Origin of the sequence: Rhizobium sp. 862_C5_N1_2, from assembly GCF_051811205.1 — a bacterium.
GTDB lineage: Bacteria > Pseudomonadota > Alphaproteobacteria > Rhizobiales > Rhizobiaceae > Rhizobium > Rhizobium leguminosarum.
The window spans coordinates 2,868,598-2,980,169 of record NZ_JBPWPT010000001.1 but is presented as its reverse complement, the minus strand read 5'-3'; the positions used below and the strand labels follow the sequence as shown (position 1 = coordinate 2,980,169).

The 111,572-nt window shown below is 58.1% G+C and carries 116 protein-coding genes, 1 tRNA gene and 3 pseudogenes (1 of these 120 running past the window's edge); 59 read left to right on the top strand and 61 right to left on the bottom strand.

Annotated features, from left to right (window positions below):
* Positions 1-411: 411 nt before the first annotated feature.
* The gene (locus ACD590_RS15030) at positions 412-735 is read right to left on the bottom strand and encodes an RT0821/Lpp0805 family surface protein (RefSeq protein ID WP_439003542.1); all 324 of its coding nucleotides are present in this window, start codon (positions 733-735) and stop codon (positions 412-414) included.
* A gap of 301 nt (positions 736-1,036) precedes the next feature.
* On the opposite strand from ACD590_RS15030, the gene ACD590_RS15025 reads away from it, so the two are divergent.
* From ACD590_RS15025 to ACD590_RS15005, 5 genes are all read left to right on the top strand, one after another.
* Positions 1,037-1,486: a hypothetical protein gene (locus ACD590_RS15025; protein ID WP_439002964.1), complete on the top strand. Its 450-nt coding sequence runs from the start codon at positions 1,037-1,039 to the stop codon at positions 1,484-1,486.
* Between the two features lie 135 nt (positions 1,487-1,621).
* Positions 1,622-2,371, top strand: coding sequence for a sulfite exporter TauE/SafE family protein (locus tag ACD590_RS15020; RefSeq protein WP_439002963.1), 750 nt, complete (start codon positions 1,622-1,624; stop codon positions 2,369-2,371).
* Positions 2,372-2,814: 443 nt separating this feature from the next.
* Positions 2,815-3,570: an ImuA family protein gene (locus ACD590_RS15015; RefSeq protein WP_138387116.1), complete on the top strand. Its 756-nt coding sequence runs from the start codon at positions 2,815-2,817 to the stop codon at positions 3,568-3,570.
* Entirely contained in the window at positions 3,491-5,005 is a 1,515-nt protein-coding gene (locus ACD590_RS15010; protein ID WP_439002962.1) for a Y-family DNA polymerase, read from the top strand. Before ACD590_RS15015 ends, ACD590_RS15010 begins: the two co-directional genes overlap by 80 nt.
* A complete protein-coding gene (locus ACD590_RS15005; protein WP_439002961.1) occupies positions 5,002-8,265 on the top strand; it encodes an error-prone DNA polymerase in 3,264 nt (1,087 codons plus the stop codon). Before ACD590_RS15010 ends, ACD590_RS15005 begins: the two co-directional genes overlap by 4 nt.
* A 54-nt stretch (positions 8,266-8,319) precedes the next feature.
* Here ACD590_RS15005 and ACD590_RS15000 read toward each other — a convergent pair whose 3' ends face one another.
* Together ACD590_RS15000 and ACD590_RS14995 are read right to left on the bottom strand one after the other, a co-directional pair.
* On the bottom strand, positions 8,320-8,607 hold the full coding sequence (locus ACD590_RS15000; RefSeq protein ID WP_439002960.1) for a hypothetical protein: 288 nt from the start codon (positions 8,605-8,607) through the stop codon (positions 8,320-8,322).
* A 17-nt stretch (positions 8,608-8,624) separates the two neighbouring features.
* Complete coding sequence (locus tag ACD590_RS14995) at positions 8,625-8,882, bottom strand: CrpP-related protein (protein ID WP_439002959.1); 258 nt, start codon at positions 8,880-8,882, stop codon at positions 8,625-8,627.
* A 225-nt stretch (positions 8,883-9,107) separates the two neighbouring features.
* On the opposite strand from ACD590_RS14995, the gene ACD590_RS14990 reads away from it, so the two are divergent.
* Entirely contained in the window at positions 9,108-10,151 is a 1,044-nt protein-coding gene (locus ACD590_RS14990) for a hypothetical protein (RefSeq protein WP_439002958.1), read from the top strand.
* A 41-nt stretch (positions 10,152-10,192) separates the two neighbouring features.
* Here the strand turns inward: ACD590_RS14990 and ACD590_RS14985 are convergent, their stop codons facing one another.
* A complete protein-coding gene (locus tag ACD590_RS14985) occupies positions 10,193-10,561 on the bottom strand; it encodes a hypothetical protein (protein WP_439002957.1) in 369 nt (122 codons plus the stop codon).
* A 56-nt stretch (positions 10,562-10,617) separates the two neighbouring features.
* Here ACD590_RS14985 and ACD590_RS14980 point away from each other — a divergent pair, with 56 nt between their 5' ends.
* The 4 genes from ACD590_RS14980 to ACD590_RS14965 all read left to right on the top strand — a co-directional run bounded on the left by ACD590_RS14980 (position 10,618) and on the right by ACD590_RS14965 (position 14,129).
* Positions 10,618-11,094: a hypothetical protein gene (locus ACD590_RS14980; protein WP_439002956.1), complete on the top strand. Its 477-nt coding sequence runs from the start codon at positions 10,618-10,620 to the stop codon at positions 11,092-11,094.
* Between the two features lie 125 nt (positions 11,095-11,219).
* Positions 11,220-11,993, top strand: a complete 774-nt coding sequence (locus tag ACD590_RS14975; protein WP_439002955.1) for an SOS response-associated peptidase — start codon at positions 11,220-11,222, stop codon at positions 11,991-11,993.
* Between the two features lie 300 nt (positions 11,994-12,293).
* The gene (locus ACD590_RS14970) at positions 12,294-13,130 is read left to right on the top strand and encodes a thermonuclease family protein (RefSeq protein ID WP_439002954.1); all 837 of its coding nucleotides are present in this window, start codon (positions 12,294-12,296) and stop codon (positions 13,128-13,130) included.
* Positions 13,131-13,697: 567 nt separating this feature from the next.
* Positions 13,698-14,129: a cupin domain-containing protein gene (locus tag ACD590_RS14965; RefSeq protein ID WP_439002953.1), complete on the top strand. Its 432-nt coding sequence runs from the start codon at positions 13,698-13,700 to the stop codon at positions 14,127-14,129.
* Positions 14,130-14,180: 51 nt separating this feature from the next.
* Here ACD590_RS14965 and ACD590_RS14960 read toward each other — a convergent pair whose 3' ends face one another.
* The 3 genes from ACD590_RS14960 to ACD590_RS14950 form a co-directional block, all read right to left on the bottom strand.
* Complete coding sequence (locus ACD590_RS14960) at positions 14,181-14,561, bottom strand: VOC family protein (RefSeq protein WP_439002952.1); 381 nt, start codon at positions 14,559-14,561, stop codon at positions 14,181-14,183.
* A gap of 197 nt (positions 14,562-14,758) precedes the next feature.
* Positions 14,759-15,103 (bottom strand): hypothetical protein, encoded by a 345-nt coding sequence (locus tag ACD590_RS14955; RefSeq protein ID WP_439002951.1) that lies wholly within the window; start codon positions 15,101-15,103, stop codon positions 14,759-14,761.
* Between the two features lie 124 nt (positions 15,104-15,227).
* Positions 15,228-15,440 (bottom strand): hypothetical protein, encoded by a 213-nt coding sequence (locus tag ACD590_RS14950; RefSeq protein WP_439002950.1) that lies wholly within the window; start codon positions 15,438-15,440, stop codon positions 15,228-15,230.
* Between the two features lie 290 nt (positions 15,441-15,730).
* Here ACD590_RS14950 and ACD590_RS14945 point away from each other — a divergent pair, with 290 nt between their 5' ends.
* Positions 15,731-16,885 (top strand): hypothetical protein, encoded by a 1,155-nt coding sequence (locus ACD590_RS14945; protein WP_439002949.1) that lies wholly within the window; start codon positions 15,731-15,733, stop codon positions 16,883-16,885.
* A gap of 172 nt (positions 16,886-17,057) precedes the next feature.
* A complete protein-coding gene (locus ACD590_RS14940; protein WP_439002948.1) occupies positions 17,058-17,369 on the top strand; it encodes a hypothetical protein in 312 nt (103 codons plus the stop codon).
* 260 nt (positions 17,370-17,629) lie between these two features.
* Here the strand turns inward: ACD590_RS14940 and ACD590_RS14935 are convergent, their stop codons facing one another.
* On the bottom strand, positions 17,630-18,640 hold the full coding sequence (locus tag ACD590_RS14935; protein ID WP_439002947.1) for a PD-(D/E)XK nuclease family protein: 1,011 nt from the start codon (positions 18,638-18,640) through the stop codon (positions 17,630-17,632).
* A 39-nt stretch (positions 18,641-18,679) separates the two neighbouring features.
* On the opposite strand from ACD590_RS14935, the gene ACD590_RS14930 reads away from it, so the two are divergent.
* The 7 genes and pseudogenes from ACD590_RS14930 to ACD590_RS14900 all read left to right on the top strand — a co-directional run bounded on the left by ACD590_RS14930 (position 18,680) and on the right by ACD590_RS14900 (position 23,624).
* On the top strand, positions 18,680-18,949 hold the full coding sequence (locus ACD590_RS14930) for a hypothetical protein (protein WP_439002946.1): 270 nt from the start codon (positions 18,680-18,682) through the stop codon (positions 18,947-18,949).
* A 30-nt stretch (positions 18,950-18,979) separates the two neighbouring features.
* On the top strand, positions 18,980-19,555 hold the full coding sequence (locus ACD590_RS14925) for a DUF2750 domain-containing protein (protein ID WP_439002944.1): 576 nt from the start codon (positions 18,980-18,982) through the stop codon (positions 19,553-19,555).
* 450 nt (positions 19,556-20,005) lie between these two features.
* Positions 20,006-20,578 carry a transposase gene (locus ACD590_RS14920; protein ID WP_439002942.1) on the top strand — a complete coding sequence of 191 codons (573 nt, stop codon included), beginning with the start codon at positions 20,006-20,008 and terminating at the stop codon, positions 20,576-20,578.
* 140 nt (positions 20,579-20,718) lie between these two features.
* Positions 20,719-21,120: pseudogene (locus ACD590_RS14915) on the top strand (sunset domain-containing protein); the annotation flags it as partial.
* Between the two features lie 240 nt (positions 21,121-21,360).
* Positions 21,361-22,326, top strand: coding sequence for an HNH endonuclease (locus tag ACD590_RS14910; protein WP_439003541.1), 966 nt, complete (start codon positions 21,361-21,363; stop codon positions 22,324-22,326).
* A gap of 7 nt (positions 22,327-22,333) precedes the next feature.
* The gene (locus tag ACD590_RS14905; RefSeq protein ID WP_439002940.1) at positions 22,334-22,834 is read left to right on the top strand and encodes a hypothetical protein; all 501 of its coding nucleotides are present in this window, start codon (positions 22,334-22,336) and stop codon (positions 22,832-22,834) included.
* Between the two features lie 292 nt (positions 22,835-23,126).
* Positions 23,127-23,624: a hypothetical protein gene (locus ACD590_RS14900; RefSeq protein ID WP_439002938.1), complete on the top strand. Its 498-nt coding sequence runs from the start codon at positions 23,127-23,129 to the stop codon at positions 23,622-23,624.
* A 55-nt stretch (positions 23,625-23,679) separates the two neighbouring features.
* On the opposite strand, the gene ACD590_RS14895 is transcribed toward ACD590_RS14900, so the two are convergent.
* Positions 23,680-23,931 carry a hypothetical protein gene (locus tag ACD590_RS14895; protein WP_439002937.1) on the bottom strand — a complete coding sequence of 84 codons (252 nt, stop codon included), beginning with the start codon at positions 23,929-23,931 and terminating at the stop codon, positions 23,680-23,682.
* Positions 23,932-24,288: 357 nt separating this feature from the next.
* On the opposite strand from ACD590_RS14895, the gene ACD590_RS14890 reads away from it, so the two are divergent.
* A complete protein-coding gene (locus ACD590_RS14890; protein WP_439002935.1) occupies positions 24,289-24,996 on the top strand; it encodes a phosphotransferase in 708 nt (235 codons plus the stop codon).
* A gap of 227 nt (positions 24,997-25,223) precedes the next feature.
* On the opposite strand, the gene ACD590_RS14885 is transcribed toward ACD590_RS14890, so the two are convergent.
* The 3 genes from ACD590_RS14885 to ACD590_RS14875 all read right to left on the bottom strand — a co-directional run bounded on the left by ACD590_RS14885 (position 25,224) and on the right by ACD590_RS14875 (position 26,075).
* Positions 25,224-25,496 carry a DUF982 domain-containing protein gene (locus tag ACD590_RS14885; RefSeq protein ID WP_439002933.1) on the bottom strand — a complete coding sequence of 91 codons (273 nt, stop codon included), beginning with the start codon at positions 25,494-25,496 and terminating at the stop codon, positions 25,224-25,226.
* Positions 25,497-25,571: 75 nt separating this feature from the next.
* Complete coding sequence (locus ACD590_RS14880; RefSeq protein WP_439002931.1) at positions 25,572-25,937, bottom strand: hypothetical protein; 366 nt, start codon at positions 25,935-25,937, stop codon at positions 25,572-25,574.
* A 27-nt stretch (positions 25,938-25,964) separates the two neighbouring features.
* Positions 25,965-26,075, bottom strand: a complete 111-nt coding sequence (locus ACD590_RS14875) for a hypothetical protein (protein WP_439002929.1) — start codon at positions 26,073-26,075, stop codon at positions 25,965-25,967.
* Positions 26,076-26,320: 245 nt separating this feature from the next.
* On the opposite strand from ACD590_RS14875, the gene ACD590_RS14870 reads away from it, so the two are divergent.
* The 3 genes from ACD590_RS14870 (at position 26,321) to ACD590_RS14860 (ending at position 28,076) form a co-directional block, all read left to right on the top strand.
* Entirely contained in the window at positions 26,321-26,632 is a 312-nt protein-coding gene (locus ACD590_RS14870; RefSeq protein ID WP_439002927.1) for a hypothetical protein, read from the top strand.
* Positions 26,633-26,873: 241 nt separating this feature from the next.
* On the top strand, positions 26,874-27,131 hold the full coding sequence (locus ACD590_RS14865) for a hypothetical protein (protein ID WP_439002926.1): 258 nt from the start codon (positions 26,874-26,876) through the stop codon (positions 27,129-27,131).
* 750 nt (positions 27,132-27,881) lie between these two features.
* Positions 27,882-28,076, top strand: coding sequence for a hypothetical protein (locus ACD590_RS14860; RefSeq protein ID WP_003577126.1), 195 nt, complete (start codon positions 27,882-27,884; stop codon positions 28,074-28,076).
* Between the two features lie 295 nt (positions 28,077-28,371).
* Here ACD590_RS14860 and ACD590_RS14855 read toward each other — a convergent pair whose 3' ends face one another.
* From ACD590_RS14855 to ACD590_RS14825, 7 genes are all read right to left on the bottom strand, one after another.
* Positions 28,372-28,644, bottom strand: a complete 273-nt coding sequence (locus ACD590_RS14855) for a hypothetical protein (RefSeq protein ID WP_439002923.1) — start codon at positions 28,642-28,644, stop codon at positions 28,372-28,374.
* Positions 28,645-28,806: 162 nt separating this feature from the next.
* Positions 28,807-29,493 (bottom strand): hypothetical protein, encoded by a 687-nt coding sequence (locus ACD590_RS14850; RefSeq protein ID WP_439002922.1) that lies wholly within the window; start codon positions 29,491-29,493, stop codon positions 28,807-28,809.
* 383 nt (positions 29,494-29,876) lie between these two features.
* Complete coding sequence (locus ACD590_RS14845; protein ID WP_439002920.1) at positions 29,877-30,107, bottom strand: hypothetical protein; 231 nt, start codon at positions 30,105-30,107, stop codon at positions 29,877-29,879.
* 28 nt (positions 30,108-30,135) lie between these two features.
* Positions 30,136-30,633, bottom strand: coding sequence for an SRPBCC domain-containing protein (locus ACD590_RS14840; RefSeq protein WP_439002918.1), 498 nt, complete (start codon positions 30,631-30,633; stop codon positions 30,136-30,138).
* A gap of 78 nt (positions 30,634-30,711) precedes the next feature.
* Complete coding sequence (locus tag ACD590_RS14835; protein WP_439002916.1) at positions 30,712-31,506, bottom strand: SDR family NAD(P)-dependent oxidoreductase; 795 nt, start codon at positions 31,504-31,506, stop codon at positions 30,712-30,714.
* A 76-nt stretch (positions 31,507-31,582) separates the two neighbouring features.
* A complete protein-coding gene (locus tag ACD590_RS14830) occupies positions 31,583-32,083 on the bottom strand; it encodes an SRPBCC domain-containing protein (RefSeq protein WP_439002914.1) in 501 nt (166 codons plus the stop codon).
* Between the two features lie 3 nt (positions 32,084-32,086).
* On the bottom strand, positions 32,087-32,689 hold the full coding sequence (locus ACD590_RS14825) for an NADPH-dependent F420 reductase (RefSeq protein WP_439002912.1): 603 nt from the start codon (positions 32,687-32,689) through the stop codon (positions 32,087-32,089).
* A gap of 155 nt (positions 32,690-32,844) precedes the next feature.
* Here ACD590_RS14825 and ACD590_RS14820 point away from each other — a divergent pair, with 155 nt between their 5' ends.
* Positions 32,845-33,762: a LysR family transcriptional regulator gene (locus ACD590_RS14820; RefSeq protein ID WP_130685730.1), complete on the top strand. Its 918-nt coding sequence runs from the start codon at positions 32,845-32,847 to the stop codon at positions 33,760-33,762.
* A 57-nt stretch (positions 33,763-33,819) separates the two neighbouring features.
* On the opposite strand, the pseudogene ACD590_RS14815 reads toward ACD590_RS14820, so the two are convergent.
* Positions 33,820-34,103, bottom strand: a pseudogene (locus ACD590_RS14815) (nuclear transport factor 2 family protein); the annotation flags it as partial.
* 462 nt (positions 34,104-34,565) lie between these two features.
* Between ACD590_RS14815 and ACD590_RS14810 the strand changes: the two are divergent.
* Both ACD590_RS14810 and metB read left to right on the top strand, forming a co-directional pair.
* Positions 34,566-34,898: a hypothetical protein gene (locus ACD590_RS14810; protein WP_439002909.1), complete on the top strand. Its 333-nt coding sequence runs from the start codon at positions 34,566-34,568 to the stop codon at positions 34,896-34,898.
* 384 nt (positions 34,899-35,282) lie between these two features.
* Entirely contained in the window at positions 35,283-36,440 is a 1,158-nt protein-coding gene (metB, locus tag ACD590_RS14805) for a cystathionine gamma-synthase (RefSeq protein WP_439002908.1), read from the top strand.
* A 29-nt stretch (positions 36,441-36,469) separates the two neighbouring features.
* Here metB and ACD590_RS14800 read toward each other — a convergent pair whose 3' ends face one another.
* The 4 genes from ACD590_RS14800 to ACD590_RS14785 form a co-directional block, all read right to left on the bottom strand.
* Positions 36,470-37,075 carry a Tim44/TimA family putative adaptor protein gene (locus ACD590_RS14800; protein ID WP_439002907.1) on the bottom strand — a complete coding sequence of 202 codons (606 nt, stop codon included), beginning with the start codon at positions 37,073-37,075 and terminating at the stop codon, positions 36,470-36,472.
* Between the two features lie 134 nt (positions 37,076-37,209).
* Positions 37,210-37,515: a hypothetical protein gene (locus tag ACD590_RS14795; protein WP_439002906.1), complete on the bottom strand. Its 306-nt coding sequence runs from the start codon at positions 37,513-37,515 to the stop codon at positions 37,210-37,212.
* A 415-nt stretch (positions 37,516-37,930) separates the two neighbouring features.
* Entirely contained in the window at positions 37,931-38,071 is a 141-nt protein-coding gene (locus tag ACD590_RS14790; RefSeq protein ID WP_173883617.1) for a hypothetical protein, read from the bottom strand.
* 741 nt (positions 38,072-38,812) lie between these two features.
* Positions 38,813-39,181, bottom strand: coding sequence for a DUF488 domain-containing protein (locus ACD590_RS14785; protein WP_138387130.1), 369 nt, complete (start codon positions 39,179-39,181; stop codon positions 38,813-38,815).
* Between the two features lie 140 nt (positions 39,182-39,321).
* On the opposite strand from ACD590_RS14785, the gene fsa reads away from it, so the two are divergent.
* Together fsa and ACD590_RS14775 are read left to right on the top strand one after the other, a co-directional pair.
* Complete coding sequence (fsa, locus tag ACD590_RS14780) at positions 39,322-39,978, top strand: fructose-6-phosphate aldolase (protein ID WP_130685723.1); 657 nt, start codon at positions 39,322-39,324, stop codon at positions 39,976-39,978.
* A 495-nt stretch (positions 39,979-40,473) separates the two neighbouring features.
* Positions 40,474-41,295 (top strand): universal stress protein, encoded by an 822-nt coding sequence (locus ACD590_RS14775; RefSeq protein ID WP_439002904.1) that lies wholly within the window; start codon positions 40,474-40,476, stop codon positions 41,293-41,295.
* Between the two features lie 203 nt (positions 41,296-41,498).
* On the opposite strand, the gene ACD590_RS14770 is transcribed toward ACD590_RS14775, so the two are convergent.
* Positions 41,499-42,032, bottom strand: a complete 534-nt coding sequence (locus ACD590_RS14770; protein ID WP_439003540.1) for a uracil-DNA glycosylase family protein — start codon at positions 42,030-42,032, stop codon at positions 41,499-41,501.
* A gap of 621 nt (positions 42,033-42,653) precedes the next feature.
* Between ACD590_RS14770 and ACD590_RS14765 the strand changes: the two genes are divergently transcribed.
* A complete protein-coding gene (locus tag ACD590_RS14765; RefSeq protein ID WP_439002903.1) occupies positions 42,654-45,152 on the top strand; it encodes an NAD-dependent epimerase/dehydratase family protein in 2,499 nt (832 codons plus the stop codon).
* Between the two features lie 584 nt (positions 45,153-45,736).
* Here the strand turns inward: ACD590_RS14765 and ACD590_RS14760 are convergent.
* Together ACD590_RS14760 and ctaD are read right to left on the bottom strand one after the other, a co-directional pair.
* Complete coding sequence (locus ACD590_RS14760) at positions 45,737-47,416, bottom strand: adenylate/guanylate cyclase domain-containing protein (protein WP_439002901.1); 1,680 nt, start codon at positions 47,414-47,416, stop codon at positions 45,737-45,739.
* A 687-nt stretch (positions 47,417-48,103) separates the two neighbouring features.
* Positions 48,104-49,699, bottom strand: a complete 1,596-nt coding sequence (gene ctaD, locus ACD590_RS14755) for a cytochrome c oxidase subunit I (protein WP_439020867.1) — start codon at positions 49,697-49,699, stop codon at positions 48,104-48,106.
* Between the two features lie 506 nt (positions 49,700-50,205).
* Here ctaD and ACD590_RS14750 point away from each other — a divergent pair.
* The gene (locus ACD590_RS14750) at positions 50,206-50,853 is read left to right on the top strand and encodes a BON domain-containing protein (RefSeq protein WP_439002899.1); all 648 of its coding nucleotides are present in this window, start codon (positions 50,206-50,208) and stop codon (positions 50,851-50,853) included.
* A 312-nt stretch (positions 50,854-51,165) separates the two neighbouring features.
* Here the strand turns inward: ACD590_RS14750 and ACD590_RS14745 are convergent, their stop codons facing one another.
* The 3 genes from ACD590_RS14745 to ACD590_RS14735 all read right to left on the bottom strand — a co-directional run bounded on the left by ACD590_RS14745 (position 51,166) and on the right by ACD590_RS14735 (position 54,256).
* Positions 51,166-52,710, bottom strand: coding sequence for an FAD-dependent oxidoreductase (locus tag ACD590_RS14745; RefSeq protein WP_439002897.1), 1,545 nt, complete (start codon positions 52,708-52,710; stop codon positions 51,166-51,168).
* A gap of 359 nt (positions 52,711-53,069) precedes the next feature.
* Positions 53,070-53,369 carry a helix-turn-helix domain-containing protein gene (locus tag ACD590_RS14740; RefSeq protein WP_130657962.1) on the bottom strand — a complete coding sequence of 100 codons (300 nt, stop codon included), beginning with the start codon at positions 53,367-53,369 and terminating at the stop codon, positions 53,070-53,072.
* A gap of 386 nt (positions 53,370-53,755) precedes the next feature.
* Positions 53,756-54,256: a PTS sugar transporter subunit IIA gene (locus ACD590_RS14735; RefSeq protein ID WP_130657961.1), complete on the bottom strand. Its 501-nt coding sequence runs from the start codon at positions 54,254-54,256 to the stop codon at positions 53,756-53,758.
* 495 nt (positions 54,257-54,751) lie between these two features.
* Here ACD590_RS14735 and ACD590_RS14730 point away from each other — a divergent pair, with 495 nt between their 5' ends.
* The 3 genes from ACD590_RS14730 (at position 54,752) to ACD590_RS14720 (ending at position 56,590) form a co-directional block, all read left to right on the top strand.
* Entirely contained in the window at positions 54,752-55,165 is a 414-nt protein-coding gene (locus tag ACD590_RS14730; protein ID WP_130657960.1) for a DUF5602 domain-containing protein, read from the top strand.
* Positions 55,162-55,689, top strand: coding sequence for a plastocyanin/azurin family copper-binding protein (locus ACD590_RS14725; RefSeq protein WP_439002896.1), 528 nt, complete (start codon positions 55,162-55,164; stop codon positions 55,687-55,689). The genes ACD590_RS14730 and ACD590_RS14725 overlap by 4 nt, the downstream gene beginning before the upstream one ends.
* 109 nt (positions 55,690-55,798) lie before the next feature.
* The gene (locus ACD590_RS14720; RefSeq protein WP_130657978.1) at positions 55,799-56,590 is read left to right on the top strand and encodes an ATP-binding protein; all 792 of its coding nucleotides are present in this window, start codon (positions 55,799-55,801) and stop codon (positions 56,588-56,590) included.
* An 8-nt stretch (positions 56,591-56,598) separates the two neighbouring features.
* Here the strand turns inward: ACD590_RS14720 and ACD590_RS14715 are convergent, their stop codons facing one another.
* Positions 56,599-57,450, bottom strand: a complete 852-nt coding sequence (locus tag ACD590_RS14715; RefSeq protein WP_130660652.1) for a LysR family transcriptional regulator — start codon at positions 57,448-57,450, stop codon at positions 56,599-56,601.
* 572 nt (positions 57,451-58,022) lie between these two features.
* Between ACD590_RS14715 and ACD590_RS14710 the strand changes: the two genes are divergently transcribed.
* Positions 58,023-58,919: a universal stress protein gene (locus ACD590_RS14710; RefSeq protein WP_439002895.1), complete on the top strand. Its 897-nt coding sequence runs from the start codon at positions 58,023-58,025 to the stop codon at positions 58,917-58,919.
* A gap of 160 nt (positions 58,920-59,079) precedes the next feature.
* Here ACD590_RS14710 and mnhG read toward each other — a convergent pair whose 3' ends face one another.
* The 6 genes from mnhG to ACD590_RS14680 are packed head-to-tail and all read right to left on the bottom strand — an operon-like array spanning position 59,080 to position 65,049.
* Complete coding sequence (gene mnhG, locus ACD590_RS14705) at positions 59,080-59,442, bottom strand: monovalent cation/H(+) antiporter subunit G (RefSeq protein ID WP_130660650.1); 363 nt, start codon at positions 59,440-59,442, stop codon at positions 59,080-59,082.
* On the bottom strand, positions 59,439-59,720 hold the full coding sequence (locus ACD590_RS14700; protein ID WP_130657956.1) for a K+/H+ antiporter subunit F: 282 nt from the start codon (positions 59,718-59,720) through the stop codon (positions 59,439-59,441). Before ACD590_RS14700 ends, mnhG begins: the two co-directional genes overlap by 4 nt.
* Positions 59,717-60,193, bottom strand: coding sequence for a Na+/H+ antiporter subunit E (locus ACD590_RS14695; RefSeq protein ID WP_439002893.1), 477 nt, complete (start codon positions 60,191-60,193; stop codon positions 59,717-59,719). Before ACD590_RS14695 ends, ACD590_RS14700 begins: the two co-directional genes overlap by 4 nt.
* A 1-nt stretch (position 60,194) precedes the next feature.
* Positions 60,195-61,814 carry a monovalent cation/H+ antiporter subunit D gene (locus ACD590_RS14690; protein ID WP_439002892.1) on the bottom strand — a complete coding sequence of 540 codons (1,620 nt, stop codon included), beginning with the start codon at positions 61,812-61,814 and terminating at the stop codon, positions 60,195-60,197.
* On the bottom strand, positions 61,811-62,149 hold the full coding sequence (locus tag ACD590_RS14685; RefSeq protein ID WP_130660647.1) for a Na+/H+ antiporter subunit C: 339 nt from the start codon (positions 62,147-62,149) through the stop codon (positions 61,811-61,813). Before ACD590_RS14685 ends, ACD590_RS14690 begins: the two co-directional genes overlap by 4 nt.
* On the bottom strand, positions 62,149-65,049 hold the full coding sequence (locus tag ACD590_RS14680; protein WP_439003539.1) for a monovalent cation/H+ antiporter subunit A: 2,901 nt from the start codon (positions 65,047-65,049) through the stop codon (positions 62,149-62,151). The genes ACD590_RS14685 and ACD590_RS14680 overlap by 1 nt, the downstream gene beginning before the upstream one ends.
* Positions 65,050-65,167: 118 nt before the next feature.
* On the opposite strand from ACD590_RS14680, the gene ACD590_RS14675 reads away from it, so the two are divergent.
* Positions 65,168-65,434 carry a helix-turn-helix domain-containing protein gene (locus tag ACD590_RS14675; protein WP_130657951.1) on the top strand — a complete coding sequence of 89 codons (267 nt, stop codon included), beginning with the start codon at positions 65,168-65,170 and terminating at the stop codon, positions 65,432-65,434.
* A gap of 214 nt (positions 65,435-65,648) precedes the next feature.
* Here the strand turns inward: ACD590_RS14675 and rnk are convergent, their stop codons facing one another.
* Both rnk and ACD590_RS14665 read right to left on the bottom strand, forming a co-directional pair.
* Positions 65,649-66,062: a nucleoside diphosphate kinase regulator gene (rnk, locus tag ACD590_RS14670; protein WP_439002890.1), complete on the bottom strand. Its 414-nt coding sequence runs from the start codon at positions 66,060-66,062 to the stop codon at positions 65,649-65,651.
* Positions 66,063-66,387: 325 nt separating this feature from the next.
* Positions 66,388-66,642: a hypothetical protein gene (locus tag ACD590_RS14665; RefSeq protein WP_138387145.1), complete on the bottom strand. Its 255-nt coding sequence runs from the start codon at positions 66,640-66,642 to the stop codon at positions 66,388-66,390.
* A 27-nt stretch (positions 66,643-66,669) separates the two neighbouring features.
* Between ACD590_RS14665 and ACD590_RS14660 the strand changes: the two genes are divergently transcribed.
* The 5 genes from ACD590_RS14660 (at position 66,670) to ACD590_RS14640 (ending at position 70,130) form a co-directional block, all read left to right on the top strand.
* Positions 66,670-67,119 carry a GreA/GreB family elongation factor gene (locus ACD590_RS14660; protein ID WP_439020866.1) on the top strand — a complete coding sequence of 150 codons (450 nt, stop codon included), beginning with the start codon at positions 66,670-66,672 and terminating at the stop codon, positions 67,117-67,119.
* Between the two features lie 513 nt (positions 67,120-67,632).
* Entirely contained in the window at positions 67,633-67,869 is a 237-nt protein-coding gene (locus ACD590_RS14655; RefSeq protein WP_165408780.1) for a hypothetical protein, read from the top strand.
* A 73-nt stretch (positions 67,870-67,942) separates the two neighbouring features.
* Positions 67,943-68,467: a transcription elongation factor GreAB gene (locus tag ACD590_RS14650; protein ID WP_138387146.1), complete on the top strand. Its 525-nt coding sequence runs from the start codon at positions 67,943-67,945 to the stop codon at positions 68,465-68,467.
* Positions 68,468-69,185: 718 nt separating this feature from the next.
* Positions 69,186-69,476, top strand: coding sequence for a hypothetical protein (locus ACD590_RS14645; protein ID WP_439002889.1), 291 nt, complete (start codon positions 69,186-69,188; stop codon positions 69,474-69,476).
* A gap of 192 nt (positions 69,477-69,668) precedes the next feature.
* Positions 69,669-70,130 carry a hypothetical protein gene (locus ACD590_RS14640; protein WP_439002888.1) on the top strand — a complete coding sequence of 154 codons (462 nt, stop codon included), beginning with the start codon at positions 69,669-69,671 and terminating at the stop codon, positions 70,128-70,130.
* A gap of 123 nt (positions 70,131-70,253) precedes the next feature.
* On the opposite strand, the gene ACD590_RS14635 is transcribed toward ACD590_RS14640, so the two are convergent.
* From ACD590_RS14635 to ACD590_RS14585, 11 genes and pseudogenes are all read right to left on the bottom strand, one after another.
* Positions 70,254-70,388: a YHYH domain-containing protein gene (locus ACD590_RS14635; protein WP_439003538.1), complete on the bottom strand. Its 135-nt coding sequence runs from the start codon at positions 70,386-70,388 to the stop codon at positions 70,254-70,256.
* A gap of 208 nt (positions 70,389-70,596) precedes the next feature.
* Positions 70,597-71,304, bottom strand: a complete 708-nt coding sequence (locus tag ACD590_RS14630) for an SH3 domain-containing protein (RefSeq protein ID WP_439002887.1) — start codon at positions 71,302-71,304, stop codon at positions 70,597-70,599.
* A gap of 7 nt (positions 71,305-71,311) precedes the next feature.
* Positions 71,312-73,222, bottom strand: a complete 1,911-nt coding sequence (locus ACD590_RS14625; RefSeq protein ID WP_439002886.1) for a helix-hairpin-helix domain-containing protein — start codon at positions 73,220-73,222, stop codon at positions 71,312-71,314.
* The gene (locus ACD590_RS14620; protein ID WP_261326567.1) at positions 73,219-74,004 is read right to left on the bottom strand and encodes a PP2C family serine/threonine-protein phosphatase; all 786 of its coding nucleotides are present in this window, start codon (positions 74,002-74,004) and stop codon (positions 73,219-73,221) included. Before ACD590_RS14620 ends, ACD590_RS14625 begins: the two co-directional genes overlap by 4 nt.
* A complete protein-coding gene (locus ACD590_RS14615) occupies positions 73,986-74,666 on the bottom strand; it encodes a vWA domain-containing protein (protein ID WP_439002885.1) in 681 nt (226 codons plus the stop codon). Before ACD590_RS14615 ends, ACD590_RS14620 begins: the two co-directional genes overlap by 19 nt.
* A gap of 20 nt (positions 74,667-74,686) precedes the next feature.
* Complete coding sequence (gene hxsA, locus ACD590_RS14610; protein WP_439002884.1) at positions 74,687-75,301, bottom strand: His-Xaa-Ser repeat protein HxsA; 615 nt, start codon at positions 75,299-75,301, stop codon at positions 74,687-74,689.
* A complete protein-coding gene (hxsC, locus tag ACD590_RS14605) occupies positions 75,298-76,386 on the bottom strand; it encodes a His-Xaa-Ser system radical SAM maturase HxsC (RefSeq protein ID WP_439002883.1) in 1,089 nt (362 codons plus the stop codon). The genes hxsA and hxsC overlap by 4 nt, the downstream gene beginning before the upstream one ends.
* A complete protein-coding gene (gene hxsB, locus ACD590_RS14600; RefSeq protein WP_439002882.1) occupies positions 76,383-77,792 on the bottom strand; it encodes a His-Xaa-Ser system radical SAM maturase HxsB in 1,410 nt (469 codons plus the stop codon). Before hxsB ends, hxsC begins: the two co-directional genes overlap by 4 nt.
* Entirely contained in the window at positions 77,789-78,037 is a 249-nt protein-coding gene (locus ACD590_RS14595) for a hypothetical protein (RefSeq protein ID WP_439002881.1), read from the bottom strand. The genes hxsB and ACD590_RS14595 overlap by 4 nt, the downstream gene beginning before the upstream one ends.
* A 1,263-nt stretch (positions 78,038-79,300) precedes the next feature.
* A pseudogene (locus ACD590_RS14590) lies at positions 79,301-79,501 on the bottom strand (CrpP-related protein); the annotation flags it as partial.
* A gap of 466 nt (positions 79,502-79,967) precedes the next feature.
* Positions 79,968-81,194, bottom strand: a complete 1,227-nt coding sequence (locus tag ACD590_RS14585) for a hypothetical protein (RefSeq protein ID WP_439002879.1) — start codon at positions 81,192-81,194, stop codon at positions 79,968-79,970.
* Positions 81,195-81,643: 449 nt separating this feature from the next.
* On the opposite strand from ACD590_RS14585, the gene ACD590_RS14580 reads away from it, so the two are divergent.
* On the top strand, positions 81,644-83,311 hold the full coding sequence (locus tag ACD590_RS14580) for a DUF262 domain-containing protein (protein WP_439002877.1): 1,668 nt from the start codon (positions 81,644-81,646) through the stop codon (positions 83,309-83,311).
* 163 nt (positions 83,312-83,474) lie between these two features.
* On the opposite strand, the gene ACD590_RS14575 is transcribed toward ACD590_RS14580, so the two are convergent.
* Positions 83,475-84,086 (bottom strand): tyrosine-type recombinase/integrase, encoded by a 612-nt coding sequence (locus tag ACD590_RS14575; protein ID WP_439002876.1) that lies wholly within the window; start codon positions 84,084-84,086, stop codon positions 83,475-83,477.
* Positions 84,087-85,027: 941 nt separating this feature from the next.
* A tRNA-Ile gene (locus ACD590_RS14570) sits at positions 85,028-85,103 on the bottom strand.
* Positions 85,104-85,302: 199 nt separating this feature from the next.
* On the opposite strand from ACD590_RS14570, the gene ACD590_RS14565 reads away from it, so the two are divergent.
* Positions 85,303-85,671, top strand: coding sequence for a response regulator (locus tag ACD590_RS14565; protein ID WP_018242932.1), 369 nt, complete (start codon positions 85,303-85,305; stop codon positions 85,669-85,671).
* Positions 85,672-85,792: 121 nt separating this feature from the next.
* Here ACD590_RS14565 and ACD590_RS14560 read toward each other — a convergent pair whose 3' ends face one another.
* The 3 genes from ACD590_RS14560 to ACD590_RS14550 form a co-directional block, all read right to left on the bottom strand.
* Positions 85,793-85,996, bottom strand: a complete 204-nt coding sequence (locus ACD590_RS14560; RefSeq protein ID WP_018242931.1) for a hypothetical protein — start codon at positions 85,994-85,996, stop codon at positions 85,793-85,795.
* Positions 85,993-86,658 carry an acyl-homoserine-lactone synthase gene (locus ACD590_RS14555; protein ID WP_018446603.1) on the bottom strand — a complete coding sequence of 222 codons (666 nt, stop codon included), beginning with the start codon at positions 86,656-86,658 and terminating at the stop codon, positions 85,993-85,995. The genes ACD590_RS14560 and ACD590_RS14555 overlap by 4 nt, the downstream gene beginning before the upstream one ends.
* Before the next feature lie 155 nt (positions 86,659-86,813).
* Positions 86,814-87,539, bottom strand: coding sequence for a LuxR family transcriptional regulator (locus ACD590_RS14550; RefSeq protein ID WP_018446602.1), 726 nt, complete (start codon positions 87,537-87,539; stop codon positions 86,814-86,816).
* Positions 87,540-87,661: 122 nt separating this feature from the next.
* On the opposite strand from ACD590_RS14550, the gene ACD590_RS14545 reads away from it, so the two are divergent.
* Positions 87,662-87,856 carry a hypothetical protein gene (locus tag ACD590_RS14545; RefSeq protein ID WP_018242928.1) on the top strand — a complete coding sequence of 65 codons (195 nt, stop codon included), beginning with the start codon at positions 87,662-87,664 and terminating at the stop codon, positions 87,854-87,856.
* 336 nt (positions 87,857-88,192) lie between these two features.
* The gene (locus ACD590_RS14540; protein WP_439002827.1) at positions 88,193-90,118 is read left to right on the top strand and encodes a DUF5054 domain-containing protein; all 1,926 of its coding nucleotides are present in this window, start codon (positions 88,193-88,195) and stop codon (positions 90,116-90,118) included.
* Between the two features lie 94 nt (positions 90,119-90,212).
* Here the strand turns inward: ACD590_RS14540 and ACD590_RS14535 are convergent, their stop codons facing one another.
* Both ACD590_RS14535 and ACD590_RS14530 read right to left on the bottom strand, forming a co-directional pair.
* Complete coding sequence (locus ACD590_RS14535; protein WP_018446600.1) at positions 90,213-90,443, bottom strand: DUF2934 domain-containing protein; 231 nt, start codon at positions 90,441-90,443, stop codon at positions 90,213-90,215.
* Positions 90,444-90,468: 25 nt separating this feature from the next.
* Positions 90,469-90,675, bottom strand: a complete 207-nt coding sequence (locus ACD590_RS14530; RefSeq protein WP_439002826.1) for a hypothetical protein — start codon at positions 90,673-90,675, stop codon at positions 90,469-90,471.
* Positions 90,676-91,030: 355 nt separating this feature from the next.
* On the opposite strand from ACD590_RS14530, the gene ACD590_RS14525 reads away from it, so the two are divergent.
* Positions 91,031-91,414, top strand: coding sequence for a hypothetical protein (locus tag ACD590_RS14525; protein ID WP_018446599.1), 384 nt, complete (start codon positions 91,031-91,033; stop codon positions 91,412-91,414).
* Positions 91,415-91,613: 199 nt separating this feature from the next.
* A complete protein-coding gene (locus tag ACD590_RS14520; RefSeq protein ID WP_282680534.1) occupies positions 91,614-92,027 on the top strand; it encodes a DUF4174 domain-containing protein in 414 nt (137 codons plus the stop codon).
* A 63-nt stretch (positions 92,028-92,090) separates the two neighbouring features.
* Here the strand turns inward: ACD590_RS14520 and ACD590_RS14515 are convergent, their stop codons facing one another.
* On the bottom strand, positions 92,091-92,801 hold the full coding sequence (locus tag ACD590_RS14515) for a GntR family transcriptional regulator (RefSeq protein ID WP_018242923.1): 711 nt from the start codon (positions 92,799-92,801) through the stop codon (positions 92,091-92,093).
* A 267-nt stretch (positions 92,802-93,068) separates the two neighbouring features.
* Here ACD590_RS14515 and ACD590_RS14510 point away from each other — a divergent pair, with 267 nt between their 5' ends.
* From ACD590_RS14510 to ACD590_RS14475, 8 genes are all read left to right on the top strand, one after another.
* The gene (locus ACD590_RS14510) at positions 93,069-94,157 is read left to right on the top strand and encodes an ABC transporter ATP-binding protein (protein ID WP_018446597.1); all 1,089 of its coding nucleotides are present in this window, start codon (positions 93,069-93,071) and stop codon (positions 94,155-94,157) included.
* A gap of 52 nt (positions 94,158-94,209) precedes the next feature.
* Positions 94,210-95,508 carry an ABC transporter substrate-binding protein gene (locus ACD590_RS14505; protein WP_018074083.1) on the top strand — a complete coding sequence of 433 codons (1,299 nt, stop codon included), beginning with the start codon at positions 94,210-94,212 and terminating at the stop codon, positions 95,506-95,508.
* A 310-nt stretch (positions 95,509-95,818) separates the two neighbouring features.
* A complete protein-coding gene (locus ACD590_RS14500; protein ID WP_018446596.1) occupies positions 95,819-96,733 on the top strand; it encodes an ABC transporter permease in 915 nt (304 codons plus the stop codon).
* 1 nt (position 96,734) lies between these two features.
* Positions 96,735-97,556 carry an ABC transporter permease gene (locus ACD590_RS14495; RefSeq protein ID WP_018242920.1) on the top strand — a complete coding sequence of 274 codons (822 nt, stop codon included), beginning with the start codon at positions 96,735-96,737 and terminating at the stop codon, positions 97,554-97,556.
* A 1-nt stretch (position 97,557) separates the two neighbouring features.
* Entirely contained in the window at positions 97,558-98,301 is a 744-nt protein-coding gene (locus ACD590_RS14490; RefSeq protein ID WP_018242919.1) for an aspartate/glutamate racemase family protein, read from the top strand.
* A 3-nt stretch (positions 98,302-98,304) separates the two neighbouring features.
* A complete protein-coding gene (locus ACD590_RS14485; RefSeq protein WP_439002825.1) occupies positions 98,305-98,916 on the top strand; it encodes a flavin reductase family protein in 612 nt (203 codons plus the stop codon).
* Positions 98,917-99,108: 192 nt separating this feature from the next.
* On the top strand, positions 99,109-99,606 hold the full coding sequence (locus ACD590_RS14480) for a heme-degrading domain-containing protein (protein ID WP_065276124.1): 498 nt from the start codon (positions 99,109-99,111) through the stop codon (positions 99,604-99,606).
* A gap of 132 nt (positions 99,607-99,738) precedes the next feature.
* On the top strand, positions 99,739-100,362 hold the full coding sequence (locus ACD590_RS14475; protein WP_065276123.1) for a DUF2799 domain-containing protein: 624 nt from the start codon (positions 99,739-99,741) through the stop codon (positions 100,360-100,362).
* A gap of 107 nt (positions 100,363-100,469) precedes the next feature.
* Here the strand turns inward: ACD590_RS14475 and ACD590_RS14470 are convergent, their stop codons facing one another.
* Complete coding sequence (locus ACD590_RS14470; RefSeq protein ID WP_439002824.1) at positions 100,470-101,729, bottom strand: AGE family epimerase/isomerase; 1,260 nt, start codon at positions 101,727-101,729, stop codon at positions 100,470-100,472.
* Between the two features lie 269 nt (positions 101,730-101,998).
* On the opposite strand from ACD590_RS14470, the gene metH reads away from it, so the two are divergent.
* Positions 101,999-105,772 (top strand): methionine synthase, encoded by a 3,774-nt coding sequence (gene metH, locus ACD590_RS14465; RefSeq protein WP_130717255.1) that lies wholly within the window; start codon positions 101,999-102,001, stop codon positions 105,770-105,772.
* 135 nt (positions 105,773-105,907) lie between these two features.
* On the opposite strand, the gene ACD590_RS14460 is transcribed toward metH, so the two are convergent.
* Both ACD590_RS14460 and ACD590_RS14455 read right to left on the bottom strand, forming a co-directional pair.
* Complete coding sequence (locus tag ACD590_RS14460; protein ID WP_018242914.1) at positions 105,908-106,672, bottom strand: GntR family transcriptional regulator; 765 nt, start codon at positions 106,670-106,672, stop codon at positions 105,908-105,910.
* Entirely contained in the window at positions 106,669-107,553 is an 885-nt protein-coding gene (locus ACD590_RS14455; protein ID WP_113544515.1) for an N-acetylglucosamine kinase, read from the bottom strand. The genes ACD590_RS14460 and ACD590_RS14455 overlap by 4 nt, the downstream gene beginning before the upstream one ends.
* Positions 107,554-108,085: 532 nt before the next feature.
* Between ACD590_RS14455 and ACD590_RS14450 the strand changes: the two genes are divergently transcribed.
* The 4 genes from ACD590_RS14450 to ACD590_RS14435 form a co-directional block, all read left to right on the top strand.
* The gene (locus tag ACD590_RS14450; RefSeq protein ID WP_018242912.1) at positions 108,086-109,342 is read left to right on the top strand and encodes an ABC transporter substrate-binding protein; all 1,257 of its coding nucleotides are present in this window, start codon (positions 108,086-108,088) and stop codon (positions 109,340-109,342) included.
* Positions 109,343-109,560: 218 nt separating this feature from the next.
* Positions 109,561-110,508: a carbohydrate ABC transporter permease gene (locus ACD590_RS14445; protein WP_018242910.1), complete on the top strand. Its 948-nt coding sequence runs from the start codon at positions 109,561-109,563 to the stop codon at positions 110,506-110,508.
* A gap of 9 nt (positions 110,509-110,517) precedes the next feature.
* Positions 110,518-111,357 (top strand): carbohydrate ABC transporter permease, encoded by an 840-nt coding sequence (locus ACD590_RS14440; protein ID WP_018074095.1) that lies wholly within the window; start codon positions 110,518-110,520, stop codon positions 111,355-111,357.
* A protein-coding gene (locus ACD590_RS14435; RefSeq protein WP_439002823.1) for a Gfo/Idh/MocA family protein crosses the window boundary here: on the top strand, positions 111,354-111,572 show its 5' end (the start). The gene runs 840 nt beyond the window's last position; 219 of the gene's 1,059 nt are visible here — the first part of the coding sequence; it begins with the start codon at positions 111,354-111,356; its stop codon lies beyond the right edge, outside the window. Before ACD590_RS14440 ends, ACD590_RS14435 begins: the two co-directional genes overlap by 4 nt.

Here is a 111,572-nt window from a genome sequence, read left to right as displayed (position 1 = left end):
TGGCATCTCGCATCCGGCATACTCTAGGCTGCTGCGCGACGCTGCGGTTCGGCGAAGAGCTGTCCTCAACCAGAGCCTCGAAAATGGGGGTGAAGGGAGTCGCGATGCTGGTGCAAAAAAACGGTCCCGCATGCTCTGGATCGTCAGGATGCGATAGCCCGGCTTCTTTTTGGGTGCGCTGACCTTGCGGAAGCGTCGCAGCGGGACCGTTGTGACCTTAAAGCCGTCGCGGCAAAACAAGAAGAATCGTCCTTGATCGGGTTACGGCGCGATCCAGCCGAGCGGCTTCCCCCGGGCAGCGGGCGGGCCGTTGCGATGGACATGGCGTTTCTTGCGACTGATCGTTGTTCGAAGAGAGCAGGGCGGCGAAGATGTCCTTGGCGCGAGACCGGCCGTCGAGCGCTACTCCTTTTACCTACCCAGTTTCCAACTGTCCCCAGACGGGCAGGCTACGCCGTTGAAGCGCGTGATGCCTTCGAGAGATTGCCGACTGGTTACAAAACCGCGACATCCGTCAGGCCCATCGTTACTGGCATCGATCTGTTCGATAACACCAGCGCTGCCAGTCGATGGGTTGGCCCAAGCAAGCGCGGTTGCACCGACGGTACTGTGACCTACGGTGTCTGCGATCACCGCTTGATCGGTCAAAGGCGTATGGTGCTGGATGGATGACTGGGCGAGGGGTGTCTCAAGCGGGTCGATATGTGAGCATGCCGCCAAAGCCGCGATGCTCATTGCCGAGATGAAGTGCTTCGGATTCATCGGTCGGATAAAGCGCTTTGCTTGTTGTGTTTCAAGTTACCAATAGTTCACAATCTGGCGAGGTCTGAAGAAGACGCGGTCGCTTGGAGACGGCGCGAACGTGTTCGCCAAAGTGTGGTCAGGCCCTCAATGAGCGTCGGCTGGACAACGATCTCGACGCGTTTCAACCGTTCGTTACGATTACCGCGACGACCAAGTCTCCGTTGCTCGCCCAGGCGACACCCAGTAGTCTCGCCGTCTCACCGACATATCGGCAGTGGCACGCAGCGATTCCATGGCAATTCTCTTCAAAACAACAATCAGCGAAAACTCGGCTTTCGAGATGATCGAACGGTCACTGTCAGGCGCTTACCAATCTGACGGCTACCTCAATGTCGTTAGCGATGCGGGCGAGACGGCATTGTCTTGGGGGCCGGCAATGCATGCCGAAGAGTTCAAGGCAGAGGTCAGCCAGATCCTGCGGCAGACTTGGGACGCTGCCCGCTTCTGGGTCATCTATGAGCGCCGCGAAGACCGGGGGGATGCAGGAGGGACTGAGATCCGTAACGCGGCTTTCCGCCTGACGCGCGGATATAGCGGCGTTATCGTTGTCACGCTCAGCCTCCTTGGCAAGCGCGACAGCGCCAATGACCTGGAGCTCGTCTTCGTCTGCTTCGAGCAGGATTTTCACAGGAGGAATTTTCGGGTGCGCTATGAGGGTAAGCCGATACAAAACCGGGATTGATGTCGCTCAAAGACGCACGCACGCGACCCGTTCTACTTGCGAGGACCACCAGGGATAGGTCGTGCGGCGATGTGGCAGCGGTATTGGACAAGAGGCTCGGCCGAACTCAGGCTTGGGTGCTAAGGCGATCTGAACATGTACGATTTCGTGCTTCTTTTCCTTGCTGGCTTGTTAGCAGGCAGCATGAATGCGTTGGCAGGCGGCGGGTCGTTCGTATCCCTGCCTGCGCTGATATCGGTCGGAGTGCCGTCGGTAGCCGCAAACGCGACAAGCACCTTAGCCTTGTTTCCCGGCGGCATGGCGAGCTCGTGGGTCTACCGTGACGGGGTTAGGAGTGTGTGCGGCGTCAATGTCGTGCCCATTGCTATCGTGACGGTTGTGGGTGGTGTGGCCGGAAGCATTCTATTGCTGCTAACCCCATCGAGGATTTTCGATGGTCTCCTGCCATGGCTTTTGCTGGTGGCGACATTGATGCTGGCGGCAGGTCCGAGGGTCAGCGCCGTATTCCGGACGCAGGCACGTCCGAGTGTTCTGACCCTCGCAACGGTTCAATTCTTTCTCGGTCTTTATGGCGGCTATTTTGGCGGCGCGGTGGGTCTTATGATGCTTGCGGCATGGAGCGCGCTCGGGGGCGGGGCCATCAAGAGCCTGAATCCGACAAGAATGGTGATGGTCACTGCCGCCAACGCGGTCGCCGTCGTCGTCTTCGTAGTTGCCGGGGCAATCGTATGGCAGGAGTGCATTCCCATGACGATTGGAGCCGTTATCGGCGGATGGATCGGAGCCCACATCGGACGTAGGCTGCCATCATCGGTCGTTCGGGTGCTAACCCTCGCGGTCGCCTTTTTAACGACCGCGGTGTTCTTTTCGCGAGCTTACCTTTGAGCGGAGGTCCGGCACCCAGCGAGGCAGGCTTTAACCCCGGAACATCCAGCTTTGGATGTCCCAAAAACGGGAGCCAGCGCCCGACAGTCGGCATGGCCTATCGAGAGCTGGCCGCCATGCACCGGGCGGCCGCAACCGCCTACGGCACCACTGGCTCCCGGGCAGCCAGTCTTTAGAGTTGGTTCTTCGAGGCGACAACGTCGCGGAGCGAGATGAATTCACCGTAGGTATTTTTCTTATCGATGACTTTTCAGTGGCTGTGGACGGTTCCTCGTTACGAGATTGAATCCATTCGTCCTTCCGCTTCAGCAGCATGGGGAAAGGTTGCAGTTCGCGGAGCACTCGCCAGCATATGTACATTGACTCACATTGCCCAAAGGAACAAAAAGAGAACATACTCGCTTTCGAGTTAGATGAAAACCTGATTTTGAAGAAGGCTTCGAATGGCGCAGAACGGCGCGAACCCCATCATCTGCGATCTTCGAGACCGCATCCAGCATCTCGAAGGCGCGGTGGCTCGCCCTAAAACGGTCCTGCCATTTGGTGTTTCCGAGATCGATGAGCGGCTTCCAGGCGGCGGACTGGCATATGGCGCGATCCACGAATTCGCCGGAGGTGGGGCAGGGTCGGTTGATGGGGCCGCAGCCGCGCTTTTTGTTGCCGGTGTCGCGGCCCGCACCAAGGGCAAGGTGGTTTGGTGTCTCGCTCGCCCTGATCTTTTTGCCCCGGCGCTGGCACAGGTCGGCCTCCACCCTGATCGTGTCATCTATGTCGAAGCGATCCGTGAGGAATATGTCCTCGAAGCCTTCGAAGAAGCCTTGAGGTTCGGAGGGCTTGCAGCTGTCGTCGCCGAACTGGTCCGGTTGCCGATGGTAGCTTCGCGCCGCCTTCAACTTGCCGCCGAAGGGTCTGGGACCATCGGTCTGGTGATCCGACGATGGCGGCGGCAGACCGAGGCCGGAGATTTTGGGCATCCGACAGCTGCGGCAACACGGTGGCGAATATCGGTTCTGCCGTCCGAGCCGCTTCGGGTTCCAGGTATCGGCCGGGCGCGATGGCTGGCGGAACTGATCAGGGTCAAGGCAGGTGAAAGTGCGGATTTTGAAGTAGGTGCATGTGATGCCCAGGGTCGTATCAGTCTTTTTTCCGACGCTGGCAACGGATCGGATCAGACGCGCCGATCCGTCCATACCGGCTGAGAGCCCGCTCGTCGTTGTCGCACGGAGCGGCTCGAAACGCTGGCTGTCGGCCGTCGATCAGAACGCAGCAAAGGTCGGCCTGCACGTTGGCATGGCAGGCGCGAAAGCACAGGCACTTGTCCATGGCCTGCATATGGTTGACGCCGATCCGGCGGCCGATCTTGCTGCACTCGAACGCCTGACGCTCTGGGCGCTGTCTCAATATTCACCGGTCGTGGCAACCGATCCTCCTGATGGCATCGTCATGGACACGGAAGGGGCCGATCACCTGCAAGGCGGCGAAGAGCTGATGCTGTCCGGTCTCGTGAACCGGTTTCGTGCACGCGGTCTGCCAGCACGTGCTGTCATTGCCGACACCTGGGGAGCCGCATTCGGGCTGGCGCGGTCCATGCGGGCTGAGACGAAGGTTATTCCAACAGGGAAGACGGCCGACGCTGTTGTACGACTTCCCCTCTCGGCATTGCGGTTGAGTGCCGAGACGATTGTCGGCCTGCGCACGCTCGGGTTCAAAACGGTCGGCGAACTGGCTGCGACACCGCGTGCGCCACTGTCCCTTCGCTTCGGTCCGGAGATCGGCCGTCGTCTCGATCAGATGTTCGGCCGCGTAGCAGAGCCCATCGATCCCATCCGCTGTCCGGAGATCATCGAAGTCCATCGTGCTTTCGCCGAGCCGATTGGCGCTGCTGAGACCATCGGAAAATACATCTCGCGGCTCGTGACCAAGCTCTGTCTCGAACTTCAGGCTAAGGGGCTTGGTGTCCGGCGCACCGATCTCATTATCCACCGCGTTGACAACACCATTCAGGCGCTGCGGGCGGGGACGGCAAAGCCGGTGCGAGATGTCGTCTGGCTGACGAAACTCCTCCATGATCGCATCGAGAGGATCGATCCCGGCTTCGGTATCGAGAAGCTCAGCCTTGCCGCAACGATGGTCGAGCCGCTGAAGGACAGGCAGATGGTTTCCGGTCTTGTGGAGGCTGCCGACGTCGACGTTACCTCGCTGATCGACGTATTGGGTAACCGTGGAACACAACGCATTTATCGTCTGGCACCAGTGGCCAGCGACGTTCCGGAGCGCTCGGTACAGCGGGTCTCACCGGTTGCCGAGGAAGACGGCCAGACGTGGCCGATGATCTGGCCGCGCCCGGTGCGCCTGTTGGACCGCCCGGAACTCATCGAGGTGATCGCGCTGCTCCCCGACCATCCTCCCGTTTCCTTTACTTGGCGCGGCAAGCGTCGGCGTGTGAAGCGAGCTGACGGACCCGAGCGCATCTTCGGGGAATGGTGGCTGCGAACATCCGAATGGACCGCCGTCCGCGACTATTTCACCGTCGAGGACGAGACCGGCGAGCGTTACTGGATTTACCGATCAGGTGACGGCGTTGACGCGGACACGGGCTCCCATCGGTGGTTTATTCACGGGACTTTCGCATGAGATACGCCGAACTCCAGGTCACAACGCATTTCAGCTTCCTGCGTGGCGCATCCTCGTCCGACGAGCTGTTTGCCACCGCCAAGGAACTCGGCATCGAAGCTCTCGGCATTGTCGACCGGAACTCCTTGGCCGGTATCGTTCGAGCACTGGAAGCGTCGCGAGCGACCGGTGTCCGCATGGTCGTCGGCTGCCGCCTTGATCTGCAGGACGGCATGTCGATCCTGGTCTACCCGACGGATCGTGCGGCCTATTCGCGTTTGACGCGGCTGCTGACCCTCGGCAAGTCGCGCGGCGGCAAGGCGAAGTGCATTCTGAACCTTGAAGACGTTGCACTCTACGCCGAGGGCTTGCTCGGCATGCTTGTTCCCGATCTGCCGGATGAGACCTGCGCTATCCAACTCCGAAAGATGTCCGAAGTTTTCGGAGACCGGGCCTATGTTTCACTATGCCTGCGCCGTCGACCGAACGACCAGGTTCGCCTGCACGAGATTTCGAACATGGCAGTTCGGCATAAGGTCAAGACCGTCGTCACCAATGACGTGCTGTTCCATGAGCCGTCCCGCCGCCAGCTTCAGGATGTTGTGACCTGTATCAGAACGCGCGTGACAATTGACGATATTGGATTTGAACGCGAGCGCCATGCGGACCGGTTTTTGAAACCGCCGGCCGAAATGGAACGGCTTTTCTCGCGGTATCGCGAAGCGCTCGCTCGAACGATTGAAATCGTCGAGCGCTGTCGCTTCAGCATGGAAGAGTTGACATACCAATATCCGGAGGAGGCCATCGTTCCCGGCAAGACGACCCAGCAATCGCTTGAGCAGTTTGTCTGGGAATGCGTGCCGAGCCGCTATCCGGAGGGCCTTCCAGCTCACGTCGAGAAGACCATCCGGCATGAACTCGCGCTGATCGAGACCATGCGATACGCTCCCTATTTTTTGACGGTTTATTCCATCGTTCGGTACGCCCGATCTCAAGGCATCCTCTGTCAAGGACGCGGTTCTGCAGCGAACTCGGCCGTCTGTTTTGTTCTCGGCATCACGTCAATCGATCCCGATACCAACGACCTCCTCTTCGAGCGTTTCGTCAGCCAGGAACGCGACGAACCTCCAGACATCGACGTCGACTTCGAGCACGAACGCCGCGAGGAGGTCATCCAATGGATTTACGAGACCTATGGCCGCAACAAGGCCGCACTCTGCGCGACCGTGACGCGCTATCGCACAAAGGGTGCCATCCGGGATGTCGGTAAGGCGCTGGGCCTGCCCGAGGACCTAATCAAGACTCTGTCTTCAGGTGTCTGGGCATGGTCAGAAGCCGTAGGCGAAAAGCAGGTCAGGGACCTCAATCTCAATCCCGACGACCGCCGTCTCGCATTGACGCTTCAACTGGCGCAACAACTGATGGGGGCCCCACGCCATCTCGGCCAGCACCCGGGCGGCTTCGTGCTTACCCATGACCGGCTCGACGACCTGGTGCCGATCGAGCCGGCCTCCATGGTGGATCGCCAGGTCATCGAATGGGACAAGGACGATGTCGAAGCTCTGAAGTTCATGAAGGTGGACGTGTTGGCGCTCGGTATGCTGACCTGTATGGCCAAGAGCTTTGCGTTCCTTACCCAGGAGAAGGACATCGATCTCGATCTCGCGACGATCCCGCAGGAGGAGCCCAAGACCTATGCGATGATCCGGAAGGCCGACACGCTCGGCACTTTCCAGATCGAGAGCCGCGCGCAGATGTCGATGCTGCCGCGCCTAAAGCCTCGAACCTTCTACGACCTTGTCATCCAGGTCGCCATTGTCCGGCCCGGTCCGATCCAAGGCGACATGGTGCATCCCTATCTTCGTCGCCGGGAGGGCAAGGAGAAGGTCGAATATCCGACGCCCGAACTGGAAGCGGTGCTTCATAAAACACTTGGGGTGCCGCTGTTTCAGGAATCGGCCATGAAGGTGGCCATGGTTTGTGCCGGTTTCACCGGCGGTGAGGCGGATCAGCTTAGAAAGAGCATGGCTACTTTCAAGTTCACCGGAGGCGTGAGCCGCTTCAAGGACAAGCTTGTGAACGGGATGGTCCGCAACGGCTATACGCCGGAGTTCGCGGAGAAGACCTTCAGCCAGCTCGAAGGCTTCGGCAGCTACGGCTTTCCGGAGAGCCACGCAGCATCGTTCGCCCTGATCGCTTATGCGTCGAGCTACATCAAATGCCATTTCCCTGATGTCTTCTGTGCAGCGCTCCTAAACTCGCAGCCGATGGGCTTCTATGCCCCGGCCCAAATCGTGCGCGATGCCAGGGAACACGGCGTTGAGGTTCGGCCGGTGTGCGTCAACCAGTCCCGTTGGGATTGCACGCTGGAACCCGTCGAGCACACCGACCGACATGCCGTCCGGCTTGGAATGCGGATGGTACACGGCCTTGCCACTGCGGACGTTGCTCGGATCGTTGCAGCCCGCGCCGATCAGCCATTCGACAGCGTCGACGACATGTGGCGGCGCTCGGGCGTTCCTGCTGCATCGCTGGTAGAGCTGGCCGAAGCGGACGCCTTTTTGCCATCCCTCGGGCTGGAGCGCCGCGATGCGCTGTGGGCGATCAAGGCACTCCGTGACGAACCTTTGCCGCTGTTTGCGGCGGCCGCCGAGCGGGAGGCAAGAACAATTGCGGAGCAGCGGGAACCAGCGGTCGAACTGCGACAGATGACGCAGGGGCACAACGTCGTCCTCGATTACGGGCATACCGGTCTGACGTTGCGCGAACACCCTGTCAGCTTTCTGCGTCAAGAACTCGCGGAACGCCGGATCGTCACCTGCACGGAGGCGATGTCGGCCCGTGACGGCCGCTGGCTGATGGCAGCCGGGCTGGTTCTGGTGCGCCAGCGGCCGGGGTCGGCAAAGGGCGTGATCTTCATGACCATTGAAGACGAGTCAGGCGTCGCCAACGTCGTCATCTGGCCCAAGCTGTTCGAACGGTCAAGACGGGTTGCGCTGGGAGCCTCGATGCTGGCGATCAACGGCCGCATTCAGCGGGAGGGCGATGTCGTTCACCTAGTCGCCCAGCAGCTGTTCGACCTGTCGAGCGATCTAACTGGGTTGGCAGATCGCGATCTGGAATTTCGGCTGCCGACAGGGAGGGGCGACGAATTCGGGCACGGTACACCCGGCAGGCCGGATTCGCGCGAGCCGTCAGGTCAGGGAATGAAATCGCGGGATATTTTCATTCCGGACCTTCATATCGATCAGCTGAAGCTAAAAAGTCGGAATTTTCATTAGGAGCGGGATGCGCAAACGAGGTTCGGACTGCAGCCACTGACTGCAGACCCCACCTCAAACTTGGCCATCGAAAAAAGTGCGCTGAATTGCCGCCCATTCATCTGGATAGGGCTCCTGATCTTGCGGACATTCCGCCTCGTACTCGCCCCAGCCTTGAAGCTTCCAATACTTGGTCATGGAGTCGAAATGGCTATGTCCCCTCAGCTCGGCGGCCTTTACTGCTCCTGGTTTAAGGAACGCCCTGAAATCATCGCCCATGGGGCCAGAAAGACAAAGACCAGGAAGCATCTCGCCATCGGGTTCAGGATCGAGCCAGACTTCATGGGCGAGTTCATTTTTCATTGGAACGCGCTATTACATTACGCATCGAGCGGGCGTCGGTTGGCAATCGAGATCAGTTCCTTGAAGTGAGTAACAATCCTACCCTCGCGACTCGCTTCCTCGGCTTCCCAACCGAACTTCCAGGCGTCGTGACGCGCAAGCCAATCCCCGAGAGCACTGGTATCACCAGTAGGCATCCTATGGGTCGCGAGGTATGGGTTCTCGTGGGCCTTCAGTCCGAGCACCCGTGCCCTTGAGCCTGCTTCCTGTATATCGATCAGCTCTTCAATTGTCATACGCGATCCCCCACGATGTCTGCGACGGTAGCATCGGAGTTCGCGCATGCAAGCGAATGCTAAAGAATGGGTTAATTTGGGACAGTTGAGCGTGGCGAGCGCCTCCGGTCGGCGATGCCGAACGCGCAATTAAAATTTGAGGACGCATTTTACCGCGGGTTCAGGTCGAACAGATAGCTATCTGGCGACACCGAAAGTGGTGAGACTGGGAGACTGCCGTTCATCATGGATCACTTCGGATCGTTCGTCACGTTGGCAGCAACTCCATACCTCATCGGCTTCCTCGCTTTGTGTTTCTGGTGGCGTTGGTGGTTGCTCCTACCCGCTGGGCTCGTGGCGGCAGTTCTGGCCAAAATCGAATACGCGAGCGTCAATGCCTCGGACGGGGCTGGCGTGGCATTCGGGATCATCCTCGTGGTTTTCGCGATGATTGGTGCCGCCAGCGGTTTCGTTGCAGGCGGTGTCGTGTTGATCGGCCGCACGACCCGATTGCGGGCGCTGCGGGCCATACATGTGCTTCCTGTCGTCTTCGTTTTAGGCTTCGGCAGCTATTTCGCAGTCACCTGGACCCAGCAGAAAATCAGGGAGGCTCGCTATGCGCCGCCCGCTGCCGCATGCCTCGACAACTCGCATCCGGCCCGAATCGCCGGTGTGGCTATCGCGATTCCGGTCGCGCCGGGTATCTTGCTCTACGGCGATGGAATGAGTGACGATCATTACGTTCTCTGGAGCAACCCGGATGCACGCGCCTTCTGCAACGAGGCAGATGGAGGCAGCGCGACCTTGAAGTCAGTGGTCTTCATGCTGGATGGCAGTCCGGCGCGGAGAGAAATGGAGACCAAACGACCGTTCTGCTCGCGCCCGCAACCTGAGTATCCGTGGGCAGAGATGGCTTGTCATCTGATCCCGACCGACGTTATTCCCGACAAGCCTGTGCAAATGACGGTTTCCGTCAAGGCTCCGGGCTTTGATCCTTCGGTGCGCGAACGCGAGGCTATGTTGAAGACCCAGGCAATTGTGGCGTCCGACGGCCTCAGAACCTATCGCTCGCAAAACGACTTCTATCTGCAGCGGCCGGATGGATATTTCGCCCAATGCTACGACCATCGTTCGAAAAGCCAACCCTGGCTCTCCTGCACGGCAACAGAGGAACTATCAGACAAGCTCGCCATCTCGTACGATTTCAGAACCACGGCCGAGATTTTCATACAGCAGTCGGCGGCTGTTGCGACCAATGCCCGTGCGATTTTCAATTCTCTCAAACCATGAAGTGCCAGTAGACTCCGATGTGCGGAGCTTGGCCAAAAGGTTTAAACAAGCTGAATTGGCCCGCCACGAGGCGATGTGGAGATGGCGTCAAGGTCATCGACCATGCCCTCCGGTGTATTGACGCGCTTCTTCGAGCGGCTCAAGTTCATCAGATGGACGAAATATACCCGCCTGATGTGCCAAACAACGATCCTGATCGCTTCCTCCGATGCCAGGACGCGCTCCAATTGGAATTCGCTGCTCTCGTCGACCGCGCCGTTGCTGCGGGGTGGCGGGCGGATGAGGTGCTCACGACAATCATCGAATTGGCTGACAACCACGCGCTCATGCTTGCCGCTAACGCCGACCTCGACAGTGGGCTGACGGTCCTGAAGAAAAAGCGTCCTTGACTCCTCCGCCAAAAAGAACAAAATGGGAACATTCCTGCGGCAACCCGATATTCCTATTCCAGCGTGGAGGATTTGGCATGCCCACCATTTTGTACAGAAACGATCAGAAAATCTCGCCAGGCGATGTCATGAAGTTCGCGGTCTACGCGGAGCATGTCAGCAGACAGTGCTATGACGTTTTCGCCGAAGACGGTTCGAGGTCTCGATCAGGAGCTCTGCCCCGTCGAGCGCAGGCCGTGTCTGATTCACTCGGTTTTGGAGATGAACCACACTTCTTGGCGGAGACGACGAAGAAGGTTCTCGACCTTCGAGATATGGTCTCTGGCATGTGCTTCGATACGTTCGGAGAGAGCGGCCATATGGGCAAGTCCATGGACCTTCTCGGCATGGCCCGGGACGTGGACGAAGTGCTCGAAAAGCTCGTTATCTGCCACCTTTCCCCGGAGGAGTTGGAAGAGGCCGAGGCGGAATGGGCATATGAAGCTCAGTTCTATGCGAAGATCGAAGGGGACAATTTGACGCGCGATGGGCCTGGCACCGGGGCGAGCGCCTGAAATCCTACCTAGTCATGATCTCCAGACTTCCGGCATGAAAGCGGCGGCCAGCAGTGTGGACTGCAGGGATGGCCAGAAAAGCGCTCAGATATTAGGCTGGCCGTGACGCGAAGGGGAGGTCGTGAATGTGCAATCTGTATCGCATGGAAGACAAGGATTGGGTTCGCAGATGGGCAGTGGACGTCGAGAGCCTGATTAACTTGATGCCCTCCTATCAGATGAACCCGGACCAAGCTGGGCCGATCGTTCGCAATACGGCGGACGGCCGGAAGCAGCTTGTGCATGCGCGGTGGGGAATGCCGTCGCCGTTTTTTGCGATCAAGCAGGCGGCTGAAGCGCGGGCCGAGAAATTGCGGCAGAAGGGTAAGTTGGTCGATATGGATGTGCTCATCCGTATGGAGCCGGACAAGGGCACCACAAACATCCGAAATCTCAATCTTCCGCATTGGAGGAAATGGTTCGGTGTCCAGAGCCGATGCATCGTGCCGGTAACCAGCTTTGCCGAGCCCGATCCAGCCAGCAAACAGGACGGCGAAAGCACGCCGAACGCATGGTTCGCGCGTGACGAAAGCAAGCCCTTGATGTTTTTTGCGGGTGTACACGTTCCCCAATGGCAAAGCGTTCGGAAGGTCAAAGACGGCCTGACCACAGACGACCTCTATGCGTTCCTGACGACCGATGCCAACGACGTCGTCAAACCGATTCACCCGAAAGCCATGCCGGTCCTCTTGCTGACGCCGGAGGAGGTGGATGTATGGATGCGTGCACCGTGGGAGGAGGCTAAGGCGCTCGCCCGGCCGCTTCCGAACGCCCAGATCGTTGTGACGTCACGGGAGCCCTATGGTTCGACCATCGTTACCACGTCCGGGGAGCCGGTGTCACAGCCGACTCTTCTCTAGGCAATGACCCATTTCGTAATTCGGCATTTACCAGGTTTTAAACCGGGAACAGCCCGATCTTGGAAGCGGCGGTTGTTTTGCGTACAGTCAAATTACTAACAAGGGTTGCGCTGGGTGCTCTTCACTAGGATTGGCTTTGTCCTTGCTCATATTGCGCTGGTCGCAGGGGCTTTAGTCCTTCGCGACGGCGAGCATCTATGGGTCCTTGGCCTGATGTTCGGCTGGTATTGCTTCGCAATGGTCGCCCTCATCGCCGCTATCTGGGTTCATTATAAAAAATCAAGCAGGTTGCCGCGCTAGATGCAGAGCCATTCGGATTCGAAGCCAGGCGGTGCGACGCTCGTGCTCTTTGAGACGGAACATCTCAAAGCCAATATTCGCGGCGTATTGGGGGAAGCGGCTCTGAGCCCATGGCAGCGGAGCTTTCTCTCGGATGTCCTATCCAAGTTGGAAAAGTATGGCGGCCGCGCACGGTTGAGCGATAAACAACGCCTGAAACTGAATGAAATCCTCGGAGGCGATGGAACGCGGCGTCAAGAAGCGGTCACGACATCTCGTACGACCCGGCAAACACGTCGTTCTCGCTTCCGCACGCCTTCCTTCCTGTCACGACGGATCAGGCGGTGGCGCAGGCGGCTTGTCCGAGACGCGGTGGTGGTGGCGCTGATCGTAATGGCCGGTCTTGTCTACTTGGTATTCGAGACTGGACCGGTGCAACCTTTTCTTGGCACGGTCGGCAAGTGGTCGCAAGCGATGGGGCCGGTCGACCAAGCGTTCACTGTCACAGATGGCGATACGGTTCACGTTGCAGGAGAGCGGGCAGGGACGCGGCTAGTTGGTTTTAACACGCCGGAGAAGTTCTCGCCCCAATGTGAATATGAACGCAAGCTGGGAGAGCGTGCATCGTCCCGGCTGAGGGAATTGGTCAAATCCCCCAACCTTCAGCTTACAAAAGTGCCGTGTGCTTGTCCGGCCGGTTCTGAAGGAACGGACGCCTGCAATCATGGACGTAGTTGCGGCGTCTTAAAGGTCGACGGCCGCGACGTCGGACAAATCCTGATCGGGGAGGGCCTTGCCGTCCCGTTCATCTGTGAAGGAAACCGCTGTCCGAGAACGCCTCGACCCTGGTGCGGGTAGCAATCATGATCATTCCGCCGACAAGCCCGCCGAATGGGCGCAGCCTTTTCACGTCCGCTTCCTCGAAGTGCGACAATTTCCGTGAACGTTTGACATGACATTTCTCGTTCGGTTGCTGAGGATCGTACTGTCACAATCGTTTGCATCGTCGTTTTCGCGGCATTGTTCGAGTTTCTGAACGCCATAGATCATCCTGTTTCCAAACTATACGAACGGCGAGCAGCAGTCCCAGTTAGACGCGGATAGGTTGGACTTGCGGCACACGGTGCAAAATCATATGGCTTTTGCATCTCGGAGATGCGGCAATGCGGACCTTCAGAATCATTGGCGGCATGACAGTGTTGGCATTGGTCGCCGTTGCAGTATTGTTCATTTGGTCGGGATTAGCGGCCAACGATATTGATCTCGAAGTGCCATGACAATTCAGCAGGCGAATACATCCCGGAACTGACTGCGCGAAAAGCTTATTGGGGAGAGTTCGGCGCAAGTACATGACCCTCTGCCCCGCGGTTACTAGCAAAGCCCCACTTATACGTGCTTCGGCAGATTACCAAGAGAACCTGAGCCATGTCCGAGAGCCGCATCGGCGGCCTTGCAACTGCACCTCGCACGGCAAGCTCCAGCTATGAAGGCCAGATCAAACCCGAACGCTTCGCAGGTATGGTTGAACTAAGGTTGGCCAAACCTCTTTCGTTGACGCAGTTCGGCGTCAACCACGTGCGGCTTGAACCGGGAGCGTGGTCGTCACTCCGACACTGGCATGCAGTTGAGGACGAATTCATCTACGTGCTCGAAGGCACCCTGACATTGCTCGATGATAATGGACCTCACGAACTGACGCCTGGAATGTTCGCGGCCTTTCCGGCAGGTGAGGGGAACGGCCATCACATCCAGAACCGCTCTGATCAGCCGGGCATCTTCCTGATTGTTGGCTCACGCCGACCGGGTGAAGAAACGATCCATTACCCCGACGAGGACTTCGGGCCGATCCAGAAATAGGGGCGTTTGTATTGCGCACGGACCGATCTCAGGTCGCGGAAGTCCTCGACGTTAATTTTCGTTTTTACGGCCGGTCACTCTGACATAATAACCATCGGGATCGACAAGGCGAAAGTCACGCAGCCCCCAAGTCTGAAGAGCAAGATCGGAGACCGGCCAGCAGCTCTCCTTTGCTGCGCGATAGGCATCCTCGACATCAGCGACCTTCAAGACGATTTCGACGCCGAGGCCCGCTCTCTGGCCGGCATCGATCCGTAGCGGATGATCGGTCGAAAGGACGCTACGCGAATTGATCGCGATCACCGCGTCGCCGTTTTTCAACATCGTGAATTCGGTTCTTGCCGAACCCTGGATTTGAAAGCCTAGAACGCGCCGATAGAAATCAAGCGATTCTTCCGGGCTCTCGACAAATAGCTCCAAACTCAGTTGCAACTGGTGCCTCCTTTCCTTTTCTGCGAAGAGGTTGCGGGGTTCTCGAACCCCATCGGCTGATCCCATGGGAATGTCGCCTAATGCGGATTCAGGTTCCTGTGCCTTCGGGCTGACAGACCCCTTATGAGCTATGCTCGGAGCAACCGCGTCGGTTGCGACCGAGGTCACCACACTGCCGTCGACATGCAATATGTTTGTCACACGAAGGGTCCTGCTTCTCTTCGGGCCCGCTGCCGCTTAACAAATGCGCTACCCACATACCAAGCTAGATAGGTCATTAGAATGGCTAGCTGCTGCAAGAAGATCGCGACGACGACTATAAACTGATCCAATCCGTCATAAGAGTCGTCGCCTACATCGGTGATATCTGGCGTGAACGTCACTCTGTCGCATACGTATACTGACAGAACGATCCAGATGACCGCCAAAAAATGCAATGTCTTCCGGCATCGTGGCCATGTGTGGCCCGCGATAAAAGCCACCAGCGGAGCTGCGAAGTTGCTCATAAGTATGATGGCGAACGCGAGTTCAGGCTTGATCATCGAAAATTGATCCTTCCGACGTGCTGCGGCGCAGGATGAGGCTCTGGCCTTTCGCGCTCCATAGACGTCTCTGTCCATAGAATTCTATCCAAGAGACCGAATGGCTCAACACTGCCACGCGCTATCAATCATCGCATTCCATGTCAGCGATGTCGCCAGCCAGGACGTCGGCGTGCTCGGACAGAACGGCAGCCACATTGTCGAGAAGCATCGCCAATTCGGAATCGCTGTCAAAAAGCTGTTCCTGTTTAGCTTTCAACTTGCCGATATAGAACTGATGAATATGCAATGACCCGGTCATTTGGGCGAGGCTTGGCATGCTGATGAATGCTCCCATTTAGTGATTCCGGAAGGTTCGTCAAGCATAGCGCGTGACAGGCATTCCCGTCGACCGCTCCATCTTCATCGACGTCGTCCGCCGGTAGATAATTCCGGTATATCGTATCTGCGTCAGCACGAACTCGCTCCACTCGGCGAACCAGGAGTAGCCCTTACCTACCAAGCGACCAGGCGCGGGTTGGAGAGTGCTAATGACCCGGTACTCGGGATTGCAGGGCACGTCGGTTGTCAGAAGCTGCGCCGAATGCTACCGGAAGATGTGCAGGTGTTTATGACAGGGGTGCATTCATGAATCGATTGATCGTCTTCCTTGCGGTTGGCCTTTCGACCGCCACCGCGCATGCGAGCGGGCTTCCGTTTTTCCCCAACACGAACGTCCCAGACTACACCGCGAAGCTCGTTGTGCGCGAAACATACGGAGATGGGAAGGACAACTGGCGGGTCGTGCAGCATCACAACGGCTGGACGCATGTCGAGGAGACACAAGGTGACGAGGCACATATCTGGTATGGGCACTTCTTTCAGAACGTTGTTTTGTCAACAGGCAAGAAAGATGGAGAGGAGATCAATCGCTTCAATATCAGGCAAGTCGAGCCGTCGTTTGACTACCTCGGCATCAAGCAGGTCAAGGAAACGAACGATGTGGAGACAGTGGGCGGCGAAGAGTGCCGCTGGTGGGAAATAGTTCGTAAGCCACCGGCGGAAAGGCCGATTTGGATGACCTGCTTGACCAGCGACGGAATAGAGGTCGCAACCAAGGTTCTCTTTTCCAAGGGTAAATTGATGTCCGAGGCGCGTCTGACCGAGATCAAGCGAGGTCCGGTCCCGGAGGCCGATGTGTTGCCCCCAAGACAGCTTTTTGAAGCCACCACATGGCTCAAGCCGCTGCGTACCTACCCGGATCACCCTCCGAGTGCTGTCGATTTCGAGGCGAGATTGGTTGCGAGGGCGTCTGACAATCCGTCGATAGACAAGACCTCTGAGGTGAGGCTGTTGCGACATTATCCATGGTGGTTTCGCCAGAGTGACGGCAAGGACGGGTCGATCCGGATCGAAGTTTGGAACGAGCTTGAGAACCAGGGAATTTCCTATTCCTCATCGAAGCGGGAACGCAGGATTGTCGCTGGCCGCTCTTCGCTGGACCCGAAGCGTTCCTTCTCTCAATTCAGCAGCCAAACTGGAATGGAAAATCTGGGCGAGCAGGGCCAGTTTCTTGGCGAAAATTGCACATGGTATGACCTAACGCCGAATACGGCCGATGCAAATCAGAAGCAGTGCATCACGTCCGACGGTATTCCGTTGAAGGACGACCACTGGTCCGGCTGGAGCGCAGTGGAGAGCTTCGACACGGTGGCGTTTACGCGTCGCGCCGTAGACATTACGGAAATGCGGCCGCCTCGCGAATATCTCGATCCCAAAGCCTGGGGATTTAAGTTCCGATAGCTTGGGTGGCACTGCAGTAGACAAGTTTAACCTGCGGCCTCGCCTCTTAGCACCACCAGCTTCTTTTCATGATTCATCGGTCCCCAGATCGATCGCGGTGCTAAGCTTAAAAGCCGGTTTGACCACGCAGCTCTTATGCTTCAGATTTGATGGTATTTCCCCGGGAGAAGTCATGCGAATTTTCATTCTGTCATCACTGCTTACTGCGTTATTCATCAATCCGACAATGGCATCATCCGATGCCGACGACATCCGTAAGAGAGATGCGCTGGCGTTGGGGTTCATTGCCTACAAGTGCAATATTCCCTTGCGACTGGAAAGGAATGTGTGGCTTCAGGGGGTGATGGTTGGTTCCGACCGGGCTTATCAAAAGGCGGCTATAGCCTTTGGCGAAAGTAATCTAGAAGCGAATTCTGTCCGCTTCGGAAAGAAGGAAGCCTGCCGGCGCTTCCGGGGGATGCTGGGTGAGATGAACTGGCTGTAACCGACTTCTCACAAATGCCAAGGCTCGGTTTATCACCGCGCCCTTCGAGCGTTGCGCTCCTGCCCGCTATCCGCTGCCCTGCGGCACAGACGCCGAGCAACAAACCCGGTGCGGTGAAATTAGCGCTCACGGTAAGCGCTCATTCCCTGCACGGCAGAAGCGCTGTGAGAAAAACCGGGCCAGTCACTCATTCACCAGTGGTCGCCGGCCCATGCATAACTGCCGCTTCTCAGAGATTTTGCGGGACACACGATCTGTGGTCACAATGGCTGGTACGCGACCTCGATAACCCGTTGAGCTTGCTCAAGCAGCGACTCAACCAGACGTTCGCCGTCGGCATTGAGCGGAACATCGAGATGTATCCAGATGTGGCCACCGCACTCAGTTATTCGCTGCGACAATCCAGACGCGACGAGACGTTCGCGGATAACCGAGAACTTGGGCGTAAGACGGTGGAACCGCAGCCAGATAGGCGTCTTGTGCCCGGCAAAAGGATCACGGACTCCCAAGCTGAAGCAGGGCTGCTCGTCGCCAAGCAGCCGGCAGACATATCGACGCTGGTAGTCGTTGGGTTCCTTTTCGTGGCTCATCGGCAGGACTCGGTTCCGCTGCAGGCGGCGGGTAACGCGATCCACGAGATTGACGAAGACCTCTTCCCGCTCGCGCCAAGCGAGCAGTTCAGAGACACTCCTCAGTGGCTCGATGTCGTAGCCATTAAGGACCCTGTACATCGCCTCGAATTGGGCGAGGTCACTAAGGAACGGTTCGGAGCGAACATCTCTCAGGGCGACCAAGACCCCTTCCCAATCGATCACCGCCACGGAAAAGTCGGACGTTAAACCCAGCTGCCAAGGACTGTCCTCGGTAAGAGCGCACGCACTCGACACCGATGCTTTCATCGCAGCAACCCGGTAATGAGGTACCAGCACCAGCAACGTTCCACTATCAGAGCTTTCTTGAAGGTCGCCATGGTACGAACTGAGTTGGCCCTCGCCAAACGCCGCGCCCAATTTCGCCTCTATCTTGACCACGAGCTTTCCGTCGGCCGTGCAGCCCTCCAAGTCGGGGCGGGCACCGTCTTTCTGTCGAGCCTCGGCTCGCCAAGTCAAGTCGGAGCTGATAGTTCTGCCCACCGTCTTAGAGATATGGTCCCCAAAGCTCTTGCGTGCATCCGGATTCTGAAGAAGGTAGGCAAGCCCCTGCGTGCACAGCAACTCTCCCTGTTTGGAGAGCGAGCTGAACTGGGCGAGGTGGCTCATGAGTCGTCGCATGACTAGCCTCTTGAACTTCAGGACCAAAGACGAGACCTAATGGATAGCATTGATGACTTCAAGAAGTTCATCGGCACGCGTCACTGGCATTACGCGAAAACCATGCCGCAGTGGCCGCACGATTACTCGGTACGGCAATTCAACGATCCGCCGGAGGACCAGGACCTTTTTGAGGAAGCCATCAAATTCATTCGTACCCAGGGCGACCTAAGTGGTTTGAGCCAACTGGTAGAAGCACAATGTACTCTGACATCGACGGCCGACAGTATTGGACCATGGGCGCTCCGGTTAAGGAAACGACTATCATAAACCACGCGTGGCTGGATTGGAGAGAGCGCCTTGTTCGCGGCGAGCCAGGTTTGTGATCCTCCCGATACGACTTTTACAAGATATAGCAGCGGCATTGAGACCCGACACTCCGCTATTTGCAATCACCTCATACGAAATCAGCTAAATCCCGAGATTTCCGGTAATCCAGGATTGAAAGCTCGGCATAATTTGAACGCGTTGGAAGACCGGGTTCGACCTATTGCGGACCTTTGCCTTCAATGCTTTGATGAGGAAATGAGCACCGCAGCTGCGCAAGCCGAGAGATTTTTTAGCGAGGTCATCGCACACGGAAGCGTTTGGTCGATTCAAGATGGTGAGGGGTTCCCTACATCGACGAATTTACATGGCGAGACCGCAATGCCCTTCTGGTCTTTGGAAAGCAGGGCCCAGAAGATCATCGACAACGTCATTGCATATAACAGTTTCCGAACGCGTCGAATTGAGCTGTCAGAATTCCTGGATCGCTGGCTTTCCGGACTGAAAAGAGATGGGCTTGCTGTTGGCATAAACTGGTCCGGCAAACGCGCGATTGGATATGACATGACGCCCGAGAATGTCCGAACACGAATAGAAATCAGTCGCTGACCGTCCGCTATTTAAGCGATTTGAGGGTGTGCATTGCGTCATTTTACAACGCCGTTGTCTCTCGCATACTTAGCGCGCGCAAGGTAGAACTCTTCGGTCCAGACATCTATTGCTTGATATCCGCGATCTAACATTTCTTGGAACGCTGGATTGGACTGCATCTTTACCGAAATCAGGGAGATCATGCATGGAGCATTCGGAGTTTCAGATCGGCCTGGAGTTCTGGTGCGGAAAGAGGCGGTGGAGGTGTACTGACGTCGGCGCGCGAACAGTTGTCGCGATTCACATCCACTCGGTTGAGATGACGACCGTCCAGGCCGATGGCACGAAAGAGCACGAAACGCTTACTTATGTGCAGGCAAATGCGTAACCGGTGTTCAGCTCCCACGTTGCCCTCCTCACCGTGATCTGTGATCGCCTATTCCGTGGACGAGCAACGGGAGTTTCTCCATGGAGAGTACACTGGAGGTTCTCACGACCAGGAAGTCTGGACGTGAGGTTCACCGGCACTGGCCGGATGAGGTCAAGGCGCAGATCGTTTCGGAGAGCCTTCGGCCTGGAGTGTTGGTGAATGAAGTTGCTGAGCGACACGATCACAGCGTGCGCCCGCAATTCCGCGATCTGGGTTTTCGAGATGTTGGCGACAAGGCACAGATGATCGTCGTCGCGCCTCCGGTTATCGCACTGCTCGGCCCATCTGCAAATGTCGCAATGCTCCGTCGGCTCCGGGTAATGATCGTCCCGTCCAGCGGCCGTCGCCTCTTCGGTGGCCCTCCGCACCTTCCTGAAGAATGCGGCATAGTCCGCGACGCGGAACGTCTGCGGCTCCAAGTCGGACCAGGGCACAACGACGTGCACGAACTCCGGCGTAATACCCTGCATCGCGCGGAGAAGTTCGGCGTAGGGGCTCAGCTGAAGCACGGTGCCGCCTTTGGTCTCGCGGGCGAGCGTAGCCGCACTTGTGCAAGAGGCGGACTGGGAGCCCAACACCAGAGAGGGTTACTACGAGGCAGCAACGGATAGGCGGTTACTCCCGCGCATCTCGTCGCGTGATTCCACCCTGCTGCACTAATCGAAGCTAGCGGAGGTCGATCACCGGGGTGCGGACTCCTGTGCAACGGGCAGCAACGCCCTAGAGGCTCGACGCCCCGTCAATTCATCAGATGGGACTAATGGACTTACCCGCTGATGTACGTCATCGTGCTGCCCGAGGGAGGCCATATGGGCAAGGTTATCGACTTCGATCGCGAAAGCGTCGGAAGTGGAAGGCGAGAGGCAAACCGTCGCACGGACCGCAGAGGCGCTATGCCCGCAAGAATCCAATCAAAAGCCAGCTTCCTAACTGGATACCTGGCGCAGCGCTAGCGACGGGAATTGCGATACTCGCCACCGCGATACTCACATCGCCTATTGCGTCCGGCGTCGGCTGCGGCATCAAAGGTAATATCAGCCACACCGGCGAGTGGATTTTTCACGTCCCTGGCCAAGAATATTACCGTGAGACAGTCATCAATCCGTTACAAGGGGAACGATGGTTCTGCACTGAGGAGGCCGCGCGCGAAGCTGGATGGAGGAAGGAATTTCGGTCAGCCCTTTCTCTGATCGATGCGTTAGGCGAATGGCCACAGCATATTCGAGAAAGATCGTCAGAGCGCCGCCCGACTCGGTGCGAGCCGAGTCCAGTCCCAGAGCGTAGCGACTCCGAAGAGAGGTGGAAAGCTTGCGGCCGTCGAGAGGCCATCGCAAGAGGGCACTTGACGATTTGCGACTGTCTTGTCGAAACCAGACAACAGAGGGATGACACGATGACATCTGCGGTAGTGCATCCGCGTCACTTCATCAAGGAGCCTATTCCAGCCATATTCGAGGTCTGCGAGCTTCTTTCGGCTGCGGCGGACGCCCATCTCAAGGGCAAGCGCGAAGTCGCAGAGGCCCTGTTTTGTCAAGCTGACATGCGGGAAATTTGGAACTGGATCAATCCGGACTGGGAGAAGCCACATCTCAAGGTGAGGAATCATCAGTCCGAAGGCGACACGCAAGAGATGCCGAAGACCATGCGCGATCCAATTCGGCACCCGCCGTTGCACGTCAAGGCGGCGGTCTTGGCGCGCGACGGCTATCGATGCCGTTACTGCGGCATTCCGGTGATCCATGCGGATATCCGCAAAATAGCCCACGCGCTTTATCCAAACGCCATTCCCTGGCAGGCTAGCGACCCGCGCAAACACCACGCAGCCTTTCAATGCCTGTGGCTCCAGTACGACCATGTCGTGCCGCATAGCCATGGCGGCTCGTCAGCCGAGGAGAACATCGTCATCAGCTGCGCCCTGTGTAACTTTGGCAAGGATAGATACACGTTGAGACAGCTAGGCCTGTGCGATCCGCGTCTGCGGCCGCCGACGTCGGTTCTCTGGAATGGTCTCGAATGCTTGAGGGCCTGCGCGCTGCCGCGATCAAGGCCACCGAAAGCGCCTGCCGCAAACAGGGGTGTTCGGAAAGTCCTTGAGGCGGCTCCTTCAAAAATTAGGAGTCTAGCCTATTCCAACGCCTTCTTTCTGCCCGGGTCATGGATACAGGGCGAATACCTCTATACCCCGCCGATCGCCGGGAAAGAACGCTGGTTTAAGATTGGCCAGGAACTAATTGCGGAGCCAGTCACACGGAATGGCATCAACGGCTGCCGCCTGCTGTGCGATCCAGGGCTATTTCGGCGGCGTGGTTTATCTCCGGAAGCATTTCTTGATCCAGAACAGAATGATGGGAGTAAGTGAGGGGCATATGAGTGATTTCTCCAAAGCCAGCCTTCTGGTCCTGTTGGTTCCCAGCATTGCATTGGGCCAGTCAGCGGCGGAGCACCATATCTGGCAAGACCAACGATCCTTTGAGCCGATGAGCCGCACGGCACAAGCAATTATGGGCCCTATCAAACTGTCTGGAAACCCAAACTTCGCGAGAACCGGGAGCAGAATGACGATCACTTTCGGCACTGGTACGTCCACGGTCTTGACCTCCGTGGAAGGCTCATGGCGGGAATGGGACCTGGCAGCGCCTAAGAAAATTACAGCAGAAGTATTCCGCTTCGAAGGTGATCCAGGCGAATTGGAACACGGAAATACCTTGTGCGGCGACCCGGCGATAAATCCCGCTCGCTACGTCGTATTTTACGAGGACATCTTGTTTGATCAACCGATGCTCGGCGTTGCTGTTTTCCGATCAAGGAGCGCCCCCAAAAACATTCACAGCTCAGGCCTATGTGGCACGTTTAGCTTCAACGGATAGGGAGTCGAACAGAACGGAGGGTGGCGAATGCGATTTTGCCGATGAAGACATGTGTCGTTGCAAGATGGGCTTGAGGAACGAGGTTTCGACACTATGCTCGAAGAGCGTCTCCCGTGGCTGGAGAGATTTGGCGAGAGCATTGTCCTGCTCCGAAATTTTCACTGACGTGACATCGCGGCAAAAAGTGAAAGTAGAACACTCCGCTGCCCCTCATCGAATGGTCTGGGCCGGACCGTTGTCATACGCACCGTCGCGTGCAATTCTGTCGCGTAGGCTGTTTAGGCAGGTGCACATGGCGGTAACAACATTCGCATCACCACCATGGTGGAGAATTGCTGTTGCACTAATTGTAGTGCCTTTGATGGCATCGTTCGCATATGCGGTTTACAGCCCAGCCTATCAGGGCTTGCCGGATATGATGGAGCGGGTTGTCCAAACGACTGCAGTCGTCGCATTCTTCGGTGCGTACCCGCCAACTGTTGTCCTCGGAATTCCATTGATACTCTATTTCAGGGGACGAGTAAGGGCGTCCCTTGCAAATTGTGCGATGGCCGGGGCCTCCGTTGCTACCTTCCCGTGGTTATGCCTAACTGTATTTTTCGGCCCGGATAAGGCCTACACGAATGATCACATCACCTACGAAAACGGAATGATGACGTGGTGGGGATTGCTGGAAACCACTGAATTGCTCGCAGAAATAGCGGTATTTGGCATTGCCGCCGGTGGACTATTCTGGCTAGTGGCCGCCGCCTGGATCGAAAGACAGCCCGTTGAAAAAGTGTTTGAATAGCGGCTCTCGGTATCGCGCCGAGCACCCCATCATCAGATGCTTGAGCGCCCGGCTTTCAGGATTTTGACATGCGCTGCAGGAAATTCGCACGATCCGATGTCCATTCATCGTCGAGAAGACGCAAGCCTTCGTCGGTCCAGAACCCGCCTCCTAGATCAGGCTTGACCAAGCCGTAGTATGCCAACACTTCGACCGCCTTTTCGCCGGCGCTCATTGACTTGTGAACTAGCCCCTCCGGGCCTTCGTCCATGTATTGCAGACACATATGAGCCAGAGCCTTCAAAATCGTTCTTTCTTCTGGTGTCACTGAAGTTATGCTCCTCCGCACTGCAAAGGCTCGACGCGCTGACTGCTACGGCAGTTTCTCGCTACCCATAACCCGATCTAAGGTTTGCTGCCTTGACCCTAACCCAACTCCTCATCAGTCGCCATACGGTGCGCGGTTAAGGGATCAGGCGGATTGTGGGGCGGAAGGCGGCCCCGGGTACCGTCATAAAGACCACATGGGCCGAGAACGACGATGCGCTCGCTAAGGGAGTGCAAAGCCAACATCGGACAGCTGTCGGAAAATGACCTATCTCCCTTTGGTTGGATTTATGCCAAGCTGCCAACGTTGACGTGTTCGCGCCAGAGCGGTGCGATTCTGCGGAGGTCTACCGGGGCGATGGAAAGCGAAATTCCGTTGAATGGTGGTCGCGTGAGCCAAGGAGTCGTGCGTGTCGGCGCTACGGTCCGACGTCCGCCGACGTTCAACTCGCCGTTCGTCCACAAACTTCTGCAGTACCTTGCTGCATCGGGTTTTGACGCTGCCCCGCGCTCAAACGGTTTTGACGAATTCGGGCGCGACGTTTTCTCGTACATTCAAGGTGACGTGCCACTGGACCTGTCTTGGCATGGCGATGATGTCCTGATCGACGCCGCGCGGTTGATACGCCGATATCACGATGCGACGGAGGGACTTGTGGCGTCACCTGCGGCGCAGAGCGTTGGACTCGAAGTCGTGTGTCATAACGACCTGTCACCTTGCAATTTCGTGTTTCGTTCAGGACGCCCGGTGGCAATCATCGACTTCGACAGTGCTTCGCCTGGACCTCGGATGCACGATCTTGGCTACGCAGCCTGGATGTGGCTCGATCTCGGTGATGGCGACATTGAGCAAGGACGCCGGTTAACCATGTTCTGCAAGGCCTATGATGCCAATGTCGATGTGTCGCATGTTGTCGATTTTGTCGTGCTTCGCCAACGGATTCTTCTTGCGCAAGCACGGCGCATCGGCGATGCGCCTATGGAACGCTGGTCGGCAGATTGCCTCGAATGGACGATTAAACATCTCCATTACGACCTGGTCGGAGCATCCAGTGACATTGAATGAGTCGATAGAGATATGCGACTGGTCTCCTGACTGGGCAGAGAACTTTCGCGTGAAAGCGGCAGCACTCCGGAAGGCGCTCGGGACCCGGGCGAAGCGCATTGACCATATCGGATCGATGGGCGGCAGGGACCGGCTGGACGCCTGGGGTGTCGGACGGCTAGAAGAGGGCCCATTCACGACTGCAGCACTGTGTGATCACCGTCCATGCAACCCGACCAAGCCGTGCATCAACTTCGTCGCTGAACGACAGTCAGAGCAGCGATGCCGGCTTCATCGGCCGCGCGCAGGAATGCGTCCCAAAATTGCTCTGGGGCGATCTGGCCGCTGATTGCATCGACGCAAGCCTTCACAGCAGTGACATATTCTTCGCCGTCATCGGAAGGCCAGTCCTTGAGCAGCATATATGCCGCGTCGCGGAGGGTGCGGACGATCCTATGAGCTGGCTGACCGCGCAGAGCCAGCCCGACGGGTGTGAATACAGAGGTTGCGTCCCAGTCCATTATCGTCGACCTTAGGGATCACAATCCCCGAGGGGTAATATACGCGTGTATTCCGTATCCCTAATTGACGATTGGTTACCCAGCGTGACCGGGCGTGAATGTGTGGCTGTTGTTCGAGACGATCAGAATTTCGCTAGATTGCGGACGCATTCGCGCTATGATTTCTCGCTCGGTCTTGGGGGCCAGCTTGAGAGATGTTGACGCTCTCTGCCTCTTTCTGAAGGGTGGGAATTGGGCCAGCTTTCTGATTTCGCGATTGACAGTGACGATATCGAATTCCTCCAGGCGATCATCGTCGATGCATGCAATGAGCTGAAGATTTCTCCAGATCATCAGGGCTTCGTGACGCGGGTCGTAGACCTGCGCTCCCAAGGTCACTCCCGCGAGGAAATCCTTCAAAATCTTAGGGTGGAATTCGCGAGACCCGCTGACCGTGGGCATACTGGCTTTGATCCATGAGGACTGTGGTTAGCTATCTGTCGTCGAGGCGCGGTCCTGCATCCTGTCGTGCACGTTCTCCGGACCCGCGATCAAAGCCGCGATCGCCGTCGCCTTCTCCCGATCACCGTAGCTGGCCACATAGCCCTCCAACAGGACGCTTCTGCCTACCATGCTTCAGAAATGGACGAGCTTTCCAGTTCCGGTTCCGCGGACACCGCGGCCTGCACGCTCGCAAGCTGATCGTAGGCTAGGCTTTCTGGCTCGAAGCTCATGGCAATCCTCCTTCGTGATACCGAAGGAAACAACGGACAGTTAATTTAGTTCGCGATAGGGACTTAGGTCCGAGAAGGCTGTGGGCGGCCCAAAGAAGAGTTGGTACACTGATGTTGTTCTTTATCCTTTTTGTTTTGCCGTACATCGTTGGATTCGTCGCGCTTGCGTTCTGGCGACAGGGGTGGACGCTTATGGCGGCAACCCTCGCAATGATTATTGTCTATTTCTTCTCCATAGGATCGGGGGATGGCCCAGGCGCGTTCGCGGCGGATGCCCTTCCAGCTGTCCTCGCGGCCGGAATTGCAGCCGGGCTAGTAACCAGCGTCATTGCCATGACGTCGAACTATCGATCTGGCTACATTGTAGCGGCAATGTTCCCTCTCGGATATATCGCTTGTTGTACGGTAATTGGGTACTTCTGAAGCCCTCTGGGCTATCGCTACCGTCCAGAAGGGAGCGGAACATCGGTCGCGAAAGTTGGCCCGCTCGGCAAGAATGGCACTCAGTTCTGTTGCCGTCGGAGTGGCAGGAAATCCATCACAGGGCTCACGACGGCGAGGTCCACATTGCCGACGTGAAGACCGCAAGCGGTACCGTCATCGAATTCCAACACTCGACGTTCACGCCGCAGGAGAGGGATCGCGGGAAGCCTTTTACGATCCCATGATCTGGATCGTCGACGGCATGCGTCTTAAACGGGACCTGTCGTCGTTCCGCGAGGAAAGCACCACATGCGCCCCATCGGCCGAGACTAAAACTCGAGCATGGGTCCTGTGGGAGCGCGCCTCGGCAATCATCGAGCGCTGGCGGGGAGGGAACCGCCCCTTATTCCTGGATTTTGGCGACGTTGATTTTCCGATGCCTTGGGCTCCGGCGACTGGAGTGCTCTGGCTGCTGATTACGTTCCACGCGAGCGAGTGATCGTGGCCCCCGTTGTCCGACAGAGCTTGATCGACCACCTGCTTTCGGGAACGGCAATCCAAGGGTTTGCGAGGCCAATGCTCGCTCCATCGCCAAGATCGCCATTGCCGGGGTTTGATGCGTACCTGGCGAGAGCCCGGGGGCGTCGATTTCGATTTTAAAGGAATTAGACATCTCGACGCAACTTTGCGAAACGGTCGAGTTTCTCGGTCCTAAACATCTCAGGTCCGTGGTCCTTTCGATGAGAGGGACGTTCGGCAAAGGCTATCTAGGTCTAAAAGTAGAATTGACCGTTTGATTGCCCCGAGTCCGAAAGGAGCCAAAAGATACAACGTAATGGATGCCGCCTAGTCTGCAATATCGCCGAGTAAAGCCGTTGACGGGCCTTCGACGATGGGTCGCGGACGAACGTACATCATTTGTTACTTCGCACCTGCGGTAATTGTCATACGATTCAAAACGCTAATTAATAACAAAAATCAGTTGCTTACTCGAAGTTTCTCGACTACGTTTTTTACAGAATAGTTCCGAAATAAGCGGAACCTCGCCGGCGATACTCAGCGGTCGTTTGACCTCGCTTGAGGAGGATGATGACGTTGTTTGCCCGAATTCGTTTCTTCGCAATGGTGCAGCGAGTGCGTGATCTCGTCTCGATCCGATACCGAACTACGACGGCAATCTGACGCGTCGTAAACCCTTTGTTCCACTTTTCTAAGATGGTGCTCCCGTGTGGCGCGCCCGAGGTTTGTTATGCAAAAGCAAGCTGTCGTATTCAACGGTCAGGAAGTCGGGATCGCGGTCCCTGTCGAAAACCGCCTCAAATTTATCGCTGTCCGCTTCAATGTCATCGACTTGGACAACAGGCTCTTTGACACGGTTACCGAAATCCGGCGCGCCATTACTGAGCATCTCGCGTCCAGCGGTCGTGCGATCACCTCGCACTGAATGGCAGGAGATATTTTTCTACGTCATGCGGCGTCCGTCATCCGAGGCCGACATGAACGCAATCCCCATCTGCTTCACAACGCTGCCCGATTACGAGAACTCAAAGGTGAAGAATGGTGGACGAAAGACCATCAGCCGAGGCGGATCAATGCCCCACGTCTCAACCATGAAACTCCCGAACACCATCATCGAACTGAATTCTCTCGTGGCTCCGAGGTCGGTTGTCGTGTTGATGTCCGATTGAGGTTCCTTGGGCCCAGAAAGCTGATCGGCCAGTGCTCAGGGTTCTTGCTTCCTACTCACGAACTTCAAGCTTGTCGCCATATTTCAAGGCGAGCCGACGGCAGTCCTCGCAATTCAACATAATGCCCTCCGCAACGACACTCGCGGCGGCGGTCGTGCAAACCGAAACGTCCAGTCTCGCGACATGCAGAATTGCATTACCCAGAAGGATATCGCAGGGCGCAGTCTCGACTTCGGCCCCGCCCACGCTATGCGCAACGACGCCGCGCACGGTCGCCAGCATTCCGCGCTTTCTTAATATGGTTATGTCGGCATCCCTTGCCATGACGATCTCATCTGCCGCCCGAGGCGTAGGATGTCCGCCCGATACGCCGCATCGGCAACTAAACGGCCGCGAGACACCGAAGTTCCCATCGCCTATCCAGTCGCGGCCGGACACCTGCGCCATATCCCCATCGGGTCGAAGATCACCGGATCGCGCCAGAAATCAGAAATCCGCGCTATCCTCAGCAACTGACATGACCGACAACTTCCCTGGGCTTTCCGGGGCGTTCGTGGGCACCCAGTCGCCAGGCAATTTGTGCGCAGGGTCGTCGGGGAAACGTCTTGATCTTTCTTCTTTGACTCTTCGTTCCCGCCAAATAGGTCCGCCGACGTGCCAGGAGGCTTCCTCTGCGCAAAAGTCGGCCGTTAATCTCTGTGGGATATGATACTCCGCATCCCACACGGCCATGATCTCCATCATTTGGATCGCTGGGTCATCTACAGAAGTTTCATGGCTCGGTGTACCACCCTCCCAAACCGTGACCCTCAATGTTCCGACCGGCCATTGCACAACCATCCTAGACGCACTCTGCTTGGACAGGGGATAGCGTCCGAGCTTTTTCCAAATGACAGCACGAAGTGCACGCCCAATTGACGGGTACGCAACGTTGACCACCGCCATGACTGGCGAACTCGTGATGTCTTCCGCCGACGCAATTGCGCGATCTCGACGAAGGAAGAACGCAATCGCTTTGTCGGCAGTAACCTGCCCATAATAAATCCATCCCCTCTCGCCCGCTATTGCGTAGAGGGTTCCAGCTTTCATATCGGCTCTGGCCACGGGGTCACTTTCGAACATGGCCGTAAATTGGCCCGCACGACAAGCAACGTCAATGGCGTCTTTTGGCATGCAGTGGCCCTAATTGCTTTCAATTGATGGGACTCTGACCTGCGGGAAACCGCTGTGGACAGCACTCTCCTTCTGGCAGTCTAACGCGACTTCGCACAGCGAATCTAATCAGTGTTATTCGTGACATGCTTATGACCGTGTTCGAAAGTGACCTACGCTCCTATTTCAATCCGAGATTGCTGCCCGGCCGTTGATCATGCCTGTATTTAAGAACATTCTTTTACTCGAAGCATTTTGAAAATGGATGACGGCGCGAGCATTGTCGACTTGGCGACCTCCCATTGCTCGTCTGTGGAAGAAACAGATTTGGACGATTAGGATAAACATGGGAGCGGAACACCGGTTACGGCCAAACTGCGGCATGATCCCCTGGAGCCACGACCTCAACCTTCATAACTGGCTGGAACAGAGCCAAGTTTTGTCATGCGTAGGGCTTCCAGGAAAGCCGCGCGGGATACGATCTCGAAGGTCGACGCGGAGGAGTCAATGTCGTGGAAAGCACTGTCAACCAAGACGACCTTGATGTCCGCTACCGCTGGAACGTCAGCAGGCTGACTGGATTGAATGGCCGAGAGCACACCCTTCTGGCGGCTGGCGCGGCTGACGGAACGCACCAGACGGTTCCTCCCATGCGAGGTCGGGTTAGTCGTTTTGCAAAGACTCGCGTTCGAGCGCAACATTTGCAAGGTCGTGAAGGAGCTTCTCATGTGTCCGCCAAAAGATGTCGGGCGCTTCCTTCGCGAGTTCGAGCCAAAGCGGGCCCTGCATCGTCTCTTCTGTCCAAAGGAGGCAACCCGTAGACGTCGGAGTGATGATCCATGCGTGATATGCGCGGGAGGATGGCGACGACTTCGGACCGCCCGCCCAGGCGATGCGGCTGGTAGACTCGAACTCGACGACAGACGCCGAGACGTCCTGACCAGCCAAATTGGTTTCAAAACGGCTTCCGAGCTGTAGATGTGTTTGGCCGTCGAGAACGTCTACATGCGAGACACCCGGATAAAAACTAGACCACGCCAGTGGATCAGTCAAAAGAGACCAGATTGTTTCCGGTGATGCGGCAACTTCGAGTTCATTCGTAAAATGGATTGGTGACCGGCTGGGAGCCATATCCGCGGGCCAGTGGATTGCTTCGAACATCTTATTTCCTGCGTTTTGGATTGAATGGTGGAACTGGCGGTTCATATTCACTTGCCGCCTGTCAATTATCAGCCGGGGTCAGACGATCGAGCGAAGGACACCGCCATCGACACGCAACGCAGCGCCGCTTGTGCCGGATGCCTGTTCAGAGCAGACGTAAACGACCATGTTCGCGATCTCGTCCGTTGTCGTGAACCGGTTGATCAACGAGGTGGGACGCATCGTGTTGAGGAAGTTCTGTTCGGCTTCGTCCTGCGTGATGCCTTGTTCCCTGGCCGTCGCGGCCATCCAGTTACCCAAAATTTCGGAGCGGGTCGGTCCCGGTAGAACCGAGTTCACGGTGACGCCTGTTCCGCCAACCAACTCAGCAAGGCCCCGGGATACGGAAAGCTGAGCCGTTTTCGTCATCCCGTAGTCGATCATCTCTTTGGGGATGTTGACCGCCGACTCGCTGCTGATGAACACCACGCGACCCCAGCCACGCTTGACCATTCCGGGGACAAACTGACGGGCCGCGCGCACGCCGCTCATGACGTTGAGCTGGAACAGGTCGAGCCACTCCTCGTCGTTCTGGTCGAAGAAACCGTTGATATGCGCGGTGCCAAGATTGTTGATGAGGATATCGGCCTCATCGATCTGACCTGCCAGTAGGGTGGAACCCTCCGAAGTCGATAGGTCGGCAGCAACGCCACTAAATTCGGCGTCGGGAAAACGCCTGCGAAGTTCCTTCAACGCGTCGGTAACCCGCTGTTCTCCGCGCCCGTTGACGACAACTGCTGCACCTGCACGTGCCAGCCCTTCGGCAATTGCGAACCCAATGCCGGCAGTTGAGCCTGTGACGACGGCCTTGCGGCCGTTTAGTTCGATTTTCATGATGGGTGTCTCCTAGCGATATTGCGATTGCGAGATCAAGGGCACCGGGCGCGGCGGTCTGTTCGTCTACCGCGCGTCACACCTTTTGGGCGACCTCTGCTTCTGCAGCTTGAGCCAGTCGTTCGACCCACTCCTGGTGGTAGCTGTAGAGACCGCCAGGGTGCTTGCGTCCGAGCATGTCGAGGAACCACTCGCCCTGTTGCGTTTCCTCTGTCAGGACATGACATCCGCTTTCCGTGGGCGTGATAACCCAGCCGTGGTACGCGGTGGAACCCGTTTTGTCGTCGTCGACCGTCGTCGCCCAGGCCAGTCGCTCGTTTCGGACATACTCGGTTACGACAAGGCTCATTGGGTAGCCGACAGTTACGCGGCCGTATCTGGTTCCGAGCGCCAGTTCGGGCTCTCCCGACATAATCTTTACCTGGTCCTCGGCAGGGAAATAGCGTGACCAGTTCTCGGCGTCGATCAGCAATTTCCACACCACTTCCGGCGGCGCTTTCACATCGATGTCGTTGAGCGCGTAGATTGCCGATGTCTTCGGATCAAAGCGTTCTGGCCAGATGACATGATCGTACATCGATCAGCCCTCCTTCTTGAAGAAATCCTGGAATATAAGCGGTGCCCAAGTTTTATCCTGCGCCTGCACGAGCCGGCCGCCTTCCGCTATTTTGCCGAGGCTGACCGCAGCAAAGCCAAGCCGCCGGACGAGATTGGCGACCTCAGAGGTTGCTCCCTCGTCGTCGCTCGCCAGGAAGACCACACGCCGTCCCTCAGCAGTTTTGGGGTCTTGCGCTAGCACACCAGCTGGCAGGTGATTGAATGCCTTCACAAGTCGAGCGCCCAGCATTGCCTTCGCGACAAGGCTGGAGGACGGCTTGTTACCGAGATCGGATAGCGGTACGCCATAGGCATTGGTGACATCTATGATGGTCTTGCCCTTCCAATCGATCGCTGCCTTGGCGACGTCACGGTGTGCCCAGAAGGGTACGGCGAGAATGATGAAGTCGGCCTTGACCGCTTCTTCAATCGTGAGAGCGCGCAGCACCTCCCCGTGACCGCCCAGGACTGCGGCGACTGCATCCCTCCCTCGTGAGTTTGCAACACCCACCCTGATACCATTGCGAACGAACTGGCTTGCGAGCGCCATGCCGACGCTACCGCTGCCGATGATTGAATAGGTCATGATCACTTCCTGTGAACCGATGTTCCGTCTGTGCTGCCAGAGATTTTGCCCAAAGCAAATTTCGCTATGGCTGAGAACATATGGGCTGGCATCGTATCTGATAAGAGGATATATTGAGATGCAATATATCTCCAATAGAGATGGATTGTTCCGGGATGCTTGACGGGATTTCGCTTGACCAATTGCGAACGTTCATCGCGGCGGTGGACGAGGGGAGCTTTTCGGCCGCGGCCAGAAAGCTCAATCGCGTACAGTCGGCTGTCAGCGGCTGGGTCAGTGGCCTTGAATATCAGATTGGCGTCATGCTCTTTGATCGCTCTGGTAGGTTTCCGACGCTGACGCAGGAGGGTGTGCTTCTGCTTGCCGACGCCCGCAACGTCGTCGCTGGAGTGGACATGTTGAAGGCCAGGGCGAAACTGATGACCTCCGGGGTCGAGGCAGAGTTATCAGTCGTGATCGACGTGTTCTTCCCTACGGATGTCATAAGCGCTGTGGCGAAGGAGTTTGCGAAACGCTTCCCCCTGACACCATTGCGTCTGTTTGTCGAAGCTTTGGGAGCGGCATATCAGCCTGTCCTGGACGGCCGGTGCAGTCTTGGAATCTTGCCGCCACTGCCTCAACCGTTTCCGTCGCTCACCAGTGAGCGACTAGGCGAGCTACCCTTGGTTGCGGTTGCTTCGGCTTGTCATCCGCTAGCTGCCTATGGACAACGTATTCCCCGACATGAACTGGCAAAACATGTACAGCTTGTTCTCACTGATCGATCGGACCTCACTTCCGGTCGAGACTTTGCGGTGGCCTCGCCCTCGACGTGGCGGCTCGCAGACCTTTCCACCAAGCACGCGTTTCTCAAGGAGTGCGTGGGGTGGGGCGGCATGCCGCTGCATATGATTGAAAAGGACGTTGCCGACGGCACGCTTACGGTTCTGGACGTGGACGATATGCCACTTTCCGGTTTCATGTTGACGATGTCTGCGTTTCATAGGCCATCGCACCCCCCTGGGCCCGCAGGGAGATGGTTTGTCGATCAGGTGAAGTCGTTATGGCATGGCGCAGATGTCCTTCCGACCTGACCATTTCATATTTGGGTTGATTGATGAATGACGCAGGTCCTAATAGTGCTATGCGTGCTAATCCTTCGACGCCTGCGCCAGTGCCTGTGTATCGACGCACTTCCGGATTTTCGTCAGTTGCCGTTCCGGACAGTAATGGCAAATACCCAGTTGTCCTTCCACGGCTTGTTTGTGGCTTTGACTTTCCCGGTGGCGACGCCGATGACCATAACCCTGTCTCCCTGCGCCACGAGCTCAGGAGGCTCCGTGAACGAAGTTTCGATCGCCTCCGAAGCCGTCTGAAGCAAGTCTTCGAGTCCACGGCATCCGCGGTGGGTGCCAGCCAGCGGCCAGTCTTCGCCTGTCTTCGGCAGACAAGGCCAGCCCGACCTATCGCCGCGAAAAAAAGTCCTTCACGCTTGATATTCTCTCCGATTTTCATCGAAATCTCTCCGTCGATCTTTGACCACCGCCGCGACCCTGCCAAGGCGCGGGCGCTGACAGACCAGCTCGCATCAGGAGCGACAACAGGACATAGGGCTCCGTCCCAGCCGGAGAGATCCAGGGTGTTGCTCGGTTCTTGCCGTTGCACCAATAGAATTGGAGACAATGGACAAGCAAATTCGTTTGCTTACCAGGCATAACGGCATCAAACTGCGTGGTGATATCAAGAGGCGCACGACTAAAAAGCATTAGCATTCGTGCGCAGACTTGGACGCGATGTCGCGTTGGCTTTTGAACTCATCAGCACGACCGGCCGGATATGGCCCAGCAATGAGAACTAACCGGCGACCATAACACAGCGAAGCAAAAGGAGATGAGCCATGTCAACGTTGTCCTCGCACGCTTTCGATTCTGCCGTGCTCTCTCCATCTGCTCCTGCTAAGCACTACTCAAGGTTAATAAAGTTCGTCGACGAGATTGCCGAGCACGAGCCACACCAGGCCTCAACCACGGTGGATATCTATTCGGATGATAACAACGAGTGGTACTGCCAAGTTTGCCGCGGGGGACAAAAGACCCAGGCGATGGGTCCTTACACCAAGCGACAGGCAGAGCGAGTCCAAGACGCTCGCAGGACTAGGATAGCAACAAAGGGCACCGCTTGGCTGATCTTTGAGAAAACAGAAGAGGGCGAAAGTGACGAGAGCGGCTGAGTGGTAGTGTCAGTCAAGACCTCGCCCTGTTGAGGTGCTGGGGAAGTCCCGGAGAACTCGGGTAAACGATATCTTGTCGTCCACTGAGAACTCTAATAACGCGTCGGCTCCCGGATAGCGGCATTTTGCCAGACCTCATGCCTTCCGACGCATTATTCCTTGACTAAGCTCCTACAGCTTACGCGTCGTCACAAAAAGTAGGTCTGTTTCGAAAAGAATCTTGTAGTTCTTGCTGTCGAAGTTGTTGTCATTGGAAGAACGGGCATCCGAAGAGCGTGGAAGATCGCCCTCGGACGTGCCTCGCAACGAAGCCTTCGGCATTCAAATACAGGTGGTCTTTCGAACTGCCGGCGGCGACAAAATTCAAACGTATGGGAACGCGAGATGGCAAGAGCGAAGTCATATCGTACAATTGCGGTTGCCAATGGCATTGCGGCAGACAAAGCGTTTGGTGCGGTCACGCCCCCCCTTTACCTGTCCAGCAATTTCGCCTTTTCAAAATTTGAGCAGTCGCAGGATTATGAATATTCTCGAACCTCCAATCCGACGCGCGATGTTCTAGCTGATACCCTTGCTAAGCTGGAGGGCGGTTCAGGCGCTGTGGTCACACCTACGGGTATGTCGGCGATCCATCTTCTCCTTAGTCGCGTGCCGGCCGGTGGGCTTGTGGTCGCACCATATGATTGTTATGGCGGAACTTACCGTCTTCTTGCAGCCTTGAAGGAACGCCATCAGTTGGATGTCGTCTTCATTGACCAAAGCGATAGCGCTGCCCTCACAAGCGCAATTCAGAGAGAGCCCGCGCTAGTTTGGGTGGAAACGCCTAGCAACCCGCTCATGCGAGTGGTCGACATCCGCGGGATCGTCGAACTCGCGGGAGGATGGAACGTCAAAGTGGCGGTTGACAACACATTTCTCTCTCCCGCGCTTCAGCAGCCCCTGGGCCTTGGAGCGGACTACGTCGTCCATTCGACAACGAAATATCTCAATGGGCATTCAGACGTGGTCGGCGGCGCAATCGTTGCGTCCGATCCGTCTGAAGTCGAGGCCCTACGATCCTGGGCAAACATAACAGGCGCGACGGGATCGCCATTTGATTCATACCTAACTTTGCGTGGCATCCGAACTCTGTTTGCACGGGTTGAGCGGCAGCAGTCCACGGCGTTGGTCATAGCAGATTTTCTCCTCCAGCATCCGGCGGTCTCCGCGGTCCACTATCCGGGTCTGCCCTCTCATCCAGCACACGGCATCGCGGCGCGCCAGCAAAGAGGCTGGGGTGCGATGCTAAGCTTTGAATTGAAAGGTGGGATTGAAGCCGTTCGACCGTTTGTCGCTTCGCTCGGTATTTTCACGCTTGCTGAGTCGTTGGGAGGCGTCGAAAGCCTCGTTGCGCATCCGTCAACAATGACACATGCGGAGATGAGCGTCGAAACACGGAGACTGGCAGGCATCACGGATGGATTGTTGAGAATGTCAGTTGGGCTGGAGGCTGAAGAGGACCTGATTGACGACCTTACGCAGAGCCTGTCACTGATTGCCTAGAGGCAAGACCACCTCAACGTTGCGTGGTTTCAGGCAGTCGACAGCACCTGCCACGGCTGGTCAGGATTGGAAAGTTGCCGCGAGAACGTCCAGGTGTGATGCACCTGAACGACCTTCTTCGGGTCCCCGTCAATGATCGTATTTTCGCTCGATCGGGTAAAATGGACCACTTCGGGGGAGAACAGCACTGTCACGTGGACCCTCTCCGGTTCAACGGCGACACCCAAGATTGTCGGTGAGGGATCGCTGATCAGGATGAATTCCGAGAACTCGCGTCGTGATTGGCGCGATTCAATCTCCTGCTCGAAAGTTACAAGTACAGTGGCGTCCAGCAACGGACGCAATGTCTGAAGATCGCCAGCGATGAAAGCTTTAGTCACTATTTCATAGGTGTTCGCTGCATGGCTCAGGAAGTCTTCGGCAGTGAAGTCCGGATCGATATCGTGCAATACGTTTAGTGCCGACCGGGTCAGAGGTGTGCTCTCTGCATCCCGCAGTGCCAACTGTTGCTTTTTGGTTTCGCTCAGGTCGCTAGACGTTTTGTAATTCTGTGAAGCCAAGTTCACGAGCATCCAGTAGAACAGGAACAAGGAAACGAGGTAGATAGTATTATTGAGGTTGATGGACTCGGTCACGGGATTGCCTCCAACGGATTTCTGCATGCCTCCTCTCACTTAATGATCGGCAGCGAAGAAACTTGGTGGCGTGGTGGTGGAGAGGAGGGATACCATTCCAGTGTCGTCGAACCGCTGGGACACTTGCTGCACTCCTACAGGAGATCTTTGCCGTCGGGCCCCACAAACTCGATACGAAAACCCTGAGCCCGTGCGCTTTTGATAAATCGATCCGCGCTCAAGACATCAACGGTGATCCTTCCGCCCAGACAGTGACCGAACGGTTGACTTAGTTCCGTGCGAACCCAGGCATCGGCTCTTTCCGAGCGGATGGAAATCTCCCACTGATCGACCGTTTTGTGATCGAGCGCGAGATCGCAGTTGCTGTGTTGCGGCGCAGGGCATGCCGCTCCTGAATGCTGCGCTTCGCTTTTCCGTGAACGATTGAAATCGGTGGGCATCGAGACGCTCCTGCCTGTTCCTAAGCCATCAAGATCTCTTCGGCGGGACTGAGATCACTATCTGTTGTGATGATGTCTTTGGCTGCGGGACATCATTCTCCGGTCATTTCTCCGCCGAAGTATCGGATGCGCATAACACCTCACGCGGTGCTTGTGACGGCATGTCGCATTGCTGGTGGGATAGACGCGCAGCGCCGCTGCGCATCATCGTCAACCGTCGATAGCAACCAATCTGTGCTGCTTTTCAAGGATATGCAAACGGAACTTATTGCTGGTTAACCACAAAAATATTGCATTAAAAATGGAGCGGTGGCCAGGCGCGCGCCTTATGTGACGAATGCAGGAATACACCATCCGTAGAATGTTTGGTCGCGATAGTTTGTCATTCCCGCCGTTTCAGTTCGATGGCGAATGGCTAAACGAACATCATTACGACGATCGCGCCGATGACGATCATGACAAGCCCCCCTATCAACATGGGCAACAGACTGTTGCCCTGATCGACCTCCGAGTTTATTTGCTTTGTTACCGGCTCGTCGTCAGTTGATTTATTCATGCTTGCCTCCATTCGAGAATACCTGCGGCGGTCCGTAGTGCCTCGCCAGCATAAGCGGGTGACGGATGTCTCTCTCCTCCAGCCGATGCGGGGCGGGCTCTCCCTTATTCATCAGCTGACCAAGCGGCTCCGATCCTACACTGACGCCTATACCCGCCGTCCGCGTGCTACGCCGGAACCGGGGCACGATAGCTCCATCGAAGAATCCCTGGGGCGTCAGCGCCAAGTCAGCAAAGCGTGCAGCGATCAAGGATCATCTGGAAGAGGGGCATCGCTTCGCCAAACATTCTCGGCATCGTCGCCAGGTACAGTCCACGTTATACCGGTCTTAAAGACTCTGACCGACACCTAAGAACTGGGTTGCCCGGCATCGAAGGACCGTAAGGTTGCACCCCGACGGTTCACATTTCCAGATCTAGTTCGAGCCCACAATCCCCAGGTAAATGAACATTGTCAATACCGGATTCCGGCGGCTCCTATCCAGCGACATTCGCGCGCGAAACGGTTTTAGATCATGAAAACTGCACTAAACCGCTGCTTAAATTCATTTGTCTGTTGCTGGGCAGATGATAGGCTTGCATTCAATTGGCTGGGCTGACGCTTGCATACTTTGGCCGGAGAGCAAAAATCATCAGCTTGTTTTCACTGCATGTGAGGATCAGTCAGCTTGGCAATCCTTAGCAAAATCCACGGCGTCCTCGATGCTGAGGACGACACGGACACAATCGGAACATGATCTCGCTATCGTTGTTTCAGCAGCATCTCCTCGAGGACGACGGCGTCGTTATGCGTCTCGTCATGAGCCGAGTAGACGAGCGTGACCGTGCCCTCCGCCATCAGCGCGCGCAATCGGTCGAGTTCGTCACCATGCTCTTCAATTTCCGCCATATACCGCCGGCGGAATTCGACCCAGCGGGCTGGATCATGTCCGAACCATTTCCGAAGATCGGTGCTTGGCGCGAGCTCCTTCAACCAGTGATCGATCGCCGCTTCGGACTTCTTGATCCCGCGCGGCCACAGCCGATCAACCAACACGCGGATGCCGTCGTCGGCGGTCGGGGTCTCGTATGCCCGTTTCAATTTCACTCTGTCGGAGATTTGTTTAGTCATCGACTTCGATCCTCGCTGTCCGTTGTTTTAAAGCATATAGGATGAGTAATCACGACTGCGAGAGTAATATCAGCCCCTGAACCAGGATAAAGAACTCCATTTATCAATTGATGGAGGTATTGACCTTGAGGAGAAGGACAATGAAGTTTTTCATCGATACAGCCGATACTGCTGAAATCAGCGAGCTCGCCGCGGCGGGCTTTGTCGACGGAGTAACCACAAATCCTTCGCTGATCGCAAAGACCGGCCGACCGTTCAAGGATGTGATCAAGGAAATCTGCCAATTAATCGACGGCCCGGTTTCAGCGGAAGTTACGGCGAAAGACGTCGAAGGCATGATCGCCGAGGGAGAGCTCTTGGCGAGCATTGCTGCCAACGTGGCCGTCAAGGTGCCATCTACGTGGGATGGATTCATGGCTTGCCGGGCACTCAGCACGCGCGGGCTGACGGTCAACGTTACCCTCTGCTTTTCAGCCAACCAAGCGCTGCTCGCCGCCAAAGCGGGCGCGACCTTCATTTCCCCATTCGTCGGAAGGCTCGATGATCTAGGGTTGAATGGCATGGAGGTCGTCCGAGAAATCCGCACAATTTATGACAACGATAAATCCTTGAAAACGGAAATTCTGGCGTCTTCAATTCGCACGGCTCTGCATGTGAAGGAGGCCGCGATGGCTGGCGCAGACATTGCGACCGTGCCGCCGGCGGTGCTTAGAAACCTCGCCAAACACCCGCTGACAGAGAAGGGTTTAGCATCCTTCCTCGCCGACTGGGATAAGACAGGGCAGGCGATCCTGTGATCGCTCAACATGGCATCGTTGACAAATTCAGCAACCATCGCAGCTGACGCAATCCCCGCGCCGAAGCTCGTCGGGTGTATTGATGAGGCAATCGCTGCAACGTCCAATAGTGTGCTGCGGGGCTGCGAGGCGGCCGATCATGCCTGCTTTGGTCTCACGCTGCTCGATGTTCCAAAAAGGTGTGACCTGTTCCTCGGCCGCGGACAATTCCGGGTGCCGAGAACAGTCCGACGGCAGTTCATCTTTCGGTCGCCAACAGTTCACAACTTAGGAGAGCCCGGACGGCCGACGAATCGGAGGTGCCTGTCTCTAATATTCGGCGGTCGCAAAACGATATTTTCCGTCAGTTGCGGCACCCTTTTCTACACAAAAATTGCACTAAACCGGTGATTAAAATCGTTTGCGCGATGCCGAGTAAAGGGGAAAACTAGCGCATATCCCGCTTTGGATCCGCACTCTCCCCGCGCCGCTTGCTCGTTCATGGACGGAAGTCAAATGACCTACAAGTCAATCGTACTCAATCTCAACATCGACGGTATGGTTGCCCCTGTCATTAAGCTCGGTGTCGAGCTGGCCCGGCGGTTCGATGCGGTCTTGATTGGATTTTCGGCTGCCGATGTTCCGCCGCCCGTCGTGATGGAAGGAGGGACGACCTTCGAAGATGAAAGCATGACGCGCCAGCTTCAGAATATCGAACGACGGATTGAGGACATTCGCGCGGAATTCGGAGGTCTTGCTGGCACAGCGGTTGAGACGGAATGGCGTGGTGCGGTAGGCAATCCGACCCGTTTGCTGATCAACGTGGCGTGTGCGGCCGATCTCATCGTCACCGCGTCGCCCGAGAGTGTCTTTTCTGGCAACGTTCATCGCTCCCCTGATCTAGGCAATCTCATCATTCAGTCAGGACGACCTGTATTCGTCGCCGCGGCCGATCAGAAAAGTATCCGGCTCAACAAAGTCATTGTTGGGTGGAAGAATACGCGTGAAGCCAGGCGTGCTGTTGTCGACGCCATGCCATTTCTGCGACTAGCTCAGGAGGTTCGTATCATTACGATCAACGAAAAGGCCACTGATGCGATTTGGAACAGCCTGAACGATGTTGTCGCCTTCCTTTCCCGCCACGGCGTACAGGCGAAGGTGGAGATATTTCCGGAAAAATCTGACGGTGGAACGATCGTCGATGTGGCCGATGCAATGGATGCGGACCTGATCATATCCGGCGGCTACGGCCACAGCAGATTGAGGGAGTGGATTTTCGGTGGGGCGACCCGCTCGCTGCTCGAAAATGACCGGTTGAATCGGGTCATGTCGCATTGATCACTTGTGCCGTGGGTGCTCGACCGCGGGGGTCATGACTGAAAAAGATCTGAGTTCAGAGTTTCGGTGCGGCAAAATCGTTTTCCTCTGCCCGACAATCCGGGTGACTACATTCCGCGCAGAGCGATGACGAAGCGGTTAGAGGTCGGGAATCGGGTGAGTTGGAACACCAGGACTACCCGCCGAGTTGATCGATAGAGTCATCATGACGCCGGCTCGTTAGGGGTAGAAGCGCCGCCCAATATGGCAGCAATCTGGTTGCGTAGATGAGGAGCCAGCTCCTCCTCGAACCAAGGGTTGCGGCGCAGCCAGACTGTACTGCGCCACGAGGGATGAGGCAGCGGGATCACTGCGGGACCATGAACGCGCCATGCGCGGACGGTCGCGGTCATCGAACGTCCGGAAGCGTGTTGCAACGCCCACCGTTGAGCGTAACCGCCGACCAGAAGCGTCAGTTCCACTTTCGGAAGACACGCCAGGAGCGACCGTCGCCAGAGCGCGGCGCAACGCGGCGGTGGCGGGTAGTCGCCGCCTTTGGGATTGGTCCCCGGGAAGCAAAAAGCCATAGGGGCCACGCAAATTCGCGGGTCTGTATAGAACGCATCGCGATCCAACCCAAGCCACTGGCGCAAGCGATCGCCCGAGGGATCATCGAATGGAAGACCGCTCTCATGCACGCGTCGTCCCGGTGCCTGGCCGCAGATCAAGAGGCGCGTCTCAGTGGTTACCTCAACCACCGGGCGTGGTTCGTGGCCGAATTCCGTAGCACATGCCCGACACGCACGGATTCTCGAAAGCAACGTGTCAAGTTGCGCCTCTTCCAACCCTGTGCGTGTTTGGCGGCTCGGCAGGTCGAATTTAGTTGCAGCAGTCTCCACCGTCGCTCCGGTCCTATTGCCGCTCTGCTCTCTGATCGGTGCAGGCTGGCCAATTAAGAATGTAGGAACTTGAGTTGGATTCGACCAGCTGCCACCTGCGCCGCGCGACCGTTCGCCACGCCGGTCTGAGTTCGTGAGCAGGTTTGGCGACGCGACAGAAATCCTTGGTAGCGAGGGAGTCTTAGCCACAAGATTGTTGTATTCAAATTCGAATTAAAATCGTTTTTGTTGGGGGATCAGATGCCATACGCTCGGTCTAAGGCCTTGAGCGAATGACGTCTTGTGGCGAAGCGCTGCCTACCGGATTGGCCCTCGTCGTGCTCGTCAAATTGCGGGCGCTTCCTGTCCGACAAAGTCGCACCGCACGATGAGACTGCTTGTGACTGTGTGGCAGGACCACGGCAGACAGATTCCAGATCGTACTGACGCGGTTGTCTGGCCGCCTTGGCTTTGCCTGGAGCGAAATCAAGGTTTAACATCATGTCAGCGGCTTCCACCTTTGCAACAGTCACCGATACACGGCCCGTTATTCTGATTACTGGTGGAACCGGGAACCTCGGACGTTCGATCGCTCGAGCGCTTGGTCCGGATTACCGCATCGTTGCACTCGATCGGAAGGCACATGATGCAGACATCCCGGTATTTGAATTCGACATTAGTTCTGACGCTTCCGTCGAGCTCGCCCTTCATAGATTCCGCGATATGTTCCGCGAGCGTATCGCCAGCGTCATCCATCTCATTGCCTTCTTTGACTTTTCCGGCGAAGACGACCCGCGTTACCAATCCGTCAACGTGGAGGGTACTCGTCGCCTTCTGAGCTCGTTGCAACGATTCGATGTTGGGCAGTTCGTCTACGCAAGCACCATGCTCGTGCACGCACCTTGCAGCCCTGGAGAGCGCATTGACGAGCGCCAGCCGATTGATCCGCGCTGGGCATACCCGAAATCAAAAGCCGCGGCCGAAGAAGTGGTCCGCGCCGAGCACGGAAAAATCCCATACGTCATTCTGCGGCTGGCAGGCGTTTACGATGAGCGCACAATGGTGCCGACGATGGCCAACCAAATTGCACGAGTTTACGAGCGGGAATTCCAGAGCTACTTCTATTCCGGCAGCACCCTTGTTGGCCAATCAATGCTCCATCGCGAAGATATGGTCGACGCCTTCCGGCGCGCCGTCGAGCTCCGCGCAGAGTTGCCGCTGGAAACTGAGGTCCTGATCGGGGAGCCAGATGCGATTGGCTACGATGCTCTCCAGGACAAACTTGGCTATCACCTTCATGGCAAAGACGATTGGCCAACACTGCGGTTGCCAAAGTTCTTGGCCGCGGCGGGCGCGTGGATGCAAGGTAGGCTGGAGCCACTGATACCGGATGTCATCGATCAGGGTGAGGAACCATTCATCAAGCCGTTCATGGTTGGCATGGCCGATGACCACTACGCGCTCGACATTCGGCGCGCGCGCGACCTGCTTGGCTGGGAGCCGAGACATCGGTTGACTGACGAACTGCCCCGGCTCATCGCCACGCTCAAGGCCGACCCCGCCGACTGGTATGACGCCAATCGCGTTGCACCTCCGGCGTGGTTCGGCGAGGCCGCGGCTGCCGGAAAAAACGCTGAACTTTTGAGGGCTCAGCGCAAAACACGGATCAAAACTGAGCACGGCGCGAGCCGCTGGGCGCATTTCGTCAATATCGGCCTCGGCACCTGGCTTCTCACGCAGCCGCCGCTGATAGACGTTTCGGAGCCGCTTCTGCGCAGGAGCGAAATGGCACTCGGCGTCGCGCTCATCGTCTGCGCCGCGCTGGCGTTGTCTTGGCGCGCGTCGTGGGCGCGCTGGCTCTGCGCCGGCATCGGCGCTGTGGTCATGGCTGTACCGTTCGTGTTTTCGACGGCGAACGCCACAGCGTATCTCTCCGACACGCTCGTTGGGGCGCTGATCTTCGGCTTTGCGGTCTGCACCAAACCCGAGCCCGGTCCTTCGGCGGTGGCCGCGCTGACCGGTCCGAGCGTCCCCCCCGGGTGGAGCTACAACCCGTCCGCCTGGACCCAGCGCTTGCCCATCATCGTGCTGGCCCTGATTGGCCTATATGTTTCGCGATATCTCGCCGGTTACCAGCTTGGCTATATTTCGGAGGTTTGGGACCCATTTTTTGCTGGCTCGCCCTCTGATCCGCAAAACGGCACCGAGGAGATTATCACTTCCTCGGTTTCGAAAGCCTGGCCGGTCTCCGACGCAGCCGTCGGCGGTTACGCTTATCTGCTCGAGATTCTCACTGGCATCGTCGGCTCGCGCATGCGCTGGCGTACGATGCCGTGGCTGGTCGTGCTGTTCGGCCTGATGATCGCACCGCTCGGTATCACTTCGATCGCGTTCATTATCATTCAGCCGGTTGTCATCGGCACGTGGAGCACCATCGCGCTGATCGGGGCGGCGGCAGTCCTTGTGCAGATTCCCTATTCGCTCGACGAACTGCTGGCGACGCTGCAATTCATGCGTCGCCGGATCAAAGCAGGCCGGAACTGGCTGCGCGTGCTCCTTTTTGGCGACACCGACGAAGTGCCGGAGAGCGGGGCGGATCAACCCTTCCAGGACGAGTTCGACCGCTCGCCGGGTGCCGTGTTGAAGAGTATGATTGGAGGCGGTGTCAGTCTCCCGTGGGCTCTGGCTCTTTCTGCGTTGATCGGCCTGTTCTTGCTTTTCACGCGCCTGACGCTCGGTGCTGAAGGGAACATGGCGGATGCGGACCATGTGATCGGCGCGCTTGTTCTGACCGTAATTTCGATCGCTGCCGCGGAAGTCGCGCGGCCGGCTCGGTACCTGAATGTGCTTCTAGGGTGCGCACTATTCATCACGCCGTTCGTCTTTGAAGCGAGCCTTGTTGGGACCCTCGCGAGCATCGCGGCCGGGGCCGCCTTGATCTTGCTCAGCGTGTGTCGAACTCCAATAAGAGAGCGTTACGGGAATTGGAATCCTTATTGAGTGGAGCGCCGTCCTGCTGCATAATTCTCCCGACTTAGCAAATGCCACTAGACGGCTTAGGATGGCGACTGGGCCGTCATCGTTAGGGGTGGAAAAACGGTGCCGGACAAGACCACGTCAGATTCTCCGGAAAGGGAGCGCCAAGCCGCCGCCGCACGTACTCGTTTTGAGAAAGCTACATTGGAAATAGCCTCAGAGCACCGCTTCGGTGGACCCAATGCGGTATCTACAGAGACAGAGATCGGGATAATGGAAGAGGCCACTCGGCTCGTAAGGGAAGCTCGTGAGGGCGAATAGCAATCTGGCTCTTATGGGATTTGCTACATAATTCTTTAATTCTCTGGATTGCCAATTAAGAGGCCACTCAGTCGGCACTGCGCGGAGCGAGTTGTTGTGTTCGCGTAGACCGATGTTCATGCCTCACGTCGTCCCGCCCCCTAATCTGTGATCGCGTTCCAAGAATGAAACGGGAGTTTCTCCACGGAGACTACATTGGAGGTTCTCACGACCAGGAAGCTTGCCCGTGAGGTGCACCGGCACTGACCAGGCGAGGTTAAGGGTCTAGCCGGCAAAATCCCAGGGAATTAGCCCTCGAAGGCGGCAAGGAGCTTCGCCAGCGCACCATCGTCCCGATAGGGAAATGTTCTTTGCACCAACTCTGGGCTCAACCGTGGCTGGAGGCTACGCGCCTCGACCTCATTGTACCTACGCCGTACTTCGTCACCGCGCTGAGCATGAGCTGCGGCGAGCAAAATTAGGGTCCGCCACGACTTGCTCGGAATATTCTCGAAATCCTCGACGGCAGCATCCGGACGGCCTTGCTGCAATCGGATAATCCCCCTGACGGTCCAGAACCACACAGGCGGATACTTCGTCCTCCTAAAGCATTCTTCGATTTCGGCTGCGGCCTTTTCCAAATCACCAATGTAGTGAAGCAACTCGGCATGATCGGCGCGAATCTCCACGTCGCTCGGCGCTAGGTCGCGTGCTTTGACGTAGTGGGATTCCGCGCCATCATAGTTTCGCATCGACACTTGAACCAATGCCGCCGCGTAGTGTGAGAAGGCATGGTTGTTGTCGAGCCGCAAGGCAATGCGCGAGATTTCTTCGGCGCGATGCAGTCGCTCGATCACTCCTTCCATGGAGAAGCGAAAAGCCAGTGCTATGGCATACATCGCATGTGCGTCGATGAGCGCTGGATCGAGTTCCGTCGCTTTCTGGAAGAAGCGTTCTGCGTCGGGCAGCAGATGTTTCGCGTCGAGCATCCTGCCGTAAAGAAAATTCTCGTATGCGGACCAGGAAGCCTCCGGTTTCTTCGCAATGGTCTTTGATGCAGTGGAAAGCACTTTGTCAACGACGAGCGACACGATCTCCGCCGCTACCGATTCGATGGCGTCGATATCGCAATCCGCAGGAAGATCGAAAGCCCTCGACCAGAGGATGGATGTCGCCGAGGTGCGCAGGAACCTGACGTTTAACCGGAACGGACCCGCCCCATGAACGCCGGTGCTGACCGTGTAGTCGTGGGAACGGCTGCCCATTTCAGCCGTCGAGGCGGACGCGACGTCGATCCAGTGCCGATCCGAAAGGAACTGTTCGAGGCCGGAGGTGATCAGCCCCATGACGTCCTGCTGATGGGGAAGAGCCGAAGACGCGACCCCAACTCTGACCAGGACTTTTTCCTGATCCAACGATGCTGCCGCTTCGGCAATGCGCGACGGCTCTCCTTTCACGGTTCCCGCGTGACGCGGTTGCCAGTTCCAGACGCGAACGGGGCGCTCGATATTCTTCAGACGTTTTTCCCCACCCTCTACGAATTCGCCGCCGATCCGCGCGGCGATCTGGTGGTAGACACCATCGGTGATGCAAATGCCCCCGGGCACGGCACCCGCTTCAACCCGAGAGGCGACGTTTACTCCGTCACCGAACATATCCGTGCCGTCAACCAGCACATCGGCAAGGTTGATCCCAATTCTGAGAACCATACGAGCGATTTCTGACTCGCGGCGCACCAGTTCGCCTTGGATCGCCATCGCGCATTCGACTGCCCCGGTGGCAGAATCGAATACAGATAAAGTTCCGTCGCCTATCAGCTTGAATATCCTGCCGCCATTACGCTCAATGTTCGGCGCGATTACGTCAGCCTGCAACGCCTTGATCAAAGCAAGGGTCGCTTCTTCGTCACTCTCCATGAGGCGGGAATAACCAACCACATCCGTGGCCATGATTGCTGCCAGCCGTCGCTTGACAGGAACGCTAGCCATTAGCCCTCCGAGTAGTTCCCACAGATCGCATCCACGAAGTTTGGCGAGACTAACACAGAACAGTTTCTCCGTCTTCCGAAGGGCGGAGTGGTCGACTTGACTGTTATCGAAAATTCCAATCGATAAAGGACAGTGTTTACGAGCACGTCGACCGCAGGCCTGCCCCTGCAATACGTGGATATTGGACCCCAGCGGCTAAAGAACATAGCGAGGGCTGTCCATGCTTATCGTGTGACCATTCAGCAGACGGTGCTCTCGATTTCCGCGATCCAAACCTTCGCGACTAATTTGCTGGCCCCGCGCCTTAGGGCATTCCAGACCGGCCCACCGCGATCTCGGGTTGAGACCGGAAGCTATGAGCCGCGTGGTAGATTTCTCGCGCGAGCCGTTTTGGCCTCGGCATTCGCACGGGTATCCATGGAAATCCGATCACAGATTAGGGCGACGAGGACAATGTGGGGGCGACCGAGTCGGAGACCTTCCGAAGCGATCTGCGCCTTAACCGTAACCGGTGTTGCCATCTGCTGAGGAAGAGTCGGTTTGCGCTGAATCGCGATATGGCCGCCGCTTAGCTGATCGGCGAGCACGCGGGATGATACTGAATTTTCCGAGGGCGATCGCCGCGCGTTTCGTCGCGATCGGCCGAATAACGTGTGAAAAAGAGCGGCCCACATTGGATAGAGACCGTTAGAGAATGCGCGGCAGCCGGTCCCATTGATGGAAAGGCGGCGGCGACGACAGCTGCCACTCGAGCGTCGTTGCCCCTTCGCCCCATGGACTAGCCCCTGCCTGACGTTTTCGACTGAAAGCCTCCGCGACCGTGATAAAGAAGACAATAAGGCCGACCGCCGAAATATACGACCCGATCGAAGACACGAAATTCCAACCCTCGAACGCGTCGGGATAGTCGGCATAGCGTCGCGGCATGCCAGCCAAACCGAGAAAATGCTGAGGGAAGAAGGCGAGATTGACGCCTATCAATGTCAGCCAAAAATGCAGCTTGCTGAGCGTTTCGCTATACATGTAACCCGTCATCTTAGGGAACCAGTAATAAAAGCCGGCGAAAATGGCGAAGACGGCACCCAGCGACAGCACATAGTGAAAGTGAGCGACCACGAAGTAAGTGTCGTGAAACATGCGATCGATGCCGGGGCTGGCAACCATGATCCCGGTGACGCCTCCGATCGTGAAGAGCAGAACGAAGCCGAGAGCCCAGAGCATAGGTGTCTTGAAATCAATCGATCCGCCCCACATGGTTGCAAGCCATGAAAACACCTTAACGCCAGTCGGAACAGCGATGACCATCGAGGCGAAGGCGAAATAGCGCTGGGTGTCCACGGATAAGCCAGACGTATACATATGATGGGCCCAGACGACGAAGCCGATCGCGCCAATTGCCACCATTGCATAGGCCATGCCGAGATACCCGAAGATCGGCTTCCTGGCGAACGTCGAGATGACAGGGCTGATGATCCCGAAACCAGGCAGGATCATGATGTAAACCTCGGGATGACCGAAGAACCAGAACAGATGTTGGTAGAGGATCGGATCTCCGCCGCCTGACGGCGCGAAGAAGGTCGTCCCGAAATTGCGGTCGGTCAGAAGCATTGTGATCGCACCTGCCAGCACCGGCAGGGATATGAGAAGCATGAAGGCCGTCACCAGCATCGACCAGGCGAACAAAGGCATCTTGTGCAGCGTCATGCCAGGCGCACGCATATTGAGGATGGTCGTGATGAAGTTAATCGCGCCGAGAATCGAGGACGCCCCTGAAAGGTGGATCGACAGGATGACGAGATCGACCGCGGGCCCGGGCTGGCCGTCCGTCGAATAGGGTGGATAAAGCGTCCAGCCGCCGCCATGGCCGAACGTGCCGGGCGCTCCTGGAACGAATATTGAGGTGATGAAAAGGATAAACGATGCCACTAGCAGCCAAAACGAGACATTGTTCAAGCGTGGAAAAGCCATGTCTGGCGCGCCGATCATGATTGGCACCATCCAATTGCCGAAACCACCGATAAGTGCCGGCATCAGGACGAAAAAGATCATGACCAGCCCGTGGGCGCTGACGACAACGTTGTAGACACCCGGATCGTCAAATACCTGCAGGCCCGGTTTCTGAAGCTCCATGCGCATCAACACTGAAAGTGCGGTACCGAGAACGCCGGCCATGATCGAAAATAACAGGTAGAGCGTCCCGATATCCTTGTGGTTGGTCGAGAAAAACCACCTAACGAGAAACCGAGGCTTGTGATGATCCAAGACTGGCGCTGGGTTGGACATAATTTGCTTCCTGCTTTCATGACGGCACGCCCGCCGACGCCACGATCGAGGACGTTTGCAGTCCGCAATGTGCGTCTTTGGATAGATGTTCTACCGCGGGTCGGAGCAGACGCGGACGTTTACCGTTGTTAGACAAATCAATGTCTTCCTGATCCGACACAACTCGCTCTCGAGCACAGTTGATATCGGGCACCTGAGCTTGGCAGCTCAAAAAATAGAAAGCAAACGCGATTAAATGCAGAATAAATACAGTATTATTGCATTGAAATGGGCGCGCCAGCCTGTCATCGCTGCGGTACTTCTTGTCCATACCGTTGCAAGCTTCAGAAATATTGTATTGAAACAATAATCAAATTCATTTGTCACATAGATGCAGGTCGCCATATAGTCGGTGCAACCAGAGCGGCTGTGCATCTCGACCTGCACATATGTTTAAAAACCTAATAGCAGCCGCCTCGATCGGCACCAGCGGGATCCGATGCATCGGACGAAGAAAGGCGACCATCATGAACGACAGCAATTTGAGACAGGACATCATCGACGAGCTCGACTTCGAACCGAGCGTTGATGCGGCGAACATCGGCGTAGCCGTCGAGAACGGCATCGTCGTACTGACCGGGCATGTTGCCACATACCTTCAGAAAACCAGGGTTGAAGACGTCGTACGTCGCGTGAAGGGCGTTACGGGTATTGCCCAGGAGGTTGAAGTTCGACCGTTCGGCACCAATAAAACCGCGGACGACGAAATCGTGAAACGAGCGCTGGACCTGATTAAATGGAACACCGCCATTCCGCTGGATGTTGTCCAGGTTAAGGTCCAGAACGGCTGGGTCACTCTCACCGGTGACGTGGAGTGGCAATATCAGAAGAACGCGGCGTCTGACGCCATCAAGGGCCTGGCGGGGATATCCGGTGTCGCGAACAATATTACCGTCAAGCCGCATGCCTCGGCCTTCGATGTCAAGAAGCGCATTGAAAATGCCCTAAAGCGCAATGCCGAAGTTGAGGCAGCCGCGATCAAGGTAAATGTGCTGGACGGCAAGGTCACGCTTGAGGGCCGTGTCAACCTCTGGTCGGAACGCAATGCAGCCGAACACGCGGCATGGTCAGCACCGGGTGTTAACCTGGTGGTGGATCGGATCACAGTAGCCTGAGCCAAGTAGGATGCAAAAGGGGAGCGGATTCGTCCGCTTCTCTTTCCTCTTCCGTCCTGGGTCGGATTTTGATTGGAGGCGCATATTTTGGCTTCTTCTGTATCACCAACGTTAGCATCCTCATCGGACGGATATCTGCTATAGCGTCACGCCATCCATACCCCAGGTTGCCGGTCGCGCCAGAGATCATGATGATGAGCCGCGTGCCGCAGGTCAAACTAGAGGAGCTGCTATAAGCCTCTGTCTCCAGCGAAGATGACAACGTTTGATGTCGCGTCGCAGCATTTTTTAGCTCGCATCTCCTGTCATCAGCTACGTTGGCAACATCCGATTGGCCATCGCCTGCTCGAACTCAAGTTCGGCGCGAACTCCAGCCAAATCCCGATGAACAAAGGCGGCGGCCACCTTCGCGCCGCCGCGTCGATACGTGACCGTGCAATCATTTTCTGCCAGGTTCCCGTCGATCTCCGTCTCGTCCCATCCTTCAGCATGACCGACGTAGGCTAGACTGAGACCATACTGTTCTGTCCAAAAGAACGGTACGCAATCAAATCGCTCGCGTTTACCGAGCATGTTGCGGGCAGCGGTCTGGCCCTGGCGCTCGGCAACCACCCAATGTTCCACTCGAAAGTTCTCGCCGGTAAGTCGGTCGGGCCATCGGGCGATGTCGCCGGCGGCGAAAATCCTCGGGATACTGGTCTCCAGGTAGGTATCGACCATTATCCCGCGATCGAGCTTCAACCCGGCCTGCCGAGCCAATGTTAGGCTCGGGCGCACGCCAATTCCTGCGACGACAAAGTCGGCTTGGAGAACCTCGCCATTCTTCAGCATGACGCCATTCGCGCCGATCGCGGCCGCCGTCGTGCCGAGGTGGAAGGTTACGCCACGGCTTTCATGAAGCGCTTGGATGTGCCGGCCGAGGTCGTCCCCGAGAACCCGTTGCATGGGGATTGCTCCGGGGCCGACGACATGCACCTCGACACCCCGAGCGCGGAGGGAAGCGGTGACTTCGAGACCAATAAAGCCAGCGCCGAGCACTACGGCCCGACGGGACTCCAGTGCCTCGGCGGTCAGTGCGTGGGCGTCCGCAAGCGTTCGTAAATGGTGGACAGGAGGGCGTCCGTCATCGGCGTTTAGCCGCACCGGATCTGCCCCTGTGGCCAGCAGGAGGGCGTCGTAGGCATGTCGCGTCCCGTCTTTGAGTTCGACGTGCCGCCCCTTCGTGTCTATTACGCTCACCAGCGCCCGCAGCTTGAGGTCTATGTCCTGAGCCTGGTAGAATTCAGGTGAGCGCAACGGGATCGAACTTTCGGTCGCAGTCCCCGAGAGATAGCCCTTCGATAGATTGGGTCGGTCATAAGGACCTGCCTCATCGGCGCTCAGCATAGTCACACGCCCGTCGTAGCCCTCATTCCTCAGGGTTTCGGCGGCCGCATGGCCGGCAGCGCCGCCGCCGACGATCACAATTGATCGTGGCAGACCGTCACGGGTTGGAAGCGATCGGCGCGCTACCGGCCCGCGCCGCGCCCGAACCATTATGTGACCATCGGTTTGCTCGACGTCAAAACACGGGATTGATGAAAAAGCTGGTGCGCGGAGCGCCTCCCCGGTGCGAAGACTGAAGCAAGCATGATGCCAAGGGCAACGAACTGTATCCTCCACCATGAGTCCGCCATCCAACGGCGCGCCGTAGTGAGTGCACACCGATCCCACGGCGAATATTTCCTCGCCGCGGCGCGCAAGCAACACATGCTCGTCGCCGACACGACCGGCGAGCATGCCACCATCGGCAAGTTGGCTCATCGGGATGCCGACGCCGAAGTCAAGCTTTTGGGAATCATTTGTCTTGGAGCTCATAAAAGGCCTCTCACTGGCATGGCTAAACCGGCTGCGGTGCGCGATGTAAATCACCGCGTCGCACTGATGCGCACGTCCTTTCGAATTCTCAGCCCGCTCCCTAAGAGTGAAACCGCCAGCGATGACGTCCAGTCACGCTCCTGGCACACGAGGCGTGCAGAGAGTGCGGGAGCGCGCCGCGTTGTCCCATTGGCTGAGGGAGGTTCGGCTAACTCTCCGGAGCGTAACGCAACCGACACTATGTGACAAATGAAACGAATTGACCTTTGAGTGCAATTATTCTGCACCGAATTCCAACGTTCCCGGACAAACCGGCCGCGCGGCATGTATCACGCCGTTTTTCTGGGCCGATCGCGCACCTATGGCACTCGGTCAGGTGCAACTATCCCGCCCTCATTCTCCAATATGGCGATTCGTTTAGCATCAGATCTCGTAAATTTCAGACGCACACCGATGCCGCGGCCGTTGTCAGAAATGAAGACCGCGCCGGCCTGTTCCAACGCTGCTTGCAAGGCAGACACTTCCTCATCGGTTGGTTCCGTGAGTTTACTCTCAAAACGCAAGATGCTCTCGATGCTAACACCTGCAGATATTGCGAGGCGTTCGCGCGAGAAGTCGATTAGTGCGCGCGCCGCCCGACATTGCGAACCGTTGATCATAATTCACCTTCCCCAGCAAAACATCAGCGCAACTTTCGCCCGGGCTGATTTCAACGCGAGCTCGTGACCACATTGTTGCTGCAACTACCAATCGTCCGTTTGCGCTGCCGATTATATCGTGTTTCCGGCAAACCGTCTGGGCCAACCGCAAGGCCGAGACGGGCCGTGCGAATTGGTGCCAATGAACATTTTTCCTCTGGAAATATCGTCGTCCTTCGGAAAAACAAGTTCTACTGTTGATCCCATGTCCACGACATTTCCGGTGCCGCGACGTCAGCTGTCTGTGCGCGTTGGAGCAACAGACCGCGCAAATCGCGAGGCAAGCTACGACGTCAAGGTTGTTCGCCCCCTGATCCGTCATGCCGATGGCGATTAGTCGCATTCGTTCATCTGAGGGACACCGATATGGCGGCGCGCTCTGGGACTGGCCAGTCGATCGCTCGAGGATCGCCATCTAGGATGGTTATCACCTCGTCAGAGGATTGTGCCAATCGGAGCCCCTCGCGGATCCGAGGTGCCCGAAGCATCCGGCACAGTTGTGCGAGCGCTGGCAGGAAGGCGGCAGCGGCAGAGCGCGGCCAAAGAAGGGTGAAAACAAGGTCGACGGGATCGCCGTCGGCGCTGCCGAAATCAATAGGAGCGGCTAATCGGGTGAACGACGCAACAGGCTTTGAAATCGAATCGAGCAGAGAATGCGGGACAGCGATACCACGGCCAATACCCGTTGCTCCGCTACTTTCGCGCTCCCAAAGGCCACGAAGAACAGCCTGATCATCAGCCTCGATCCTCTGCGCAATATTAAACGCGATTTTGGATAGCGCCGAATGCTTCCCCTTCGTCACAACGTCAAGGAAGATGTCTTTCTCTGACAGGTTTTTGAATATCATCGTGGTTGCCTCTAAGCCGAGCCGCGCCCATGCGAACGAAGCGCGTTTGGCACTCCGTCTGCAGCGGGGTCACATTGGATTGGGATGCTGGCGGACCCGGACGCGATGCCAGTGAATTCGCGCCCGGGCTAGAGGCCTGCTTTAAGGCGTCGTGGTTCTCGAAGGTGCAAGAAGATAATCATAGCTCTAAAGATGGGTGCGGTTTTTTTGAAATCAAGATAACCGCAGAAACAGCGAATCTAAGTTGCGTTTGCAATCGAATGAAATGTCTACTTCCAATTGGGGCGGTGGATGGCGAAATCATTATGTATGAGGCGATTGTTACGTACGTGGTGGCGGCCACTACTCGGTGCAGAAATACTGCATTAAAATCCCATGTTATTTCATTGGACTAATATTATCGGTAGCTTTTGAATGGCTGTGCGCGACAGATCGAAGCGGCCCATGGCTGCCGAACTTTTGGCAATCGCGAGTTAACGAAAAAGGATCTCCCCGATGAAAAAGCTGCTGCTCGTACCTGTTCTTACACTCGCCACCTCGGTTTGTGCCATGGCAGCGGATGACTTCGCAAAATCGCCACCGGCCGCCCCCTATCAGCAGGTTAGCAAGCTGGTGAAGTTACCTGATTTTTTGCCTGGCATGGGCCAACTCTTCGTCGATCCGGCGACACTGCCTGCCGGTCCGTTCCTTGCTTATGATCACGACGGAAAGCTTGTCAGCACGATTTATATGCTGCCGACGAAGGATCTTAACCCGGAAAAGACATTCGATAATCTTGCAGCGCCCGGCGGCAATGTCGACCATGTCGACGTCTACTACAATGCCGGCCATCCGGGCGTCGAAGAGCCACATGTTCATGTGGTGCTGTGGCATGTCGCAGCGGACGGCGAAGCGGGTGTCGCCAAATGACGGTCGCGCGGCGTGATGTGCTGAGCTTGGGTGGCGGGCTTCTCGCCGCCCTTTCCCTGTCCCGACAGGATGTGTGGGCCCAAGAGGTGGTGGAGATCAGAATGCAGGGGCGCTCGGATGGCTCACATGTCTGGTTCGATCCGATTGGTGTTTTGATCAAGCCCGGTCAGATGATCCGATGGATCAACCAAAACCCCGGCAATTCGCATACGACCACAGCCTATCATCCGACAAACTTCGGGAAACCGTTTCGCATTCCCGAAGCCGCAAACTCCTGGGATTCAGACTATCTCCTGCCCGACGAGAGCTTCTCCGTCACCTTCACGGAGCAAGGGGTTTATGACTACTACTGCATCCCCCATGAGCACGCTGGAATGGTCGGTCGCATTATCGTCGGGAAACCAGAAGTACATGGTGGCTGGATGGAGTCGGCTGCTGCAAGCCGTGGCCTCCCGGACGAGGCCCTCAAGGCGTTCCCGATGGTCGAAGAGATTATGGCGAAGCGGATAGTCCGTCGTTTGTAAAGAGCCGTGGCGACAGGTTCGGCAGTAGCCGACCAGGCGAATGGATGAGGACGGTGCGGACGGGAAATGGTGCTTCCTGACGGCGTCGGTGAACAGAGAGATGGGCAACATGACAGACAACACGGCGTTTCCGAAAGAGGTTTCGCTGCCATCGCAGGCGGAACGCAGCAGTCGCGCGCAGGCGGTCCAACAGCGCGAACGCGGAATGTATCGACTTTCGACTTTGGGCGAGATGACCGGCGGTATTGTCCATGATTTCAGGAACCTCCTGGCGATCATAGAATCCGGCCTGAGGCTCGCCGAAACTAAAGCGGACCACCCCGAGAGCGTGCGCGACTATATTGCGGCGGCGCGGGAAGGCGTCAATCGAGGTGTCGAGCTAACGTCGCAGTTGCTCACATTTGCGAACTATAAAGAACTCGACCTCCGAGCACGAGATCTGAATGAGCTCATCAATTCTTTCAAGCCTATCCTTAAATATGGGACGGGAACAAAAGTCCGTATTCGGCTCGTGCTTGGTTCGGACGTGCCGAACTGTGGGGTCGATCCGTCGTTGTTCGCGGCAGCCCTACTCAATCTGGTGCTCAATGCCCGGGATTCCATGCCGAGCGGCGGGGAAATCTCAGTACTTACAGAGCGTTTTGTCCAGACGGACATTGCAATCAGCGAGCCGCCGCCGGGAACCTATGCGTGCCTTCGCGTCAAGGACCAAGGCTGCGGAATGGATCCAGATCTATTGCAGAAGGTGCTGGACCCCTTCTTTACGACCAAGGGCGAGAATGGCACCGGGATGGGGTTAGCCCAAGTGCATGCGACTATGCAGTTGGTTGGCGGTTATTTACGCATTGCCAGCGAGCGAGGATCCGGAACCACGGTCGATCTCCTGTTTCCATCGATCTGAGCCGCCGCTTAGGCCTGTATGTTGCCTCTAGAGATAGCGTGTAATCCCGTCAATGCAGCGCCTACGACGCTCTCGTCGGCATTCGCAGACCTCACCGCGTAAACTGGATACGAATATTGCGGCATTTCGGGTACCAGGTGGAGCTGCCCCGCCGCTATATGCGGCTCAACAGCGCTCATCCTGAAATATCCGGAGCCGCCGCTCATCAAAACATAACTAAGGGCCAACGTGCCAAGATCGAATGACAGGTTCGGTGTGACATCTGGGAAGTTCATGTCGTGGTGCAGCACGAAATCGGGTCCCCAATCCATATGGACGTAGTTCGCCTCCTCAAGGCGCTCTACTTCAGGATTTGTCGTCACAAGCACGAGCTTTTCTTCCACCAGCAGCTCGATTTTCAGGCCTGGGCGATGCTGCGGCGCATACATTATCGCCACGTCCACTATCCCTGAAGCGACCTGATTGATCAGGTCCTGGGGCACGTCGACGTGCACGCGAAGCGCGATATCAGGGAGAGTCTGGCGAAACCATCTGACCCAGTTAAGCAAGAGCGGTTGAGCAAGCGTGACTTCGCTGCCTATCGTTAATACCGCTCTGTGGCCTGCTGGTACTGCGACCTGTTGACGAGTGCGCTGCCACAACTGGACGAACGCCGGTGCGTGGCGCAGAAACTGCTCGCCAGCAGGTGTGAGAGACGCTCCAGCCTTGTTTCGAATGAAAAGCGGCCGACCAAGCAATTGTTCTAAATTGCGAATTCTAGCGCTGACCGTCGTTTGGGCGACATTCAAGCGTTCTGCGGCGCGAACAAAGCTACCCGTTGAAACGATTTCCAGGAAGGTACGGGCAAGCTCAATATCCATCGGCGCATAGCATAAAACTTGCGTTCAAATGTCAATCAACTTCGTTTGTTAACTCCGGGACGAGGTGTGAGTTTTGGTGAACCTATCTGGCGTGCAACCCTGAGCCGCTCGCTGCAAGCGGTCGCGGGGGAGGGGTCGGAAACAAGCCTTCGCTGCCGACAGCGTCGGGTAGCGTCATCTTCTGGTCGCGCAGCATCGCCGTCCTCATGGGAATCACCGGGGTTCCCGCCGTTTCGCTTATGCGTCCCAGTGCCCTCGACTTGACTCGTTGATGCTCGCGGGCGAAGATGCTGCTATGAAGACCCGCGACATATACTCCTGCTCTTGCATCCGGATCTGCTCTATCGCAGAGCACTAGACCCGGACCGGGTTCTGTCGCTCCCGCGTCTTGGGTTCAATCTACATAGCTCCTGCTTTTGTACGCGACGAGTTTGCGAAACCGCAACTTATGCTGGAACATCCAGTCGGTCTGCGGTCGCGAAGAACGTAGCCATGCGGTCGGCAAAGCCTGCCGCTGACGTGCCGGACCCGCATCGAGCGACCGACGCGTCTCAGATCATGGGAATAGAAACATGTTCAATCCTTCACTGGATGTGTCGGGCGATGCAGTCGTCAACCAGGTACCAAGTCATATTGTTTTCGCCACCGACTTCACGGCGCGATGTGATCGCGCGCAGGATCGCGCGGTGCAGCTTGCCATCGAATGGAATGCCAGTCTCACAGCTGTTCATGCAATCGACGATGCCGGCGTAGCTGCCAACGCCTCGGTCCGCCATGCTCACCAGGTCGCTGCGCGCCGAAACGCCAAGCGCCTGCGCGAAGATCTGGCAGGGGTCGAGGGTCTTCGCTCGTCCGTTCACGTCGAAAGCGGAAGACCGGCAACAGTAGTTCAGGCACTGGCGACGAGAGAGCGGGCTGATCTGATCGTCACCGGCCTGGCAGGAAGCATGATACTGGGCGTACTGCCGATGGGCAGCACCGTCATGGCTCTGGCGAGGTCATCACTTGTTCCGGTGCTCGTGGTGAAGAAGAAGCTCCTGGACACAAGGTCACGAACGTTGGTGGCCACCGACCTAACGGCGTCGTCTAGCACCGCTTTGCGGGTTGCCCTGAATTGGTTCCCCAATGGCCGGCATGGACTTTTTCACGTTATCGATCCGCCTTACCGGATGTGGGCGGAGGACAAAGCGGCTTACACACGCCAAGTTGAACAGTTCGCGATCGGTGAATGCGCGAGGTTCGCCGTCGAGGCCGCTGGCGCGGCCGCGCGGAACAGGTTCGATATCACTGTGAGAGATGGTGACGTGGTGGACGCCCTGGGCCCCGTGGTAGACCAGGGGGACCTCGACCTTGTCATTGTTGGGACCCATGGCCGCACAGACGTGATGAATTTCCTCCTTGGCAGCGTGGCATCTCGAATTGTGAATGAGATCGAGAGTGATGTGCTGGTGGTTCCTCCAAGTTTTTAGTGAGGTCCGCCCCGGAATGCCGACGTTAGGCTGAGCTGAATAGCGATGAGTTTGCTGAGCCCATCCTGGAGACGCGCCGGACCGAGACCCGCGTGTGGGGCAACGTCTGTTGGCCATCGTCCCCTGCATGCGCCCCACGTGCCACCGCAGAAGTGCGACGTTAGGGTTCGACCTGGCCGCTCCGCAGCGGCACATCGGGATTCTTTTCAAACCTGTCCCGATATAGCGCCGCCCTCGCAAGAAGCATCAAGGTTACCGGAGTAGTCACAGTGATGAAAACTCCGATCAACACTTCGTGCACTATCAGGCGACCTCCGGCCACGCTGAAGAACAGGATGGAAGCAGTCATGATGCCGCCGGTTCCCCAACTCGTTGAGAGGGTAGGAGCGTGAATGCGCTCATAGAAGGTGGGCAGTCTCGCAAAGCCGATGGCCCCGATCAAGGCCAACCCCGCCCCAACGAGAATGAAGAAGGCGATAAAAAGAGCCAACCAAACCGGCGTGTCGGCAGCGGAATACGTCATTCGATCACTTCCCCGCGCATCAGGAACTTGGCCATGGAAACGCTCCCAACGAAGCCAAGCAGCGCGATCACCAGGGAGGCTTCGAAGTACACGGTCTTTCCGGTGCCGATACCGAAGACTGACAGCAGCAGCATTGAGTTGACGTAGAGCGCGTCGAGCCCGAGGATTCGATCCTGCGCGCGTGGCCCGTAGAACATTCGCACAGACAATATGGCGATGGCGATCGTCAGCATCAGTTGGGCAAGGCTGACGGCGGTGAGTATGATGATCGTGCTCATGAGAAAATCTCCAGCAGCAGCGTTTCGTAGCGGTTTTTGAGAAGATCCCGCCATTCGTCCTCGTCATCGAGATCCAGGACGTGAAGCAGAACCGAGCTGTTGCGCGAGTCGTATTCGAGCCAGGCGGAGCCCGGAGTGCCCGTAACGATGATGGCAAGGACCGCGAGAGCGGTAGGATCTTTCAGCTCGAGTGGGACATTGATGAACGCAGACCGATGCCCCCTTTTTCGTCCTCGTAGAATGACGACGCTCGCGCTGATGTTCGAGCGGATGATGTCGAGCATCACGAGGCCGAATAGCTTTGGAAGGAGATACCATTTGCGCAACTTCGGCTTTTCCGGTCGCAACGCGGCCAACGCCCAGGTCGAACACACTGCGACGATGCTGCCAAGCAGCACTTGGCCGATCGTGACGCCATTGAGCAGGAGCCACATCCCCAGTAAGGAAATCGTCAGTAGCGGATACGGAAACATGTCACTCCCCCGGAGCCGGTGTGTGATCGCGCCAGGATTGTAGAGGAACCACGCGTTTGACAGCCTCGATGTAAACCTGAGGATCGGCGATCGTGCGCACGGTCGCATCCGTATAGGCAAGCGCCGGTCCGGCTTTGACGGCCAAGGTAGCCGTCATCGCCAGGATCAGCATTACCGGAACAATTTCCAGGACGAGCACTCGCGGCACCGTCCCCTCAATCGAGCTCCAGAATGTTCGGATCCCAGCGCGCGTGAACGCAATGAGCGTTGCAAGGCCGCCGAGGATGATAAGGAATACGAATAGCATTGCGGTCGCCGTGGGGGCTCCTACAGACCCGGGTCCGACCAAGGCGGAGAGCATAATGAATTTCGCGACAAAGCCTGACAGGGGAGGAAGGCCAGACAGAAGAACGGCGCAGGCGGCAAAGCAGATACCCAGTATCGCTAGTGTCGCCGGCATGGTCGCACCTTGGCCCTCCTCGGGTACCTCGTTGTCGGCATCGCCGTAGAGTTCCATCGTCACTGCCAAAACAGAAGCCCCCGCGTCCTGGCCTCGCTCGACAAGTTCTACCAGCATGAAAAACGCTCCGAGCGTCAGGGTGGAACTGACGAGGTATAGAAGCGCTCCCGAACATGCCGCCCCATTATTCAACCCAATCACCGCTAAAAGGGTACCGGAAGAGACGAGAACAGAATATGCGCCCATCCGTCCCAGCGCCTGCGATGCCAGAACCCCAATCGTGCCAAACGCCAAGGTAGCCAATCCCCCATAAAGCAGGACTTCCGAGCCGAGGCCGGCGGACGGCCCTTCGGAAAACATGAGCATCGTCAGACGCAGAATGATGTAGATGCCCACCTTGCTCATCAGAGTGAGAATTGCGGCGACCGGAGCTGCGGCAACACTGTAGGCGCTGGGGAGCCAGAAGCAGAGCGGCCACATGCCGGCCTTGATGAGAAATGCAACACCGAGAACGGCTGCTCCCGCTTCCAGCAGCATTCGACGATCGGGTTCGATCGTTGGCAGCCGTTCTGCAAGATCGGCCATGTTCAGCGTTCCCGCGGTGCCGTAAACAAGACTGACACCGATCAGGAAGAGGAGGGCAGCAGCAAGGTTTATGGCAATGTAGTGCATTCCGGCCTTGACCCGAAGCGTCCCCGAGCCGTGCAGGATCAGCCCGTAGGATGCCGCCAGCATCACCTCGAAAAACACGAAGAGGTTGAACAGATCCCCTGTCAGGAAAGCGCCGTTCAGGCCCATTAGTAAGAACTGGAACAGGCTGTGGAAGTGCGCTCCGGCGGAGTGCCAACGAGCCAGCGAAAAGGTTAGGACAGGCACGGCGAGGATTGCCGTTAGACCCACCATGAGGGCAGACAGGCGATCGATCACGAGGACGATGCCGAATGGAGCCGCCCAATTGCCTAGCAAATAGACGCCCTCGAAAGTGCTTTCCCCCGCATTCGCGATCAATAGAAGGGCGGCACCGGCCAGTGCCACGGTCCCCGATAGACTGACCAGCGCCTTTATTGATCGCTGGCGATCTGGAATGAACAGAAGGCCCGCACCAAAAATGAGGGGGATCAGGATAGGTAGGATTATCAGATGCTGCGACCAAACGATCATCGCGGATCGTTCCTTCCATCGACGTGGTCGCTGCCTGTGAGTCCACGGGAGGCGAGCAGGACTACCAGGAACAGGGCAGTGGTGGCGAAACCTATGACGATCGCAGTAAGGACAAGAGCCTGCGGAACGGGATCGGCCAGCGTTGTGACCGAGACGCCATCGACGAGGATCGGTGGCTTGTCCGACTTCACGCCTCCTACTCCGAAAATGAACAGGTTTACGGCATATGAGAGAAGCGAGAGGCCGACGATCACTTGATAGGTCCTCGGGCGGAGTATGAGCCAGATCCCACAGGCGGTCATGAAACCTATTGCTGCAGCAAGGACGAGCTCCATTATTCCGCTCCTTTCCTCGGTTCGTCCAACGCTCGGATCCGATTGATCCGGATCGATTGATGGGCGAGCGCGACGAGAATGAGCACGGTGGAGCCCACAACCAACAGGAAAACGCCAAGGTCGAAGATCATCGCGGTCGCCGCCGGCACCGTCCCGATGAGCGGGAGTTCCAGGTAGCGGGAATGGGAGGTCAAAAAGGGGTAGCCGAACAACCAGGCACCGATGCCTGCCCCTCCCGCGGTGATCAGCCCGGACCCCATCCAGCGCAGTGGCAAGACACGGAGTCGCTCTTCGGCCCAGCGGGTGCCGCCGGAGAGATATTGCAGCAAGAATGCGATCGACATAGTCAGACCTGCGGAGAACCCGCCACCTGGCAGGTCGTGGCCGCGGATGAACACATAAAGCGCCAATGTGATGATGACAGGAAAAAGCCATTGCATGATGACCGAGGGCACGAGGAGATAGTCACGCACGGTGTCGCCTGAGTGACGGTTCGGCTGCTCCTCGTCAAAAAGAGACTGGACCTGCTGCTGTGCGGGTGGAGCGAGGCTATCTGGGGCGGGCCGGAAGCGGCGAAGGAGGGCGTAGACGGTAAGGGCAACAATTCCGAGAACGGTGATTTCCCCGAGCGTGTCGAAGCCTCGAAAGTCGACGAGGATCACATTGACAACATTGCGGCCGCCCCCTTGGCTATAGGCGTTGTCGAGGAAGAAGTTGGAAATTGCGTCTGGCACTGTCATTGTCATCACGGCGTAGGAGATGAAAGCCATGCCAACACCGCAGGCGGCGGCAAGCAGGAAGTCTCGGAACCGTCGGAACCGGGATCTGAAAGTCATCTCTTCTTTGAGAGCCGCTACTCGCTTCGGCAACCATCGCAGTCCGAGAAGAATGAGAACGGTGGTCACGATCTCAACGAGTAACTGGGTAAGGGCAAGATCCGGTGCCGAGAGCCAGAGAAACGTGATGCACACGATCAATCCAACCCCACCCAGCATCACCAGAGCCGCCAGTCGATGGTACTTTGCAAGGTAAGCCGTTCCAAGCGCAAGGCAGCAGCCGATCATCCAGAGCCCGAGAAAAGGTACGTTAAGGTCGGATGGAGATATCGCTCGCGACTGAAAACCGGCGAGGTAGAGCGGTAGAAGAGCGGCCAGGAAGCCAAGAAGCGTAATCCATCTGAGCTGTGGTTGCAGCCTCCTTGTCCCAAGCCAGATCTCCAGACTTCTTGCCCAGCGCCATGATACGGTCACGAGGACCCGCTCGAATATTCGTTGACCGGCAAAGTGCCGGAACACGGGGGGGCCGTCGCAGCGCGCGAAGTATTTCCGGAAGCCTACAAAGATCGCGCACCCGGCCGACAGCGCAACGAGGCTCATCAGGAACGGAATGTTCAATCCGTGCCAGACCGAAAGGCTGTATTGCGGCGTGGACTGGCCAAGAACACTAACAGCCGCGGCATGTAGAAAAGGGCCGATCGTCAGGTTTGGAACGATGCCAACAACGAGACAGGCAATGACCAGGAATTCGATGGGGAAGCGCATCCAACGCGGTGGTTCGTGTGGGTGTTGGTTAGGGAGGCCGGTTGAAGGCGGTCCAAAGAAAACCGAATAGATGAACCTGATTGAATAGGCGACGCTGAAGGCGCTGGCTAAAACGGCCAGGTATGGTGTCGCAGTATCCAACCACGAGTGGGCATGTGTCTCTACCGCTTCAGCGAAGAACATTTCCTTGGAGAGGAAGCCGTTGAGGAGTGGGACCCCCGCCATGGCTGCGCTGGCGACCATGGCGAGCCGACCCGTTATGGGCAGATGGCGTAACAGACCGCTGAGACGTCGCATGTCGCGTGTGCCGGTTTCGTGGTCGATAATGCCGGCTGCCATGAACAGCGATGCCTTGAAGGTGGCATGATTTACCATGTGAAAGATCGCGGCAACCGTGGCAAGCGGGCTTCCCAGGCTGAGGAGAGTGGTGATCAGTCCTAGATGGCTAATCGTCGAATAGGCCAGCAGCCCTTTGAGATCCTGCTGGAACATCGCAAAATAAGCGCCGAGCAGAAGCGTCAAAATGCCTGCGAGACCGACGAGCATGAACCAATCGTAGGTTCCCGAAAGCGCCGGCGAAAGGCGCGCCAGCAGGAACACGCCCGCCTTAACCATCGTCGCGGAGTGAAGATAGGCCGATACGGGCGTGGGCGCAGCCATCGCGTTCGGCAGCCAGAAATGGAACGGGAATTGTGCGCTCTTTGTGAAAGCGCCAAGGAGGATTAAGACCAGGCACGTCAGGTAAAGCGGATGAGCTTTGATCACGTCCGCCGAGGAGAGGATGACGTCGAGGTCATAACTTCCGGCGATGTTTCCAAGGATCACCAACCCGACCAGGAGGCAGAAGCCACCGGTCGCAGTCACGGTCAACGCCATTCGCGCACCATCGCGTGCCGCAGGGTTTTGGTTCCAGTAGCTGATTAAGAGGAACGAAGTGAGGCTCGTAAGTTCCCAGAACACGGAGAGCAGGATGACGTTGCCGGAAAGGATAATTCCCAGCATCGATCCCATAAACGCCAGGAGAAAGGAGAAAAACCGAGGTACCGGATCCTCTTCAGACATATAGTAGCGTGCATAAAGGACGACCAGGACCCCGATGATCGAGACCATCATCGCGAACAACCATGCGAATGCATCCAGCCGCAGAGTGAAATTAACGCCTATCTGAGGTAGCCACTCGATCTCGAACCTAAAAACGCCTCCGTTCGAAACGAGCGGATAGAGAGCGGCCGTGAAAAACACGACAGTTGCGGTCACGACCCCGGCGATGGAAGCGGGCAGGCTTCTCGAACTTGTTCGGAGTAAAAATGCCGTCAGCAAGCTTCCTGCGAAAGGCAGGATGACGATCAGCACGAGAATTATCGATGCTGCATTTACCCCAATTGGATTCTCTCCTGACGTAGAAGTGGCGGCCGTAAAATTGGCCGCCCTGAAACACTAACTTTAAACTTTACCCTCACTGGGCTATATCTGTCATATGGGTCGCGCCACAGTAGAAGTCAGCCTCACCCCGGCATTATGTCGCGCCGCACGCGGTTTCCTTGGTTGGACCCAGGAGGAATTGGCCGCCCGCTCAACAGTCTCCCGCAGTACAATCCGCGACTTCGAGGGAGATAGACATGGGCTGCATCGCTCGACGGAAGCGCAGTTGCTCAGCGCTCTCAAAGAGGGAGGCGTCATGTTCGTTGACATTCTCGGCTGCGGTACGGCGATCTGTGGCACGACCAATGGCTCCAACGAATGAGCAAGCAGGGTATTTCGCCAATAATAGCGGTCGTTAATTCGGAAAGAAGGTGTCGAGCGATGTAATCTGTGTACCATTTTGCTTCCGAACTTTGCCGAAAATAGGCCTCGGCCAAGCCGCCGAAATTGCGCTTTAGCGCCCTCCAGCAAGCTGCAGCCCAATCCCGACAGACGAAATCCTCTTCGACCATTCCGCCATCCTGCCTCTCACGGCTTCAACGAGAGGGTTTGATGTTTTTGACCGATGTTACAGTCAGCCTATGAACGTTCCCGTCTCGACCGCTCCAGTTGATCGACTGTCCGGACGAGAGCCCAAGGAGGGCTACTCCTACAGGGGTCATCACGCTCACCATCGATCGCTCGATGTCGGCCCGTCCCGGATAGCAGAGAGTGACCGTCCGCGCTTGCCCACGTTCTGTCTCGTAAGAGACAGTAGAGCCCAAGCCCACCACTTCGGGTGGAAAACTGTCGTCGATCACCACTGAAGCCCGCTCGAGTTCGGCGAGGAGCTCATCAGCCACGTCGAGGTCCCGACCAGGTGCCGCCAGCGCCAGTGAGGTGAGGCGGGAGTGGTCGGTTTGGCGCACGATGATCGGTGGCTTGACGCCAGTATATAAGTCGGTTTCCATTTTTCATGAATCCTCACGCAGCCGTTCAGGCCGCACTGATAGAGTAGAGTCTTGTGAGTGGAGGTCGCGCGGAACCATCAAATGACGGAGACGATCCCAGGGTTAAAGCGCGCGACAGCTGCGAAGAACCCTGGGCTAGAGTCCTTCGATAAGACGCACTCCGCGGAGGCGACGGCTACGAAATTGAGAGTTCTTCGTCATGGTCCTGAGATGATGCCGTTCCCGAGGGGGAAGTCAAGGCACTCGCTCAATCCAAGGCCGAGCTGTCCCGATGTTGTCAATCTGCGACCACATCTACAAATTCTGTGTGGCGTTTTCCGAAGCTTCAGGAAAGAAGCCCAGCTGAATTGGATGCGGCAGCGCGCCACATGCCGGACGCGAGGCGGGATGGCTTGACTTCTTGGCTCCCAATGACGATCTTAAAGGCCATGTTTAACAACCGCGACATATTCCCGATCGAAGCCTTCAGGGTCTGCCCGATCGCAGGATCGTAACCCGGATCCGGCCCATCGTCGACCGCCGGATCATGGGTAAAAGCGGTCAGCACCAGAGTTTGCTGATAGCCCGACAATTCTTCCAAAACAGTATCGCATGCATGGCAAGCGTCATGCTTGCACTGGAGGTATCGCGAGCAATGTCAAACAGTATTTCCTCTTCAATGCATCACGTGTCCATTCTCGGAGCAACAGACTACTCGTCGCTCGTACGCCTTGCTAAAACTGCCTCGGCGAAGGACCGCCACGCCTCGGCCGAACTGGTCGATAAACTCGAGAAGATCGTCGTGGTGCCGGATGGGCAGTCGCCAGACGGTACAGTCGGGATCGGTTCAACCGTTACTTTCGATGTCAAAGGCGCATCCCGCCGCACCATCACTCTCGTAGATCCGGATGATCTCGATGCCGAGGCATCAAGGATATCCGTGCTTGCTCCAATCGGGGTGGCACTTCTGGGCCTTCGGCAAGGGCAGAGCAGCCAGTGGGTCTCTCAAGACGGTCAGTTCAACGACCTGACTGTGGTGCACGTTGCCGAAAGACCAATCACCGGCTTCTCGCACTAGCGCTCCTCTACGTGAGCACATCCCGAGGAACATCAATGCTCTTGCGCGACAGCAAATACCGAAAACACCGGGGAGGTTGCCTCACCGCAGGTCCGTAGCCCTGTGCTGCCATCGTGGTCGGCACAGGGCGTTCCTGTTGAACCAGCGTTGGCACATCCATAGGAGACCTACGATGACTACGGTCCATTCGTCCCTTATATTTTCTGATGGGGATACTACTATCCTGCGGCGTCTGCTTGACGACGCTACTCCGCTTGATCGTGCGAAGGCATTGAAACGAGGAAAACTCGGTCGCATGCGCGGCCTAGTCGGCCGTTCCATTCCCCGTCTGCAGGAACCTGAACTTGCAGAGATGGAGCTGTGTGAAAATTCGCACGCGACCAATGGGCTCAGGCGAAGGGTCCACCGGCTCCAGTGCGGGCTAAAAATGATTTCCGGATCGGCAGATTTGATGGCACGGCACCGGGAGCAGGCACAAAGCCGGCTCGACCCTTCGCAAAGTGAGGCGGCGCGATGACCTATCATTCCGTCACCAATAATCCGTCTGGGGACGCTATCGACGTTCAGCTCCACTACGACCGCCTGAGCGGGACCGCTTACGCCTGCTCGACTGTATTCGATGGGGTGTTGCCGTTGCGCTATCCAAGCCCTGAGGCTGCAGCGGATGGGGCTCGCTTGGTGATCGAGACCGCCATTTCACGTAGCGACCCGAACTTCCCGCCGCGCCAGATACGAGTTTGGTTGCGCTGAGGTCCTCATCGAGGTGCTGCGGTATCCCCGACCATCGACGAGGTGAGCGACTATATTTACTGGAGAAATGAGCATGTCCAGAGAAGCTTTTTATCAATTGACCGCCGAGGACGCCAATGTCTTGATGTCCATGCTCGAACGGCAGGGGGACCGCCCGGGTCCGTTCGCGGCCGTGCTTCGAGAGAAGTTTAACCGTTCGAGGGTGTTTTCTCGCGAGGACATTCCCGCCAATGTGGTCACGATCGACACCGAACTCGTCTACACCATCAACGGCGTGAGGGCCGGACCGCATGTTCTTGTCCATAAACCGGCAGGCGGACTGCCCAGACTCGCCCTCTCTGTTTGTTCGATGCGCGGCCTGGCGCTCTTGGGGCTGGCGGTTGGGGCGAAGACCGAAATTCCGGGAAACGACGGAGAGTTTGAGGTTCTAACGGTCGAGAGCGTGGTGTTTCAGCCTGAGGCGGAAACCCGCCTGAAAGAGGATGGCCGGCAAGCCGCAGAACTGATTGACGAGGCCCCGCAAGTGGTCGATTTCCGGCCACGGCCCAGGAAAATCGTGATCTCCGATGACGATGATCCTGGTCCTAGTGCCGCATGATCGGGAACACTTAGGGCACGGGAAGCAGCATCTCGGACGGCCGAGATCGCCATCGTTGGCAGCTTGAAAACCGCGCTTCCAATCCGGATACATCGGGGCCTCAGAACGGTTGTTCAGCGTCGCCGAAGCTTGGGCCACAATTTCACCGCCCTGATCCTTCCGACGCGAATCTCCGAATCAGGGTGGCCGCAGCTAGGGCCGCTGCCTTTGCAAGATCCTGAATGTTTGCTCGGCCAAGTGAAAATTTCGCGGTGCGGGCACCGCGCTCGTCGGGCTGATGGGGGGTTACGACACCATCGATTACGTGCCCTACGACATTCTTCTGCGTCGTCTACCCAATCGTTAGGCGTCCACAATCATGCGTCCTGGAGCATGTGAGTGCCTCTGAAAATCCAGCAAAGAAGTTGCATTCAACTGGCATTCGAATTCGTTTGTTAAATAGACGCAATGCAATATCCTCTTGGGGTCACCTGGTGCAGATGCCAATTGCGTAGCGCGGATAAGGCGCTCGCATTCCTGTCTTGCAGCTCTGCCTCCATGCAGGCGGTTCGGTCTCGCCTAGATCGGCATCTTGCCTGTCATCTTGTCAGAGGAGCGTGTGACAAACCGTTTTCCGCATAGCGGAATTCGACAACTGCACTTGCAAACGAGAACGTATCGAAAAGAGCACCGTTGTCGCTCTTCACAGACGTAGAGGTTTGGAGGCGAGGAGAACGTTATGCTGTCTATTGAGCGGGATTTTAAGCGCGGCGGTGAGCGTATGGCGATCCCTACGCAAGGTGAAGTTGAAGGAAAGTTGCTGGTTTTCGAAGTCGTTGCCGTTGCTTGTTTGGAAGAACTTCTGCGACACGAGCATGCACCCGCAGTTTCAAAAGTTCGACGGCGGATACTGCATAATCTTAAAGAAAGATGCCAGTCGCTCAGATTGTGTGCCGAGGACGAAAAGGCGACTGTCGACTATGCACTGGGCGTGCTCGAGGCAGCGGTTGAGGAAGCGGGGTCTTGGTAACATTTGGGTTACGAGAGGCCGCTCTTGAGCTCGGAAAGTTGAGCTACGGCAGAGTCCTGCACCAACGCCAATCTGCCGATTTTCCCGTGGTTTCTGATTGGAGACGGCATCCAAGGTCCACCGGCTGCCACGCAACCGGGGGCTATGGCGATCTTGCACAATTTGAGAATTTTGCACTCCGAGGAGTATGCCATGACTGTGCCGCTTGCGTGTTACCTAACGACTAACGACCGCGCGACTCTGCAAGAAATTCTTGATCAGGACCCTCGCGACAACGCCTACAGCCGATTGCTTAAAAGCAAGCTGCTGAAGGCCTCAGTTTGCCCCCCCAAATGTATGCCCGATGATGCCGTGACGATAGGCAGTCGCGTGACGTTCTGCGTCAATGAAGGCGCTGCAAGGACGGCCTTGGTGGTACGGAATGAGAGCCGCGACTTTCCTGTGTATACTGTCTCCGTGAAATCCATTCTGGGATTGGGGATACTCGGCTTGAGAGCGGGAGCGACGACCAACATAGAAACCGACATCGGTAGCTCACAAAAAATAAATGTCATACGGCTCGATTTCCAAGCTCCTGCACTTCATCTCCAGCTCGTCACTGCGGTCATTTCAGAGTTTCCGCGAGGGACCATCCTTCTGCAGCCACGCGATTAAGCTGGCCAAGCGGCGCGTGGGAGTAGATTGTACTAGCCAGATCAACAACTGCGACCTGAACATATAACGCGGTAAGATCGTGCGTCGTGAATCCAACTCCCGAAGTATCGAGCGATAACCGCGTCAGTGGCAGTGATAGTCTCCGGTCTTGTGATTGGTATGGCAGCCATTCTTGTCAAGGCCACCGCCGTGACCGGAAGCACTGGTTGCAGAAAAAGCGAATACTGCGGCTGCGAGAGCGATTTTTGCAAAAGTCATCGGTTGAGTCTCCATTCCTTCTAGGGAAGCACTGACTCGACCAGAAGTCGAGTTGTTCTCAACCGTTGATACACGCTTATCGAGAGGATGGTAAACGTTGCGCGAGTGGACAAAGATCGAGGTCATCCTCTCCACGCGGATAAGCAGCAATCCTTGTCAGAAGATCGGACACAATTTGCGTGTACACAATTGCCACCTTGCCAGCTTGTCAGTTCTTCGCTGTCACAAACGTCCCGTTGATCCACCCCTCGGCGCTCGAGGCTATCGACCTAACGCGCCACCATTTACCCGATCGCTCAAGCACGACCAACTCAGTCCCTTTCGCCATCGTCTCGACCTTCAAATAGTCAGGCCCCGGACCTTCGCGCAGATTTAGGTCGGTAGTCGTCAGCGCCCGGTCTTTCAGATTTGGGTCGTCGGTTTCGTCCCCCACCTGCACTGTGATCGGTTGATCGAAAATATTAGGCTGCGGAGCAATCTCTCTGGTCTGAAGTGGCGGAGGGGATGCGTCGTTCGGGATGGTAGCGGTCGGTTCCGCGGCCACGGCAGCTTTGGGGGTTGCGAGCGCGACTTCCATTGCGCGATCGAAGGCCACCTGAAAGTCCGCATCGATGGAGCGGGTTTCGGTCGAACTGTTCGCCGAGGAACTTTCCTTAGTCGATGTCGGTGACGGAGCTGCTGGCACGGAAGCGATCGTCGGGGTGGAAGACTGAGGAAGAGGCGAAGGTTCTGCCAGTTTCGGCTCTGAGGGAGCCAGCGATGACGAGGGGAAAACACTCTTCGAGTTCGTTGCTTCTGTGTAGGTCGAACCTGAGTACGTCGATGAACGATGAGGTTTGGCGGTCGAGTTCGCGATGACGAACGCAACGACCGTCATCCCCACAATGATCCAAAACCCTTTGTACGATGCGGACATGACGATCCTATCCGATGTCCAGTTCAACCTGCTTTAGTCTTGTATAGGCGTCAATGAGCTGCTGTGGCGGCTTGGTCCGCAATGCCTGCGCGGTGTCGGCAAGGTGTTTCAGGTCCGCCGTCGCCTTGAGCAGATCGCGTTCGATTTCCGCACGCTGCTTGGCAATCTCACTTTTAGCGGCTTGGACAGCCGCGGGGTCCGTCGGGATCGATGCGTTATACACGAACTTGCGCTCCACCGTTCTTGCCCAGCCTTCGATATCGCTGGCCAACGAGGGCCCAAAACCCGGAACACCCGTCACGGACCGCTCCCGCACGTCCAGTGCGCTTTCGAAACCGTACGAGGCGAGGGTGGCCTTGCGGCCTGGGCCGACACGCGGGATTTTCGCGCGGTCGATGAGATGCGCGTCCATGTGCTTGTCTAATTGTAGCTGCCGTTTCTTTTGCTCAAGCGCAGCCAGCTTTTCTCGTTCCTTGACGGGCAAGCCGGAGTGCGTCGCTCCCAGCGCGATATAGTGGCTTCGGCGGGCCTCAAACGCCTCCGGTCCGGCCTTCTTGACCCAGTTTTTATGCTGCTCCTCCCAACCGGCCTTTGCCCCATTGAGTTCCGAAGCAAACTTCGTCTTGAGATCGAGCGACCTCCCAGCGATCACGATAGCGCCAAGCGCCAGAGCGATACCCCAAAACCCGCTGACTTGCGCCATCAGGTAAAGACCGACGCCTACAGCGATCACACCTGCTGCAACGGTGGCGTTGCGTTCATTCCTTGCTGACTTTCCGGCCTGGGACATGGTCAGACTGGGAAGCGGCCCAAAAACCGATTCAGCGTTTGGCGGTGAGGGCGGAGCGGGCATTGTCTTGATAGCGTTCAGCAACTGCCCGATATCCATGACAGGTGCGGCGGGGGAGAAGTGGGCAGGGAACAGCGACCGCCCCATCGTTTTTTCGAGTTTGCACCATGGACAGGAGCTAAGTTCACGCTTGTAGGCATGGGACTTGTCGACGGTGCAAACAGCTAGGGTGGCTTCGACGCCTTTCAGGATCGCTGACCAGGATGCGGCCGTCGGGCGACCTCCCGGCTGCCGCGCCGGAGGCATGAACGCTGCCTCTAACGCTTTGCGGACATCCTCGCCGTAGTCGCCGAGACCGGGCACGAAGGGTGGCGGCTCCATCATCGTTTCGGCTTTGCGAGCGCTGTAGGCAAAGCGGCCAGCCCCGATGGCAGTCTTGATGTCCATGTCGCCCTTGCCGAGGTAGCGGCCCGCGAACGGGTGTCGACCCAGAAACAGCAGCTGGAATATCAGCACGGCGAGGCCGAAGTTATCGTGATTTGGAGTCCGGTCGACCTTGCTGAAGGTAGCCCCCTGGAGTTCGGGGGGAGTGTACTCGGCGACCCCAACCAAGGAGCGGTAGGTGTTCGGTCCCGATCGGTACTGGAATGAATCGCTGTCGATCAGCGTCACCAGCGCCTTGTTGGAAACGAGAATTCCGGAGTGGTTGATGTCACCGATCACGCATCCGGTCGCGTGGATGCTAGCGACGGCGTTCGCGAGATTGATCGCTGACCTCAAAAGGAATTGGGAATCCGCGGTCGGGAACTCCGCTTTCCGGCTGCCGGGGCCATAGAGGTCATGGACGCTCTTGAAGCCCGCGACTTTCTTCATCGTGAAGCCGAGGAACTCACCGGACGGTGACTTGAGGGTTTCGATGGGGAAAGCCACGTAGTCCGAGCGGGTGTGAAGCCGATTGGCCACCATGGCGTTGACCTTGTCGCGCCGGTCCTTTGCCTTGCCGGGGTTGTAAATCTTGGCGGCGATGTCAGCGGATTCGACGATGTGATGGACCGCGCCTTCACCGCCCTTGCCGAGGGTCGCCCCTAGTGTCAGACGCCGGCCGTCCGAACAGATCACTGTAGTCACGTGCGCAGCCCCAGAATGAGGGACTTGTCGTCATCCGTGCGCTCGCAGACGTTTGCGCTGTCGAGATAGTCCCTGAGTGCGAGCGACAGAGTCTTGTCGACCTTCTGGGCAAGCGAAGACTTCAATGGAGCAAGCATTCGATCGAAAAAGGGACCATGGGGGGTCCTCGAAACATGATCGAGTACCATTCGTTCAATGCCATCTGAGAAGACTGCGAACTCTGCGACACGGTCTTCGATCGAGATGACCTCCAGGCGTGGTTGCGGATCGTCCGTCACGAAGGATGTCGTCGATGCGTATTCTCCCTGATAAGGCCACGACGGCACCTCCCATTCGTCGCAACCTTCACGCTTGATCACCGCCGCACCGTCACCGACATGAATGACAACGCATCGTTCTTCTGCCACCAACAGGGCAACCAGGGTCGCGGCGAAATCCCTGGGCCGCGCCTCTGCCGCCTTGGCTTTCTGATTGATCGCTTCGCGGATCGCATCGACCCAATCCCAGACGACCTCCTCGTCGAGGTCGTCGAGGGTGGAGCGAATGAGGAATTCGCGGCAAGCCTTGAGGAAGCTGATGCAGACGGTCCGCGATCCAAATTCCGCTAATGACGCGCTTCCAGCGCCGTCGGACACGACGGCGGCCATCACCGGGCCGTCTTGTGTTAGAAACAGCTTGGCGCAGGCGTAGTCCTGGCACGGCGAAGCCGTTTTCAAATGGGAGGTGCCGATCGCTCGGGCAGCCGCCCAGCGCCATTCTCCATTCATGAAATAGAGGCCCATCCGTCGGGAGTCGCCGGGCTCGAGAGTGGAACTGCGTCACCTGGATTGGACTGGGAGACCGAGCTGAGCGAGCTGGAAAGCCACGAAAATAGATCGCGGAAACGCAGCGCCTTGAGCGCCAGTGGGGCGCGTGTGCTGATCTGTGCCAGGGTTTCCATGTTCGCGCCTTCGACACCGACTGCGAAGAAGGAGAACGCTTTCTCTTGCTCGCCGGCCTTCACGAGGCTTGCGGCGTTCTTCCAGGCATCCGTCGGGCCACCGTCGGTGATAAGGAACACCCAGGGGCGATAGTAGGAGATGCCGTTCTGACGATACTGGTCCTTGCGCTCTCTGAGCATCTGCAGGCCTTGTTCGATAGCAGCACCCATCGGTGTGTCGCCTTGGGATGACAGGCTAGGCGCATACCAGTTCTGCACGCTCTGAAAGTCATTGACGATCGTGACTGGACCGAAGGTGACCAGACCGACTTCGACACGCTTAGCGGCCAAAGCGTCAGCAAAGAGTTCGTCCTTGAACTGGATCAGTCCATCGTTCAGCTCACTGATCGGCTGACCGTTCATCGATCCCGACACGTCGAGCAGCAGGAGACAAGGGCAACGTGGTTCCGGGTTGTCTACGAACTCTGCACCTTCGAATGGCTGTTGCTCGAACGGATTGCTCATCGGATGTCTCTCTGTTGGATTTAGTTTGCGGCGATACCAAAGGCGTCCAGCACCTCCGGCGTGATGGTTCCTGTCGCCCTCAACCGGTAATCCGTCTGCATGGCGACAAGGGCGGTCTTGCAGGCGGGGCCGACTTTTCCGTCGATCAGACCAGAGTAGTAGCCATAGGCGGTCAGCGCCGTTTGAACCTGCATCACGATGCGGGTGAACTTCTCGCTGTTGCCGGGTAGCGTCTTGAGCGGCGCGGTCGGCGCAGGTGCGGCAGGAGCGATAGCGTAGGCAGGCGAGGGTGCTGCGGGTACCTGTGCCGGCGCAGGTGGCGGCGTGTAGACAGGCTTTGGCGCGGTATAGGTCGGAGCGGTGTAGACCGGTGCGGGCGCGCTGTAGCTCGGTGAACTGTAGGATCGATAGCTGTAACCGCCGCCACTGCTGGAACGGTGGCTCGAATGCGAGCTATGGGAGCTATGTGACCTGTGGCCCGCCAGCGTATAGATGTGTTTGAGCTTTAGGCGCTCGAGCACCGACGGCACCGGATTCGGTTTCGAAACAACGTCGCCCCAGATCATTGCATCGGCCTTTGACGGCAGAAAGCCCGCCGCGAAAAACGACGGGATAAGAAAAAGTCTTTTCTTCATATTGGACCCAGCGCAGAGAACCCCTCGTTGTGACTATACCATTCGAAAAAACCACCACAAGCTGCGCGGCGGTCACACCGAGAGCAAAAATCGAGGTATTTGCGTTTCCAGTCCGAAATGGTTGATGGCGCGTAAGAGCGGTATGCTGCCGGAACCGAGCAAAGCGGAAAGTTGTAGAGCGAGACGTCAATTCCCCTGGCAACGCTGAGGTCTACCGCGGAGGCAATCGGCGCGAAGTCAGCGGACGAGTCATAGAACGACTTCTGCCAGTTCATGCGCCCATAGCCGATGCGCTCCATCTGCATGAGGGCCCAGACATGCGCAAAGTTCAGCCTCGTGAATACGAAGTCCGCCAGGTCAGCAAGCCCGGCGACGTTCTGGCGCATCACGACGGTGCGCAGTTCGACCGATGCACCGGCCCTCATGAGAACGCCCAGGCCCTTTGCAAGCTGACCAAACGCACCGGACTTCCCGACGATCTTGTCATGTGTTGCCGGATCCGCCGAATATAGAGGCACTCCCCATAGGACGCGTTCCGTACCGATCTCCAACATCGCCTCGACATCTGACGCCTGGAAATGCTGGCCGTTCGTCAGGATGTGGAACGTGACGTCGGGTCGCGCCTGGCTCACGGCCCGCAGCATGTCAAACAGCCTCGACTTATGAAGGAGTGGCTCGCCGCCGGATATCCCGATTACCACTCCCTTGGGCGACAGGAGCGCAGCCTCCGCAAACTGGCTAAACAGATCGTTATGCTGCTTTTTGGGCGGCTGTGAGCACATGACGCAGAGCTGATCGCACTGTTCGGTGACAAGGAAGGTATTGTGCTGCGAGGATGCCCGTATGAGCCTGTGGGCGCTTCCTTGGCCGGGTAGGGCAAGGATGACGTCTCCATCGTAGTCCTCGCCGCCCTCGGGATGGAGCACGAGTGAGAAGCCATTGAGGTCGTACTCCAGGCGGCCGTTTGATCGATCGATCAGGACGGCATCGTTCTCGGTTGTAGCGCTTTTAGCCGTATGACAAAGCCTGACCACGAGCGGCTCTGCCAAGGGTAGTTGATCGATTTGGACCCTGAGGTTTATCATCGATGCCACCTTGCGAGCGCACGATCGAACTGCGGGGCCCCGGTCCATATCGCCATGGATTTCCGGACCTTTAGGTCTTCGGAATAGATCATCGAGAAGATTTTATCGAAGATGTAAGTATGCCGCTGGCAGAAATCCGTAAGGTGCTTAGGCATGTCGATCCGGCCGTACCGGGAAAGGTCATCGACCAGGTCGATTCCACAAAATGCCTGGTAGGGACAGTGCACGCAGTCGGGATGGTAGTTGTTCAGCGCCTCGGAATTTAAGGTGTCGATAGTCGACCGATCTATCCCGTCGAATACATTGCCCATCGAGAGGTCGAACTGACCGAGGCGGGTGACCATCCGGGCTTCGTCCGTTGGGTAGACCTTGCCGTCGTAATCGATGACCAGGTAGCCGTGGCCGACGATATTCGGGTTTCTGAGATCGACATGCCCGTTGTGCCCCGATCGGAGAATCCGCCGAAGACAGTGGACGAAATAATACTCCTCGAGTGCGTACTCGGCTGTCCAGTTGTACTCGACGAGATTGTCGATGAAGTCGGAATGGTATGCGTTCCATGTGGCGGCGGAGGCTGCTGCGTCGTACTTCTTCCGCGCAAATCCATGGAAGTTGATCGGCCTCAGATAGATCGACCGCATCCCGAGGGACGCATAGGTTTGGATTACGGTCTTTGCGGTGGGAGGACGATACGGGTCTATTGTCGGCAGAGCGGAGACCTTGTCCGGTCCCAGCTGCTCGAGAGCCCGATGTAGGTTGGATACGAAAGCCTGTGTCCTGTCGCCGGAGAGCGTGCGCTGCCTCTCGTGGGTGAGGATGTCACCGTCGAGTGATGTGCTGACAACGACGTCTGGAAGCTGGAAGAATCGCCATGCATCCTCGGGGATTTCCTGCAGATTGGTGCAGACGACGAACTCGCAGCTATCGAATTTCCTCAGACAGAACTCTCGGACCTTGGTGAGGACATCCAAGCGAAGGCTGGGTTCTCCACCTTGAAATTCGACCTTGATTTTTTGGGTTGTGAGGCCGTCCAGGAAACCCAAGACGGCTTCGAGGGTTTGGTCATTCCAGTCGAAACCGGGTGTGTTCTCGTTGACCCGTGAAACTTGGCAATAACCGCAGGCAAGGTTGCAGCGGAGCGTGGGCACCAGGATGACGTAGTCGAGTTCGCCGGGGCTGTATAAACGGCTCGCGAAACGATGTTCGAAGCCAGCATAGGCGAGGTCACCGACTTCTTCGAACGCGTGCCCATTCCGAAGCAGGTAGTCCTGGTCCCGGTCGGTCAACCGATCCAGCGCATAGCGGGTCAGAAAATCATGATCGGACTTGAAGTAAGAGCCGGCCTCGTCGGCAAACAACAGATCACCATAGGGAGAGGGACGGAAGCGCAGCGGAAAGACGGTCATCGCCCGGTCACACCGGCGAGCAGCGCGTACCTCAGCGGCAGGGTCTCGCTGTAAATCTTCTGGCGATACAGGCAGAACATGAATTGCTGTTCGAGGTCCTTGACGTTTACGACCTCGCTTCCGGCAACAACTGCGGTGTCCCCGCTTATCGTCACACCGATGCCGGGATTAAGATAGCGAAACCGTACCGTCGCTTCGGCGACATACGGCATGAGTTCAGAGGCAATTTCAAATTCCAGGGGCATGGTACACGTCGGTGCATTTGCAGTTACCGGTTGAAAGTATCTGCTCAAGAATTTGTGAGCAATCGCCAAATCTTCGGATGGTTATGAGGATCAACGAACGTTCTCCGCGATGGTCCTAAAGCAGTCATCCATTGTGCCGACTTCATGTTTCAGCAGATCGGTCCATTCGCCGTCGTCAAAGCCAAAAAACTGAACGTAGCATTTGCTGGCGTCGTAGTCGGCCCATTGGGCCACAAGGAGGCGACTGTCGAGCTGATATCTCAAGCTCAGGTACATGTTGTCCTCACCTCCGACGGGAACGTCGAAGACCTGGCCCGTGCGGTTGTTGCCGACGTAGGCAAAGGAGCATCCGGTGCCGCATCCGATCTGGATCACGGAATACTCTCCGGCAAATGAGGGGCCGCCACTCATTCCGTCGGTTATCCGCGTCCGAAAATTGCTGAACTCTTTGTCCCGCCCGGTAAAATCTGGAAAATTGTTCGGCCCGGCGTACGTGCGGAAGACTGGGATCTGCCCGGGCTTGATCCGCGCCAGTGAGATCGCCGGGTGTTTGGATGTCGTCTCCTGAGATGTCCAGGAAATCGCCCTGTAGCCGATGTCCAACGTTCGCTTGGTGCCCTGGCTCTTTTCCAGGTACTCGCGCCTGGAAATACTGATGGTCCTAAGCTTGGCCGCCGCTGGCGCGTTCTTATACGCGTCGGCTCCGAAGGTTGCCTTCAGCCTTGCTGCCTGATCACTGTCTATCGACGTCACGAAGGTCGCGACCGTGTCGGTCCCGCTGACGTCAAAATAGCTGACGATATCGATCGTGCCGTTTGAGGATGCGACGGGGGATTTGGAGCCATAGAGGATTCCCCTGGAGCCCATCTGTGATCGGATTTCGCTCAACGAGGTCTCTCCGAACGTCAAGTCGCCGTAGCCCGTTGAGGGCCCCGCGACATCTTTCGGCCAGGTTGCCTTGAGCGCAATGAGGAGGTTCGAAGGCTTCTGATAGGTAGCCTCGAGGTCTACTCCGTCGGAGCCATGATACGTTAGCGTTGTGAAGGCACCGTCCGCTTTCGTTTCCGATGGTGCACCCAGCCGCTGAAGGGCGATCTTGTCGTCGCCAAGCCGAAAGCCCTCAATGGACTGAGCGCCTGAAACCGATGGCGTTGTAACGGCGAAGAACGCAATCAGGCAGAGTTTCGTGAGGCACTTCGTGAACAGGCCCGTCAGGTCGCGTCGCGGTGCACTGGCGCGCGCAGGAGACTGACGTGGCGTGACGAGGTTATCCTCACAGCTGGCTTTTTCGGCCTTCCATCCGAATTTCCAGGCGTCAAGGCGTGCCAACCAGTCGTCGAGAGCTTCGCTGTCGCCCTGGGGGACGTTGTAATCGCTCGGATATGGGTTCTGGTGGCACGCCAAGCCAAGCACGCGCGCCCTCGCTCCCGCCTCCTGGCGATCGATCAGTTCTTCGATTGTCATGCGTCCCCCTAGAGATCGCAGATGCTACCAACAGGGTACGCTAATGCAAGCATTCTGTTGACGAACACATTCGCAAAAGTTGCAGGGGGAGGGTTGCTTCCGGCGGTTCTGTTGATCGGCTTCGTGCCAAGCTAGTAGACCTTTAGATTCGGACAATTCGGACCTATCGCCTTGGTCATCTTGGAGGGACGTCAGGAGCGGGTCGACCTTCTTACCGGTGCTCGTAAACGGATGTTCACGGCATCTGGGCAGATCGGTGGGCATTCTCATCAGAGAGGGCCTTGCCGTAAGATTTGTTTGCGGAAAAACACCTACCCGCCGACGCCTCGGCTATGGTGCAAAGGCAACACTAATTCTTAGCATTTTGAACAGCATATCAAAAAGCGTATCCATATGTTGATACATAAGTCGTCCTCATCCTCATGCATCCGAACGGACGATATGAAGCGGCAGAACCGAGGCTGCCTTACGCGATCCCGTAGATGCGTGATGACATTTCTCTAACATCTGACGGCGTCTTAGCTTCCAGATCATCGAGATATGCAAGGAATTCATCGCGGCTTGAAAACGAGAAGACATCGGCTTTGAAACTCAGATCATCAGAAAGCGGCCGTTCCTGAAGCAATTGGGCCGATGTCTTGTCGACAAACATAGCGTCGACGTAAGGAGCGTAAGTTGCGATCGCGCGGACATCGTTTATCATGCCCCTGTTGACCACGCTCTTTTGCCCGCTGACTACTCGGCGAGCTATGGCGGCGAATAGGTAGGCTGAGATGCGGTGATGTGGCAGCTGCCTGTAAACTTCAGAATCCCACAAATCTCGGACTTTTTGGCCTGCCTCATTGGCCGAAACACCTTCTTTTCTCATGAAATGCAGCAGGTTTCGAACCTCCCTTTGGATGGGGGAGTTGACCGCATCAAAAAAGACGTCAGGGTCTGCACCGGCTTTCTTCCTTTCGGTAGAAGCCAGTGCACGGATTTTAGCCTGGAGAACGGCGTCTAGCTCTACCTTGAGAGCGTTGTCAAAATTCGGCTTTTCCGAAACCCACCGTGCCGCGAGCTTTTCCATTTCGGCATGAGTTTCATCGCGCATCTTGCGCAGCCCGTCGGCAAGCTGGCTGTAATCAGATCGCACGGATATATGCATATCCGAGAGCCAGTCGTTGCGGTTGCTTTCCAAGACCTCATCAACGGACAGGTCAATGGTAAGAGGAGTGCCCCTCACAAACGCCTCCGCAGCATCAAGCACTTGGCTTAGCTCGATAGTGGAGGTGTCCGAAAAGGAGATGTCGCCGCCGATGAATTCGTAAGCTTCCCGCAGCGCTGAAGCGCTGTGAAAGACCGTCGTCTCATCCCTATGGATGTCGGAATGCGGCAGAACGATCTGCTGAAGAAGAACCAGGCGGCGCAATCGCGCGTGGAGTGCCTTCGCAAATGTTTCGTGACCGAGCGGCAACCGCCCTTGCGAGGTAACGTTAAATAGCAAGCTGAAAATGAACTGGTCGAGATAGATTACTTTTTTGTCGACCGGCGGAAGCGCTGCATTCTCTGAATACCGACATTTCGAACAGCGCATCGTCAGAGAGTGCCCTCCTGCTCGCAGAAAGCCAAAGCTCTCTTGTTTGCACGCAGCGCATATAGAGAAGGGTCCTCTTTCCCAAGTAAAACCTTTCACTTCCAACGGTGCACCCATTCTGATCTTCGATTCGTGCGCACTCACCCCCACATTAACTGCAACTATGGGGGTCTGTTCGGTCCTTGCAATGGACGAACGTTCTAGGCGTCGTGATTCGGCACATCGCTTACGATGAGGCATACCTGACGCCGGAGACAACCAAAAGGGTCATCGACCTTCATAATTCTGCGATCCGATCGGCGGCGTCGTCGAGGAGGACGGCGGTATCAGGCATCGTCATGGCTTCACTCCGCCACTGTCATTGGGCGCTCCACAGCGAAAATAATGAATGTACTCAAGGGTTTTCCGGAAGCGCGGCTGGGCGCGAGGGACATTTCTCGGCAAAGCCGAATGACTGGCGCGCGCTAAATCAGAGCTTCCACGAACGAGCCAATTCAAATTGCAATTTCAAGGCGAATCATCTGCTTATGCTCCGAAACTCGTCCACAGAATACATGGAGAACCCGTTGATCACTGCCGCCGAACACAAGGTTTACGACGTGCTGGGAGATCGTTATCTGCATGAGATACCCCCTTATCAGCGTCCTTACTCCTGGACGGACGAGGAGGCGAAACAGCTGCTCGCTGACTTGGTGGAGGCAAAGGACGGCCCGAGTGACGAGCCGTACTTCCTCGGAAGTCTGGTGCTTATCCGGCCTCCGGGTCACGTTGTCGGGCAAGTCGTCGACGGGCAGCAGCGCCTGACAACTCTCACCATCTTGGGGGCAGTCCTTCGCGATCTCGCCGCGGACGACAGGGAACGCGAAGCACTGGATTCGATCGTCTATATTCGTCCCAACGCGTTCCTCGATCAGCAGGAAGCGGTCAGGGTGTTGGCCCACGAGGATGACCGTCTATTTTTCAGGGAATCTATTCAGACGCCTGGCGCAACCGCGAAAAGGGAGCCGGCGGGTCCGCCGAAAACAGAAGCGCAGGAGCATATGTGGGCGAATGCCATGGCGCTAAGGAAGATGGCGATGGAATTGCCAACAAGCGAGCGACAGCATCTCGTTACCTATTTGCTTCATCGTTGCGTCCTCGTGGTTGTCTCGACAGAATCCCGCGCCGCCGCTCTCCGCATCTTCAAGGTGCTGAACGACCGCGGTCTCGACTTGACCAACGCAGACGTCATCAAGGCGGACATCCTCGCGAAGTTCAAGGAAGACGCCGAAATCCAGTTCCAGGCCAAGCGGTGGCGGGAGTTCGAGAACGATCTGGGTCGCCAGGAGTTCGAGGGACTGCTTGAGACGCTGCGGTTCATCCGAGAAGAGAACAAGAACCGCCGAACGCTTAGCGAAGCCTATGCTGATCGATTCAAGGCAGCCAGCGTCGACGACGTGCGAGCGTTTCTCATTGACGAAATGGGCCCTGCTAAGGTCCACTACGGACGGCTCCTTGAATCGGACGCAAGCTCGTTCCCGATGCAGTTGCAGGCAAAGGCCGCCGAGGCACTTATCGGTCTCTCACTCGTGCCGAATAAGGACTGGGTACCGGTAGCACTCTCCGCTTACCTCAAGCAGACCCCAGAGCGCTTGGCGAAGACCCTGGAACGGCTCGAGGGCTTGGCGTGGACGATGCAATTGACGAGGCGGTACGACACTCAGCGCATGAACAGATACGTCGAGGTGCTGAAGGCGCTAAAGTGCGACGAAGCAACGCTCGATAGCACGTTGGCGCTTACTCCGGAGGAGCGTAGCGAGGCTGCGGCCTCACTCGACAGTGCGTTGTACAACACGTTCCCGACACGAGTCGTTCGAGCGATCCTCGAGCGTCTTGACCGGCTGATGTCTGAGCAGCCTGTCCTCTGGAGCGGTGTCAAGACTGTCGAGCATATTTTGCCCCAGAACCCGGCGACAGGATGGGATCATTTCGACGAGGAAAAGCGTCATGGGATGACGAACAGCCTCGGCAATCTTGTTCTTTTGACATCCAGAAAAAATTCCGGGGCATCGAACCTGCCTTACGCCGAGAAGATCAAGGTGTATTTCGGCCTGGGGCAGTCGCCTTCGTCTTCTAAGCGGGCAACGTACGCTTCAGTTCAGGAGTTAGCACACGTGCTGGACTGGACGCCCAGTACGTTCGATGTCCGGCATGCACGGCACGTGGCACTTCTAAAGTCGCGCTGGGGTATTTGATACTCACTATCTTCTCCTCAGCTCGCTGATTCCATTGTCAATCATGTGGGGCTGTCGCGAGTGCACCGTCGGCCTGCTTGCCCGACTGGAACTAATCTTAAAACCTGCTTCCCTGACAGGCTGCTTGGGAAACGCAGGCATCACTGCCTTGGAAATGCGATGCTCAGATAGGCCCGCCTTTCAGGAATTGGGCACCGATGATCTCGCCCAGGCGTCCCTCCCAACGTCGGAGGGTCCCTCGCTGCTCTTCCACTCCGCCATCGCTGCCGGCATCGGGGTTCAGGCTCTGGACGGAATGGGGTTCGAGCTCGAGCGGCGGAGAGAACATCAGTACCCACATGTTGACCGTGATCGCGCTGATCTCACGGTCCTCCCACGACTGCTCCGCGGCCTTTTTCTTGAATTGCCGGAACACCGACGTCACCGATTTGGGCTGGTTTCGTCGGTCCTGGAAAACCCACTGACTGTCGGCGTCGCGGCGAAGCCGGCAGGCCAGGCGGATCAGGGAAGCCGCGACGGGTGTCAGCGGAAGCATGTGAAGAGCGGGAGGGTGGTCCCGCGGTATTCGCCACAATCGGTTGTCGAGATCGAGGTCCGGCATTCTCATTCCACAGATATCGTATGGGCTTTGCGCGGTCACGATCATCAAGCGCACGACGCAAGCGGTTCGCGCGGCGGAGCGCGTCGACGCAAGGCCGGGATCGAAAGCCTGCCACACCGACCGAAGCCATTCGGCCATCTGGGCCGGAGCCACCCAGTTCCCGGTCTTCCTCATCCCGACTCCCTCGGATGCCTCCACGGGTGCGGTCGATTGTACCGTCTATCCCGGCCGTTCTCCACCGGAATCGCCGGCGTCAACGCCTTGCCTCGGTGACGGTCCGTCGTCTCCGGCCCGTTCGGGTTGCCGTGCGCGAAAGGCATGGCCCCGGTGCGTGCTTCCACGCTTCGACAATCGGGGTGCCGCGACCGCGCTATCGCGGCCGGAGGGGCACGCGACAAGGTTCCCGTTCGCCTCGATCGAAATCGCCGGACAACGAGGCCTATCGGTCCGGCGAAAGCGATGACGGGAGACGCGTGACGCGAGTTCGTGGCGTCGTGCGCGTGACCCGCGAGAAATTGCCGCCGGTCCGCGGGCTCCTTTGGGGCCAGGTGCCAGGAGGCGCGGCCGCTCGGGCCGGATCGTCCGGACCGGTTCATCGGTCCGCGCCGGCGTCGCCCGCGGTCCGGCCGGCCACGGGCGGCGTCCGCGTCGTCCGGCATCGTCGCGGTTGGCTGTTTCCGGCAACGGGTGTACACTTGCGGCGGCCGCGCGTTCGCGGTCCGCCGTTATCCCGGCAGCTTCGTCCGTCCGGTCGATGTCAGCCCGGACGGGTTGGGCGATCGAACGGCCGCCGTGCGGCGGTCACTGATTCGGGCGGCTTTGCCGCCCAGATTGCCGCCCAGTTTTCCATGCCCGCCGGGCGGCCCCCGCTGATCTCCCGCTGTCGTCGGACGCCGCCGTCCGGGTCGAACCACCGGCCAAGCGGTAGAGCACCGCCTTCTCGCCCTTTCCAACCGGACACGAAGAGGCTACGCCCAGGTCGTGCTTATGCAACTTCTTGATTATTTGGCCTTTTCTGTTATACTTTGTGTTGGCGGAGAGTCCTCAAAAGACTCCGATCCGCCGCCCAGAAACGCCGGCGATACGGGCAGGCACGGCGAAAACTCTGGAAAAAGTGGTGGGCCCGGAGGGACTCGAACCCCCAACCAAGCGGTTATGAGCCGCCGGCTCTAACCATTGAGCTACAGGCCCTTGGTGCCGGTAACGGCACCGTGATGCCGGGGCAATGGTTCCCGCGAGCATCGGTTCGCTCTAACGCAAATTGCAAGGAGCCACAAGCGGGCAGCGCAAGCATCTGTGGACGATGCATAATTCGTGGGCAGCCACTGGAACCTTCTCGCGCGGGCTACACTTATCCAAGTCACATTCCGCATGAAGAGGGCGATCGCAGATGGTGGCTTCGAACAGTGCCGTGGTGCTCATCGTGGAGGACGAGCCGCTGATCCGGTTCAATATCCTCGATGTGCTGGAGGAGGTCGGCCATGTGGCGCTGGAGGCGGCGAATGCCGACGAGGCTCTGGTGGTGCTGAAGGGCAGGCAGGATGTCGATATCCTGTTCACCGACGTCAACATGGCCGGCTCGATGGACGGTCTCCAGCTTGCCAAGCGGGTGAGGGCGATGCGGCCGAACATCGGCATCATCATCACCTCCGGCATGGTGCGGCTCGACCCGATGGCGCTGCCCGCCAATACCGCTTTCCTGCCGAAGCCCTATCTGCACGACGCGCTGATATCGACCATCAATTCCCTGATGACGTAACGGCAATGTCCTGATGACATGGCAGGGGCGCGCAGCCGCAAAACGGGGACTGTTTTTGCGGCTGCGCGCGAGGCGCCGGGAGACATGCTCGTCTTCAGGCGGGCGGAGGGGAACCGCACCCTCAGCTGAAGCTGCTCTTCAGCGCCTCGTTCTCGTGATGGGCTTTCTTCTCGTAGATCGTGAACAGCGCCATCGAGAGGAGATAGGAGAGGAAGGGATCCCCGATCTGCGTGGCGATGTCGCGGGATGCGAGAACATGGCGCTCCAGCGCGCCGATATCCTTCTGCATTGAGGTCTGCGTAGCGGTTTCAGCGAGGCGGTTCATGCTGCCATCTCCAGGAATTGGGTCACGACCGAGCGGGCCGGCACGTGCCTGACATAAAGGGGTAGGGTGAGGCCGAGGGCGGCGCGCATCTTGCGCAGCACCCGGTCCGAGACTTCGAAGGCGCCGCAGCAGACGGGATATTTGCCGTAGCCGTCTGCACGGCCGAGTTCTTCCACCTCGGCGCCGGCGCGCTTGTAAACGCGCTTGAGGTAAGGCTCGTAGTTGGAGATCATCGTGTGGATGCCGTGATCGAGCGCGCATTCGCAAAGCGCAAGCAGCATCATGGAGAAGGCGCGGCCGGCGTCGATCTCGGGGAAATCCTTGGCGATCGCCTCCTCGTCGATGCACATGCGCGTGCCTTCCCAGATGCCGGGGGCGATAAGGTCGGCGGCATCAGGGAACGTCTCACGGAAGACGTCGTAGAGAAGGGTCGGGCCTGTCGTCGGCATCAGGCGCATGCCGCCATAAAGACGGGTGCGGCTGTCGTTGCACCAGACGAGATAGGCGGGAGCAAGCGAATCGTAGCTGTCACGTTCGTAAGGGCCGATGACAGGAACGTCCCAGCCGAGCGTATCGGCGAAGACCTTCTTGCGCAGACGAAACATCTGGTCGAGTACGGCAGCGTATTTCTGATACTCATGTGCCTGAATGATAACGAACATTTTGCCCTCCAGCGTTTTCAAGTTCGTGGAAAGCAGAATGGTTCAGGCGAGCCGGATCGGAAATTCCCTCAGATAGGCCCCCTCAGATGAGGGGGCAGCATGTCGCGCAAAACTGTGCAGCGGTTTTGCGATAACGACATGCGCCAACAAAAAAACTAGGGATTGATGATGCGCAATTGCACGGCCCGCGAGGCGGCGGCCGAGATCGTCGCGCAGCCGAGCTTGAAGCGGGCGGTCTTCAGATAATCGCGTGTGGTATGCTCTGATATGCCCAGGATGACCGAAATATCCTTGTAATCCTTGCCGAGGGCGGTCCAGTGCAGACACTCGATCTCGCGCGGCGACAATGCCGGCACCGGATCGTTTTCGCCATGCAGCTCATAGACGGCCTTGCGGTGGATCAGATGGGCGATCTCGATCCACTCGTTGCGGCAGCGGCGAACGAGCTCGGCCCATTCCTCGGCCGGTATACGGGCATTCAGCGACAAGAGGGCGCGGCGCTGCGCCTTGTCGGCGACGGGAATGGAGTAGCCATTGCCGCCGATGCCGTGTTTCTGGGCGTCGACCAGCATGGCATAGGCCTCCGGCGTCGGTTCGACCTCGCTCCAGTCGAAGGGCAGCTGGCGTTCGAAGCCCTGCTTGACGATCGGATCGACCTTCACATAGCTGTTCAGGAGGTAGCGAGAGACCCAGGCATCCGGATAGGTGGTGCGCACGAAGGGCGAATCGATCTTGCTCGCGATCGTCTGGGCGAGATGGTAGGTGACGAAATCGAGGTTATATTCCGCCTGGAGAATACGGATGGCGGCATCCACGTTGGCCGCCGCCTTGATCTGTTCGAATGCGGACTCGAACTTTTCGCTATAGGTATTCTCAATCATTTCACTGCCCCAATTCCCTCAATCCTACCGCGAGGGCCGTCACAAATACAAGGCATCCCCACATATGCGGGGAATGACAATCCGGGTCCCATCTGCTAGCGCCTGTGATGAGGAGACCTCATATGGACAGCAAGAGACCATTCGAGATTGCCGAATGCCAACAGGCCGCCAAGGGCCTGAAATCCAGCTGGCAGGACATGGCAGGCTCCGAAGCGCTGATCCGCGCCCTCGTTGCCGAACGCAATGGCGACAGGCCGCTGGCGCTGTTCTGGACCGAGGTTCACCGGGCGCTCTGCCAGGAAACCAACGCTTTCTGACGATCGGCCTTCCCGAACGGCTCAGCCCTTTCTCCGCAATTTAGGCAGGCCACCCACGCCGGTCGGCAGGGAAATCCCGCCGCCTTTCTGCTCTGCAAAACTGCCAATGAACACGTCTTCATTCATGTCGTGATTCGATTTGGCGGCGAAAGGATCGGATGCTGCGTTCTGGATATATGGTTAAGAAATCTGCATTAATTTATGGATTTGTGCCAAAACGGTTGACGGAGCGTTTGCGGCAGGAGCAAGGGTGTTTGTGGAAACGGTTACACTCCTTACCTGTGCCTTCATTGGCTGCAGACTGTTTCGACTGTCATCACCGATGTGTGGAATGGAATGGCTGAAAAGCGCGTGCATCTGGTCTTCAAGACCCATCTCGATATCGGCTTTACCGACCATGCCGAGAAAGTCCGCCGGCAATATCACGAGCGCTTCATTCCGCAGGCGATCGAGACGGCCAGGCATTTTCATGCCGAAAATCCCGACGGGCCGAAATTCATCTGGACGACAGGCGCCTGGCTGATCTGGGACCATCTGAATTCGCGCTCGGCGGGAGAGGTCGCAGCGCTGGAGCAGGCGATTGATCGCGGGCAGATCCGCTGGCACGGCCTGCCGTTCACCACGCATACGGAGCTGATGTCGCCGGATCTCTTTCGGGCCGGGCTTTCCTATTCGCAGGAGCTCGACCGGCGTTTCGGCAAGACGACGATCGCGGCAAAGATGACCGATGTGCCCGGCCATACGCTCGGCATGGTGCCGCTGCTTGCCGAGGCGGGCATCCGCTTCCTGCATCTCGGCGTCAATACGGCCTCACCGCCGCCCGATGTGCCCGAGATCTTCCGCTGGCGGGCGCCTGGCGGCGAGGAGGTGGTCGTCATGTACCAGCGCTCCTATGGCGAGACCTGCTTCCCCGATGGTTTCGACGATGGCCTGAGCTTTGCCCATACCAACGACAATATCGGGCCGCAAAGCGTACCGCAGACGGCCGAGGCCTATCGCGAATTGCGCGCCCGTGAGCCGGATGCGATCATCCGCGCAGCAACGCTCGAGGATTACGGCGCCATTCTCTGGAGCGAGCGTGAGCGTTTTCCTGTTGTCGAGCTGGAACTCGGCGACAGCTGGATCCATGGCAGCGGCAGCGATCCGGTCAAGACGGCGCGGTTTCTCGCGCTGCAGCGGCTCTACGACCGTTTCGCGGCGGATGGTCTCGATGCGCGGCGTCTCGCCTTCGGGCGCGGACTGGCGATGGTGGCCGAGCATACCTGCGGCGTCGATATCAAATCCTATCTGCGCGATGACACGGCCTGGTCGCGGGCCGATTTCGAGGCCGCACGCCGATCCGATTATCGCTTCGCCTATACCGAAGCCTCATGGGACGAGCAGCGGGCCTATCTCGACCAGGCGATTTCGGAGCTCGACGTGACCGACCGGAAGGCGGCCCAGGCCGTGCTCGCCGAACTCGCCACGCCTGCCGTCATCGAGGGCGGTGGGCGGGAGCTCCGCTTGCAGGCCGGTGGCTGGTCGATCGCGCTCGACGGCGTGAGCGGCGATATTGCCGAAATCACCTCGCCTTCCGGCAGGACGATCACCGGCCGCGACGGCGCGCTGATCGCCTATCGATACGAGAGCTACGATGCCGGGGACATCAACCGGCACATGGAGACCTATCTGACTCATCGGCAGGAATGGGCGGTGCTCGACCATGACAAGCCGGGACTTGCCCGGTCGGGGGCCGCACTTTCGAAGGTTTTTTTGCCGACGCTGGAAGCGACTGATGAGGCGGGTATTCTCCTGTCGATGCCGGTCGAGGCCGTGCAGAAATATGGCGCGCCGCCGCATGTGATGCTGCATTTCATCGCCGAGGGCGATCGCCTCGATCTGCGTCTGACATTGCTTGACAAGCCGGCCAACCGCATGCCGGAGGCAAGCTTCCTCTCCTTCACGCCTGATCGTGCCGCGGAGTGGAATTTCCGCAAGATGGGCCTCTGGCATCGATCGGGGAATATTGCAACGAGCGGCGGTGGACGATTGCAGGCGGTGACATCGGCACGCGGTGATCTTGCCGATGGTCCGCTGACAATCGAAACCTTCGATGCGCCGCTCGTTGCGCCGCAAAGCTCAGATTTCATGACGTTCTATAAGACGCGGCCGGACTTCGGCTCCGGCATCCGTTTCAATCTGCACAACAATAAGTGGGGAACCAATTTCCCGATGTGGTGGCAGGGAGATTTTCAAGCGCGTTTCCGGTTAAGGCTCGACTGAGTCACCCCTAGGGGATTGAGTGACGTGATCCCGCGGGGATTGAGCCGCTCGAGCCGGTACGGATCGAGCCGTCCGGGCCGAGACAGGAAGCGGTTCAGCCGACGCTTGCCGATCGGCCGAGCCAGCCGGTGCATAGCGCTTCGGGCTGCCTCGGGCGAAACTTCAGTACCTCGCGACCGTCGGAAGAGGCCTTGGTGCGCTCCAGTGCATCGCGTTCGGCAACTGCCTGGCGCCAGTGTTCGTCGTCGCGGCCGTGAGGACGGCCCTGTTCCTCCCAGATCGCGTAAGCTCTTTTGCTGATCCATTCGTGGCGTCTATTGCTCATCTATCCATTCCACTCGTCTAAAGTGTTATTCGGCAATTTTGTCCTGCAGAACCGGTGGCCGGCGTTTGGCTGCCATCAGCAGGTCGAGTTCGATCGAGGAGGGTCCGAAACGGGTAAAAAGACTTTCGGCCTGATCGCCATGCAGGCCATATTTGGCGGCGAATTCGTCAAGGCTATAGGGGCGGCCGCGCAGGATTCTGCTTCGGCGCTCCGGTTCATGGATTTGCGTCATTGGTGATAACCCCAGACTGTTTTGCGAATGTGAGAACAAAACAAATTACAGAGACAAAAGTTCCGTGAATTTTCAGGGTTTTTTCGCCTCGGCGTGCCATTCCGGAGCGATCTGAAGCGGCTGGCATAGATTTTTAAGAATGCGGGACGCTCAGAAAATTTCGCCTAAAACATGCAGAAATATCAGGGTGTTATGGAATTCGTTTCCGCAGCGGTTGATAAATGGGCTTTACCCCGGCGCGTTACTCTATAGAATCAATCGTGTTATTCGGTCCGCAGGGGCAAATATTCGTTCCCCGCGTTGATGCCGACCGATACCGGAGGACTTGGCTTCAATCCAACAAGAGGAGACAGACATGATGAATGCACTGCCGCCACTTCATAACGGCCACGCGCCGTTTACCCTCCAGCAGCTGTTTCGCGAAGCGCTCTATGCCTTTGAGGAATGGGACAGCGAATTGACCGAGCCGATCGTGACCCACGAAGGAAGGGTCATTCCAATCAGCTTCGTTTTCGAAGCCATGCGCGAATGCACCGACATCGTGCCGATGAACATTGTCGGCGCCGTCACTGAACGGCTGACCAAGCCGTGGGAGGGCGAAGGCCCGCTCGACCAGATGACCTTCTCGACGGCGGCGCGCGTCATGCGCGTACTGGTGCGCAAGCGCCTTCTCGCCACCGGTGCTGTGGATCTCGTTGCCGTTTCGGCCCACGCGTCCGAAGACCAGAGCCGCGACTGACAGGATGAGGATCGCGGCCATGGCTGCGATCCTTTTCCGCTTCCTGGCGGAACCTCACCCATTCCCAACCGTTTAATTCGGCAGGCACGGCCCGCCGCTACAGCGCCGCTGTGGCACTTTGAATTGCCGCATAATTTGATCCTTAAATCGATCCCGATCTAAGGAATTATGCAGTCGTGACGGGCGAGGAATAAGTACCATGCTAAAATCCATCGTTCATGAAATCATCGGTACATCCAGGCGTGAGCCTGACCTTCCGCAATCGCTCGAGCAGTTTCGCGACAGGAAGCGGGTGCTGATCATCTTCGCCGATGCGCAAGACGACCGCGCGCTCATTCAGGACGAATGGCTGCGCAAGTCGCATATGCGCCTCATCGAAGAAGACGTCGAAGTGTTCAGCATCGCCGGCGGCGGCGCGTTTGCGCTGTTCGACGATGACTGGGAACTCGATGCCGACGATATTCGCGAGCGGCTGCAGGGGCCGCCGACCGGCGAGTTCGGGTTGATCCTGATCGGACGCGACGGAACCGTGAAGCTGCGCTCGAGCGAGCCAATGACCGCGGAGGATATCTTCGCGGCCTTCGAGATGTTGCCGAAGACGACGCCTTGGTAGTGTTTCGAGATTCCGTTTGAAGCGGAGCGCGGTGGAGCATCCGCGCCCGCAGCTTTTGCATGTTCAGAGTTCGAAGGCTTCCTTGAGGCCCAGACTCTTGCGTTCGCGCAGGTCGAGATCGGCCTCGATATGGGCGATATGATGCAGCATCAGCTGGCAGGCACGGTCGAGTTCGTTGGCTTCGATCGCCGAGATGATGTCACCATGTTCGGAGTGGCCGCAGCTCGATGCGGTCGACTGCCCGTAGAGCGCAATCACCAGGGAGGAGCGGGCGACGAGTTCCTCCATGAAGCGCTGCATGATTGAGTTTCCTGATATGAGCGCCAGCGTCAGGTGAAAATCGCCCGATGCCTTGATTTCGGCGCGGCGCGCCGTCTGGCCGCGCTCGCTCATCAGACGGCCTTCTTCCAGCAGAAGCTGTCTCAGATGCGCGATGTCATCAGGCGTGATCCGCGCCGCGGCCTCGCGCAATATGCCGGGTTCGACCAGGCGGCGGGCGGAAAAGATCTGGCGAGCCTCTTCCGGCGAGGGATAGGCGACGAAAGCGCCACGGTTCTTCTCGACGCTGACGAGGCCTTCATAGGACAGCGCCTGCAGGGCGGCGCGCGCAAGCGTGCGGCTGACGTTGAAGAGATTGCCGACATCGCTCTCGGAAAGCTTGGTGCCGGGCGAGAGCCTGCGCTCGACAATCGCCTCGCGAATGGCATCGCGGATCTGTTGCGCGCCTGTTTCGGCGGAGTCTTCGGCTTGCTGAGCCTTGGCGGCGGATTTCATGAAAATCGATTTCCTGATGACGAGAAACCATATCCGTGTTCGCGGCAAAAGTTAAACGGAATTTGTGCCCGAAATGACGGCAATATTGTATACGATTTTCTGCACAAACTGTGCACGATAGCCTAAATCATGTGCAGATTTCGTTGTGCATATAATTTGCTCTCGCAAGTTTTGCGTTGAAAAAAGCCTGATTTCGCAATGGCTTGACGCGAGAAACGGAGTTTGGCACGGCAGATGCATTGTCTTTTCCGAACAGGGGAAGGCATGATGTCGAAAGCGGCAGAGATCGATATAGTATCCGTTTCGAAGGTCTATGGCGCGACGACGGCGGTCCATGCGATCAGCCTGAAGATTCCGGCCGGCTCCTATTGCTGCTTCCTCGGCCCGTCGGGCTGCGGCAAGACCTCGACTCTGCGCATGATTGCCGGCCACGAGAGCATCTCGTCGGGCGACATCAGGCTCGGCAATATCGTCGTCACCGATTTTCCGCCGGCCAGGCGCGGCACGGCGATGATGTTCCAGTCCTACGCGCTTTTCCCGCATCTCGATTTGATCGACAACGTCGCCTTCAGTCTGAAGATGAAGGGCGTCGACAGGCAAGAGCGGCAAGCCAAGGCGCTCGAGATGCTGAAACTGATGCAGATGGAGGCCTATGCCAACCGGCGTCCGGCCCAGCTTTCCGGCGGCCAGCAGCAGCGCGTGGCGCTGGCGCGCGCGCTGATCACCGATCCGGAAGCGCTGCTGCTCGACGAGCCGCTGTCGGCGCTCGATCCGTTCCTGAAGATCCGCATGCGCGCCGAGCTCAAGAAGCTGCAGAAGTCGCTCGGCATCACCTTCGTGCACGTCACTCATAGCCAGGAAGAGGCGATGGCGCTCGCCGACGTCATCGTCATCATGAATGACGGCCGGATCGAGCAGGCGGCCGCCCCGCGCGAGGTCTTCGAGCGGCCGGCGACTGCCTTCGTCGCGCGCTTCATGGGCGACCACAATGTGCTGTCCGGCAGGGTGACGTCGAGCGAGAACGGCGTGCTGGTCATGACCGTGCCGGAAGGTCAGAGCTTTTCCGTGCGCGGGACGGGCAGGGAAGTCGGCGAGCCTGTCGATATCGGTATCCGCACCGACCGCGTCCGCCTGCAAGTGGCGACCGAATGGACGCTCGGCTTCGACGGCATCGTCTCCAACATCGAATATCGCGGCTCTTCCGTAAAGATCACCGTTATCGGCGCGGGCAGCGACGATTTCACCGTCATTGCCGACGACGGCGACTATTTCGCCCGGCCGGTTGCCGTTGGCGACACCGTCTCGCTCAGCTGGGCGCTCGAAGATGCCGTACTTCTCGGCCGCTCTTCCGCATGAGCCATTACCATCAAGAACACTGAACCTTCCATCCAAGAAAAGGGGAACTGACATGACGACTGAAACGACATCGACCAAGGCGGAAAAGGGGCTTTCCCGCCGCACGCTGCTGAAGACGGGTGCTGCCGCCGTCGGCGCCATCGCCGGCTCCGGCGCCATCACCGGCTTTCCCACAATCTGGGCGCAGACGAACATCACGCTGCGCCAGTTCGGCACCGGTGTTTCGAACATCAATGCCATCGCCGAGAAGTGCAAGGCCGATCTTGGCATCACGCTGGAGATGACGGCAACCGATTCCGACGCCGCCGCCCAGCGCGCCGTCACCCAGCCCGACAGCTATGACATTGCCGACATCGAATACTGGATCGCCAAGAAGGTGTTCCCGACCGGCGTCATGCAGCCGATGGACGTCAAGAAGCTGAAATATTACGACAAGATCGTGCCGCTGTTCATCAACGGCAAGCTGAAGCCGGAAAGCGTCATCGCCCAGGGCACGGCGCCGCACACGGTCGGCTTCGTCGAGGCGCAGGGTTCCAAGAAGTTCGCCAAGGAGCCGACGCAGTGGATGACGATGGTTCCGACCATCTACAACGCCGATACGCTTGGTATTCGCCCCGACCTCACCGGCCGTCCGATCACCAGCTGGGCCGATATTCTCGATCCGGCCTTCAAGGGCAAGACCGCGATCCTCAACATCCCGTCGATCGGCATCATGGATGCGGCGATGATCATGGAAGCCTCCGGCAAGATCAAATATGCCGACAAGGGCAACATGACGAAGGAAGAAATCGACAAGACGATCGACTTCCTGATCAAGACCAAGGGTGACGGTCAGTTCCGTGCCTTCTGGAAGTCGTTCGACGAAAGCGTCAACCTGATGGCCTCGGGCGAAGTCGTCATCCAATCGATGTGGTCGCCGGCCGTCGCCGCTGTCCGTTCGAAGGGCATCGCCTGCACCTTCCAGCCGCTCAAGGAAGGCTATCGCGCCTGGGGCGGCGGTCTCGGCCTTGCCTCGCACCTCAAGGGCGCGCAGCTCGATGCCGCCTATGAATACATCAACTGGTACACGTCGGGCTGGGTCGGCGGCTACCTCAACCGCCAGGGTTACTATTCCGCCTGCATGGACACCGCGAAGGAATTCATGTCGGCCGACGAATGGGGCTATTGGATCGAGGGCAAGCCGGCGCAGGGCGATATCCTGTCTCCCGAGGGCAAGGTCATGGAGAAGGCCGGCGCCGTTCGCGACGGCGGTTCCTTCGAAGCCCGCATGGGCGCGGTTGCCTGCTGGAACTCCGTCATGGACGAGGACCGCTACATGGTCCGTCGCTGGAACGAGTTCATCGCTGCCTGATCTCCGCAGAGAGGGTGGAGAGCCACTGTCTTTGGCGATGCTCAAGACGTGGCTTCGCTCCGCCCACTCACCTGCCCTTCGGGCTTCTGACCGGGGTCGACCCACGGGTCTCGACCCGTCCTTTGGACCCCCGCTGGGGAGAAGAGGGAGTTCGCGGTTTGGCCGCGAGACGAAACTGAGGTGCGCGGTGGCTTAGGTGCGCCGCGATTCTCTTCTCCTCGGCGGGGAGAAGGTGCCGGCAGGCGGACGAGGGGCGGGGCACGAGCCCTCGGTCGTCACGCTTGACAATGAGACAACGGAGAACCGGATCATGGCGACCATCGCGGCGGAAACGGAGGAGGACGGCCAGGGCGCGCGCGGCGGGCGCGGACTGAAGCTTTCCCCATCGGCGATATCCTATCTCCAGGCGACGCCGCTGTTCGTCATTCTCGGCTTCTTCTTCCTGCTGCCGATCGCCATGATCGGTGTCGTCAGCTTCTGGGACTACGATTTTGCCGGTCTCTATCCCGATTTCCTGACAATGAACTACACCGACACGCTCGGTTCGTGGGTGACGTGGAAGACCTATCTTAACACCTTGAAATTCACTGCGATTGTCTGGTCGCTGACGCTCGTCATCGGCTTCTGGGTCGCCTATTTCTTGGCCTTCCACATTCGCAAGACTTCGACGCAGATGATCCTCTTCCTCGTCTGCACCGTTCCGTTCATGACGTCGAACATCATCCGCATGATCTCATGGATCCCGGTGCTCGGGCGCAACGGCCTCGTCAATTCGACGCTGATCAATATGGGCATCATCCCCAAGCCGATCGAATGGTTGCTCTATTCCGATTTCGCCGTCGTGCTCGCCATGGTGCATCTCTATACGCTGTTCATGGTGACGCCGATCTTCAACACGCTGATGCGCATCGACCGATCGTTGTTCGAGGCGGCGCGCGATGCGGGTGCCTCCGGCTGGCAGGTGCTGTGGAATGTCGTCATCCCGCTCGCCAAACCCGGTATGGCGATCGGGACAATCTTCGTCGTCACGCTCGTCATGGCTGATTTTTCGACGGTGCAGGTGATGTCCGGCGGCCAGAGCGCCTCGGTGGCACTGATGATGAAGAACCAGATGTCGCTGCTGCAATATCCGGCGGCTGCCGCCAACGCCGTGGTGTTGCTTGCCGTCGTGCTCCTGATGGTCGCGGCCATCCTGCGTGTCGTCGACATCCGCAAGGAGCTTTGAGATGAACCACGAAAAACGCGGCCTGGAATTCTATCTGCTGGCGATCTTCTTCATCATCTTCGTGCTGTTCCTCTACGGCCCGCTTTCGGCGATCCTGATCCTCTCCTTCCAGGGGCCGGATGGCGGCCTGACTTTCCCGATGAACGGCGTTTCCACACACTGGTTCTTCAACCTGTTCGAGAAGCAGGCGGTCGGCGATTTCGGCGCTTCCTTCCGGCGCTCCTTCACCCTCGGTCTGATGGTGATGGTGGTGACCGTCGTCGTCTCGCTGCTCGCTGGCCTTGCCTTCCGCCGCCGCTTCCGCGGTTCGACCGCGCTGTTCTACGCCACGGTTGCAAGTCTCGTCGTGCCGTCGATCATCATCTCGCTCGGCATCGGCGTCGTCTTCCAGGAGGGAGGGCTGAAGCCTGCCTGGTATTCGTCGGCCTTCGGTGCGCATCTGACCTGGACGCTGCCATTCGGCGTGCTGATCATGTTTGCCGTCTTCAACCGCTTCTCGCCGGCCTATGAAGAGGCGGCGCGTGACCTTGGCGCGAGCTCCTGGCAGACGTTCCGCCATGTCGTGCTGCCGATGATCGCGCCGAGCCTCGTCGGCGTCGGCCTGTTCGGCTTTACGCTCTCCTACGACGAATTCGCCCGCACGCTGATGACATCAGGCACCTACAATACGCTGCCGCTCGAAATCTACGGCATGACCACCAACGTCACGACGCCGGTGCTCTATGCGCTCGGCACGGTGACGACGCTGTTCTCCTTCACCATCATTCTCGTCGCACTCGGCATCATGACGATGCTCAGCCGGCGGCAGGCAAAGATAAACTGACATGCGCATCCTCATCGTCAATCCCAACACCACGGCCTCCATGACCGAGAAGGCCGCGACCGCCGCGCGTGCGGTGGCCGCATCCGGCACGGAGATCATCGCCGCCACCTCGCGCATGGGACCGGTCTCCATCGAAGGACATTACGACGGTGCGCTGGCGATCCCCGGTCTGCTCGCCGAACTCAGGGACCGGCAGCCGGCGGGTTATGATGCGGCTGTTATCGCCTGCTTCGATGATACCGGGCTCGAAGCGGCACGAACCTTCGCCGATGTGCCGATCCTCGGGCTTTGCGAATCCGCGGTGGTGACGGCGGGCTTTCTGGCGCAGCGCTTCACCGTGGTGACGACGCTGGAGCGGTCGCGGGTGCTGATCGACAATCTGGTGCGCCGCTACGGCATGGGCGACCGCGCCAAGGTACGCGCCTCCGACATTCCGGTGCTGGAGCTGGAAGATGCGGCCTCGGGCGCGATCGGCAAGCTCAGGGCCGAGATCGAGCGGGCGCTTTCAGAAGACGGAGCCGAGGCGATCGTACTCGGCTGTGCCGGCATGACCGATCTGGCCCGCGAGCTGCAGGAGATCTACGGCGTGCCTGTCGTCGATGGCGTCGCCGCCGCCGTCAAGCAGGCCGAAGCGCTGGTGTCGCTCGGCCTTTGCACCAGCAAGCGTGGCTCCTATGCCACGCCGCTGCCCAAACCCTTCACCGGGGCGATGAGCGCGTTCTCGCCGATCCTGAAGGTCGGCTGACCGATGTCCGTTTCCTTCGATTTCGAGCAGCTTACCGAGCGCCAACGCTACAAGCTGATGATCGGCACGATCATTCCGCGGCCGATCGCGCTGGTGACGACGGTCGACGAGAATGGCCGGATCAACGCCGCGCCCTTCAGCTTCTTCAACTGCCTGTCGGCCGATCCGCCGATCCTTGCGATCGGGGTCGAGAATAATGCCGACATGTCGTTCAAGGACACCGGCCACAATATCCGCATGACCGAGGTGTTCACGGTCAATATCGTCTCCTTCGCGATCGCTGAGGCCATGCATATCTGCGGCGCCAAATATCCGCGCGGCGTCGACGAGTTGAAGGAAGCCGGCCTCACGGCGATGCCGAGCGAGAAGGTCGCCTCGCCCTTTATCGCGGAGGCGCCGGCTGCCTTCGAATGCCGGCGGCATGTGACGTTGGAGCTTGGCCGCTCGCGGCAGATCGTCATGGGCGAGATCGTCTATGCGCATTACCGCGACGGGGTCGTCGATCCGGAAAGGCTGCATGTCGATCCGGCCGCCGTCGATGCCATTGCGAGGCTCGGCGGCGATACCTGCGCCACCATCCGCGACCGTTTCGAGATGTTGACGCCGAAGCTCTGACATAGGGCATTTCGGTTTTCTTCGAGTCACGAAAGTGCTCTATCTCTTTGTCTTCGCGCAATTCCGGACGCAAAACCGCTTCGCACTCTTGCTGGAATTGCTCCTGGGATAGGCCCAAGTTTTTGCTTTACTTTTTCGGCTCCCGCGAGAATGGTCGGCTACGGATCATTGCGGCAGAGGAGCGCTTTACCCATGACAATCGAGGACGATCTCAGCCGGATCGCGGAGCAGGAGAAAGTCCTGAGCTTCGACGCTTTCGACCTGACGACGGCATGGCAGCTCGGCAAGCTCCTGCAGGAACTCGCCAACGAGCGCGGCCTCGGCATCGCGATCGACGTGACCCTGCATTCGATGCCGGTCTTCTATGCGGCACTCCCAGGTGTGACGCCCGACAACGTCAACTGGGTGCGTCGCAAGCGCAATATGGTGCTGCGTTATTTCCGCAGCAGCTACGCCTCCGGCCTGAAGCTGCAGAAGGACGGCAAGACGGTCGAGGATAACGGGCTTTCCGGCGCCGACTATGCGCCGCATGGCGGCAGTTTCCCGATCAACGTCAAGGGCACCGGTTGCATCGGCGCCGTCACCGTCTCAGGACTGCCGCAGCGCGACGACCATAATCTCGCGGTCGAGGCGCTGGCGCTGATGCTGGCGAAGGATCTGGATACGCTACGGCTTGCTCCGCCGCTCTGATGCGGTTTCTCCCGCCGTAATTTTGACAGAAAAAAGCCACGAAAACTGCAAATTTGCGTCGCCGTGCCGGTGACGCGGGCTTGCCGTGCGGCTAAGCTGCGGCATCGCACTCCTATCTTATCCCGGGACGCCATGATCCGTTTGTTCCTCGCGCTTGCCGCCACCATCGGCTTCGGCCTTTTGCTTGCCTCCTGCAACACGCTTTCCAAGGAGGAATGCGTCGCCGCCGACTGGCGGGTGATCGGCGAGAGCGACGGCGCGACGGGCTACGAGCCGCAACAGCGCTTCGCCGCCCATGCGAAATCCTGCGAGCGGGTCAAGATCGTGCCCGATCAGACGATCTGGTTTCAGGGATATCAGGCCGGTCTCGTGCGCTATTGCACGCCGCTCAGCGGGCTTGCGCGCGGCCAGGCGGGCAGCGGCTACGCCAATGTCTGCCCGCCCGAGACCGCGCCGGGCTTCCTGCGCGGCTTCAACCTCGGCAGCAAGCAGCACGAGCTGCAGTCGCGTCTCAGCTCGATGCAGAGCGATTATAGCAATAAGGAAACTGAAATCGACGAGCTTTCCGACAAGCTCAGAGATGCCAAGGACGGTGACCGCTCGGAACTGCGCCGGCGGACCGAGGATCTCGAAGACGACATGCACGACATCCGCCGCGACCAGCGCGACGTGCAGGACGATCTCGACCGTGTCAACGAGGATGTCGAGTGGTTCCAGCGGAACCCGAGTGCCGAACTGCCGGCGCCGGGTTACTGATCCTTATAGCGCCGCGCGTCTTTTCGGACGCGCAAAGGACGCTGTAAATTGAATAGTTAGAGCGTGATACCGAAAACCGCTCACACTTTTCGGCATCATGCTCTGCTTCAGAGCTTCCCGCCGGCCTCGGCGATGCCCTTGGTCAGGCTGCCCGTTGCCGGGAAGAGCGGGATGAGGCAGGCCTGCAGGGCGTGATAGATGTCACCCTTACCGGGGAAGAGTGAGTGTGAGGGAACGAGATTTTCCGTCAGTTCCTCGTGCCAGCCGCCGTTCTTGTGATCGATGAAGGCGCGTTCGATCACGTTCCAGATCCTGCGGTAGCTCTCCTCATGGAAATCGCTCGGCAGGTGTTCGTTGAGGAAATGTGCGGCCGCCGCACCCTCGCAGGCTGGCCACCAGAGCTTGTTGCGCTTGGCGGGCTTGTCGTCCCAGTCGAGTGTATAGAAGAAGCCGCCCTTGTCGTTGTCCCAGCCGAGCGCCATGGATTGCGCAAAGAGCGCCTTGGCCGCATCCGGCATCCATTCGATGCGTTTGCCGCCGAGCGCCCAGAGCTGCAGGACGAGGCGGGCCCATTCCAGCCAGTGGCCGGGCGTCGTGCCGGCCGGGCGGAACATTTCATTCGGATGATAGTACGTCTTGTCGAGATTCCATTCGGCGTCGAAATGCTCGGCGACGCGCCAGTCAACCGAACCGGCGGCGCGACGGATGACGAGATCGGCGATGCTTTCGGCCTTGGTCAGATAGTCCCGGTCGCCGGTGGCTTCGAAGGCCGCCATCAGCGCTTCGGTCAGGTGCATGTTGGAGTTCTGGCCGCGATAGGCGCCGCCATCGAGCGGCTGCCAGTCGGCGGTGAATTCCTCGGCGATTGCGCCGTGCTTCGCTTCCCAGAACTTCGTATTGAGGATCTCGGTGATATCATCAAGCATGCCGTCGGCAAGCGGATGGCCGATCGTTTTTGCGGCTGAGGCGGCAAGCAACACGAAAGCATGGCCATAGCCCTGCTTGTTGGAATCGACGGGACCATCATTGTTGAGGGACCAGAAATAGCCGCCATTTTTCCGGTCGCGATGATGGTTCCAGATATAGTCCATGCCGTGGTCGACGACGTCGGCAGCACCGGGACGTCCGAGCAGGGCGCCGATCGAGAAGCAATGCACGGCGCGCGCGGCGATATGGATGCCGCGGACCTGGCCCTCGGCGTCGAGCGGCCCGCCTTGGTCGTCGAGATCGTAGAAACCGCCCTTGGGGTTGACCGAATTGTGCTGGAAGAAATCGAAAAGACCGTTCGCCTGGGTCAGCAGCCAGTCGCGATGATAGGCGCGGGTCGTCCAGTTTCCAAGCGCGGCGTTGCCGGTTGCGGGTGCCATGATGCTCCTCCGATTTCGTGCACAAGCGTCGCAAACGCCTATATAGAGGTCGGGCAAGCCTGTCATCTGGCTAGCGCATCGTGCTTTCCGAAAATCGAATTTCGGAAAACACGATGCGCAGATTCAAACTGCTACAGCGTCCTTTGCGCGTCTTAAGAGACGCGCGGCGCTGTAGACTTGCAAAGCACGAAATCGCTAGGCATATATTGACATAAAGATATCTTTATGTGATTTGGAAGTCTGGTCTTATGACGTCAAGGAGCCCTCCCGTGTTTGACAATCTCTTTGGTCCGGAAACGGGCAAGCGTGACGGCAGTGAAGTGTTCGCAGCTTTGAAACAAGCCGCGAGCGAACGCATCCTTGTTCTCGACGGCGCCATGGGCACGCAGATCCAGGGGCTCGGCTATGACGAAGACCAGTTTCGCGGAACGCGCTTCATCGGCTGCGCCTGTCACCAGAAGGGCAATAACGACCTTCTGATCCTGACCCAGCCGGATGCGATCGAAGAGATACATTACAGATACGCCAAGGCCGGCGCCGACATTCTCGAGACCAACACCTTCTCTTCGACCCGCATCGCGCAGGCCGATTACGAGATGGAAGGTGCGGTTTACGACCTCAACAAGGAAGGTGCGGAGATCGTGCGCCGGGCGGCACTGCGCGCCGAGCGCGAGGACGGCCGCCGCCGCTTCGTCGCCGGCGCCATCGGGCCGACCAACCGCACCGCCTCGATCTCGCCCGACGTCAACAATCCCGGTTTCCGCGCCGTCACCTTCGACGATCTGCGTTCCGCTTATGGCGAGCAGATCGACGGGCTGATCGACGGCGGCGCCGACATCATCCTCATCGAGACGATCTTCGACACGCTGAATGCCAAGGCGGCGATCTTCGCCTGCGAGGAGCGCTTCGAGGCCAAGGGCGTGCGCCTGCCCGTGATGATCTCGGGCACGATCACCGACCTTTCCGGCCGCACGCTGTCCGGCCAGACGCCATCGGCCTTCTGGAATTCCGTGCGCCATGCCAATCCCTTCACGATCGGGCTCAACTGCGCGCTCGGCGCCAATGCGATGCGCCCGCACCTGCAGGAGCTTTCGGGCGTTGCCGACACCTTCATCTGCGCCTATCCGAATGCCGGCCTGCCGAACGAGTTCGGCCAGTATGACGAAACGCCGGAGCTGATGGCGGCGCAGATCGACAGCTTCGCCCGCGAAGGCCTGGTCAACATCGTCGGTGGCTGCTGCGGCTCGACGCCGGAGCATATCAAGGCGATCGCCGAGACCGTTGCCAAGTACAAGCCACGGCCGATTCCCGAGCACCGCCCCTTCATGTCGCTGTCGGGTCTCGAACCCTTCGAACTGACGAAGGACATCCCCTTCGTCAATGTCGGAGAGCGCACCAACGTCACCGGCTCGGCCCGCTTCCGCAAGCTGATCACCAACGCCGATTTCACCGCAGCGCTCGATGTCGCCCGCGACCAGGTTGAGAACGGGGCGCAGGTGATCGACATCAACATGGACGAAGGCCTGATCGATTCCGAAAAGGCGATGGTCGAGTTCCTCAACCTGATCGCCGCCGAGCCTGACATCGCCCGCGTGCCTGTCATGATCGACTCGTCGAAGTTCTCGATCATCGAATCCGGCCTGAAGCGCGTCCAGGGCAAGCCGATCGTCAACTCGATCTCGCTGAAGGAAGGCGAGGAGAACTTCCTCGCCCAGGCGCGGCTGCTGCACAATTACGGTGCCGCCGTCGTCGTCATGGCCTTCGATGAGACGGGGCAGGCGGACAGCTACGAGCGCAAGGTGGATATCTGCACGCGCGCTTACAAGCTGCTGACCGAAAAGATCGGCTACCCGCCTGAGGACATCATTTTCGATCCGAACATCTTCGCGGTCGCCACCGGCATCGAGGAGCACAACAACTACGGCGTCGATTTCATCGAGGCGACGCGGACGATCCGCGAGCGCATGCCGCTGGTGCATATTTCGGGCGGCGTCTCCAACCTGTCGTTCTCGTTCCGCGGCAACGAGCCGGTGCGCGAGGCGATGCATGCCGTGTTCCTCTACCACGCTATCCAGGCGGGGATGGACATGGGCATCGTCAATGCCGGCCAGCTTGCCGTCTACGACAATATCGATCCCGAGCTGCGCGAGGCCTGCGAGGACGTGGTGCTGAACCGCCGCCCCGACGGCACCGAGCGGCTGCTCGAAGTGGCCGAGCGTTTCCGTGGCGCCGGTGCCAGGGAAGGCCGGGTCCAGGATCTTTCCTGGCGCGAATGGAGCGTCGAGAAGCGTCTCGAACACGCGCTGGTCAACGGCATCACCGAATATATCGAGGCCGATACCGAGGAGGCGCGCCTGCAGGCCGCCCGGCCGCTGCACGTCATCGAAGGGCCGCTGATGGCCGGCATGAATGTCGTCGGCGACCTGTTCGGCTCGGGCAAGATGTTTCTGCCGCAGGTGGTCAAGTCGGCGCGCGTAATGAAGCAGGCGGTCGCCGTGTTGCTGCCCTACATGGAAGAGGAAAAGCGCCTCAACGGCGGCGATGAACGCCGGTCGGCCGGCAAGATCCTGATGGCGACGGTCAAGGGCGACGTCCACGATATCGGCAAGAACATCGTCGGCGTCGTGCTTGCCTGCAACAATTACGAGATCGTCGACCTCGGCGTCATGGTGCCGGCGACGAAGATCCTTGAAACGGCGATTGCCGAGAAGGTCGACGTCATCGGCCTTTCCGGCCTGATCACGCCGTCGCTCGACGAGATGGTGCATGTTGCCGCCGAGATGGAGCGGCAGGGCTTCGAGATCCCGCTGTTGATCGGCGGGGCGACGACCAGCCGCGTGCATACGGCCGTGAAGATCCATCCGGGCTACAACAAGGGGCAGACGGTCTACGTCACCGATGCGAGCCGCGCCGTCGGCGTTGTTTCGGCGCTGCTGTCGCCGGAGACACGGCAGAACTATGTCGACGATATAAGAGCCGAATATGCCAAGGTGGCGGCTGCTCATGCGCGCAGCGAGGCCGAGAAGGTGCGCCTGCCGTTGCCCCGGGCTCGCGAGAATGCCCACAAGATCGACTGGTCTGCCTACCAGCCGGTGAAGCCGCAATTCTTCGGCACGCGGGTGTTCGAGGACTACGATCTGGCCGAGCTTGCCAAATACATCGACTGGACGCCGTTCTTCCAGACCTGGGAGCTGCGCGGCCGTTACCCCGCCATTCTGGAAGATGAGAAGCAGGGCGAGGCGGCCCGCGCGCTCTGGGCGGATGCGCAAGCCATGCTCAAGAAGATCATCGACGAAAAGTGGTTCCGCCCGCGCGCCGTCATCGGCTTCTGGCCGGCCGGCGCCGTCGGCGACGATATCCGGCTGTTCACGGACGAGAGCCGGAAACAGGAGCTTGAGACCTTCTATACGCTGCGGCAGCAGCTTTCGAAGCGGGACGGGCGGCCGAACGTGGCGCTTTCCGACTTCGTCGCGCCTGTCACAAGCGGTGTTCAGGATTATGTCGGCGGCTTCGTGGTGACGGCGGGTATCGAGGAGATCGCCATAGCCGAACGTTTCGAACGGGCGAACGACGATTATTCTTCGATCCTCGTCAAGGCGCTGGCCGACCGCTTCGCCGAAGCTTTTGCCGAGCGCATGCATGAGCAGGTACGACGCGAATATTGGGGCTATGCCAAGGACGAGACACTCAGCAAGGAGGATCTCATCACCGAAGCCTATGCCGGCATCCGCCCGGCGCCCGGTTATCCCGCCCAGCCTGACCACACCGAAAAGGCAACGCTCTTCAAGCTGCTCGACGCTGAAAAAGCGGCCGGCGTGAAGCTGACGGAGAGCTATGCGATGTGGCCGGGCTCCTCGGTCTCCGGCCTCTATATCGGCCATCCCGACTCCTATTATTTCGGCGTCGCCAAGGTGGAGCGCGATCAGGTGGAAGACTATGCGGCCCGCAAGGGTATGGAGGTTTCCGAAGTCGAGCGCTGGCTCGGACCGGTGCTGAACTACGTGCCGCGCAAGGTCGAAACCGAGATCGAGGATGCGGCGTAACCAGCCGTTTGGCGTCGTCCGCTGATAAAGTGATTCAAGAAATGATGGAGCCGGAAAGTGATTCACTTTCCGGCTCCATGCTTTTGAAAATCAAGAAGATTATTCCTTGGAGCCGATGCTGTCGGCCTTTGCGGTTCAAGTCACCGCGATCGTCAACTCAGCGACGAAATCATAGGCGTCGCCGCGATAGAGCGAGCGGGTGAATTCGACGGCGCGGCCTGAGCCGAGATAGGAGATACGCTCGATCGACAGGCCGGCCGCACCCACGGAGACGCCGAGAAGCTGGGCGTCGGCTTCCTTCATGTTGGTCGCGGAGATGCGCTGCACGGCGCGCACGGGGCGGACCTGGAGGCGTTCGAGTTCGGCATAGAGTGAATTGGTGACGGCTGAGGGATCGGGCAGGAATTCGCCGGAGACGCTAGCGTTCTCGATCGCCAGCGGCTGGTCGTCGGCGATGCGCAGGCGGGAGAGGCGCGAAACCTTGACGTCGGTACCGAGGCCAAGGATCATCATCTCGTCGGGCGAGGGGGTGTGGATGCCCTTGTGCAGCCATTCGGAGCGGGAGGACATGCCGCGGCGCGCCATATCCTCAGTAAAGGAGGTGAGCTGCGACAGGCGTTGCTCGACCTTGGAGACCGGCTTGGCGACGAAGGTGCCCGAGCCGTGGCGGCGCACCAGCAGGCCGTCGGCGACAAGATCGTCGATCGCCTTTCGCACGGTGACGCGGCTGACGGCGGCGAATTCGGCGATGTCACGTTCCGGCGGCAGCGCATCGCCGTGGCCGAGCGTGCCGGTGCGCACGGCCTCTTCGAGCATGCGGCGCAGCTTGACGTAGAGCGGGCCGGTGCCGGCAGCCTGCAGGCGCTCCAGGGACAGGATGGTAGCGAGGTCGTCGCTCATGCCGCACCTCTCTGCCTGGTGTTCAGGAGCTTCACCGCAAGTTCCACCGCGCCGTGCAAGGCATCGTTCTTCGGTCGGGCGAGCAGCGGCCTGTAGCGTTCGGAAAGCCAGGGTTCATAAGCTTCGGCAAGACCTCCGAGCAGGCAGATCGACGGGCATTCGGGCCAGAGCAGCGCGTCGAGGCTTTCGCCGATCGCCGTTGCGGCATCCGTGACGATGCCGACCGCGACGGCATCGCCCTTGGCCGCATGTTGGAAGACGATCGGTGCGTAGCGGGCAAAGTCCTTCGGTCTTGCCGAATGCGCGAATTCGACGATGCGCTCCGGATCATTGCCGTATTCGGCCATGACCGCTTCGGTGATCGGCGATGCCGGGCGCACTCTGTCGTGGGCGAGCAGCGATCGTTCCAGGAGATCGCGGCCGAGGCGGGCGCCGCTTGCCTGGTCGCCGACGACGAAACCCCAGCCGCCGATGCCATTCAGTCGGCCATCCCTGCGGGCATTATAGACCGAGCCGGTGCCGAAGGCGCCGACGATGCCGTCGGCATCGCCGAGCGCGCCCTGTAGCGCGATCAGCGCATCGGTGACGACGCGGCCTTCGGCAAAGGGCAGGGCCGTTTCGATTCGCCTGCCGTAATCCCCGACATTGGCGCCGGCGACGCCGACGACGGCTGCGACGGAGGAAATGGTTTCTGCAGCAAGCCCGGCATCGCGCAGCGCCTGCCGGGCGGATTCAACGATATTGAGAAGAGAGTTTTCGAGATCCGACAGAATGTTGGCAGGGCCTGATTTGCCGCGGCCGATGATATTGCCGTTTCTGTCCGCGACCGCGGCTCGGCAGCTCGTTCCGCCGCCGTCTATGCCGATTGCAAGCTCCGTCATCGGGCCTCCGAATATGCCGTTCCCCATCTTTTTTAATACAATACCAAAAAAATACCATTTACCAAGTAGGAATGAAGGAGAAAATCAATCTTTTTATCTTATTGATTTTGCTTGATAAAATTTTTTAATGAATTTTTGGCAGCGAAAAAGTTAAATTCGGCTGGACAATTGGTATTTTTTTGGCCTTAATTCGTTCAAAGGGAACAGCGTTTCGAAGCCCACGAAAACCGGCAGTAAAGCCAAGCCGGAACCGCTTCGAGGATGATTGCAAGGACACCTGCCGGCCCGTGTGGCCAGTGGTTGAGTTCAGGCATCCATCGGCTTTCCCTCGTCATTTCGCCACGCCCGGTGCAGGCCACCGGGAAGGCGCGCACTTCCGGCCGCAGGCGATCCGCCTTTGCGTCCACGAGCTTTCGGGGCCGGCAGTCGCTGGCGGTCCTCCAAGGGGCATTGGGGTGTTTCCTCAGACACGCCAATTGCTTGTTTCAGATCGAAAAACGGCGCCTTCGGCGCCTGACAACAGGAGAGGGAAATGAAAAACACTGCTCTGAAAAGCTTGCTGCTTGCCTCTAGCCTGCTGACGCCGGCAGGTCTCGTCCATGCCGCCGACGTCACGCTGACGCTCGAAAGCTGGCGTAACGACGACCTGCAGATCTGGCAGGAAAAGATCATTCCGGCGTTCGAAGCCAAGAACCCGGGCATCAAGATCGTCTTCTCGCCGACCGCGCCGACCGAATACAATGCTTCGCTGAACGCCAAGCTCGATGCCGGTTCCGCAGGCGACATCATCACCTGCCGTCCGTTCACCTCGCTCGAGCTCTTCAACAAGAAACAGCTCGTCGACATCACCAGCCTGCCGGGCATGGAGAACTTCTCTCCGGTCGCCAAGGCCGCCTGGGCGACCGACGATGGCAAGTCGACCTTCTGCGTGCCGATGGCATCGGTCATCCACGGTTTCATCTACAACAAGGATGCCTTCGATAAGCTCGGCATCTCCGTGCCGAAGACGCAGGACGAGTTCTACGCAGCGCTCGACAAGATCAAGGCCGACGGCACCTACATCCCGCTCGCCATGGGCACCAAGGATCTCTGGGAGGCCGCCACCATGGGCTACCAGAATATCGGCCCGAACTACTGGAAGGGTGAGGAAGGCCGTAAGGCCTTGATCGAAGGCAAGCAGAAGCTGACCGACGCCGAATGGGTCAAGCCCTATGAAGAGCTTGCCAAGTGGAAGCCCTATCTCGGCGACGGTTTCGAAGCCCAGACCTATTCGGACAGCCAGAATCTCTTCACGCTCGGCCGTGCCGCCATCTACCCGGCCGGTTCGTGGGAAATCTCGCTGTTCAACAGCCAGGCCCAGTTCAAGATGGGCGCCTTCCCGCCGCCGGTTCCGAAAGCCGGTGACACCGGCTACATCTCCGACCATCCGGACATCGGCGTCGCCTTGAACGCGAAGAGCACACATGCCGAGGAAGCCAAGAAGTTCCTCAGTTGGGTTGCTTCGCCTGAGTTCGCCGACATCTATGCGAACTCGCTGCCGGGCTTCTTCAGCCTGAACTCCACCCCGGTCAAGATGTCCGATCCGCTCGCTCAGGAGTTCGTCTCCTGGCGCGGCCCGTACAAGTCGACCATGCGCTCGACCTATCAGATCCTGTCGCGCGGCACGCCGAACCTCGAAAACGAGACCTGGGTCGAATCGGCCAATGTGATCAACGGCACGGATACGCCTGCGGTTGCTGCCGAAAAGCTCCAGAAGGGCCTCGACAGCTGGTACAAGCCGGCCAAGTGATGTGATCAGGGGCGGCGTTTGCCGCCCCTCGTCCGGCCTGCTGGCCACCTTCTCCCGCTTGCGGTGAGAAGGAGACTCGCAGCGACCTCCCAGCCCGACATGGCATTTCAGCAGGGCACGTTCCTTCTCCCCGCAGCCGGAGAGAAGGGCAGGGTGAGGCGCAATGTTTTCCATCTGTGCTGCGCCTTGCGGCCAGTCGACAAGAACAGGCAAAAGCCATGAGCGAAACCGACAACGCGGTCGATATCGTCCCGATCAGGCGCCCGGTGCGCTGGCACATCTTCGTCTTCATGCTGCCGGCGCTGATCGTCTATTCCGCGGTCATGGTGCTGCCGCTTATCGAAACGCTTCGGCTGTCGCTCTACAATACGGTCGACGGGCAGCCGGCCTTCGTCGGACTGGCGAATTTCAAGGTGCTGTTCGGCGATGCGCGCTGGGCGCGCGATTTCTGGAATGCCCTTGTCAATAATCTGATCTTCTTTGCCATCCACATGTGCGTGCAGAACCCGATCGGCGTGGCGCTTGCCGCCCTGCTTTCGGTGCCGAAGTTGCGCGGCGTCGCCTTCTATCGCACGGCGATGTTCCTGCCGACGCTCCTGTCCTTCGTCATCGTTGGCTTCATCTGGAAGCTCATTCTCTCGCCGATCTGGGGCGTGGCGCCCTGGATGCTCGATCTCATCGGCTTGAAATTCCTGTTCGCGCCTTGGCTCGGTAAGTCCGGTTCGGCGCTGATCGCGGTGTCGCTGATCTCGAACTGGCAATATATCGGCATTCCGATGATGCTGATCTATGCCGCACTGCTCAGCATCCCCGAAGAGGTGATCGAGGCGGCCGAATGCGACGGCATCACCGGCTGGGCCCAATTCTGGAAAATCAAGTTGCCGCTCATCCTGCCGGCGATCGGCATTATCTCGATCCTGACTTTCGTCGGCAATTTCAACGCCTTCGACTTGATCTATACCGTGCAGGGGGCGCTTGCCGGGCCAGACATGTCGACCGACATTCTCGGCACGCTGCTCTACCGCACCTTCTTCGGTTTCCAGCTTCAGCTCGGCGACCGCTCGATGGGCGCGACCATCGCCACGGTGATGTTCCTCATCATCCTCGCCGGCGTCTCGCTTTATCTGTTCGTCATCCAGCGGCGCATGCGTCGCTACCAGTTCTGAGGAGCGCGCATGTCCAAGGCACGCACATCTCCCATCCGCACCGGCCTCGTGCATCTGGCGCTGAGCGCCTATACGCTGGTCGCGCTGTTTCCGGTGTTTCTGACCATCGTCAACTCGTTCAAGGATCGTGCCTCGATCTTCCGCGAGCCGCTGATGATCCCGACGCCATCGACCTTCAGCCTCGTCGGCTATCAGACGGTGCTCGGGCAGGGCGATTTCGCCACCTATTTCCAGAACAGCTTCATCGTCACGATCGTCTCGATCCTGCTGGTGCTGCTCTTCGGCGCCATGGCGGCCTTCGCGCTCTCGGAGTATCGCTTCCGCGGCAATATGCTGCTTGGTCTCTACATGGCGATCGGCATCATGATCCCGATCCGTCTCGGCACGGTGGCGATCCTGCAGGGCATGGTGGCGGCGGGCCTCGTCAATACGCTGACGGCGCTGGTCCTCGTCTATACCGCGCAGGGCATACCGCTGGCGATCTTCATCCTGTCGGAATTCATGCGCACGGTTTCGGACGATCTTAAGAATGCCGGGCGCATCGACGGGCTTTCCGAATATGCGATCTTCTTCCGCCTGGTGCTGCCGCTGGTGCGCCCTGCGATGGCGACGGTCGCCGTATTCACGATGATCCCGATCTGGAACGACCTCTGGTTCCCGCTGATCCTCGCGCCCTCCGAGGCCACCAAGACGGTCACACTCGGCTCGCAGATCTTCATCGGCCAGTTCGTCACCAACTGGAACGCGGTGCTGGCGGCGCTGTCACTGGCGATCCTGCCTATCCTCGTCCTCTACGTCATCTTCTCGCGGCAGCTGATCCGCGGCATCACGTCAGGAGCCGTCAAGTGACAGTAAAACCGATCCGTGTCCTCGTTGCCGGCCTCGGCAATATGGGTCGCAGCCACGCGCTCGCCTATCACAACAATCCTGACTTCGAGATCGTCGGTCTCGTCAACCGCTCGAGGCCACAATTGGATCCTGAGTTGCAGGGCTATACGATCCATCCCGACTTCACGGCGGCGCTGGCCGAGCTGAAGCCGGACCTCTGCTCCATCAACACCTAC

Bases quoted from the DNA above. Each gene is read 5' to 3' on its own strand.
- ACD590_RS15030 (WP_439003542.1), bottom strand. From the start codon at position 735: ATGAGCATCGCGGCTTTGGCGGCATGCTCACATATCGACCCGCTTGAG.
- ACD590_RS15025 (WP_439002964.1), top strand. From the start codon at position 1,037: ATGGCAATTCTCTTCAAAACAACAATCAGCGAAAACTCGGCTTTCGAG.
- ACD590_RS15020 (WP_439002963.1), top strand. From the start codon at position 1,622: ATGTACGATTTCGTGCTTCTTTTCCTTGCTGGCTTGTTAGCAGGCAGC.
- ACD590_RS15015 (WP_138387116.1), top strand. From the start codon at position 2,815: ATGGCGCAGAACGGCGCGAACCCCATCATCTGCGATCTTCGAGACCGC.
- ACD590_RS15010 (WP_439002962.1), top strand. From the start codon at position 3,491: ATGCCCAGGGTCGTATCAGTCTTTTTTCCGACGCTGGCAACGGATCGG.
- ACD590_RS15005 (WP_439002961.1), top strand. From the start codon at position 5,002: ATGAGATACGCCGAACTCCAGGTCACAACGCATTTCAGCTTCCTGCGT.
- ACD590_RS15000 (WP_439002960.1), bottom strand. From the start codon at position 8,607: ATGAAAAATGAACTCGCCCATGAAGTCTGGCTCGATCCTGAACCCGAT.
- ACD590_RS14995 (WP_439002959.1), bottom strand. From the start codon at position 8,882: ATGACAATTGAAGAGCTGATCGATATACAGGAAGCAGGCTCAAGGGCA.
- ACD590_RS14990 (WP_439002958.1), top strand. From the start codon at position 9,108: ATGGATCACTTCGGATCGTTCGTCACGTTGGCAGCAACTCCATACCTC.
- ACD590_RS14980 (WP_439002956.1), top strand. From the start codon at position 10,618: ATGCCCACCATTTTGTACAGAAACGATCAGAAAATCTCGCCAGGCGAT.
- ACD590_RS14975 (WP_439002955.1), top strand. From the start codon at position 11,220: ATGTGCAATCTGTATCGCATGGAAGACAAGGATTGGGTTCGCAGATGG.
- ACD590_RS14970 (WP_439002954.1), top strand. From the start codon at position 12,294: ATGCAGAGCCATTCGGATTCGAAGCCAGGCGGTGCGACGCTCGTGCTC.
- ACD590_RS14965 (WP_439002953.1), top strand. From the start codon at position 13,698: ATGTCCGAGAGCCGCATCGGCGGCCTTGCAACTGCACCTCGCACGGCA.
- ACD590_RS14955 (WP_439002951.1), bottom strand. From the start codon at position 15,103: ATGATCAAGCCTGAACTCGCGTTCGCCATCATACTTATGAGCAACTTC.
- ACD590_RS14950 (WP_439002950.1), bottom strand. From the start codon at position 15,440: ATGGGAGCATTCATCAGCATGCCAAGCCTCGCCCAAATGACCGGGTCA.
- ACD590_RS14945 (WP_439002949.1), top strand. From the start codon at position 15,731: ATGAATCGATTGATCGTCTTCCTTGCGGTTGGCCTTTCGACCGCCACC.
- ACD590_RS14940 (WP_439002948.1), top strand. From the start codon at position 17,058: ATGCGAATTTTCATTCTGTCATCACTGCTTACTGCGTTATTCATCAAT.
- ACD590_RS14935 (WP_439002947.1), bottom strand. From the start codon at position 18,640: ATGCGACGACTCATGAGCCACCTCGCCCAGTTCAGCTCGCTCTCCAAA.
- ACD590_RS14930 (WP_439002946.1), top strand. From the start codon at position 18,680: ATGGATAGCATTGATGACTTCAAGAAGTTCATCGGCACGCGTCACTGG.
- ACD590_RS14920 (WP_439002942.1), top strand. From the start codon at position 20,006: ATGGAGAGTACACTGGAGGTTCTCACGACCAGGAAGTCTGGACGTGAG.
- ACD590_RS14910 (WP_439003541.1), top strand. From the start codon at position 21,361: ATGACATCTGCGGTAGTGCATCCGCGTCACTTCATCAAGGAGCCTATT.
- ACD590_RS14905 (WP_439002940.1), top strand. From the start codon at position 22,334: ATGAGTGATTTCTCCAAAGCCAGCCTTCTGGTCCTGTTGGTTCCCAGC.
- ACD590_RS14900 (WP_439002938.1), top strand. From the start codon at position 23,127: ATGGCGGTAACAACATTCGCATCACCACCATGGTGGAGAATTGCTGTT.
- ACD590_RS14890 (WP_439002935.1), top strand. From the start codon at position 24,289: ATGGAAAGCGAAATTCCGTTGAATGGTGGTCGCGTGAGCCAAGGAGTC.
- ACD590_RS14885 (WP_439002933.1), bottom strand. From the start codon at position 25,496: ATGGACTGGGACGCAACCTCTGTATTCACACCCGTCGGGCTGGCTCTG.
- ACD590_RS14880 (WP_439002931.1), bottom strand. From the start codon at position 25,937: ATGCCCACGGTCAGCGGGTCTCGCGAATTCCACCCTAAGATTTTGAAG.
- ACD590_RS14870 (WP_439002927.1), top strand. From the start codon at position 26,321: ATGTTGTTCTTTATCCTTTTTGTTTTGCCGTACATCGTTGGATTCGTC.
- ACD590_RS14865 (WP_439002926.1), top strand. From the start codon at position 26,874: ATGATCTGGATCGTCGACGGCATGCGTCTTAAACGGGACCTGTCGTCG.
- ACD590_RS14860 (WP_003577126.1), top strand. From the start codon at position 27,882: ATGCAAAAGCAAGCTGTCGTATTCAACGGTCAGGAAGTCGGGATCGCG.
- ACD590_RS14855 (WP_439002923.1), bottom strand. From the start codon at position 28,644: ATGGCAAGGGATGCCGACATAACCATATTAAGAAAGCGCGGAATGCTG.
- ACD590_RS14850 (WP_439002922.1), bottom strand. From the start codon at position 29,493: ATGCCAAAAGACGCCATTGACGTTGCTTGTCGTGCGGGCCAATTTACG.
- ACD590_RS14840 (WP_439002918.1), bottom strand. From the start codon at position 30,633: ATGTTCGAAGCAATCCACTGGCCCGCGGATATGGCTCCCAGCCGGTCA.
- ACD590_RS14835 (WP_439002916.1), bottom strand. From the start codon at position 31,506: ATGAAAATCGAACTAAACGGCCGCAAGGCCGTCGTCACAGGCTCAACT.
- ACD590_RS14830 (WP_439002914.1), bottom strand. From the start codon at position 32,083: ATGTACGATCATGTCATCTGGCCAGAACGCTTTGATCCGAAGACATCG.
- ACD590_RS14825 (WP_439002912.1), bottom strand. From the start codon at position 32,689: ATGACCTATTCAATCATCGGCAGCGGTAGCGTCGGCATGGCGCTCGCA.
- ACD590_RS14820 (WP_130685730.1), top strand. From the start codon at position 32,845: ATGCTTGACGGGATTTCGCTTGACCAATTGCGAACGTTCATCGCGGCG.
- ACD590_RS14810 (WP_439002909.1), top strand. From the start codon at position 34,566: ATGTCAACGTTGTCCTCGCACGCTTTCGATTCTGCCGTGCTCTCTCCA.
- metB (WP_439002908.1), top strand. From the start codon at position 35,283: ATGGCAAGAGCGAAGTCATATCGTACAATTGCGGTTGCCAATGGCATT.
- ACD590_RS14795 (WP_439002906.1), bottom strand. From the start codon at position 37,515: ATGCCCACCGATTTCAATCGTTCACGGAAAAGCGAAGCGCAGCATTCA.
- ACD590_RS14790 (WP_173883617.1), bottom strand. From the start codon at position 38,071: ATGAATAAATCAACTGACGACGAGCCGGTAACAAAGCAAATAAACTCG.
- ACD590_RS14785 (WP_138387130.1), bottom strand. From the start codon at position 39,181: ATGACTAAACAAATCTCCGACAGAGTGAAATTGAAACGGGCATACGAG.
- fsa (WP_130685723.1), top strand. From the start codon at position 39,322: ATGAAGTTTTTCATCGATACAGCCGATACTGCTGAAATCAGCGAGCTC.
- ACD590_RS14775 (WP_439002904.1), top strand. From the start codon at position 40,474: ATGACCTACAAGTCAATCGTACTCAATCTCAACATCGACGGTATGGTT.
- ACD590_RS14765 (WP_439002903.1), top strand. From the start codon at position 42,654: ATGTCAGCGGCTTCCACCTTTGCAACAGTCACCGATACACGGCCCGTT.
- ACD590_RS14760 (WP_439002901.1), bottom strand. From the start codon at position 47,416: ATGGCTAGCGTTCCTGTCAAGCGACGGCTGGCAGCAATCATGGCCACG.
- ctaD (WP_439020867.1), bottom strand. From the start codon at position 49,699: ATGTCCAACCCAGCGCCAGTCTTGGATCATCACAAGCCTCGGTTTCTC.
- ACD590_RS14750 (WP_439002899.1), top strand. From the start codon at position 50,206: ATGAACGACAGCAATTTGAGACAGGACATCATCGACGAGCTCGACTTC.
- ACD590_RS14745 (WP_439002897.1), bottom strand. From the start codon at position 52,710: ATGAGCTCCAAGACAAATGATTCCCAAAAGCTTGACTTCGGCGTCGGC.
- ACD590_RS14740 (WP_130657962.1), bottom strand. From the start codon at position 53,369: ATGATCAACGGTTCGCAATGTCGGGCGGCGCGCGCACTAATCGACTTC.
- ACD590_RS14735 (WP_130657961.1), bottom strand. From the start codon at position 54,256: ATGATATTCAAAAACCTGTCAGAGAAAGACATCTTCCTTGACGTTGTG.
- ACD590_RS14730 (WP_130657960.1), top strand. From the start codon at position 54,752: ATGAAAAAGCTGCTGCTCGTACCTGTTCTTACACTCGCCACCTCGGTT.
- ACD590_RS14725 (WP_439002896.1), top strand. From the start codon at position 55,162: ATGACGGTCGCGCGGCGTGATGTGCTGAGCTTGGGTGGCGGGCTTCTC.
- ACD590_RS14720 (WP_130657978.1), top strand. From the start codon at position 55,799: ATGACAGACAACACGGCGTTTCCGAAAGAGGTTTCGCTGCCATCGCAG.
- ACD590_RS14715 (WP_130660652.1), bottom strand. From the start codon at position 57,450: ATGGATATTGAGCTTGCCCGTACCTTCCTGGAAATCGTTTCAACGGGT.
- ACD590_RS14710 (WP_439002895.1), top strand. From the start codon at position 58,023: ATGTTCAATCCTTCACTGGATGTGTCGGGCGATGCAGTCGTCAACCAG.
- mnhG (WP_130660650.1), bottom strand. From the start codon at position 59,442: ATGACGTATTCCGCTGCCGACACGCCGGTTTGGTTGGCTCTTTTTATC.
- ACD590_RS14700 (WP_130657956.1), bottom strand. From the start codon at position 59,720: ATGAGCACGATCATCATACTCACCGCCGTCAGCCTTGCCCAACTGATG.
- ACD590_RS14695 (WP_439002893.1), bottom strand. From the start codon at position 60,193: ATGTTTCCGTATCCGCTACTGACGATTTCCTTACTGGGGATGTGGCTC.
- ACD590_RS14690 (WP_439002892.1), bottom strand. From the start codon at position 61,814: ATGATCGTTTGGTCGCAGCATCTGATAATCCTACCTATCCTGATCCCC.
- ACD590_RS14685 (WP_130660647.1), bottom strand. From the start codon at position 62,149: ATGGAGCTCGTCCTTGCTGCAGCAATAGGTTTCATGACCGCCTGTGGG.
- ACD590_RS14675 (WP_130657951.1), top strand. From the start codon at position 65,168: ATGGGTCGCGCCACAGTAGAAGTCAGCCTCACCCCGGCATTATGTCGC.
- rnk (WP_439002890.1), bottom strand. From the start codon at position 66,062: ATGGAAACCGACTTATATACTGGCGTCAAGCCACCGATCATCGTGCGC.
- ACD590_RS14660 (WP_439020866.1), top strand. From the start codon at position 66,670: ATGCTTGCACTGGAGGTATCGCGAGCAATGTCAAACAGTATTTCCTCT.
- ACD590_RS14655 (WP_165408780.1), top strand. From the start codon at position 67,633: ATGACCTATCATTCCGTCACCAATAATCCGTCTGGGGACGCTATCGAC.
- ACD590_RS14650 (WP_138387146.1), top strand. From the start codon at position 67,943: ATGTCCAGAGAAGCTTTTTATCAATTGACCGCCGAGGACGCCAATGTC.
- ACD590_RS14645 (WP_439002889.1), top strand. From the start codon at position 69,186: ATGCTGTCTATTGAGCGGGATTTTAAGCGCGGCGGTGAGCGTATGGCG.
- ACD590_RS14640 (WP_439002888.1), top strand. From the start codon at position 69,669: ATGACTGTGCCGCTTGCGTGTTACCTAACGACTAACGACCGCGCGACT.
- ACD590_RS14635 (WP_439003538.1), bottom strand. From the start codon at position 70,388: ATGACTTTTGCAAAAATCGCTCTCGCAGCCGCAGTATTCGCTTTTTCT.
- ACD590_RS14630 (WP_439002887.1), bottom strand. From the start codon at position 71,304: ATGTCCGCATCGTACAAAGGGTTTTGGATCATTGTGGGGATGACGGTC.
- ACD590_RS14620 (WP_261326567.1), bottom strand. From the start codon at position 74,004: ATGGGCCTCTATTTCATGAATGGAGAATGGCGCTGGGCGGCTGCCCGA.
- ACD590_RS14615 (WP_439002885.1), bottom strand. From the start codon at position 74,666: ATGAGCAATCCGTTCGAGCAACAGCCATTCGAAGGTGCAGAGTTCGTA.
- hxsA (WP_439002884.1), bottom strand. From the start codon at position 75,301: ATGAAGAAAAGACTTTTTCTTATCCCGTCGTTTTTCGCGGCGGGCTTT.
- hxsC (WP_439002883.1), bottom strand. From the start codon at position 76,386: ATGATAAACCTCAGGGTCCAAATCGATCAACTACCCTTGGCAGAGCCG.
- hxsB (WP_439002882.1), bottom strand. From the start codon at position 77,792: ATGACCGTCTTTCCGCTGCGCTTCCGTCCCTCTCCCTATGGTGATCTG.
- ACD590_RS14595 (WP_439002881.1), bottom strand. From the start codon at position 78,037: ATGCCCCTGGAATTTGAAATTGCCTCTGAACTCATGCCGTATGTCGCC.
- ACD590_RS14585 (WP_439002879.1), bottom strand. From the start codon at position 81,194: ATGGGTGCACCGTTGGAAGTGAAAGGTTTTACTTGGGAAAGAGGACCC.
- ACD590_RS14575 (WP_439002876.1), bottom strand. From the start codon at position 84,086: ATGAGGAAGACCGGGAACTGGGTGGCTCCGGCCCAGATGGCCGAATGG.
- ACD590_RS14565 (WP_018242932.1), top strand. From the start codon at position 85,303: ATGGTGGCTTCGAACAGTGCCGTGGTGCTCATCGTGGAGGACGAGCCG.
- ACD590_RS14560 (WP_018242931.1), bottom strand. From the start codon at position 85,996: ATGAACCGCCTCGCTGAAACCGCTACGCAGACCTCAATGCAGAAGGAT.
- ACD590_RS14555 (WP_018446603.1), bottom strand. From the start codon at position 86,658: ATGTTCGTTATCATTCAGGCACATGAGTATCAGAAATACGCTGCCGTA.
- ACD590_RS14550 (WP_018446602.1), bottom strand. From the start codon at position 87,539: ATGATTGAGAATACCTATAGCGAAAAGTTCGAGTCCGCATTCGAACAG.
- ACD590_RS14545 (WP_018242928.1), top strand. From the start codon at position 87,662: ATGGACAGCAAGAGACCATTCGAGATTGCCGAATGCCAACAGGCCGCC.
- ACD590_RS14540 (WP_439002827.1), top strand. From the start codon at position 88,193: ATGGCTGAAAAGCGCGTGCATCTGGTCTTCAAGACCCATCTCGATATC.
- ACD590_RS14535 (WP_018446600.1), bottom strand. From the start codon at position 90,443: ATGAGCAATAGACGCCACGAATGGATCAGCAAAAGAGCTTACGCGATC.
- ACD590_RS14530 (WP_439002826.1), bottom strand. From the start codon at position 90,675: ATGACGCAAATCCATGAACCGGAGCGCCGAAGCAGAATCCTGCGCGGC.
- ACD590_RS14525 (WP_018446599.1), top strand. From the start codon at position 91,031: ATGATGAATGCACTGCCGCCACTTCATAACGGCCACGCGCCGTTTACC.
- ACD590_RS14520 (WP_282680534.1), top strand. From the start codon at position 91,614: ATGCTAAAATCCATCGTTCATGAAATCATCGGTACATCCAGGCGTGAG.
- ACD590_RS14515 (WP_018242923.1), bottom strand. From the start codon at position 92,801: ATGAAATCCGCCGCCAAGGCTCAGCAAGCCGAAGACTCCGCCGAAACA.
- ACD590_RS14510 (WP_018446597.1), top strand. From the start codon at position 93,069: ATGTCGAAAGCGGCAGAGATCGATATAGTATCCGTTTCGAAGGTCTAT.
- ACD590_RS14505 (WP_018074083.1), top strand. From the start codon at position 94,210: ATGACGACTGAAACGACATCGACCAAGGCGGAAAAGGGGCTTTCCCGC.
- ACD590_RS14500 (WP_018446596.1), top strand. From the start codon at position 95,819: ATGGCGACCATCGCGGCGGAAACGGAGGAGGACGGCCAGGGCGCGCGC.
- ACD590_RS14495 (WP_018242920.1), top strand. From the start codon at position 96,735: ATGAACCACGAAAAACGCGGCCTGGAATTCTATCTGCTGGCGATCTTC.
- ACD590_RS14490 (WP_018242919.1), top strand. From the start codon at position 97,558: ATGCGCATCCTCATCGTCAATCCCAACACCACGGCCTCCATGACCGAG.
- ACD590_RS14485 (WP_439002825.1), top strand. From the start codon at position 98,305: ATGTCCGTTTCCTTCGATTTCGAGCAGCTTACCGAGCGCCAACGCTAC.
- ACD590_RS14480 (WP_065276124.1), top strand. From the start codon at position 99,109: ATGACAATCGAGGACGATCTCAGCCGGATCGCGGAGCAGGAGAAAGTC.
- ACD590_RS14475 (WP_065276123.1), top strand. From the start codon at position 99,739: ATGATCCGTTTGTTCCTCGCGCTTGCCGCCACCATCGGCTTCGGCCTT.
- ACD590_RS14470 (WP_439002824.1), bottom strand. From the start codon at position 101,729: ATGGCACCCGCAACCGGCAACGCCGCGCTTGGAAACTGGACGACCCGC.
- ACD590_RS14460 (WP_018242914.1), bottom strand. From the start codon at position 106,672: ATGAGCGACGACCTCGCTACCATCCTGTCCCTGGAGCGCCTGCAGGCT.
- ACD590_RS14455 (WP_113544515.1), bottom strand. From the start codon at position 107,553: ATGACGGAGCTTGCAATCGGCATAGACGGCGGCGGAACGAGCTGCCGA.
- ACD590_RS14450 (WP_018242912.1), top strand. From the start codon at position 108,086: ATGAAAAACACTGCTCTGAAAAGCTTGCTGCTTGCCTCTAGCCTGCTG.
- ACD590_RS14445 (WP_018242910.1), top strand. From the start codon at position 109,561: ATGAGCGAAACCGACAACGCGGTCGATATCGTCCCGATCAGGCGCCCG.
- ACD590_RS14440 (WP_018074095.1), top strand. From the start codon at position 110,518: ATGTCCAAGGCACGCACATCTCCCATCCGCACCGGCCTCGTGCATCTG.